The organism is Streptomyces sp. NPDC051963 (assembly GCF_044593495.1).
In the GTDB taxonomy this organism is placed as follows: domain Bacteria; phylum Actinomycetota; class Actinomycetes; order Streptomycetales; family Streptomycetaceae; genus Streptomyces.
In genome coordinates this window covers 457,439-568,592 of record NZ_JBIUCC010000003.1, presented here as the reverse complement: position 1 = coordinate 568,592, position 111,154 = coordinate 457,439, and the positions used below count along the sequence as shown (strand labels likewise).

The 111,154-nt window shown below is 70.5% G+C and carries 102 protein-coding genes and 1 tRNA gene (2 of these 103 cut by a window edge); 45 read left to right on the top strand and 58 right to left on the bottom strand.

Going from position 1 to position 111,154, the window contains the following annotated elements; translation table 11 throughout:
* The 7 genes from katG to ACIHFB_RS14815 all read right to left on the bottom strand — a co-directional run.
* Window positions 1-277, bottom strand: partial view of a catalase/peroxidase HPI gene (gene katG / locus ACIHFB_RS14845; protein ID WP_365285790.1) — the 5' portion only. The gene continues 1,913 nt to the left of window position 1, outside the view; the window shows 277 of its 2,190 coding nt (coding positions 1-277); it begins with the start codon at window positions 275-277; the stop codon falls past the left edge of the window.
* Window positions 278-310: 33 nt separating this feature from the next.
* On the bottom strand, window positions 311-754 hold the full coding sequence (locus tag ACIHFB_RS14840; protein ID WP_365285792.1) for a Fur family transcriptional regulator: 444 nt from the start codon (window positions 752-754) through the stop codon (window positions 311-313).
* A gap of 170 nt (window positions 755-924) precedes the next feature.
* The gene (locus tag ACIHFB_RS14835; RefSeq protein WP_365285794.1) at window positions 925-1,890 is read right to left on the bottom strand and encodes an FAD-binding oxidoreductase; all 966 of its coding nucleotides are present in this window, start codon (window positions 1,888-1,890) and stop codon (window positions 925-927) included.
* A gap of 6 nt (window positions 1,891-1,896) precedes the next feature.
* Window positions 1,897-2,424, bottom strand: a complete 528-nt coding sequence (locus tag ACIHFB_RS14830; protein WP_365285981.1) for an NUDIX hydrolase family protein — start codon at window positions 2,422-2,424, stop codon at window positions 1,897-1,899.
* 24 nt (window positions 2,425-2,448) lie between these two features.
* On the bottom strand, window positions 2,449-3,576 hold the full coding sequence (locus ACIHFB_RS14825) for an amidohydrolase family protein (RefSeq protein WP_365285796.1): 1,128 nt from the start codon (window positions 3,574-3,576) through the stop codon (window positions 2,449-2,451).
* Window position 3,577: 1 nt separating this feature from the next.
* Window positions 3,578-4,963: a glutamine synthetase family protein gene (locus ACIHFB_RS14820; protein WP_365285798.1), complete on the bottom strand. Its 1,386-nt coding sequence runs from the start codon at window positions 4,961-4,963 to the stop codon at window positions 3,578-3,580.
* Between the two features lie 49 nt (window positions 4,964-5,012).
* Entirely contained in the window at window positions 5,013-5,825 is an 813-nt protein-coding gene (locus tag ACIHFB_RS14815) for an SAM-dependent methyltransferase (protein WP_365285800.1), read from the bottom strand.
* A 258-nt stretch (window positions 5,826-6,083) separates the two neighbouring features.
* Here ACIHFB_RS14815 and ACIHFB_RS14810 point away from each other — a divergent pair, with 258 nt between their 5' ends.
* The 8 genes from ACIHFB_RS14810 (at window position 6,084) to ACIHFB_RS14775 (ending at window position 14,523) form a co-directional block, all read left to right on the top strand.
* The gene (locus ACIHFB_RS14810) at window positions 6,084-7,496 is read left to right on the top strand and encodes a cytochrome P450 (protein ID WP_365285983.1); all 1,413 of its coding nucleotides are present in this window, start codon (window positions 6,084-6,086) and stop codon (window positions 7,494-7,496) included.
* Window positions 7,497-7,587: 91 nt separating this feature from the next.
* A complete protein-coding gene (locus ACIHFB_RS14805) occupies window positions 7,588-8,226 on the top strand; it encodes an XRE family transcriptional regulator (RefSeq protein ID WP_365285802.1) in 639 nt (212 codons plus the stop codon).
* A gap of 45 nt (window positions 8,227-8,271) precedes the next feature.
* The gene (locus ACIHFB_RS14800) at window positions 8,272-9,609 is read left to right on the top strand and encodes a M24 family metallopeptidase (protein WP_365285804.1); all 1,338 of its coding nucleotides are present in this window, start codon (window positions 8,272-8,274) and stop codon (window positions 9,607-9,609) included.
* Window positions 9,609-10,586 (top strand): thiamine pyrophosphate-dependent dehydrogenase E1 component subunit alpha, encoded by a 978-nt coding sequence (locus tag ACIHFB_RS14795; RefSeq protein WP_365285806.1) that lies wholly within the window; start codon window positions 9,609-9,611, stop codon window positions 10,584-10,586. Before ACIHFB_RS14800 ends, ACIHFB_RS14795 begins: the two co-directional genes overlap by 1 nt.
* Window positions 10,574-11,554 carry an alpha-ketoacid dehydrogenase subunit beta gene (locus ACIHFB_RS14790; RefSeq protein ID WP_365285807.1) on the top strand — a complete coding sequence of 327 codons (981 nt, stop codon included), beginning with the start codon at window positions 10,574-10,576 and terminating at the stop codon, window positions 11,552-11,554. Before ACIHFB_RS14795 ends, ACIHFB_RS14790 begins: the two co-directional genes overlap by 13 nt.
* Before the next feature lie 22 nt (window positions 11,555-11,576).
* Window positions 11,577-12,956: an amidohydrolase family protein gene (locus ACIHFB_RS14785; protein ID WP_400126968.1), complete on the top strand. Its 1,380-nt coding sequence runs from the start codon at window positions 11,577-11,579 to the stop codon at window positions 12,954-12,956.
* A complete protein-coding gene (locus ACIHFB_RS14780) occupies window positions 12,953-13,834 on the top strand; it encodes a cupin domain-containing protein (protein WP_400126967.1) in 882 nt (293 codons plus the stop codon). Before ACIHFB_RS14785 ends, ACIHFB_RS14780 begins: the two co-directional genes overlap by 4 nt.
* Window positions 13,831-14,523: an SDR family oxidoreductase gene (locus tag ACIHFB_RS14775; RefSeq protein WP_365285813.1), complete on the top strand. Its 693-nt coding sequence runs from the start codon at window positions 13,831-13,833 to the stop codon at window positions 14,521-14,523. The genes ACIHFB_RS14780 and ACIHFB_RS14775 overlap by 4 nt, the downstream gene beginning before the upstream one ends.
* A gap of 24 nt (window positions 14,524-14,547) precedes the next feature.
* On the opposite strand, the gene ACIHFB_RS14770 is transcribed toward ACIHFB_RS14775, so the two are convergent.
* Entirely contained in the window at window positions 14,548-14,886 is a 339-nt protein-coding gene (locus ACIHFB_RS14770; protein WP_365285985.1) for a DUF3140 domain-containing protein, read from the bottom strand.
* 155 nt (window positions 14,887-15,041) lie between these two features.
* The gene (locus ACIHFB_RS14765; RefSeq protein ID WP_365285987.1) at window positions 15,042-15,299 is read right to left on the bottom strand and encodes a WhiB family transcriptional regulator; all 258 of its coding nucleotides are present in this window, start codon (window positions 15,297-15,299) and stop codon (window positions 15,042-15,044) included.
* Window positions 15,300-15,414: 115 nt separating this feature from the next.
* Between ACIHFB_RS14765 and ACIHFB_RS14760 the strand changes: the two genes are divergently transcribed.
* Window positions 15,415-16,191, top strand: a complete 777-nt coding sequence (locus ACIHFB_RS14760) for a sulfite exporter TauE/SafE family protein (RefSeq protein ID WP_365285815.1) — start codon at window positions 15,415-15,417, stop codon at window positions 16,189-16,191.
* A 5-nt stretch (window positions 16,192-16,196) separates the two neighbouring features.
* Here the strand turns inward: ACIHFB_RS14760 and ACIHFB_RS14755 are convergent, their stop codons facing one another.
* The 4 genes from ACIHFB_RS14755 to ACIHFB_RS14740 all read right to left on the bottom strand — a co-directional run bounded on the left by ACIHFB_RS14755 (window position 16,197) and on the right by ACIHFB_RS14740 (window position 21,337).
* Window positions 16,197-17,570, bottom strand: coding sequence for a hypothetical protein (locus ACIHFB_RS14755; protein WP_365285989.1), 1,374 nt, complete (start codon window positions 17,568-17,570; stop codon window positions 16,197-16,199).
* Window positions 17,571-17,785: 215 nt separating this feature from the next.
* Window positions 17,786-19,861, bottom strand: coding sequence for an MDR family MFS transporter (locus ACIHFB_RS14750; RefSeq protein ID WP_365285817.1), 2,076 nt, complete (start codon window positions 19,859-19,861; stop codon window positions 17,786-17,788).
* A gap of 135 nt (window positions 19,862-19,996) precedes the next feature.
* The gene (gene cobF / locus ACIHFB_RS14745) at window positions 19,997-20,770 is read right to left on the bottom strand and encodes a precorrin-6A synthase (deacetylating) (RefSeq protein ID WP_400126966.1); all 774 of its coding nucleotides are present in this window, start codon (window positions 20,768-20,770) and stop codon (window positions 19,997-19,999) included.
* Window positions 20,771-20,815: 45 nt separating this feature from the next.
* Window positions 20,816-21,337: a DUF309 domain-containing protein gene (locus ACIHFB_RS14740; protein WP_365285821.1), complete on the bottom strand. Its 522-nt coding sequence runs from the start codon at window positions 21,335-21,337 to the stop codon at window positions 20,816-20,818.
* 100 nt (window positions 21,338-21,437) lie between these two features.
* Here ACIHFB_RS14740 and ACIHFB_RS14735 point away from each other — a divergent pair.
* Window positions 21,438-21,514: transfer RNA gene (locus tag ACIHFB_RS14735), tRNA-Pro, on the top strand.
* Between the two features lie 122 nt (window positions 21,515-21,636).
* Here the strand turns inward: ACIHFB_RS14735 and ACIHFB_RS14730 are convergent.
* From ACIHFB_RS14730 to ppk2, 4 genes are all read right to left on the bottom strand, one after another.
* Complete coding sequence (locus tag ACIHFB_RS14730) at window positions 21,637-22,044, bottom strand: VOC family protein (protein WP_400126965.1); 408 nt, start codon at window positions 22,042-22,044, stop codon at window positions 21,637-21,639.
* Complete coding sequence (locus ACIHFB_RS14725; RefSeq protein ID WP_400126964.1) at window positions 22,041-22,838, bottom strand: metalloregulator ArsR/SmtB family transcription factor; 798 nt, start codon at window positions 22,836-22,838, stop codon at window positions 22,041-22,043. Before ACIHFB_RS14725 ends, ACIHFB_RS14730 begins: the two co-directional genes overlap by 4 nt.
* A gap of 92 nt (window positions 22,839-22,930) precedes the next feature.
* Window positions 22,931-24,643: a SulP family inorganic anion transporter gene (locus ACIHFB_RS14720; protein WP_400126963.1), complete on the bottom strand. Its 1,713-nt coding sequence runs from the start codon at window positions 24,641-24,643 to the stop codon at window positions 22,931-22,933.
* Window positions 24,644-24,785: 142 nt separating this feature from the next.
* Window positions 24,786-25,589 (bottom strand): polyphosphate kinase 2, encoded by an 804-nt coding sequence (ppk2, locus tag ACIHFB_RS14715; RefSeq protein WP_365285830.1) that lies wholly within the window; start codon window positions 25,587-25,589, stop codon window positions 24,786-24,788.
* Window positions 25,590-25,811: 222 nt separating this feature from the next.
* Here ppk2 and ACIHFB_RS14710 point away from each other — a divergent pair, with 222 nt between their 5' ends.
* Window positions 25,812-26,186, top strand: coding sequence for a hypothetical protein (locus ACIHFB_RS14710; RefSeq protein WP_400126962.1), 375 nt, complete (start codon window positions 25,812-25,814; stop codon window positions 26,184-26,186).
* 7 nt (window positions 26,187-26,193) lie between these two features.
* Here the strand turns inward: ACIHFB_RS14710 and ACIHFB_RS14705 are convergent, their stop codons facing one another.
* Window positions 26,194-26,679 carry a DUF6174 domain-containing protein gene (locus ACIHFB_RS14705; RefSeq protein WP_365285834.1) on the bottom strand — a complete coding sequence of 162 codons (486 nt, stop codon included), beginning with the start codon at window positions 26,677-26,679 and terminating at the stop codon, window positions 26,194-26,196.
* Between the two features lie 180 nt (window positions 26,680-26,859).
* On the opposite strand from ACIHFB_RS14705, the gene ACIHFB_RS14700 reads away from it, so the two are divergent.
* On the top strand, window positions 26,860-27,507 hold the full coding sequence (locus ACIHFB_RS14700; protein ID WP_365285836.1) for a DUF6518 family protein: 648 nt from the start codon (window positions 26,860-26,862) through the stop codon (window positions 27,505-27,507).
* A 52-nt stretch (window positions 27,508-27,559) separates the two neighbouring features.
* On the opposite strand, the gene ACIHFB_RS14695 is transcribed toward ACIHFB_RS14700, so the two are convergent.
* From ACIHFB_RS14695 to ACIHFB_RS14680, 4 genes are all read right to left on the bottom strand, one after another.
* A complete protein-coding gene (locus tag ACIHFB_RS14695) occupies window positions 27,560-28,213 on the bottom strand; it encodes a DUF3105 domain-containing protein (protein WP_365285838.1) in 654 nt (217 codons plus the stop codon).
* Window positions 28,214-28,333: 120 nt separating this feature from the next.
* Complete coding sequence (locus ACIHFB_RS14690) at window positions 28,334-28,765, bottom strand: hypothetical protein (RefSeq protein ID WP_400126961.1); 432 nt, start codon at window positions 28,763-28,765, stop codon at window positions 28,334-28,336.
* A gap of 101 nt (window positions 28,766-28,866) precedes the next feature.
* Window positions 28,867-29,868 (bottom strand): LacI family DNA-binding transcriptional regulator, encoded by a 1,002-nt coding sequence (locus ACIHFB_RS14685; protein WP_400126960.1) that lies wholly within the window; start codon window positions 29,866-29,868, stop codon window positions 28,867-28,869.
* An 84-nt stretch (window positions 29,869-29,952) separates the two neighbouring features.
* Window positions 29,953-31,293, bottom strand: coding sequence for a GH1 family beta-glucosidase (locus ACIHFB_RS14680; RefSeq protein WP_400126959.1), 1,341 nt, complete (start codon window positions 31,291-31,293; stop codon window positions 29,953-29,955).
* Window positions 31,294-31,597: 304 nt separating this feature from the next.
* Between ACIHFB_RS14680 and ACIHFB_RS14675 the strand changes: the two genes are divergently transcribed.
* Window positions 31,598-33,823 (top strand): glycoside hydrolase family 9 protein, encoded by a 2,226-nt coding sequence (locus ACIHFB_RS14675; RefSeq protein ID WP_400126958.1) that lies wholly within the window; start codon window positions 31,598-31,600, stop codon window positions 33,821-33,823.
* Between the two features lie 16 nt (window positions 33,824-33,839).
* Window positions 33,840-34,802 (top strand): glycoside hydrolase family 6 protein, encoded by a 963-nt coding sequence (locus ACIHFB_RS14670; protein WP_400126957.1) that lies wholly within the window; start codon window positions 33,840-33,842, stop codon window positions 34,800-34,802.
* Between the two features lie 33 nt (window positions 34,803-34,835).
* Here the strand turns inward: ACIHFB_RS14670 and ACIHFB_RS14665 are convergent, their stop codons facing one another.
* Both ACIHFB_RS14665 and ACIHFB_RS14660 read right to left on the bottom strand, forming a co-directional pair.
* The gene (locus tag ACIHFB_RS14665) at window positions 34,836-36,797 is read right to left on the bottom strand and encodes a DUF2264 domain-containing protein (RefSeq protein WP_400126956.1); all 1,962 of its coding nucleotides are present in this window, start codon (window positions 36,795-36,797) and stop codon (window positions 34,836-34,838) included.
* Complete coding sequence (locus ACIHFB_RS14660) at window positions 36,794-37,828, bottom strand: LacI family DNA-binding transcriptional regulator (protein WP_365285852.1); 1,035 nt, start codon at window positions 37,826-37,828, stop codon at window positions 36,794-36,796. The genes ACIHFB_RS14665 and ACIHFB_RS14660 overlap by 4 nt, the downstream gene beginning before the upstream one ends.
* Before the next feature lie 307 nt (window positions 37,829-38,135).
* Here ACIHFB_RS14660 and ACIHFB_RS14655 point away from each other — a divergent pair, with 307 nt between their 5' ends.
* From ACIHFB_RS14655 to ACIHFB_RS14645, 3 genes are all read left to right on the top strand, one after another.
* The gene (locus ACIHFB_RS14655) at window positions 38,136-39,623 is read left to right on the top strand and encodes an extracellular solute-binding protein (protein ID WP_365285854.1); all 1,488 of its coding nucleotides are present in this window, start codon (window positions 38,136-38,138) and stop codon (window positions 39,621-39,623) included.
* Between the two features lie 9 nt (window positions 39,624-39,632).
* The gene (locus ACIHFB_RS14650; protein WP_400126955.1) at window positions 39,633-40,628 is read left to right on the top strand and encodes a carbohydrate ABC transporter permease; all 996 of its coding nucleotides are present in this window, start codon (window positions 39,633-39,635) and stop codon (window positions 40,626-40,628) included.
* Window positions 40,629-40,733: 105 nt separating this feature from the next.
* A complete protein-coding gene (locus ACIHFB_RS14645; RefSeq protein ID WP_400126954.1) occupies window positions 40,734-41,483 on the top strand; it encodes a carbohydrate ABC transporter permease in 750 nt (249 codons plus the stop codon).
* On the opposite strand, the gene ACIHFB_RS14640 is transcribed toward ACIHFB_RS14645, so the two are convergent.
* The 12 genes from ACIHFB_RS14640 to ACIHFB_RS14585 all read right to left on the bottom strand — a co-directional run bounded on the left by ACIHFB_RS14640 (window position 41,473) and on the right by ACIHFB_RS14585 (window position 54,313).
* The gene (locus ACIHFB_RS14640) at window positions 41,473-42,234 is read right to left on the bottom strand and encodes an Asp/Glu racemase (protein WP_365285860.1); all 762 of its coding nucleotides are present in this window, start codon (window positions 42,232-42,234) and stop codon (window positions 41,473-41,475) included. The two genes, ACIHFB_RS14645 and ACIHFB_RS14640, sit on opposite strands and share 11 nt — an antisense overlap.
* A 77-nt stretch (window positions 42,235-42,311) precedes the next feature.
* Window positions 42,312-42,794, bottom strand: coding sequence for a MarR family transcriptional regulator (locus ACIHFB_RS14635; RefSeq protein WP_365285862.1), 483 nt, complete (start codon window positions 42,792-42,794; stop codon window positions 42,312-42,314).
* A 74-nt stretch (window positions 42,795-42,868) separates the two neighbouring features.
* The gene (locus ACIHFB_RS14630; protein ID WP_400126953.1) at window positions 42,869-43,717 is read right to left on the bottom strand and encodes an alpha/beta fold hydrolase; all 849 of its coding nucleotides are present in this window, start codon (window positions 43,715-43,717) and stop codon (window positions 42,869-42,871) included.
* A gap of 31 nt (window positions 43,718-43,748) precedes the next feature.
* Window positions 43,749-44,411 (bottom strand): isochorismatase family protein, encoded by a 663-nt coding sequence (locus ACIHFB_RS14625; protein WP_400126952.1) that lies wholly within the window; start codon window positions 44,409-44,411, stop codon window positions 43,749-43,751.
* Window positions 44,408-45,085, bottom strand: a complete 678-nt coding sequence (locus ACIHFB_RS14620) for an SRPBCC family protein (RefSeq protein ID WP_400126951.1) — start codon at window positions 45,083-45,085, stop codon at window positions 44,408-44,410. The genes ACIHFB_RS14625 and ACIHFB_RS14620 overlap by 4 nt, the downstream gene beginning before the upstream one ends.
* A 3-nt stretch (window positions 45,086-45,088) precedes the next feature.
* Window positions 45,089-45,634, bottom strand: a complete 546-nt coding sequence (locus ACIHFB_RS14615) for a (2Fe-2S)-binding protein (protein ID WP_365285870.1) — start codon at window positions 45,632-45,634, stop codon at window positions 45,089-45,091.
* Window positions 45,631-47,994 (bottom strand): xanthine dehydrogenase family protein molybdopterin-binding subunit, encoded by a 2,364-nt coding sequence (locus ACIHFB_RS14610; RefSeq protein ID WP_400126950.1) that lies wholly within the window; start codon window positions 47,992-47,994, stop codon window positions 45,631-45,633. The genes ACIHFB_RS14615 and ACIHFB_RS14610 overlap by 4 nt, the downstream gene beginning before the upstream one ends.
* Window positions 47,991-48,839, bottom strand: coding sequence for an FAD binding domain-containing protein (locus ACIHFB_RS14605; protein WP_400126949.1), 849 nt, complete (start codon window positions 48,837-48,839; stop codon window positions 47,991-47,993). The genes ACIHFB_RS14610 and ACIHFB_RS14605 overlap by 4 nt, the downstream gene beginning before the upstream one ends.
* A gap of 54 nt (window positions 48,840-48,893) precedes the next feature.
* Window positions 48,894-50,291: an MFS transporter gene (locus ACIHFB_RS14600; protein WP_365285876.1), complete on the bottom strand. Its 1,398-nt coding sequence runs from the start codon at window positions 50,289-50,291 to the stop codon at window positions 48,894-48,896.
* Window positions 50,292-50,417: 126 nt separating this feature from the next.
* On the bottom strand, window positions 50,418-51,686 hold the full coding sequence (locus ACIHFB_RS14595; RefSeq protein WP_400126948.1) for an FAD-dependent monooxygenase: 1,269 nt from the start codon (window positions 51,684-51,686) through the stop codon (window positions 50,418-50,420).
* 56 nt (window positions 51,687-51,742) lie between these two features.
* Window positions 51,743-52,774 carry a hypothetical protein gene (locus ACIHFB_RS14590; protein WP_365285880.1) on the bottom strand — a complete coding sequence of 344 codons (1,032 nt, stop codon included), beginning with the start codon at window positions 52,772-52,774 and terminating at the stop codon, window positions 51,743-51,745.
* Window positions 52,775-53,062: 288 nt separating this feature from the next.
* A complete protein-coding gene (locus tag ACIHFB_RS14585; protein WP_400126947.1) occupies window positions 53,063-54,313 on the bottom strand; it encodes an MFS transporter in 1,251 nt (416 codons plus the stop codon).
* A gap of 143 nt (window positions 54,314-54,456) precedes the next feature.
* Here ACIHFB_RS14585 and ACIHFB_RS14580 point away from each other — a divergent pair, with 143 nt between their 5' ends.
* Complete coding sequence (locus ACIHFB_RS14580; RefSeq protein WP_400126946.1) at window positions 54,457-55,542, top strand: AraC family transcriptional regulator; 1,086 nt, start codon at window positions 54,457-54,459, stop codon at window positions 55,540-55,542.
* 12 nt (window positions 55,543-55,554) lie between these two features.
* On the opposite strand, the gene ACIHFB_RS14575 is transcribed toward ACIHFB_RS14580, so the two are convergent.
* Genes ACIHFB_RS14575 through ACIHFB_RS14565 form a run of 3 tightly spaced genes read right to left on the bottom strand, consistent with a single transcriptional unit; the run spans window position 55,555 to window position 59,185 of the window.
* On the bottom strand, window positions 55,555-56,967 hold the full coding sequence (locus ACIHFB_RS14575; RefSeq protein ID WP_400126945.1) for an aldehyde dehydrogenase family protein: 1,413 nt from the start codon (window positions 56,965-56,967) through the stop codon (window positions 55,555-55,557).
* Window positions 56,964-57,842, bottom strand: coding sequence for an SDR family NAD(P)-dependent oxidoreductase (locus ACIHFB_RS14570; protein WP_400126944.1), 879 nt, complete (start codon window positions 57,840-57,842; stop codon window positions 56,964-56,966). The genes ACIHFB_RS14575 and ACIHFB_RS14570 overlap by 4 nt, the downstream gene beginning before the upstream one ends.
* Window positions 57,839-59,185 (bottom strand): flavin-containing monooxygenase, encoded by a 1,347-nt coding sequence (locus ACIHFB_RS14565; protein ID WP_400126943.1) that lies wholly within the window; start codon window positions 59,183-59,185, stop codon window positions 57,839-57,841. Before ACIHFB_RS14565 ends, ACIHFB_RS14570 begins: the two co-directional genes overlap by 4 nt.
* 190 nt (window positions 59,186-59,375) lie before the next feature.
* Here ACIHFB_RS14565 and ACIHFB_RS14560 point away from each other — a divergent pair, with 190 nt between their 5' ends.
* The 3 genes from ACIHFB_RS14560 to ACIHFB_RS14550 all read left to right on the top strand — a co-directional run bounded on the left by ACIHFB_RS14560 (window position 59,376) and on the right by ACIHFB_RS14550 (window position 62,602).
* The gene (locus tag ACIHFB_RS14560; protein WP_365285892.1) at window positions 59,376-59,999 is read left to right on the top strand and encodes a TetR/AcrR family transcriptional regulator; all 624 of its coding nucleotides are present in this window, start codon (window positions 59,376-59,378) and stop codon (window positions 59,997-59,999) included.
* A gap of 124 nt (window positions 60,000-60,123) precedes the next feature.
* A complete protein-coding gene (locus ACIHFB_RS14555) occupies window positions 60,124-61,956 on the top strand; it encodes a matrixin family metalloprotease (RefSeq protein ID WP_400126942.1) in 1,833 nt (610 codons plus the stop codon).
* Window positions 61,957-62,149: 193 nt separating this feature from the next.
* Window positions 62,150-62,602, top strand: a complete 453-nt coding sequence (locus ACIHFB_RS14550; protein ID WP_400126941.1) for an SRPBCC domain-containing protein — start codon at window positions 62,150-62,152, stop codon at window positions 62,600-62,602.
* A gap of 180 nt (window positions 62,603-62,782) precedes the next feature.
* On the opposite strand, the gene ACIHFB_RS14545 is transcribed toward ACIHFB_RS14550, so the two are convergent.
* Window positions 62,783-63,268 carry an SRPBCC family protein gene (locus ACIHFB_RS14545; RefSeq protein WP_365285898.1) on the bottom strand — a complete coding sequence of 162 codons (486 nt, stop codon included), beginning with the start codon at window positions 63,266-63,268 and terminating at the stop codon, window positions 62,783-62,785.
* A gap of 44 nt (window positions 63,269-63,312) precedes the next feature.
* Window positions 63,313-64,719 carry a flavin monoamine oxidase family protein gene (locus ACIHFB_RS14540; RefSeq protein WP_400126940.1) on the bottom strand — a complete coding sequence of 469 codons (1,407 nt, stop codon included), beginning with the start codon at window positions 64,717-64,719 and terminating at the stop codon, window positions 63,313-63,315.
* A gap of 211 nt (window positions 64,720-64,930) precedes the next feature.
* Here ACIHFB_RS14540 and ACIHFB_RS14535 point away from each other — a divergent pair, with 211 nt between their 5' ends.
* Window positions 64,931-67,174 carry an MMPL family transporter gene (locus ACIHFB_RS14535; protein WP_400126939.1) on the top strand — a complete coding sequence of 748 codons (2,244 nt, stop codon included), beginning with the start codon at window positions 64,931-64,933 and terminating at the stop codon, window positions 67,172-67,174.
* A 19-nt stretch (window positions 67,175-67,193) separates the two neighbouring features.
* Here the strand turns inward: ACIHFB_RS14535 and ACIHFB_RS14530 are convergent, their stop codons facing one another.
* Window positions 67,194-70,319, bottom strand: coding sequence for a discoidin domain-containing protein (locus tag ACIHFB_RS14530; protein ID WP_400126938.1), 3,126 nt, complete (start codon window positions 70,317-70,319; stop codon window positions 67,194-67,196).
* Between the two features lie 381 nt (window positions 70,320-70,700).
* Between ACIHFB_RS14530 and ACIHFB_RS14525 the strand changes: the two genes are divergently transcribed.
* Window positions 70,701-72,833 carry a hypothetical protein gene (locus ACIHFB_RS14525; protein WP_400126937.1) on the top strand — a complete coding sequence of 711 codons (2,133 nt, stop codon included), beginning with the start codon at window positions 70,701-70,703 and terminating at the stop codon, window positions 72,831-72,833.
* 62 nt (window positions 72,834-72,895) lie between these two features.
* Here ACIHFB_RS14525 and ACIHFB_RS14520 read toward each other — a convergent pair whose 3' ends face one another.
* The 6 genes from ACIHFB_RS14520 to ACIHFB_RS14495 all read right to left on the bottom strand — a co-directional run bounded on the left by ACIHFB_RS14520 (window position 72,896) and on the right by ACIHFB_RS14495 (window position 80,807).
* The gene (locus tag ACIHFB_RS14520; RefSeq protein ID WP_400126936.1) at window positions 72,896-73,897 is read right to left on the bottom strand and encodes a hypothetical protein; all 1,002 of its coding nucleotides are present in this window, start codon (window positions 73,895-73,897) and stop codon (window positions 72,896-72,898) included.
* Window positions 73,898-73,962: 65 nt separating this feature from the next.
* A complete protein-coding gene (locus ACIHFB_RS14515) occupies window positions 73,963-75,243 on the bottom strand; it encodes a transporter (protein ID WP_400126935.1) in 1,281 nt (426 codons plus the stop codon).
* Window positions 75,244-75,246: 3 nt separating this feature from the next.
* A complete protein-coding gene (locus ACIHFB_RS14510; RefSeq protein ID WP_400126934.1) occupies window positions 75,247-75,834 on the bottom strand; it encodes a hypothetical protein in 588 nt (195 codons plus the stop codon).
* Window positions 75,831-77,960 (bottom strand): hydantoinase/oxoprolinase family protein, encoded by a 2,130-nt coding sequence (locus tag ACIHFB_RS14505; protein WP_400126933.1) that lies wholly within the window; start codon window positions 77,958-77,960, stop codon window positions 75,831-75,833. Before ACIHFB_RS14505 ends, ACIHFB_RS14510 begins: the two co-directional genes overlap by 4 nt.
* A 100-nt stretch (window positions 77,961-78,060) precedes the next feature.
* On the bottom strand, window positions 78,061-79,659 hold the full coding sequence (locus ACIHFB_RS14500) for an FAD-dependent oxidoreductase (protein WP_365285916.1): 1,599 nt from the start codon (window positions 79,657-79,659) through the stop codon (window positions 78,061-78,063).
* Between the two features lie 50 nt (window positions 79,660-79,709).
* Window positions 79,710-80,807: a LacI family DNA-binding transcriptional regulator gene (locus ACIHFB_RS14495; protein WP_365285918.1), complete on the bottom strand. Its 1,098-nt coding sequence runs from the start codon at window positions 80,805-80,807 to the stop codon at window positions 79,710-79,712.
* A 151-nt stretch (window positions 80,808-80,958) separates the two neighbouring features.
* On the opposite strand from ACIHFB_RS14495, the gene ACIHFB_RS14490 reads away from it, so the two are divergent.
* The 4 genes from ACIHFB_RS14490 to ACIHFB_RS14475 all read left to right on the top strand — a co-directional run bounded on the left by ACIHFB_RS14490 (window position 80,959) and on the right by ACIHFB_RS14475 (window position 84,953).
* Entirely contained in the window at window positions 80,959-81,663 is a 705-nt protein-coding gene (locus tag ACIHFB_RS14490; protein ID WP_365285921.1) for an NUDIX domain-containing protein, read from the top strand.
* A gap of 92 nt (window positions 81,664-81,755) precedes the next feature.
* Window positions 81,756-82,742 (top strand): aldo/keto reductase, encoded by a 987-nt coding sequence (locus tag ACIHFB_RS14485; protein WP_400126932.1) that lies wholly within the window; start codon window positions 81,756-81,758, stop codon window positions 82,740-82,742.
* A gap of 58 nt (window positions 82,743-82,800) precedes the next feature.
* Window positions 82,801-83,616, top strand: a complete 816-nt coding sequence (locus ACIHFB_RS14480) for a DUF427 domain-containing protein (protein WP_400126931.1) — start codon at window positions 82,801-82,803, stop codon at window positions 83,614-83,616.
* 227 nt (window positions 83,617-83,843) lie between these two features.
* Entirely contained in the window at window positions 83,844-84,953 is a 1,110-nt protein-coding gene (locus ACIHFB_RS14475; RefSeq protein ID WP_400126930.1) for a methyltransferase, read from the top strand.
* 6 nt (window positions 84,954-84,959) lie between these two features.
* On the opposite strand, the gene ACIHFB_RS14470 is transcribed toward ACIHFB_RS14475, so the two are convergent.
* Both ACIHFB_RS14470 and ACIHFB_RS14465 read right to left on the bottom strand, forming a co-directional pair.
* Window positions 84,960-85,745, bottom strand: a complete 786-nt coding sequence (locus ACIHFB_RS14470; protein ID WP_365285929.1) for a GntR family transcriptional regulator — start codon at window positions 85,743-85,745, stop codon at window positions 84,960-84,962.
* Window positions 85,729-86,487, bottom strand: a complete 759-nt coding sequence (locus tag ACIHFB_RS14465; RefSeq protein WP_400126929.1) for a PfkB family carbohydrate kinase — start codon at window positions 86,485-86,487, stop codon at window positions 85,729-85,731. The genes ACIHFB_RS14470 and ACIHFB_RS14465 overlap by 17 nt, the downstream gene beginning before the upstream one ends.
* Before the next feature lie 302 nt (window positions 86,488-86,789).
* On the opposite strand from ACIHFB_RS14465, the gene ACIHFB_RS14460 reads away from it, so the two are divergent.
* The 5 genes from ACIHFB_RS14460 (at window position 86,790) to ACIHFB_RS14440 (ending at window position 92,253) form a co-directional block, all read left to right on the top strand.
* Window positions 86,790-87,803: a sugar ABC transporter substrate-binding protein gene (locus tag ACIHFB_RS14460; protein WP_365285933.1), complete on the top strand. Its 1,014-nt coding sequence runs from the start codon at window positions 86,790-86,792 to the stop codon at window positions 87,801-87,803.
* Window positions 87,803-88,882, top strand: coding sequence for an ABC transporter permease (locus ACIHFB_RS14455; protein ID WP_365285935.1), 1,080 nt, complete (start codon window positions 87,803-87,805; stop codon window positions 88,880-88,882). The genes ACIHFB_RS14460 and ACIHFB_RS14455 overlap by 1 nt, the downstream gene beginning before the upstream one ends.
* A 4-nt stretch (window positions 88,883-88,886) precedes the next feature.
* The gene (locus tag ACIHFB_RS14450; protein ID WP_400126928.1) at window positions 88,887-89,801 is read left to right on the top strand and encodes an ATP-binding cassette domain-containing protein; all 915 of its coding nucleotides are present in this window, start codon (window positions 88,887-88,889) and stop codon (window positions 89,799-89,801) included.
* A 1-nt stretch (window position 89,802) separates the two neighbouring features.
* Entirely contained in the window at window positions 89,803-90,705 is a 903-nt protein-coding gene (locus ACIHFB_RS14445) for a sugar phosphate isomerase/epimerase (protein WP_365285939.1), read from the top strand.
* 222 nt (window positions 90,706-90,927) lie between these two features.
* Entirely contained in the window at window positions 90,928-92,253 is a 1,326-nt protein-coding gene (locus ACIHFB_RS14440; protein ID WP_400126927.1) for a lipase family protein, read from the top strand.
* A gap of 43 nt (window positions 92,254-92,296) precedes the next feature.
* Here the strand turns inward: ACIHFB_RS14440 and ACIHFB_RS14435 are convergent, their stop codons facing one another.
* Window positions 92,297-93,301 (bottom strand): Gfo/Idh/MocA family oxidoreductase, encoded by a 1,005-nt coding sequence (locus ACIHFB_RS14435; RefSeq protein WP_400126926.1) that lies wholly within the window; start codon window positions 93,299-93,301, stop codon window positions 92,297-92,299.
* Between the two features lie 128 nt (window positions 93,302-93,429).
* Window positions 93,430-94,572 (bottom strand): phytanoyl-CoA dioxygenase family protein, encoded by a 1,143-nt coding sequence (locus ACIHFB_RS14430; RefSeq protein WP_400126925.1) that lies wholly within the window; start codon window positions 94,570-94,572, stop codon window positions 93,430-93,432.
* A 118-nt stretch (window positions 94,573-94,690) separates the two neighbouring features.
* Between ACIHFB_RS14430 and ACIHFB_RS14425 the strand changes: the two genes are divergently transcribed.
* Window positions 94,691-95,713 (top strand): LacI family DNA-binding transcriptional regulator, encoded by a 1,023-nt coding sequence (locus ACIHFB_RS14425; protein WP_365285947.1) that lies wholly within the window; start codon window positions 94,691-94,693, stop codon window positions 95,711-95,713.
* Here the strand turns inward: ACIHFB_RS14425 and ACIHFB_RS14420 are convergent.
* Window positions 95,703-96,854 carry a Gfo/Idh/MocA family protein gene (locus tag ACIHFB_RS14420; protein WP_400126924.1) on the bottom strand — a complete coding sequence of 384 codons (1,152 nt, stop codon included), beginning with the start codon at window positions 96,852-96,854 and terminating at the stop codon, window positions 95,703-95,705. The two genes, ACIHFB_RS14425 and ACIHFB_RS14420, sit on opposite strands and share 11 nt — an antisense overlap.
* Window positions 96,855-96,974: 120 nt before the next feature.
* Here ACIHFB_RS14420 and ACIHFB_RS14415 point away from each other — a divergent pair, with 120 nt between their 5' ends.
* Window positions 96,975-98,021, top strand: a complete 1,047-nt coding sequence (locus tag ACIHFB_RS14415) for a LacI family DNA-binding transcriptional regulator (protein WP_365285951.1) — start codon at window positions 96,975-96,977, stop codon at window positions 98,019-98,021.
* 50 nt (window positions 98,022-98,071) lie between these two features.
* Window positions 98,072-98,725 (top strand): hypothetical protein, encoded by a 654-nt coding sequence (locus ACIHFB_RS14410; protein WP_400126923.1) that lies wholly within the window; start codon window positions 98,072-98,074, stop codon window positions 98,723-98,725.
* On the opposite strand, the gene ACIHFB_RS14405 is transcribed toward ACIHFB_RS14410, so the two are convergent.
* Window positions 98,715-99,059, bottom strand: a complete 345-nt coding sequence (locus tag ACIHFB_RS14405) for a cupin domain-containing protein (protein ID WP_400126922.1) — start codon at window positions 99,057-99,059, stop codon at window positions 98,715-98,717. The two genes, ACIHFB_RS14410 and ACIHFB_RS14405, sit on opposite strands and share 11 nt — an antisense overlap.
* Window positions 99,060-99,215: 156 nt before the next feature.
* Here ACIHFB_RS14405 and ACIHFB_RS14400 point away from each other — a divergent pair, with 156 nt between their 5' ends.
* Window positions 99,216-99,740: a hypothetical protein gene (locus tag ACIHFB_RS14400; protein ID WP_365285991.1), complete on the top strand. Its 525-nt coding sequence runs from the start codon at window positions 99,216-99,218 to the stop codon at window positions 99,738-99,740.
* Here ACIHFB_RS14400 and ACIHFB_RS14395 read toward each other — a convergent pair.
* Both ACIHFB_RS14395 and ACIHFB_RS14390 read right to left on the bottom strand, forming a co-directional pair.
* On the bottom strand, window positions 99,733-100,554 hold the full coding sequence (locus ACIHFB_RS14395; RefSeq protein ID WP_400126921.1) for a class I SAM-dependent methyltransferase: 822 nt from the start codon (window positions 100,552-100,554) through the stop codon (window positions 99,733-99,735). The two genes, ACIHFB_RS14400 and ACIHFB_RS14395, sit on opposite strands and share 8 nt — an antisense overlap.
* Before the next feature lie 87 nt (window positions 100,555-100,641).
* Window positions 100,642-101,676, bottom strand: coding sequence for a zinc-binding dehydrogenase (locus tag ACIHFB_RS14390; protein ID WP_400126920.1), 1,035 nt, complete (start codon window positions 101,674-101,676; stop codon window positions 100,642-100,644).
* Between the two features lie 267 nt (window positions 101,677-101,943).
* Between ACIHFB_RS14390 and ACIHFB_RS14385 the strand changes: the two genes are divergently transcribed.
* Window positions 101,944-102,435, top strand: a complete 492-nt coding sequence (locus ACIHFB_RS14385) for a MarR family transcriptional regulator (RefSeq protein WP_365285961.1) — start codon at window positions 101,944-101,946, stop codon at window positions 102,433-102,435.
* 49 nt (window positions 102,436-102,484) lie between these two features.
* Entirely contained in the window at window positions 102,485-103,189 is a 705-nt protein-coding gene (locus tag ACIHFB_RS14380; RefSeq protein WP_400126919.1) for a response regulator transcription factor, read from the top strand.
* Here the strand turns inward: ACIHFB_RS14380 and ACIHFB_RS14375 are convergent.
* Window positions 103,174-104,073, bottom strand: a complete 900-nt coding sequence (locus ACIHFB_RS14375; protein ID WP_365285965.1) for an EamA family transporter — start codon at window positions 104,071-104,073, stop codon at window positions 103,174-103,176. The genes ACIHFB_RS14380 and ACIHFB_RS14375 overlap by 16 nt on opposite strands.
* A gap of 68 nt (window positions 104,074-104,141) precedes the next feature.
* Here ACIHFB_RS14375 and ACIHFB_RS14370 point away from each other — a divergent pair, with 68 nt between their 5' ends.
* From ACIHFB_RS14370 to ACIHFB_RS14340, 7 genes are all read left to right on the top strand, one after another.
* The gene (locus ACIHFB_RS14370) at window positions 104,142-104,996 is read left to right on the top strand and encodes a LysR family transcriptional regulator (protein ID WP_400126918.1); all 855 of its coding nucleotides are present in this window, start codon (window positions 104,142-104,144) and stop codon (window positions 104,994-104,996) included.
* Between the two features lie 109 nt (window positions 104,997-105,105).
* Complete coding sequence (locus ACIHFB_RS14365; protein ID WP_365285969.1) at window positions 105,106-105,756, top strand: GntR family transcriptional regulator; 651 nt, start codon at window positions 105,106-105,108, stop codon at window positions 105,754-105,756.
* A 48-nt stretch (window positions 105,757-105,804) separates the two neighbouring features.
* Window positions 105,805-106,593, top strand: coding sequence for a PIG-L deacetylase family protein (locus tag ACIHFB_RS14360; protein WP_365285971.1), 789 nt, complete (start codon window positions 105,805-105,807; stop codon window positions 106,591-106,593).
* Window positions 106,590-107,312 carry a 4-carboxy-4-hydroxy-2-oxoadipate aldolase/oxaloacetate decarboxylase gene (locus ACIHFB_RS14355; RefSeq protein WP_400126917.1) on the top strand — a complete coding sequence of 241 codons (723 nt, stop codon included), beginning with the start codon at window positions 106,590-106,592 and terminating at the stop codon, window positions 107,310-107,312. Before ACIHFB_RS14360 ends, ACIHFB_RS14355 begins: the two co-directional genes overlap by 4 nt.
* 26 nt (window positions 107,313-107,338) lie before the next feature.
* Window positions 107,339-108,424, top strand: a complete 1,086-nt coding sequence (locus ACIHFB_RS14350) for a 4-oxalomesaconate tautomerase (protein WP_400127156.1) — start codon at window positions 107,339-107,341, stop codon at window positions 108,422-108,424.
* Window positions 108,421-109,371 carry a VOC family protein gene (locus ACIHFB_RS14345; RefSeq protein WP_365285975.1) on the top strand — a complete coding sequence of 317 codons (951 nt, stop codon included), beginning with the start codon at window positions 108,421-108,423 and terminating at the stop codon, window positions 109,369-109,371. The genes ACIHFB_RS14350 and ACIHFB_RS14345 overlap by 4 nt, the downstream gene beginning before the upstream one ends.
* A gap of 161 nt (window positions 109,372-109,532) precedes the next feature.
* A complete protein-coding gene (locus ACIHFB_RS14340) occupies window positions 109,533-110,861 on the top strand; it encodes an aromatic acid/H+ symport family MFS transporter (protein ID WP_365285977.1) in 1,329 nt (442 codons plus the stop codon).
* Between the two features lie 147 nt (window positions 110,862-111,008).
* Here the strand turns inward: ACIHFB_RS14340 and ACIHFB_RS14335 are convergent, their stop codons facing one another.
* Window positions 111,009-111,154 carry the end of a cupin domain-containing protein gene (locus ACIHFB_RS14335; RefSeq protein ID WP_365280521.1) on the bottom strand. Its footprint extends 265 nt past the window's final position, so only the last 146 of its 411 coding nucleotides appear in the window; its start codon lies beyond the right edge, outside the window; the stop codon is at window positions 111,009-111,011.

Below are 111,154 nucleotides of genomic sequence, written 5' to 3'. Positions count from 1 at the left end.
GCGGGCCGTAGTTGCCGAAGTCGGCGGGCCACCAGTCCTGCGAGGTGGTCAGCACCTCCGCGATGTCCCGTTTCACGGCCGCGAGGTCGAGGCCCTCAAAGGCCTCGGCGTAGTCGAACTCCTCGCCGAGGGGGTTCGCCACGGCGGGGTTCTTGGCGAGGATCTTCAGGTTGAGGCTCTCCGGCCACCACTGGCGGTTGCCTCCACCCTGGGTCGGGTGCGCGGCGCGCTCGTGCGCCACCGGGCACTTGCCTTCTGTGGCGTTGTTCTCAGACATGGGAATCCTTCCGGACGGGGTGGATCTTGGTGCTCAGGAGCTGCTGCTTGTGGTGGTGGAACAGGCGGGGCACAGGCCCCAGTAGATGACCTCGGCCTCGTCGATCGAGAAGCCGTGGTCCTCGGACGCGGTCAGACAGGGCGCCTCGCCCATCGCACAGTCGACATCGGCGACGACCCCGCACGTCCGGCAGATGACGTGGTGGTGGTTGTCGCCGACGCGTCCCTCGAACCGGGCCGGGCTGCCGGCCGGTTCGATACGCCGTATGAGTCCCGCCCCGGTGAGCGCGTGCAGGCCCTCGTACACCGCTTGGAGGGAGACATGGCCGACGCGATCACGGACCCCGGAGGCGATCGCCTCGACCCCGAGGTGATCACCGTGCCGAACGGTCTCGAGCAGCGCGACGCGGGCGGCCGTGACCCGCATTCCGGCACCGCGCAGCTCATCGGCCGTGCTCGGAGTCTGGGATGCGGTCATGCAGCAGAACCTATCCTCAAGAACACGAACGATTCAAGAAAACGAATCGTTCTAATTTCGTGTCGTGTCGGGGCACGGTGGTGGACCGGCCCGCGAAGGAGCGGACCGTCGGCGGCTGCCGATGGTCCGCTCCCCAGGTACTCCTCGGCTGGGGGAGTACGGGGACTGATTCACCGGGGTTCCGGAGCCCCCGAAGCCAGCTCCTCCGCGACCAGGCGCCCCACCGTGGGGGCCAGGGTGACGGCGGAGTGCATGACGGCCACGTAGAGCGATCTGTCCGAGGTGACGTATCCGATCCGCGGTCCGTCCGCCGGCATCGGGCGCAGTCCGATACGGCTGTCCAGCACCCGGCAACCCTCGGCGCCGCGAACTGCCGAACGCAGCGCCCTCACGCCCAGCCCGGCCGTCCCCGGAACGGTCATCAGCAGCCGCCCCTCCCGCACCTCCCGCACCTCGAAGTCCGGCCCCGCGACGATCCCGCGCACCAGCCCCGGCGGCGCCTCCAGCCGCACCAGACAGGCCGGGGACGCGGTGACGGGCAGCTCGATCCCGAGGGGCGCGACCAGCGAGGTGACTTCGGTGCCGGCGGCCAGCACCACGGTCGAGGCGGGATGGAAGCCCGCGGTGGTCGTCACCCCGTCGACCCTCCCGGTGGCGCCCCGCAAGGACACCTCACCCGCACCGAACACGGTCCGCACGCCGAGCGCCCGTGCCCCGCGCACCAGCTCCCCGGTGACCGCGACGGGGTCGACGCCTCCGTCGGACGGGGTGTGCACGGCACGCTCCGGGGGAGTGCGCAGAGCAGGTTCGAGTGACCGGATCTCGTCGCGCCCGACCTCGTACTGGCCCTCGCCCAAGGGCGCGTTCGGCCACCTCAGCGAACCCGTCCAGCGCACGGTGATGTCCGGCAGCTCCGCTTCGAGGCGCCGGTAGTCCGCGAGGACCGAGCCGCGCAGGTCCTGGGCGCGCCCCGGCCAGTCGCCGCCGAAGCCGCCGATCCACGCGAAGGAGGCGCCGGTCACGCCCGCCGCCGGTCCGGGGCCACGGTCGATCAGGGTCACCTCGGCACCACGCCGGGCCAGGTGGTACGCCACCGACGCGCCCACCACTCCCGCGCCGACGACGACGAAGGACATGACCGCTCAGATCACGCAGCCCACATGCGCCAGCGCCTGCTTCAGCAGCACCCCGTGTCCGCCCGGCATATCGCTCTGCACCGCGGGCGACAGCGCCTCCTGCGGGCTGAACCAGACGAGGTCGAGGGCGTCCTGGCGGGGCCGGCAGTCGCCGCTGACCGGGACGACGTAGGCGAGCGAGACCGCGTGCTGACGCGGGTCGTGGTACGGCGTGACGCCGTGCGTGGGGAAGTACTCGGCGACCGTGAACGGCTGGAGGGAGGTCGGGACGCGGGGCAGCGCCACCGGGCCGAGGTCCTTCTCCAGATGACGCAGGAGGGCGTCCCGCACCCGCTCGTGGTGGAGGACACGGCCGGATACCAGAGTCCGGCTGACCGTCCCGTCGGGTCCGATGCGCAGCAGCAGGCCGATGCTGGTGACTTCGCCGCTGTCGTCGATGCGTACGGGCACGGCCTCCACGTACAGGATCGGCATGCGGGCGCGCGCCGACTCGAGGTCGTCGGGGGAGAGCCAACCGGGCGTGGTTTCGGTCATGTCAGACATTGCTTGATCATACTTTCAGGAGTCGGCGGAAAACCGGTAGACCCGGCGGGCGTTGTCCCGCCCTGCCCAGCGCGCGATGCGCAGGGCGTCCGGCGGGCTCAGCTCGTCGGCGTCCACCCGGTCCTGCAACAGCCCGGCCAGCCCTTGGCGGAAGGCCAGCGCGCCGAGCAGATAGAACTCGGCCAGACCATAGGCGTCGGAGCTGTACAGCAGCTTGCGGAACGGGGTGATTTCCAGGGCCTCCTCCAGGATCGCCCGGGCCCGGACGGGCCCGACGTGGTGCAGGGTCAGCCCCACGTCGAGGTACACCTGCTCGAACACCGCCGCCAGATAGGCGGCCTGCCGCTGATACGGCCAGCAGTGCAGCAGAAGGACGGGGATCGTGCCACTCGTCAGATGCAGCCAGTCGGTCAGACGGGCGGGGTCCGCGCGGTGCAGTCGGAGGTCGTTGTCGCCGAAACCCGTGTGGAGTTGGAGGGGCAGCCCCAACTCCACGGCCGTCCACAGCAGATGGCGTACGAGAACAGGGTGATCGAGCCGGCCCTCCGAGGCGAGCCACTGACGGGCCGCCGCGGTGACCTCCGCCTCTGTCGGACGGGCCGGGTCGAGGTCGAAGCCGGTGCGGTAGGCGGCCACCGACTTCACCGCCACCACGCCCGGACGCCCTACCGCCTCCTGCGCGGCCGCGCGGAACGTGCGCGCGTACGCGTCCGGTTCGACCCCCTCGGCCGCGACCTCCTCGGCGACGGATTCCAGCCGGACCACCTCGTACGCGTCGGCTCGCGCCGCCTCGGCCAGCTCCGCCGGAGTGGTCAGCCGGTCCGGGGTGTATCCGGTGTCGACGCAGAGCACATCCGTTTGCGCGGCCGTGAGGAAACGGCGGTTCACGTCGCGGGGGCCCAGTTCGGCCCGCCGGGCCACGTACTCGTCGGCGGGTGAGTGCCGGGGGAGGTCGAGGAGGGGAGCGCAGTGGCGGCGGACGGCCACTCCGACGGGTGTGTCGAACGGGGAGCTGCCCGGCCAGGGCTCGCCCTCCGTGAGCAGGGACTCGAAGCCGTCCCGGTCGAGATCGGCGGTGGCGACGCCGTGGCAGTGGTGGTCGAACAGTGGCAGCGCGGCGAGTTCCTCGTGGACGGCGCCCATGTCAGTACTTCCAGCGGTACGCCGCCGCGATCCGCTCGTCGTCCAGTCCGGCCACCGCCGCGATCTCCCCGAGGCGTACGGCGGTCACCGCGTCGGCGAGTACCGGGCCCAGCGCGGCGCGCAGTTGTTCGTCCTTGCGGAACTCCTCGACCGACTCCGCCAGCGAGGTGGGCAGCCGGTGGACCGCCTCGCCCAGTCGCGCCGGGTCACCGGTGATCTCCTCGGGCAGGGGCGCCGACGACGTCACCCCGTCCAGTCCGGCGGCGATGACGCAGCCGAGGGCGAGATACGGGTTGGCGGCCAGATCGACCGGCTTGACCTCCAGGTTCGCCGCCTGGTCGCGCAGGCCTGCCGTGCCGGTGACGACGCGTACGGCCGCCTCGCGGGTCTCGTGGCCCCAGGTGGTGAACACCCCGGCCCACTGGGACGGTCGGAGTCGCAGACGGCTCGCCGGGCTCGGGGCGGTGACGGCCGTGAGCGCCGGCAGACGGGCCAGGATCCCGGCCGCGAAGGACTCCGCCTCGGCCGTCATGCCGTACCGGCCCGCGCCGCCGGAGTGCAGGTTCGCGCCGTCGCGCCAGGCGGAGAGGTGGATGTGGCCGCCGTTGCCGACGCCCTGCGCGAACACGGCCGGGGCGAACGAGACGACCAGCCCGTGGCGCTGCGCCACCGCCCGGACCGTCTGCCGCACCAGCACGCTGCGGTCGGCCGCCGCCACCGGGTCGAGCGCGCCCACCGAGATCTCGAACTGCCCGGCCGCGTACTCGGGATGGACCTGCTCCACATCCACGCCCTGCGCCGCGCACGCCGCGAGCAGGTCGGCCGTGTAGTCGCTCAGCTCCACCTGACGGGCCGCCCCGTACGCCGGACCCGACACCGCGGGCACGAACTCGCCGTCGGCCGTGGGACCCCGGCCCACCGCCCACTCGATCTCGATCGCCGCTCGGAAGGTGACGCCGTGCCGCTCGGCCGCGTCCGCCACGATCCGGCGCAGGAAGGTGCGGCTGCATCCGGGGTGGCGCTCGCCGTCCTGGGTGATCCGGTCGACCGGCGCCCATGCCCAACCGGGCTGCCCGGCGAGGGCGACCAGCTGATCGAGGTCGGGGTAGAGGCGCAGATCGCCGTCGGGCGAGCCGAGGACGTCGGTGGAGACGATGGAGTCGTCGGCCAGGAAGGTGTCGAAGACCGGCGACATTCCGACGCCCCAGGCCGCCGCCGAGGCGAGCTTGGCGGTGGGGACGGCCTTCACCCGGCCGATGCCCGCCGTGTCGACGTAGGCCAGCACGATGCCGTGCACACCCCGGCCGGACAGTTCCCCGCTCAGCGCCGTGGCCCGCTCGACATCGCCCGGACGTCCTCCGGGGACGGGGTCGGCAAGGGTGGTCATACGTTCTCCTCGGCGGGCTCGGCGCCCGGGTCGGGGTGGTGCGGCCACGTCAGGGTTTCACGGCCACCGCACCGAACTGCGGTACCGCGGCGGGCAGGTCGGGGCCGGCTCGCCACTGGGAGCACGGCACCATGCCCGGGTCGAGCAGCTTCAGCCCTTCCAGGAAGGCCGATATCTCGGCGCGGCTGCGGGCGGTGATCGGTGGCGTGGCGTTCTCGTTCCAGAACTTCATCGCCGGGATCTGTCCCTCGCCGCCCAGGTCGGCGTCGAAGGTGGGGTGCGTCAGGACCAGGAAGCTGCCGGAGGGGACGGCGTCCATGACGCGGCGCACGATGTCCCGGGCCTTCTCGGTGTCCAGCACGAAGTTGAGGATGCCCAGCATCATCACCGCGACGGGCCGGGTGAAGTCGAGGCTCCGTGTCGCGCGTTCGAGGATCGCGTCCGGGTCGTGGACGTCCGCGTCGATGTAGGCGGTGCCGCCCTCGGGGGTGCCGGTCAGCAGTGTGCGGGCATGGGCGAGCACGATCGGGTCGTTGTCGACGTACACGATCCGTGCCTCGGGCGCGATGCGTTGGGCGATCTCGTGCGTGTTCTCGGCCGTGGGCAGCCCGGTGCCGATGTCGAGGAACTGCCGCACCTCACCCTCGCCGGCGAGGAACCGCACCGCCCGGCCGAGGAACTCGCGGTCCGCGCGGGCGATGTCCCGGATCACCGGGAACATCGTGGCGACCTGTGCCCCGACCTGCTGGTCGACCTCGTAGTTGTCCTTGCCGCCGATCCAGTAGTTCCACACGCGCGCGTTGTGCGCCACGGAGGTGTTCAGCCTCGGCGAACTGCCCGGCGTGGTCTGGCTCTCGCTCACGACTCTGCTCCTTCGCGCGCCCGCGGCCGTCGCCGCCATTGTGCCGTCCGATGATCAGCATGTCCCGGAAACGGCCCCAGCAGAAGGGCGCGTGACGGGGCCCGGCGGAACGTCGGTCGGGCTCGCTCCGACGTCGTTGCTACCGACGAGTACCCTCGTCGCGTGACGCGTGGGGTGCCTGAGGTGGCGTCCCCCGCGATCCGCATCCACGCACAGGGCGAAGCCGCTGCAAGCGGTGTCGAAGGGGGCGGCAGCACCATGGAATTCCATCTGGTCGAGGAGGAGCCGGCGCACGGCGGTGCGCGGTTGGAGGACCTGGCCGCGGAACCCCTGCTGACCCGGGACTACGAGACACGGCCCGCGCTCGTCTACGAGCGGCTGCGACAGCGCCACGGCCCGGTCGCCCCGGTCGACCTGCTGGGCGTGCCTGCATGGCTCGTGCTGGGCTACCGAGAGTCGCTCCAGGTGCTGCACGACGACGCCGGCTGGCCCAAGGGCCTGGAGAACTGGCGGGCCCGGTCGGAGGGCCGGGTGCCCGCCGACTGGCCGCTCGCGCCCTCCCTGGAGGTCAACCATGTGCTGATCCAGGGTGGTTCGGGCCACCGCACGCTGCGCACCGCCTGGGACGCCGCCCTGAGGCCGTTCCAGGACCCGCGCCAACCGCAGGCCAAGCGGCTGAAGGCGGCCGTGACGACCTACGCCGACGATCTGATCACCCTGCTCGCCCAGGGCGGCGGCACGGGCCTGGCCGACCTGTCGGCGCAGTTCTCCCGTCCACTCCCGCTGATGGCGGCGAGCCATCTGCTCGGGTTCCCCGGCTCGCAGGCCGACGACGCCCTGATGGACATGTGGCGGGTGCTGGACGCGGGCCCGGATGCCGAACCCGCCCTGGCGCGGCTGCTGGAGACGCTCACGGAGCTGGCCGCCGCGAAGAAGGAGCAACCGGGCGACGACTTCCCCTCCCTGCTGCTGGCCGCCCATCCGGACCTCTCGGTCGACGAGCTCGCCCGGGAGCTGTTCATGCTGCTCGGCATGACCTCCGACCACGTCGGCATCCTCATCTCCAACACCGTGGTCGAAGTGATCTCCGGTGAACGTGAGGGCGGAGTGCGCACGGTCCTGTCCGCCGGGATGGTCCGGGAGACCATGAACCGGGTGGTGATGCGCAAGCCGCCGCTGGTCAACTTCGTGCCGAGGTTCGCGTCCGCGGACATGCGGCTCGGGGACTACACCATCCGGGCCGGGGACCCCGTCTGGGTCTCCGCCGCCGCCGCGCACGCCGACCCCGTGTTCGCCGGGCAGACCGCACCGGGCTCCTCCACCATCAGCAGCCGGGCGCACCTGTCCTGGGGGGCGGGCCCTCGTCAGTGCCCGGCCCGCGAACTGGCCTCGACGATCGCCTCGGCGGGCGTGAGCCGTGTCTTCGAACGGTTCGCGCACCTGGAGCTCGCCCTCCCGGTCGACCAACTGCCGTGGCGCTCCTCGCCGTTCATGCGGGGGCTGCGCTCGCTGCCGGTGCGCTACGAACTCGCCGCGCAGACCGCGCGCTATGTGCCGGCTGCGCCCCCGGAAGCCGCGGCGCCCGTGGCGGACGCAGCAGCGGACCAGGCCATCCGTCGGCGATCGTCGCTGTGGCGCTACCTGGCCGGGCTGATCCGCCCGGGCGGCTGACCGCGGGGCAGGATCCGGGCCGCCCTGGCGTTGTGCCCACCGTTGGCTGTTCAATGAAACTGCACATGTACAGCCAGGAGAGGAGCCGTCCGTGTCACCAGCCGCCGCCCCGCCCGTCGGTGCGCGTATCCGGCAGGCGCGTCAGGACCGCGGGCTGAGCCTGCGTGCCCTGGCCCGGGAGATCGGGGTGTCGGCGAGCCTGGTGTCGCAGATCGAGACGGGCAAGAGCCAGCCGTCCGTCAGCACGCTGTACGCGATCACGACAGCTCTCGGCATCTCCGTCGAGTCCCTCTTCGAGGCACGGGAATCCGCACCCCAGGGCGCGGCCGCCGCCGGCCCCGGCACTGTCCTGCACGCCCTCGCCGCCTTCGCCGCCGACCCGGGCCGCCGTATCGGTCCGCTGGTCACGCCGGAGGAGCGGGAGACGCTGGAGCTGGACTCCGGGGTGGTGTGGGAGCGTCTCGGCCATGTGCCCGGCGCGGATGTCGACTACCTGATGGTGACCTACCGGCCCGGTGGCTCCTCCTCCAGTTCCGGCGGCCTGATGCGGCACGCGGGCAGCGAGTACGGGTATCTGACCTCGGGCGAACTCGTCCTCACCCTCGGTTTCGACGAGTACACGCTGCGCCCCGGCGACGCCGTGTGCTTCGAGTCGACGACCCCGCACCGCTACCGCAACGATGGAGGGGAACCGGCCGTCGGCGTATGGTGTGTGTTCAGTAGTACTTGACACTTCCGGCGGGCAGTCGTTCACTCCGAATCGGGGGTGGTCGCCATGGCGATCCGCACATTCGGGCCCAATGCCGTCGACTGGGAAGAGCGCGTCGACCTGGACCGGCTGCGCAGACAGCGCCTGTCCCGGCTGAACGATCAGCTGAACCGCTCCGAGCTCGGTGCGCTGCTGACGTTCGACTTCGCCAACATCCGCTATATGACGGCCACGCACATCGGCACCTGGGCGATGGACAAGCTGATCCGCTTCGCCCTGCTGACCCGCGGCGGTGAGCCCGTCGTCTGGGACTTCGGCTCCGCCGCCCGCCACCACCAGCTCTACAACCCCTGGCTGGACTACAGCGACGGCAAGGGCGGCCCGCCCACCGGCGCCCGCGCCGGCATCTCCACCCTCCGCGGCGCCTTCCACCCGGACGCGGGGATAGCCGAGGACGTCGCCCGGAAGATCGCCGCGGAGCTGCGCGAGCACGGCCTGGCCCAGGAACCCCTCGGCGTCGACGTCGCCGAGATGCCCGTCCTCGCCGCCCTGCGCGCCGAGGGCATCGACGTCGTCGACGGCCAGCAGGTCTTCCTGGAGGCCCGCCGCCTCAAGACCGGCGACGAGATCTCCCTGCTCACCCAGGCCTGCGCGATGGTCGACGCGGCGTACGAGGAGCTGTACGGCTATCTGCGCCCCGGCGTGCGGGAGAACGAATGCGTCGGCGTGGTCAGCAAGGTCCTCTACGACCTCGGCAGCGAGTACGTCGAGGGCGTCAACGCCATCTCCGGCGAGCGCTGTTCACCGCACCCGCACGTCTACAGCGACCGTCTGATCCGCCCCGGCGACCCCGCCTTCTTCGACATCCTGCACAGCCACCTCGGCTACCGCACCTGCTACTACCGCACCTTCGCCGTCGGCAGCGCCTCCCGCGCCCAGCGCGACGCCTACGTCCGTTGCCGCCAGTACATGGACGAGGCGATCTCCCTGGTCCGGCCGGGCGCCACCACCGCCGACATCGTCCAGGTCTGGCCGCGCGCCGAGGAGTTCGGCTTCGCCGACGAGACGGCCGCCTTCGCCCTCCAGTACGGCCACGGCGTCGGCCTGTCCATCTGGGAGAAGCCCATCTTCAGCCGTCTGGTCTCCCTCGACCACCCCGAAGTCCTCGAAGAGGGCATGGTGTTCGCGCTGGAGACCTACTGGCCCGCCGCCGACGGCTGGTCCGCCGCCCGGATCGAGGAGGAGCTGGTCGTCACGGCCGACGGCTGTGAGGTCATCACCAAGTTCCCGGCGGAGGAACTGCTGGTGGCGGGACGCAAGTACTGGACGGTCGGCGGTGAGCTCAACACCCGGCGTGAGGCGCAGTCCCACCTCAACACCGGCTTCGCGGACGGAACGCGCTGATGGACGCGGTCGAACTCCTCACCCGGTACGAGCAGATGGCCGTCATCCGGCGCACCGAGAAGGCCGCCCACGACCTCTTCCTGTCCGGCCTGGTCAAGGGCACCACCCATCTCGCGGCCGGGCACGAGGCGATCGCCGTCGGCGCGAGTGCCGCCCTGCGCGCGGACGACTACGTCTTCGCCACCTACCGCGGCCACCACCACGCGCTGGCCCGGGGCGCCACGCCCGAGGAGTGCCTGGCCGAACTCATGAGCCGGGCCACGGGGTTGTGCGGCGGCAAGGGCGGCTCCATGCACCTCACCAAGGCGTCCACCGGCATGCTCGGCTCCTACGCGATCGTCGGCGCCCATCTCCCGATGGCGGTCGGCGCCGCCTGGTCGGCCCGTATGCGCGGCACCGGACAACTCGCGGTCGCCTTCTTCGGTGACGGCGCCACCAACATCGGTGCCTTTCACGAGGCGCTCAACCTGGCCGCCGTATGGAAACTGCCGGTGCTGTTCGTGTGCGAGAACAACCTGTACATGGAGTACACGCCGATCGCCGACGTCACGGCGGTGGCCCGCCCGGCAGCCGACCGGGCGCCCGCGTACGGCATTCCCGGTGAGGTCGTCGACGGCAACGACGTCGTCGCCGTCCAGGAGACGGTCGCGCGTCTCGCCCGGCGGGCCCGGGCAGGAGACGGGCCCGCCCTGCTGGAGGCCGAGACCTACCGGCACTACGGGCACAGCCGCGCCGACCCGGCCGCCTACCGTCCGGCCGAGGAGGTCGAACGCTGGCTCAAGCACGACCCGTTGGACCTCGCGCGCGGCCGGCTGGTCGAGCTGGGTGTGGCCGAGGAGACGGTCGCCGAGGCCGACGCACGCGCGCATGACGTGGTGGAGCGGGCGGTCGAGGCGGCGAAGGCGGCGCCCGCGCCGGATCCGGACACCGCGCTCACCGACGTATGGGCGGACGGGGGTGCCGCATGGCGGACGTGATCACTTACCGGGAGGCCGTCGCCGAGGGCATCGCGCGGGAGATGCGGCGCGACCCGGCGGTGGTGTGCCTCGGGGAGGACATCGGCGAGGCCGGCGGGGTCTTCAAGACGACCGTGGGGCTGCTCAAGGAGTTCGGACCCGAGCGGGTGTGGGACACGCCCATCTCGGAACAGGCCATCGTGGGCGCGGCGATGGGCGCCGCGATGACCGGGATGCGGCCGGTCGCGGAGATCATGTTCTCGGACTTCCTGGCCTGCTGCTGGGACTACCTCGCCAACGAGATACCCAAGGTCCGCTATATGACGGGCGGTCAGGTCACCGTGCCCCTCGTCGTGCGCACCGCCAACGGCGGCGGGCTCGGCTTCGGTGCGCAGCACTCGCAGGCCACCGAGAACTGGGCGCTGACGGTCCCCGGGCTGAAGATCGCGGCACCTTCGACGCCCGCGGACGTGATCGGCATGATGGCGGCGGCGATCCGCAGCGACGACCCCGTGGTCTTCTTCGAGCACAAGGGGCTGCTGGCCACCAAGGGAGCGCCCGCGCCGCCCGGGCACGAGGTCGAGCTGGGCCGCGCGGCCGTCGTACGCGAAGGCGCCGACGTGACGCTCGTGGCGCTCGCCTCGATGGTGCCGGTGGCACTGAAGGCCGCCGAACGGCTCGCGGCGGAGGGCATCGACGCGGACGTCGTCGACCTGCGCTGTCTCGTCCCGCTGGACGTCGCCACCGTACTCGCCTCCCTCGCCAGGACCTCGCGGCTCGTGACCGTCGAGGAGAACCCGTATCAGGGCGGATGGGGCGCCACCCTCGTGTCGGTCGTCGCCGACGAGGGATTCGGTCTGCTGGACGCTCCCGTGCGGCGAGTGGCGGGGGAGTGCGTTCCCCTGCCGTTCGCGGACGCGCTGGAGGAGCGGGTGATCCCCACCGTCGACAAGGTCGTGACGGCGGTCCGGACGCTCGCCGCGTATTGAACACCCCAAGGGAGGAAGGGCGATGACCAACCGGATGCTCCTTCGCGCCGGCCACGTGATCTCGATGGATCCCGCCATCGGGGACCTGCCGACGGGTGACGTTCTCATCGAGGACGGACAGATCGTGGCCGTGCAACCGAAGATCGACGCGGACGCAGCGGTCCTCGACATGACCGGCCGCATCGTGTTCCCCGGCTTCGTCGACTCGCACCGGCACACCTGGGAGGCCTCGATCCGCGGCAGCGCGCCCGATGCCACCCTGGACGACTACTTCGTCGACATCCTCGACACCTTCGCACCCCTCTACACACCCGAGGACGTCTACGCGGCCAACCTCGCCGGCGCCCTGGAATGCCTGAACGCGGGCATCACCACGGTCGTCGACTGGTCCCACATCAACAACACTCCCGACCACCCCGACGCCGCCGTCCAGGCCCTCACCGAGACCGGCATCCGCGCCCAGTACGCCTACGGCAGCGCCAACACCTCCCTCGCCGACTACTGGTTCGAGAGCAAGATCGCGATCCCGGGCGAGGACGTACGACGCGTCCGCGACCGCTACTTCACCTCCGACGACGGCCTGCTCACCCTCGCCCTCGCCACCCGCGGCCCCGGTTTCTGCGTCAACGACGTCGTCACCGCCGAGTGGAGGCTCGCCCGCGAGCTGGGCATCCCGATCACCGTGCATGTGTCCATGGGCCGCCTCGCGGGCCGGTTCGGCATGGTCCAGCAGCTCAACGACCTCGACCTGCTGGGCCCCGACACCACGTACATCCACTGCTGCCATCTCAGCGAGGACGAGTGGCGGATGGTCGCCGACAGCGGCGGTACGGTGTCGATCGCGCCGCAGGTGGAAACGCAGATGGGGCACGGCTGGCCGCCCGTGATGAAGGCGATCGAGCACGGACTGCGGCCGTCCTTGAGCATCGACGTCGTCACCACCGTGCCCGGCGACATGTTCACCCAGATCCGCGCGGCCTTCGGCGCCGAACGCGCCCGGGTCAACGCCGAGTGCTGGCAGGCGGACACCCCGGTTCCCGACACGATGCTGACCGCCCGCCGGATGCTGGAGCTGGCCACGCTCAACGGCGCACACGTCGCAGGCGTCGAGCACCGCACCGGCTCCCTGACCCCCGGCAAGCGCGCAGACGTCGTCGCGATCGACGCCACCGCGCTGAACGTCGCGCCCGTCCATGACGCGGTCTCCGCGGTGACGCTGTGCGCGGATGTCTCCAACGTGGACACCGTCCTCGTCGACGGTGTGATCCACAAGCGCGACGGCAAGCTGTCGGCCGACACCGGACGGGCGCGCCGACTCGTCGAGGAGTCCCGTGACCGGCTGCTTGCCGCGAAGGCGACGAAGGCGGCGAATACGGCGAATACGGCGAAGGCGGAGGCATGAGCACACATCTGGTGCGCCGCGCCGCCGACGAGCCGCCGTCGCCGTACGACGACCTCGGCTACCGGCGGCGCACGCTGGTCGGGGAGGAGGACGGCAGCGTGCACACCGGTTTCGGCGTCTGCGAGTTGCGGCCCGACGGGGCGGTCGGCGCCCAGGTGCATTCGTACGAGGAGAGCTTCCACATCCTCGACGGAACGGTGATCCTGGACGTGCCGGACGGGTCGTATCTCCTGGAGGAGGGCGACTACGGGCTCCTCGCGACCGGCGTCCCGCACGCCTGGCGCGGCGCCGGCGACACCGTCGCACGCTGGGCCGACATGCTCGCGCCGGTGCCGCGGGCACGCTACGGCCACGACACCCAGCAGGTGCCCGCGCTGCCCGGCCGCGACCCGGTCCGTATCGACGTCCGTGATCCGCGCACCCGGTCGTTCGGACACTTCGAGCCCGAGCACATGGACCCGGGGAAACAGTCCCAGGACCTCCTCGCTGTCTCGGCGAGCATGCGCACCGCACTGCTTCTCTACAGCGGTATCACCGTGAAGATGATGGTCGACAGCGATCTGGGCGCGGTCGCCTCGACGATGTTCATGGTGCGGTACGCACCGGACGGCGCCGCGGGCAGCCACGACCATCCCTTCGAGGAGACGTATCTGATCCTCGAAGGGACCGTGGACGCCACCTTCGACGGCGAGCGGTACCGGCTGGGGCCGGGCGACACGGCCTGGGCGGGGGCCGGTTGCGTGCACGGATTCGCGGGCGCCGGTCAGGGGCCGGTGCGTTGGCTGGAGACACAGGCACCGCAGCCGCCGCCCCGGCACTCCTACCGGTTCAGCCGGGACTGGGAGTACCTGCGTACGGCACTGGAGGAGGGGTCATGAGCAGTGTGCTCGTCGTCGGCGGCACGTCGGGCATCGGCCGCGCGTTCGCCCGGCTGCGTGCGGAGCGCGGGGACGAGGTCGTCCTCACCGGCCGCGACGCCCACCGCGCCGACACGGTGGCCAAGGAGGTCGGCGCGGCCCGCGGGCTCGCCCTCGACCTGTCCCGGCCGCACGAGATCGCCGCGGCGCTGGCCGGTGCCGGGCGCGTCGACCATCTGGTGCTCGCCGGGGTCTCCCGCGACGACAACCGGGTGGACGAGTACGACATCGACGCCGCGCTGAGCCTGGTCACGCTCAAGCTGGTCGGCTACACGGAGGTCGTGCACGCGCTGCGGCCCCGGCTGCACGACGACAGCGCCATCGTGCTGTTCGGCGGACAGGCCAAGGAGCGGCCCTATCCGGGGGCCACGACGGTGGCGGCCGTCAACTCCGGGATGACCGGCCTGATGCGCACCCTCGCCGTCCAGCTCGCCCCCGTCCGCGTCAACGCCGTGCATCCCGGAGTCGTGGGCGACAGCCCGTACTGGCTGGCCAAACCGGAGAGGGTGCTGGCGGCCCTGCGCGCCGAGACCCCCACCGGACAACTGGCCACGATGGCGGACGTCGCGGACGCCGTGGACTTCCTGCTGCGCAACCGATCCGTCAACGCGGCGGAGTTGAGTGTCGACGGGGGCTGGCTGCTGGGCTGAGGACTGACTTCCCGGCTTCCCGGCTCATGCCTTGAGCGGGTCGTGGCCGACGGTCATCAGCCGGTGCCGGCGGCGGGTCTCCTCGGCCTCGGCCTCGGGCTCGTTCTCGAGCTCCGCCTCTTCCTCCACCGCGTCCACCACCTCGTACATCACCCGGACGTCGTCGTCCGTGAGGTCGGTGCGGCGCTTCTGGAGGATCGCCAGCACATGCTGCCCGGTCGGCGAACCGGCGTGCTCCGGCAGCGGTTCGCTCTCCTCGTCGGCGTCACTGACCCTGAGCCAGGCTGCCAGCTCCTGCGAGGTCATGTTCACCACGCGGTGGAACTCCTCCCACAGCGCGTCGAGTTCAAGGGCGTCGGTCATCATGCGCCTCCTCCCTGCGTGCTCTCGGGGACCCCCGGCGCAGCAGTGCGCCTGCTTCCCGATCAGCGAGAGCCCGAGCTGATCCACGAGGGTGGTCTGGAACGCCTCTCCGGCGATCGTGCGGGCCGGTTCGGGCGGCGTGCTCTGCACGACGGTCATGGGGTGCTCCTCCTTACGGCATGGCGTTTGCCGGTACGGAGCAGTCGTCGGCGTTCCTCCTCGCCGGTGCCGCCCCAGACGCCCGAGGTCTGGCCGTTGTCCAGCGCCCAGGTGAGGCACTCGTCGGCGACGGGGCAGCGGGCGCAGACGCGTTTGGCCTCCGCGACGTCCCGCAGCGCCGGTCCGGACGTACCCACCGGGAAGAACAGCTCGGGGTCCTCTCCTACGCAGGCGGCATTGATCAACCACTCCATGCGGGCGCGGGTGCCCAGGGCGAACCGGCGCAAACGCGGCACTCTTCAACGCCGGGACCATAAGGCGAGACGGTCCTTACGGCCACGGTTAGCTGCAACTAGCATCGGTCTCCGCATGGACACGATGACGCTCTGGCACATAACCGGCTGGGAGTTCGCCGCCCTCGCCGCGGCGGCTCTCCTCGTCGGCTTCTCGAAGACCGCGGTGAGCGGCGCCAACACGGTGAGCCTCGCGATCTTCGCGGCGGTACTGCCGGCCCGCGCCTCCACCGGCATACTGCTGCCGATCCTGATCGCCGGCGACGTGCTCGCCGTCCTCACCTACCGGCGGCACGCCCACTGGCCCACGCTGTGGCGGCTGTTCCCGGCGGTCGCCGCGGGCGTCGTCGGCGGCACGCTCTTCCTGGTGTGGGCGGACGACGCGATCGTACGGACGTCGATCGGGGCGATCCTGCTGCTGATGGCCGGGGTGACGCTCTGGCGACGGCGCAAGTCCGGCGCGGACGCGGAGGAGCCGGACTCGATCGCCACCCGCTCCGGGCGGATCAAGGCCCGCTCGTACGGCGTCCTCGGCGGCTTCACCACGATGGTCGCCAACGCGGGCGGTCCGGTGATGTCGATGTACCTCCTCTCCGCGGGCTTCCGGAAGCTCGGCTTCCTGGGCACCTCCGCCTTCTTCTTCCTGATCGTCAACGTGTCCAAGGTGCCCTTCAGCGTCGGCCTCGGCCTGATCGACGGCAACTCACTGCTCCTGGACGCCGCGCTCGTCGCGTTCGTCGTGCCCGGGGCGATCCTCGGCAAATGGGCCGTGGACCGGATCAACCAGCGGCTGTTCGAGCAGCTGGTCATCGCCGCGACAGTGCTGGGCGGCCTGCAACTGCTGCTGCGCTGATGTCGTCAGGGGGCGATCCCGACACCCTCGATTCTGCTCCAGGCCTTCTCCTGGGCGGCCGTCATGGCAGGCCACCGCAGCCCGCCCGGACGGGGTTCCACACGCGAGGCGTACGACGAAGGGCGGAAGTCCGGATCGTAGAAGCAGCCGGTGGCGTACGTCCGGTCGAAGGCGGCGCACGCCTTCGCGACCGACTGCGGGCTCGGCTTCTTCCCGGTGCGCACCCAGCTGTCCAGAGCGGCGATGGAGTTGGCGTACTCGGCGTCGCTCAGCTCGCTGTGCTCCCGCTCCCGCGTGAACGTCTGCACCAGGTACCGGTCCCGATGGGCGCCCTTCAGGGTGTCCCGGTACGCCGCCTCGTGCTCGACGAACGCCGTCGGGTCGTCGATCGCGTGCATGGTCAGTACGGGGATCGTGACCTTGCCGGTGAGGTCGCTGTCGTACGACAGGTCGCGCACGGCGGACGGATCGGCCGTGAACCGCTCGACGCCGGCGTTGAGCGCCGCGTCGTCGTGCGAGCCGGAGTACCGCACGCCCTGGTTGCCGAACGGATTCCGGTCGGCGAGCCGGCTGTGCACGATGTCGCGGAAGGTGAACGTCGCGAACCGCAGATGCGACTCCAGGGTGCGCTCCGGAATGTTCGTGACGGCCAGGATGTCGTCGAGATTCCGCTGCTGAAGTTCGGTCCGCTCCTCGGGGGCGGACGTGTAGCCGGTGCACTCCTGCAACCGCGCCCGCAGCCCTGCCGCCGTCATGGTCGAGTCGGCGCGCAAGCCCTGCCACAACGGGTACTGGGGTTCGCTCGGGCGGGGGTGGTTCTGGCAGTAGTACTGGTAGACCACGCGCAGGTCGACGCGGTAGTCGTAGCCGCGGGAGCCGCCCGCGAGGACACCGTTGGTGAGCAGCGCACCGTCGTACGGCCCGCGTCGGGTGCCGTACGTCTCGACGACCTTGGCGGCGACGTCCCCGCCCCACGACTGGCCGTGCACATAGGTCCGCCGCGGCTCACCGAACTCCCGGACGAACAGCCGTCGTACGTTCTCGGTGTCCTCGGCGGCCATCCGCGTGCCGTAACCGCCGCGGCGATACGACGAGCCCGCCCAGGCGTATCCCTCGTCGACCATCACCGACCAGCGGCCCAGGTCGTCGAGGCTGCGGGCGGGGTCGGAGCCGGTGCCGAGGTCCGGGCCGCCGTGCGCGTGGACGACGAGCGAGCCGTTCCAGTCGTCGGGGACGGCGATCGCGTAGTAGGCGCCCTGGGAGTCCTGGCCCGTGTAGCAGGTGGCCCGGTCGGCGAGGTCGGACGGGCAGTCGACGGGGGCCGGCTGCGGCGGGCCGGCCTGGGCGGGCGTCGCGGTGGTCAGCGTGCCGACCCCCATCAGCAACAGACAGGCGGCGAGCGCCGCCCACACGCATGACCATCGGCTGCACGATCTCGACCTGTACAAGGCACGCTCCCTGTCCTCAGCGGCGCATCGTCGCGCCGTGCGCCGTGATGCTAAGAAGACGGGCGGAGCAGGAACACGGTCCGATCGTTTGTGTTCATAGTGTTCGCACAGCGAGGGGCGACGCGGGCGGCCGGCGGCCGCACGGCTCAGCGTGAGCTGCTGGACTCCAGCTCCGGGGAGCGGTCGGGCAGGCCGGTGGTCAGGTCCTCGACCAGCAGGCGCTTGGCGATGGTGTCCACGGCGATGCGCAGGTCGCTGCCGGCGGGGTGACCGATGTCCTGGCGGACCCGTTCCTCGAGCCAGGCCCCCCAGGCCCGGCCGATGACCTGGGCCTCGCGGGCACCGGCCTCGGTGTGGGAGAGCAGGGAACCGTCGCGGGTGAGGTAGCCCTCGTCGACCATGCGGTCGAAGACCGGGAGGAGGACCTCGGGCGGAAGGTGACGGCGGGCGCCGATCAGACCGAGACTCGCGTGTCCGACCAGCCGGGTGAGCAGCTCGACCTGCATGACCGCCCAGGCGCCGGCCACGTCGAGACGGGTGTCGGAATCCTGGACGATCCGCCGCCCGGTGTCGAGGCTCGTCGTGCCGATGATCTTCCCGACGGAGGCTTCCAGCACCCGCTGCGAGTCGGCGTCGCGCGGTGACCCGAACCCCTCGCCCATGTCGGTGGAGCCGGCGCGTGCGCTGTCCCGCAGCTGGACCTGCTTGAGGAACAGCGCGACCAGGAAGCCGAGGCCCGCGACCGGGACCGTCCACAGGAAGACCGTGTGGATGGTGTCCGCGTAGGCGTCGATGATGGGCGCGGCCACGGCCGACGGCAGCTCGTGCAGGCCCTCCGGGCTGGTCGCGGCCCTGCTGACGGTGGCCGGGTCCAGGTCCCCGGTCTGCGCGGCGGCCGCGATCCCGTCCCTGAGGTTCGGTGTGAGTGCGTTGGTGTAGATCGTGCCGAAGACGGCCGTACCGAAGGAACTGCCCAGCGTACGGAAGAAGGTGACGCCCGAGGTCGCGGTGCCCAGGTCGGCGTACTCGACGGTGTTCTGCACGGCGATGGTCAGCACCTGCATGCACAGGCCGATGCCGGTGCCGAGCACGAACATGTACAGCGACTCCAGCCAGGCACCGGAGTCGGGCCCCATCAGGGACATCAGATACAGCCCGACGGCCATGACCAGCGAGCCCACGATCGGGAAGTACCGGTACTGCCCTGTCTTGCTGACCACGTTGCCGCTGAACACCGACGCGATCAGCAGACCGATCACCATCGGCAGCGTGCGCACGCCCGAGACCGTGGCCGAGTCGCCGTCGACGTACTGGAGATAGGTCGGCAGATACGTCATCGCGCCGAGCATCGCGAAGCCGACGATGAAGCTGAGGATCGAGCAGACCGTGAACACCGGGTTGGCGAACAGCCGCATCGGCAGCATCGGTTCGGCCGCCCGGGTCTCCACCCAGCAGAACAGTCCGAGCGCCACCACACCGCCCACGAACAGGCCGATGATGACGCCCGAACCCCACGCGTACTCGTTGCCGCCCCAGCTCGTCGCCAGGATCAGCGAGCTCGCGCCGACGGCGACGAACGCGATGCCCAGATAGTCGATGACGGGCCGGACGGCCGACTTCACCACCGGGATGGTCCGGGCCGCCGCGATCACGACGACGATCGCGATCGGAACGTTGACGTAGAACGCCCAGCGCCACGACAGATGGTCCGTGAACAGGCCGCCGAGCAGTGGCCCGATGACCGTGGCCACCCCGAACACGGCGCCGATCGCGCCCTGGTACTTGCCCCGCTCCCGCAGCGGGATGACATCGGCGATCAGCGCCATCGCCGTCACCATCAGACCGCCCGCGCCGATGCCCTGCATCGCCCGCCAGGCGATCAGCAGCGTCATGTTGCCCGCGAGGCCGCACAGGAACGAGCCCGTGATGAACACGATCGCCGAGACCTGGAAGACCACCTTGCGGCCGAACATGTCGCCGAACTTGCCGACGAGCACGGTCGCCACGGTCTCCGCGAGGAGATAGGCGGTGACCACCCACGACATGTGCTCGGCACCGCCGAGATCCGACACGATCGTCGGCAGCGCCGTGCCCACGATCGTCTGGTCGAGGGCCGCGAGCAGCATGCCCAGCATGATCGTCACGAAGACGATGTTCCGGCGCCGCGGGTCCAGGACGGGTGGCTGTGCGGCGGGCGGCGCGCTCTCCTCGGCGACTGTCACGAGGCCACGATCACACCGGCGGACCGGGCACGCATGCGGGGCGGTCTGGTCGGGTGTCCGGTGCGCGGCGGCCCCGTCGGCCGAGGTTTGTACGACTGCCTACGACTGCCTACGACTGCTGCCTACGACTGCTGCCTACGACTCCTTCGGCTTCCGGCGCAGCAGATACGTGTCCATGATCCAGCCCTTGCGCTCCCGGGCCTCCGCGCGCAGCCGCTCGATGCGGGGCCCGGCCTCGGCGATCGGGCCGGAGGCGAGGATCTCGTCCGGGGTGCCTATGTAGGCGCCCCAGTAGATGTCCATGTCCTGGTCTGCGTACTGCCGGAAGGCCTGGTGGGCGTCGAGCATGACGACCACGTCGTCCACGCCGTCCGGGAAGCCCTCGGCGAGCCGGCGCCCCGTGGTGATCTGCACGGGCCGGGCCACTCGGTTCAGCCCCGTGCGATGCCGGGCGACCAGCGCCGAGACACTGCTGATGCCCGGCACGACGTCGTACGCGAAGGCCACCGCACCGCGCTCCAGCACCTCCTCGAGGATCCCGAGCGTGCTGTCGTACAAGGCGGGGTCGCCCCACACCAGGAACGCGCCGCTCTCGTCCTCGCGCAGTTCCTCGGCGATCATCCGCTCGAAGATGTCGGCGCGGGCGCTGCGCCAGTCGCCGACGGCCGGGGAGTACGCCGAGCCGCTCGCGGAGCGGTCCCGGTCCGGGTCGCGCGCCTCCACCACGCGATACGTCCCCTCGGGCACGTGTGCGTCGAGTATGTCCCGGCGGAGCCGGACCAGGTCCGACTTCACCTCGCCCTTGTCCAGGACGAAGAACACGTCCGTGCTCCGCAGCGCCCTGACCGCCTGGAGGGTCAGCTGGTCGGGGTCGCCCGCGCCGATACCGATGACATGAATCTTTCGCACGTCCCCGAGTCTGCCGCACGCCACTGACAACGCGTGCAGCACCTCCTACGAGCCTCCGCGCAGCCGCGGCGCCCGCGCCCCGGCGTCGATGGCGACGCCGTCCCGCTCCACGTCGGTTGCGAGGTCCCGCGCCCATGTCACGACGCCCGCAAGATCCATCCGGTACGGCCGCGGCTCCCCGGAAGCCGACGCCCACTCCTCGACGGCCGCGGCCCCGCGGCGCAGCAGCCGGACGCCGCCCGTGAGGTTCCCGCGGGCCGCGTGGGTGAGCCCCACGGCGAGCTGAGCCAGCCCCCGCCACAGGGCGCGCTCCTGCGGGGGACCCGATTTCCAGGCGTCCTCGAAGACCTCGTGGGCGTGGAAGGGTTTCCCGGCGTCGAGCAACTCCTGTGCCTCGACCACACTTCTCTCCGGGGCGCGCACGACGCCCTCCGGCTGCCGTGCCACCCCCTCCGCGTCGTACGGCAGGGGCCGCCCGAGCCCGTCGCGCGGCCGGGCGTTGCGTGCCCGGCCCTCGTCGTCCCGGTCCCGCGCCCCGGCCGGCCGTCCTGAAGATGTGCTGCCCATACGTCGATTCTCCCGCGCCCCATGCCCCTTTCGGCGTTGCCCCCGACGTGCGGTAAAGTTCCTTCTCGCGCACTCACGCGGATCACCGCGGACGGCGCACCGGGACGTGGCGCAGCTTGGTAGCGCACTTGACTGGGGGTCAAGGGGTCGCAGGTTCAAATCCTGTCGTCCCGACCAGCTTTGATGCAGGTCGGAGGCCGTTCTCTCGATTAGGGAGGACGGCTTTTCGCGTGTCCGGACGGCTCAGCCGGTGCTCACCTTCCGCTTGTTCCCGACCAGTGCTGCGGATGAGGCAGGTGTCAGCGTCGCGCCTGGTCACGGTTGCCCGGCGCGGCGGGCTGGAACAGTTCGACGAGGTTGCCCGCCGGGTCGGCCAGCAGGATCTGGTGCCCTCCGGGACCGGAGACGACCTCGGTGAGGAAGGAGAGACCGGCGCTGCGCAGTCGTGCGATCTCGGCGTCCAGGTCGTCGTAGGTGAGGTGGATGCGGTTGCCGCCCGCGACGGCGGCCTCCTTCGGGGTGGCCCGGGCGCCCGAGCTCGCCGGGCCCGACAGCAGCAGCCGCAGCCGGCCACGGACCACGTCGGCGAAGGCGGGGGCGGCGCTGAAGCGCAGCGTGAACCCGAGGTGGGTGGTGTAGAAGTCGGTGGCGGCCTGCACGTCATCGACGAGGTAGCGGACGCTTACGTATTCGTCGTGAGTGGTCATGGCTCGGACCTCGCAAAGGTCTCGGGGGTGTTCAGGACCGGCATCAGGTGCCGGATACGGATGTCTATGTCGGCGGCCGCTTGCTGGAAGGCCGCAAAGTCGGCCCGGCCTGTGTCACCCGCTGCGCCCGGGTCGGCCATGCTCCAGTGGACCCGCCGCGGACCGAACTCCGGGCAGACCTCACGAGCCCTGTCGCACAAGGTGATCACGTGGTCGAAGCGGCGGCCGGCGAGTTCGTCCACGTGTCGGGTATGCCGACCGGAGAGATCGATGCCGAACGACTCGCGCAGCACCCGGACGGCATGCGGGTGCAGGTGCGGCTTGGGGCTCGTGCCCGCGCTGGCCGTCGTGACGCGGCCCGCGCTGTGGTGGCGCAGCAGGGCTTCAGCGATCGGTGAGCGGGCGCTGTTGCCGGTGCACACGAACAGCACCGAGGCACGGTGGGATCGCTCCGGGGTGACCGGACGACGGGGAGGTGCCGGTGCCTGGCTCAACGCCGGGTGCAGGGCGGTACCGCTGGCCGCCAGTGCCTCGGCGCAATGCTCCAGGTCGAGGTGGTAGTAGCTGTCCCGGCCGTCGAAACTGCTGCGCCTGGCGGTGAGCAGACCGCCGTCGCGCAGCAGCCGCAGGTGATACGAGACCAGGTTCTGCGGCTCCCCGACGCGTTCGACCAGCTCACGGACCCGAAAGTCGCCGTCGGCGAGTTCCGTCAGCAGCCGCCAGCGCAGCGGATGCGCGGCCAGCCGGAGGAATTCCGGCGGCGCGGTGGCCGAATCCGAGGGGCGCGGTCCCATAGGTCGAAGATACATCAAACCAGATTGATGTATCTATCTGAATCAACGCGTATCAATCCGAATCCGTGCTCACGGCCTGTCGGCCTGGTGGCCTACCGATCGGTGCTCCATTGCCGGTATGCGGCGACCGCGGTGGGCAGCGTCGGGAAGATGAGGTCCGACCCGACCGAATCCGCGAGGCCGTACGCCTTGAGGTCGTCCATGAGGTCCTGTTTGACGCGGGCGAGGGCGAACACGATGCCGCGGTCGGTGAGTTCGCGGCGCAGTTCGTCGACCGCGTCGAGGGCGGTGATGTCGACCTCGACGTTGGCCTCGGTGTTGAGGACGAACCAGCGGACGGGGCTGCTCTGTTCGTCGACGGCCGACAGCGCGCGGTGCCGGAAGTTCTCCGCGTTGGCGAAGAACAGCGGTGAGTCGTAGCGGTAGATCACCAGACCGGGGATGGTGCGGGCCTGCGGATAGTCGTCGACGTCGTGCATCCCGGCCACTCCGGGCACCAGCCCCTCGACGGCGTCGTGCGGACGGGCCACCCTGGTCAGCAGCTCGGCCACCGACAGGCCGACGGCCACGAGCACGCCGTAGAGGATGTCCAGGGCCAGCACGCCGGCGAGGCAGCCGAGCGCGAGGAGGAGTTCGCGACGGCGGAAGGTCGCAAGGCGGCGGAAGCCGGCGAGGTCGATCATGCGGACGGCGGCGTACACGACGAGCGCACCCAGAACGGCCGACGGCGTGCGACTCAGCAGCGGGCTGAGGAAGAGAAGCACCGCCAGCACCAGCGCACCTGCCACGAGCGAGTACGCCTGGCTGCGGGCGCCCGCCGAGGAGGCGAGCGCGGTGCGGCTGGCGCTGCTGCTGACCGGGAAGCCGTGCAGGACGCCGGCGCCGAGGTTGGCCGCGCCCAGGGCCAGGAACTCCTGATTGGCGTCCAGTCCGGGCCCTGCGTCGTCCCGCCCGGAGAACGCCCGCGCGGTCAGGATGAAGTCGGTGTACGCGACGATCAGCACGCCGAGCGCCGGCACCACCAGATGCGGCAGTTCGCTCAGGTCCGGCCATGCGAGGTCGGGCAGCCCCGACGGGACGTCTCCGATCACCTGGATGCCGTACCGGTCGTCGAGGTCGAAGGACACCACGGCGACCGTGCCGAGGACGACGGCGAGCAGTGGACCGGGCACGGCGGGGACGTACCTGGACACCGCGAAGAGGAAGGCCAACAGGGCGGCGGACAGGACGACGGTGGCCGTGTGAGCGTCCGGCAAGTTCCTGAAGAAGGACCACAGTTGAGGGAAGAACTCCGCGCCGGTCGTCTTCACCCCGGTGAGTTTGGGCAGCTGGTCGACCATCATGATCAGCGCCACGCCCGCCAGGTAGCCGATCAGGACCGGGCGGGAGAGCAGGTCCGCGAGGAAGCCCAGCCGAACCGCCCGTGCCACCAGGCAGAGGAGCCCGACCGTGACGGCGAGGGCGGCGGCCAGGGTCGCGTAGCGCCCGGGGTCGCCGGCGGCGAGCGGGCCGACGACGGCGGCGGTCATCAGCGCGGTCGTGGACTCGGGGCCCACCGAGAGCAGGCGTGAGGAGCCGAGCAGTGAGTACAGGGCAAGGGCGGGCAGGATCGCCCACAGTCCGGCGACCGGCGGGAGCCCGGCCACGCCCGCGTATGCCATGACCTGCGGCACCAGGTACGCGGCCACGGTGACGCCGGCCAGCAGGTCGCCTCTCAGCCAGGTGCGTCGGTAGCCGAGGAAGGAGGCGGCTCCGGGCGCCAGGCTGCGCCAGCCCTGACCATGTCTGCCCGCGCCCTGGGACATGAGCCGCCTTTCGCCGTCGGATCTCAGGATCCACCGGCCTGTCCACGACCGCGACGGATGGTTCGTGTCCGGGCGGCGAGTGGTTCGCGTCCGGGTGGCCAGAGGCCGCGTATGCGCCCCAACGGTCTCTGGAGACAGGGCCTCAGAGACTCGCCGCGTGGTCGGGGACGTAGGTCTGCAGGTCACGCGGCGGGCGCTGGTAGCCGGTCGGCGCGGGTCGCTTCGGCAGCTCCAGTACCGGTGGCGGCACGTCGTGATACGGCACGGAGCCCAGCAGGTGGGCGATCATGTTCAGCCGCGCCCGGCGCTTGTCGTCGCTCTCCACGACGTACCACGGCGCCTCCGCGATGTCGGTGTGCACCAGCATCTCGTCCTTGGCCCGGGAGTACGCCTCCCAATGGGTGATCGACTCCAGGTCCATCGGCGAGAGCTTCCAGCGCCGCAGCGGGTCGTCCAGCCGCTTGCGAAAACGCTCCTGCTGCTCGGTGTCGCTCACCGAGAACCAGTACTTGCGCAGCACCACCCCGGCCTCGACGAGCATCCGCTCGAAGATCGGGCACTGGCGCAGGAACAGCTGGTGCTCCTCCTTCGTGCAGAAGCCCATCACATGCTCGACCCCGGCCCGGTTGTACCAGGACCGGTCGAACAGCACGATCTCCCCGGCGGCCGGCAGATGCTCGACGTACCGCTGGAAGTACCACTGCGTGCGCTCGCGCTCGCTGGGCTTCGGCAGTGCCGCGATCCGGGCGACACGGGGGTTGAGGTGCTCGGCGACCCGCTTGATGGTGCCGCCCTTGCCCGCCGCGTCCCGTCCCTCGAAGACCACCACCAGCCGGGTGCCCGTCGCCCGCACCCACTCCTGGAGCTTCACCAACTCCGTCTGGAGGCGGAGCAGTTCCTTCTCGTACGTCTTGCGCGGCAGTCTCTCCGCACCCTTGCCGGCCATGCCGCCTCCACCGCCCGTTGACCCACGTCGATGACTTCCGGAGCCACTGATGCCCAAGGTCGAACACCTGAACGCCACCGTACTTTCCGACGGCGAACTGCGCACTCGGTCGGCTGAGCGGCTGACGGCCCCTAGGCGTGATCAGGGAGCCCGGTCCGCCCCCTGTATGCCGCGCCCGCGCTCGGCGCGCTGGTCGGCGCGGTCCTGCTGTGGGGGCTGTCCTTGACCGGCTTCGGCGCAACCTCGTACCTGCCGTTCGCCCTATTGTTGTTGGCGCTCGCCGGACTCGGTGACCTGATCTCCGACACCCTGCGCGTCGCTCGCCTGTGGATGATCCAGGCGACCGTCTCACCGGCCCTGGGCAACGCGGCCGTCGGCTTCCTCGCCGAACTCACCAGCGCCCGCACCGCTGTGATCACCGGCGGGCTGGTCTGCGTCCTGGCCACGCTCGTGCTCGCGGCGGCCTTCCCATCCCTGCGCCGCGCCCGGCTGGCGCCCACTCCAGGTGCGGACTCACGAGAAGCATCGGACGCCGATCCGGCCGATCCCTCCGATTCCGTCGAGTCGGCCGCGCGGACCGAGGGACCGATGCACTGAAAACGCCTCAGCCGACCGCCGGTTCATACGCGCTGATGACATACCGGGCCTCGTCGTCGATGGCGTTCTCCTCCCAGTCCAGGGAGATCAGCACCGGGTGCCCGTCGGCCGCGTACTTCGCCTCCGCCGTGTCCGCGCGGTCGTGCCGTGCCTGCTCCAGTTCCTCCAGCAGTTCGCCGATGGTGGGCACGTCACCGGGCAGCTGCTTCACCACCCGGCGTCCGCTCTCGTCGAGACCGACCGCCTCGGCCACCTTGCCGTTCCGCACCGTGATCCGGAAGGCCCCGATCAGGGACCGTTCGCCTTCGCTGGAGGTCAGCGTGTACGCGTACGAGGCGGGCTCCTCCCAGCGGGTCTCACTCGGTGCGGGGGTGCTCGTGGACACCTGCGTCTCGCTGCCGCAGCCGGCAACCGCGCAGATCAGGGCACCGGTCAGGCCGCCGATCAGGGTGGCGGTGGAGATGGAGCGGGCACGGGAACGTCCGGCAGTCATGGCAGCCCTTTCGAAGACGGCTACTGCTGTGACGGCCGTCGGACCGTGAACGTTCGGCCTGATGAGGGGGCGCAGCCCGTCGAACGGAACGAGCTGCCGGTTCCGCACATCCTTACAGCTGCATCAAGAGGTATGAGCCCCAGCTCCACTCAGAACGAAACAGATAGTGAGCACCGCCCGATGAACGCGTCCCCTGCCACCATTTCGCTGCCTGGCGCCAGCCGAACAGCCTGGGCCTACGCGACCGTCTCGACCTTCGCCGGAGGGCTGGTCGCAGGTGTCCTGACCAACCTCGCTCAGGGCTGGCTTTCCGGGGCCTGGAACCAGATCGCCAACTCCGGTGCCGTCTGGTCCGTCGTTGCGTTCGTCGCCGGCGCGCTGCTGGGTCGGCACGTCAGCCTGCCGGCGGCCGCCGTCGCCGGTCTGTGCGCCGAGTCCGGTCTCGTCGTCGGCTACTACGCCTACGCGGAGTTCGGCCGCGACGGCATGGGCTCATTGCACGCTCCGCTCGTCTGGCTGGGCATGGCCTTCATCGCCGGTCCCCTCTTCGGGCTGGCGGGCGCCTGGTGGCGAGGCCGCGACCCGCGCCGCCGAGTCATCGCTCTCGCCGCACTCGCGGGCGTCTTCGGCATGGAAGCGATCCACTACGCCTGGGTCCTGCACTACGCCCCCCAGGCGTGGGCCTGCCTCGCCCTTCTGGTCCTCGTGGCGCTACTGATGGGCCGCACCCACAGGGAACGCGCACTGACCCTTGCGACCGCCGTTCCCTTCTCGCTCCTGGCCTACCTCATCTTCGAGAAGCTGATCCTGGACACGGTCCTCGGCTGACGCCCCCTCGGAGGCCGGCTGGGCGACAAGCTCGTCGCCCAGCCGGCCGTCGTCAGGCGGTCAACCCCCCTGTACAGGCGGCGCCCGGCTCGGGGGTCTGCGATCCCTGAACGTACTTGCTGAGGAACTGCTGGACCCGGGGGTCGGATGCCTTGTCGACGCTCAGCTGGCTGCCCCAGGCCGACAGCGTGATCGTCCCGGACTGGTCCTCGGCCGGACTCATCAGGGTGTAGGGCGTCTTGGAGACCTTGTCGCCGAGCGTCTTGATGTCGGCGTCGGCAGCCTTGTCGTTGTACGTGATCCAGACCGCGCCGTGTTCGAGGGAGTGCACGGCGTTCTCGTTGGGGATGGCCTTCGTGTAGACGGTGCCGTCGCACGTCATCCAGGCCTGGTCGTGGTCGCCGCCGACGGGAGGGTTCATCGGGTAGTCGACGGTGCCCTGGACATGGTTCTGGGTGAGCTTCTTCGTGTCCCAGGTCTTCTCACCCCGGACGGGCTTCTTCGCGTCGGCGGCCTGCTGCTCGTCCTTCTCGTTGGCGCTGTTGAGGGCGTACCCGCCCCAGCCGACCAGTCCGGCGACGATGACCGCGCTGAGGCTGATGGTGATGATGCGGTTGCGGCGCTCGCGGGCCTTCTGGGCGCGACGCGCCTCCTCTATCTTGGCCCGCCGCGCCTCGGCGGACGCCTTCTTGCTCGTCTTGCTCATGGCTGTGTGTTCCTCGTCCCCGCCGCGTGGTGTCGTCGGGCGGCGGTGGGTGCTGGTGTGGGGTGGACGGTCGGAAGTCGGCTGCATGTGCGTGTGGGCGCACGGCACCGTGGCTTCGGTCTAGGTCCGTTGCACCTGGAGGACGTGTAGGTCGGGAGCGCGGCAGGTCGGCGCGGGAACGCCGGTGCGTGAGGACGTGTCCGGCTGCCGGGGGAGGTCCGGCATACGCGGCAGGATCGCCGGGAGGTACTGGACGGGAGTGGCGAGCACGGCCCGCACGCCGTCGGCGGCCCGGTGGCAACACGCGTCGCCGGGGTGACAGTCGGCCGGGTGCGCGAAGGCCGGCGCGTGGTGTTCGGCCGGGGTGTCCGTCAGCGTCGCGGCGGTGGACACGGTGGTCATGGAGCCCGTGGCCGGATCGCTCTGGGCGTGAGCCGTGGGCCCCAGGCAGATCACCAGCGCGGCGAGCAGTACGGCCAGGGCAGGGCAGAGCGCCGCGATCCGCGTGGTCCAACGCGTTCCGCGGGGCCTGTGTGGTGTCCGGCTGCCCATCGCCGTTGATATTAGGTGGTCCTGAGGACAACGCCTCGGCATCCGGCTCGGCGAACCGCATCACCCTGGCGCCGACCGCACCACCCTGGTCGGGAGGGCCGCTATGCGGATCCCCGGATCACCAGCTCCGTCGGCAGGATGAGGGGCGTCGGCTCCTCGCCGTCCAGGACGCGCACCAGCATGCGGGTCATCTCGCTGCCGAGGGCGACGATGGGCTGGTGGATCGTCGTCAGGGTGGGCTGGGTGTGCTGGGCGGTGAGGATGTCGTTGAACCCGACGACCGCGACGTCGTCGGGGACGGCTCGGCCGCGCTCGCGCAGGACGCGCAGGGCGCCGGCGGCCATGGCGTCGGAGGCGACGAACACCGCGTCCAGGTCCGGGTGTTCGTCGAGGAGGCGGGCGGTCGCCGCGGCGCCGTCCGCCTCGCTGAAGTCGGCGTGGGCCACACGGTTGTCCTTCAGCCCGGCCAGGGCGACCGCCTCGCGGAAGCCCAGATAGCGGGAGACACCCGCGTGCATGTCGAGCGGGCCGGTGACGGTACCGATGGCGCGGCGGCCCGTCGAGATCAGGTACTCCACGGCCTGGCGGGCCCCGCCCCGGTTGTCGGCGTCCACGTACCAGCGTGGCGGCCGGTCCAGGGGGCGGCCCCCGTGCACGACCGGTACGCCCCCCGCCTCGGCCACCTTCGCCAGCGGATCGTTCTCGCGCAGGGCCAGCAGCATGACGCCGTCCGCGCCCCGGGACTGGAGGATGCGGGCGAGCCGGGCCCTGCCACGCTCGGAGGCGGCCAGGACCAGGAGCAGTTCGAGGTCCGTCTCCTCGATGACCGCGTTGACACCCGTGATCACCTCGGCGAAGAAGAGGTTGGCGAAGAGCGCGGGGTCGTCGCTGGAGATCGCCAGCACCACCGCCCCGCGCCGCTGCGAGGCGAGCGAACGGGCCGCCATGTTGGGCACGTAGCCCAGCTCCGCCACCGCGCTCTCCACCGCCTGCCGCGCCTTCTTGCTGACGTGCCGGCGGTTGTTGATCACACGTGAGACGGTCCCGACCGACACCCCGGCGCGCAACGCCACCTCACCGAGCGTCGGCTGCCGTCTGGTCATATGGGCTGCTCCTGAATCGTACGGACGGAATGCGGACGGGATACGGCGGGACGGGGAGTAGCAGCACTGTAAGCGCCAGCCACGTCACACACCCCCGCGCCGGATGACCTCGGCGTACCAGCGGGCGCTGTCCTTGGGCGTGCGCCGCTGGCTCGCGTAGTCGACGTGCACGATGCCGAACCGGGGCTTGTAGCCGAACGACCACTCGAAGTTGTCCAGCAGCGACCAGACGAAGTACCCCTTGAGCGGCACGCCGTGGCCGATCGCCTGTGCGCAGGAGCGGAGATGGCCGTCCAGGTAGGCGATCCGGTCCGTGTCGTGCACCCCGTCGTGCTGTACGACGTCGTCGAAGGCGGCGCCGTTCTCCGTGATGTACAGGGGTACGGCCGGGTAGTCGTCCCTCAGCCGCAGCAGGAGCTCCAGGAGTCCCCGCTCGTCGATCTCCCAGCCCATCGCGGTCCTCGGCCGGCCCCCGTCGGCGACCCGGACCAACGGCGAGCCCACGTAGGCGGATTGGACCGGCGTCGAGCCACCGGCGACCAGCATCGGCGCGTAGTAGTTGATGCCGAGGTGGTCCAGCGGAGCCCCGATGCTCTTCAGGTCGCCGTCGTGGACGTGACCGAAGCCGGTGACCTCGCGGAGGTCGTCGAGTACGTCGTCGGGATAGGCGCCACGCAGCAGCGGGTCGAGGAAGAGGCGGTTCTGCATGCCGTCGATGCGGCGGGCCGCGTCCAGGTCGGCGGGCTCGGTGCTGAGCGGGGTGACATGGGTGAGGTTGAGCGTGATGCCGACGTGGGCGGCGCCCCGTATCGCCTCCGTGGCCAGGCCGTGCCCGAGCAGCAGGTGATGGGCGGCGCGTACGGCGGCGGCGGGCTCGCGGCGGCCGGGGGCGTGGCGGCCCGTGGCGTAGCCCAGGAAGGCCGAGCACCACGGCTCGTTGAGGGTGGTCCAGTGGGTGATGCGGTCGCCCAGCGCCTCATGGGCGAGGGCGGCGTACTCGGCGAACCGCTCGGCGGTGTCCCGGGCGGGCCAGCCTCCGCGGTCCTCCAGCGGCTGGGGCAGGTCCCAGTGGTAGAGGGTGGGCCAGGGCTGGATGCCGCGGTCGAGGAGGGTGTCGGTCAGACGGCGGTAGAAGTCGAGGCCGCGCTGGTCGGCCGGGCCGGAGCCGGTGGGCTGGATGCGGGGCCAGGCGAGGGAGAACCGGTAGGCGCGCAGACCGAGTTCGGCCATCAGCGCGACGTCCCCGGGGAAGCGGTGGTAGTGGTCGGCCGCGACGGCTCCGGTGTCGCCGCCCTGAACGGCTCCCGGGGTGGCCGCGAACGTGTCCCAGATGGAGGGACCCCGGCCGTCCTCGGTGACCGCGCCCTCGATCTGGTAGCTCGACGTGGCGGCGCCCCACAGGAAGCCGGGATCGAACGTGCTCACCGATTTGAACCTCCACTTGTGGGAAATCCGAGAGCGATAACAGTCCGAACGCTCTCGTTCCTGACGCAGATATCAATGCTGACCTGGGTTGACGCCACAGCTCGGCCGGTACCTGTGTGATGCCTCCAGAAAAAACTGGAAGCGCTTACAGTCGCAGACTAGGAGCGGCACGTTCGGTCTGTGAAGTCTCCGGACGCAGAAAAGACTGCTCTGCTTGAAGACTTGACAGCCTCAGCGCCCCCACGCACCATCTGGCACTGACGCCGCACCGAGCCGGGAACCCTGTCACCGAGAAGGGCCCGGCATGTTCCACAAGACCAGATGGGGCGCGGTCTTCCTCGCGCCCGTCCTCACCGTCGCCCTGGCCGCGACGCCCGCGCACGCCGCGGAAGCGGCACACGAACGGGTGCTCAACGGCACCTTCGACAGCGTGAAGACCCCTTGGTGGAGCAGCGGCAACACGCCGTCCGCCATCGATCTGGGCCGCCTGTGCGCCAAGGTCCCCTCGGGGACCGTCAACGTCTGGGACTCCATGATCGGCCAGAACGACATCCCGCTGGAGGCCGGCCGGCCCTACACCCTGCGCTTCACCGCCTCCGCCACCCGGGACGTGTCCGTTCGCGCCGTGCTGCAACTGCCCGCCGCCCCCCACACGACCACCCTCAACAAGGCCGCCGCCGTCACCACCACGCCCAAGTCCTTCGAGTTCACCGGCACTTCCGCGACCGCGAGCCTGCACGCCCAGCTGTCCTTCCAACAGGGCGGCGCCACCGAGCCGTTCACCCTGTGCCTGGACGACGTCTCCCTGACCGGCGGTGCGATACCCCCTGGTGGCGGGCGCGACTTCGGCTCCCCGGTACGCGCGAACCAGTACGGCTACGCGGTGCACGGCCCCAAGAAGGCGTCCATCGTCAACTCCTCGGCGGAACCCGTGGAATGGCGCCTGCTCGACGACTCGGGCGCGGTCGTCAGGACCGGACGCACGCGCGTCCAGGGCACGGACGCCGCCTCCGGCGACCATGTGCACATCGCCGACTTCAGCTCGGTGCGCAAGGCCGGGACGGGATACACGCTCGCAGTGGGCACGGCCGCGAGCCATCCGTTCGCCATCGCCGACAACCCCTACCGGGCCCTGCGCAAGGACGCACTCGACTACTTCTACGCTGTCCGCAGCGGCACGCCCATCGAGGCCCGATACGCCGGGGACGCCTACGCCCGGCCCGCCGGACACCTCGGCGTGGCACCCAACAAGGGCGACACCGACGTCCCCTGTCCGCCCGGCGTCTGTGACTACTCACTGGACGTCCGGGGCGGCTGGTACGACGCGGGAGACCAGGGCAAGTACGTCGTCAACGGCGCACTCGCCGCATGGCAGTTGATGGACTCCTACGAACGCTCCCGCGCGCAGGGCGACACCGCCGGGCTGCGCGACGGACTGCTGAGCATCCCCGAGAACGACAACGGCGTCCCGGACGTACTCGACGAGTCCCGCTGGGAGACGGAGTTCCTGCTGCGCATGCAGGTGCCCGAGGGCGAGCCGCTGGCCGGCATGGCCCACCACAAGATCCACGACCTGGCCTGGAGCGCTCTGCCCACCCAGCCCGACCAGGACTCCCAACCGCGTTACCTGCACGCGCCGTCCACGGCCGCCACCCTCAACCTCGCCGCCGCCGGGGCCCAGTGCGCCCGGGTGTGGGCCCGCTACGACGCGGCCTTCGCCCACAAGTGCCTGACCGCGGCCAGGACCGCCTGGAAGGCCGCGCTCGCCCATCCCGACGTGTACGCGCCGAGCAGCGACAGCGTCGGCGGCGGAGCGTACGCCGACACGGACGTGTCCGACGAGTACTCGTGGGCCGCCACCGAGCTCTACGCCACCACACACGACCGCGCCTACCTGTCCCGCATCGACACCGAAATGACCTCGGCCGGGTTCTCCTGGCGGGACACCGGAGCGCTGGCCGACCTCACCGTCGTCCGGCTGCCGGGCCGTTTCCCCGCCCGTATGGTCGCCGCCGCCCGCCAGCGGGTCCTCGCCGTCGCGGACGGGTTCGTACGGGACGAGCGGTCGCAGGGCTACCCGAACCCCAACCTGCCCGCCGACGGCGCCTACGTCTGGGGCTCCAACAGCGTCACCGCGAACAACGCGCTGGTCATCGCTACCGCCTACGACATCACCCACCGGAGCGTCTACCGCAGTGCCGCGCTGGAGTCGCTGGACTACCTCCTCGGCCGCAACGCCCTGAACCAGTCCTTCGTCACCGGCTACGGCACCCAGTTCAGCCGCAACCAGCACAACCGCATCTGGGCCCACCAGATCGACCCCAAGTTGCCGAGCCCCCCGCCCGGTTCGCTGGCCGGCGGCCCCGACTCCGCCCTCCAGGACCCGGTCGCCCAGCAGAACCTGGTCGGCTGCGCCCCCGCCACCTGCTACATCGACGACATCTTTTCGTACTCGACCAACGAAATCGCCATCAACTGGAACTCCGCACTCGCCTGGGTGTCGGCCTTCGCCGCCGACTCCGCGCGCTGAGGAGAAGGGACTCACCGTGCGCTGGAACGTTCTGCTCAGAACTGCCCTGATCGGTCTGCTCGTGCTGCCGCTCCCACTCGTCGCGGCCGGACCGGCAGCGGCCGCCAGTCCGATCTCCCTGACGAGCGGCTTCTACTCCAACCCCGACTCCGGCCCGGCCGTCTGGGTCCGGAACAACCCCTCCGACTCGCGAGCCGCGCGTATCCAGTCGGCCATCGCGTCCCAGCCGATAGCCCGCTGGTACACAGGCGGCGAGAGCGGAGGGATCGGACCCGCCGTGGCCGGTTACGTCGGTGCCGCCGACAGCCACGACAAGCTGCCGGTCCTGGTCGCCTACAACATCCCGCTCCGGGACGCGTGCGGCGGCCACTCGTCCGGTGGCGCGGGCAGCGTGGCCGAGTACCGCACCTGGATCTCGACCTTCGCGGCCGCGGTGGGGACCCGCCCCGCCGTGGTCGTCATCGAGCCGGACGCCCTGTCCGACTTCAGCTGCCTGTCCGGTTCGCAGGTCGGCGACCGGCTCGCGATGCTCGCCTACGCCGCCCAGATGTTCCAGCAGAAGGCACCCAACACCTGGGCCTATCTGGACGCCGGACACACCAACTGGGTCGCTCCGGCGACCATGGCGAGCCGGCTGAAGTCCGCGGGCGTGGCCAACGTCCGCGGCTTCTCCGTGAACGTCTCGAACTTCTACACCACCGGCTCCTCGGAGACCTACGGCAACTCGATCAACTCCGCGCTCGGCGGCGGCTCCCACTTCGTCGTGGACTCCAGCCGCAACGGCAACGGCTCCAACGGCGAGTGGTGCAACCCGGCCGGCCGCAAACTCGGTGCCACCCCGCGCGTGGGCGGCGGCGAGGACCTGCTGCTGTGGGTCAAGACGCCGGGGAACTCCGACGGGCAGTGCGGCATCGCCCCGACGGTCCCTGCCGGACAGTTCAGCCCCGCGATCGCGGTCAGGCTCATCGACGGCACGTGATCCAGAAGTACGGCATCCGACCCGACACACCGGTCAACTCGGCGGCCCCAGGCGGACGTTGTCCTGGGTGCCGTCGGGCCAGGTGACGACGGCGAGGGCGGTGCCGTCACCGTCGTAACAGACCTCCAGACGTACGGCTTCGGCGGCACCCGGTCCCTCGACGACTCCGGAGAGACAGACCAACGCGGCGTACACCGCGCCCGGTTCGACCTCCGCCGTCGTGGCGAGCCAGGGTGTCGCCGAGTGTGCGCCGAAGGCATTGGCGTCCCGTGCGGTGGCGATGCCCGCCTGGTCGAAACCGCGCAGCCCGACCACCGTGCTGGACAGGCCGGTCGGGCGGCGCACCCAAGCGGCAGGCCCGGTCTCCTCGTACGCGAGCGGAGGTTCGGTGGCGGCCAGACAGTAGCCGCCGAGCCGTAGCCGCAGCGGTTCCCGGACCGGGCCGTCGACGCGCGCGAGCCGGACCTCCAGCGGGCCGTTCAGCATGGACGCCGTCGTGATCCACGGGCCCGTACGGAACGAGGGCGCGGGCTCGTGGGCGTACGGGACGGGCACAGGGCCGAGCGGCCAGTGGGCCCGGTGCCGGGAGACGGCGGTCCGCACACCGAGGTGCAGCCGGGTCAACGGGCGGCGGTGCGAAGGGCGTCCGTCGGCGTCGAGCAGCGCGATGTGCGAGTCGAGCGGGTCGTTGAGGCTCGCCTCCGCGCTGTCGGGGCCGGCGTGCGAGGCGTAGGCCAGGCGGGCGTACGTCGGATCGTCCGCCTCCATGTCGACGCCGTCACCGAAGGCGTGGTCGCTGCCGTGATTGACCACGCGCACGACCCCGTCCGAGGCCGTGCCGGAGACGAGCCACCCCGGGGCGGTCAGCGTCCGCCGCACGTCCCGGGTCTCGATCGGCAGCGCCTCCTCCTTGTCCGACCACACCGGGTGCTCGGCGGGCAGCACCAGCCCGGCGAAGCCCTTGCTCGACCAGTACGGCGAGCCGGGCCCGGAGTACGGCTGCCGGATCGCCGTGAACTCCCCGTGCCAGCCGAGCGGTTGGAGTCCGCGCTCGTCGAAGCAGTCGGCTTCGGTGAAGTGTCGTAGGACTCCGCTCGCGAGACGGCGGGTGCGGCCCGCCGGCAGGGGAGTGGCGTCGAAGACGGCGCCCACCCAGAGCGGGCAGAGCATCGCGTAGCGGTACGTGAGGGAGCGGCCCTGGTACAGCGGGGCGCCGTCGGCCGCCACGAGGTGCTGGGCGTCGTCGAGGTAGCGGCGGAGCCGGGCCCGGTAGCGGGGGAGCAGGGCGGGGTCGGCGTCGGCGCCGGAGATCCGGCAGTACCACAGGGGGTAGTACTGCATGGCCCAGCCCGAGTAGTGGTCGAAGTGCCGCAACGGGCCGCCTGCACCGCTCCCGTCGGAGTACCAGCCGTCGCCCGCGTACCACTCCTCCGTCCGCGTGATCGCGTGGTCGATGTCGGGCGCACTCCACGGCGCGCCGACCGAGCGCAGGAACGCGGACGTGATCGCACGGAACCACACCCAGTTGTTGTCGGAGACGTCGCTGCCGAGCAGGTCCGTCATCCAGGCGACGATCCGTTGCCGTACGCCGTCGTCCAGCCGGTCCCAGATCCAGAGCCGCGTCTCGTGCAGCGCGATCGCCACAGACGCGCACTCCACCTTGGCCTGTCCGCACTCGCGCATGCTCGGCCAGTGTTCCGGGGAGCCCCGGTCGGTGCCGGCGGCCAGGCCCTCGGCGTACCACTCGGCGTGGCCGCCCGGGTCGGTGTCGCCGGAGCGGGCCAGGCGGAAGCCGGCCAGCAGGAAGGTGCGGGCGAAGCCTTCGAGGCCGTCGCTGTGCCGGCCGTTGCGGCTGGCGGGACCGGGCAGGTGGAGCAGGGCGTGCCGGTCGGTGGCGTACGGGCGGACGGCGGCCAGCTGCGCGTCGGCCAGCGCCTCCCAGTGTGTACGCGTCCAGCCGGTGTACGGGGAGAGGAGCCGGTCTTCCGATGTCAACTGTCCGCCTTTCCGACGGTGTTGAGGCGGGCGGGGGGTGCCACCGACTGGCGTACGACGATGTGCGAGCCGAGCACCACTCGGCGGCTCTGCGGATCGGTGGGACGGCGGTGCAGGGCGAGGCGGGTCGCGGAGCGGCCGAGTTCCTGCTGGGGGACGTGCACCGTGGTGAGCCGTGGGAACACGTCCTCGGCGAGCGGGATGTCGTCGAAGCCGACCACGGAGAGGTCGTCGGGGACCGAGCGGCCCAGGTCGCGGGCGGCGGCGATGGTGCCGGCGGCGCTCATGTCGTTGGCGCAGAAGATCGCCGTGGCGTCGGTGTCGGTGAGCAGCCGGCAGGCCGCCTCGTATCCGGACTCGCGCGTCATGTCGCTCTCGGCGACGAGCGCCGGATCGGGCTTGATGCCGTGCGCGCGCAGCGCCCGTTCGTACCCTTCGAGGCGCTGGCCCGCGACGCTGAACTCGTGCGGGCCCGCCAGGTGTGCCACCCGGGTGTGGCCGGCGGAGATCAGATGGCTGGTGGCGGCGAAGGCACCGCTCTCCATGTCGCACTCCACCACGTCCACCGGCGCCTTCGCGCCCCGCCATGTCCGGCCGCAGAGCACCAGACGGGCGCCGGCCCGGTCCATCCCCTCGGCGGCGGCGGTGAGTTGGGCGAGGTGTTCCTCGGTCTCGGCCATGCCGCCGACCAGGATGATCGCCTCCGCGCCCCGCTGGCGCATCAGGTTGATCACCGACAGCTCGCGCTCCGGGATGCCCTGGGTGGAACAGACGAGGCAGACCCGGCCGTCGGCGACTGCCTGCTCCTCCACCCCCGAGGCGACGTTCATGAAGAACGGCGAGGTGATGTCGTTGACCACCATGGCCACCATTCCCGAACCCGTGGTGAGGGAGCGGGCGTTGGCGTTGACCACATAGTCGAGGTCGTGCACGGCCTGCATGACCCGCTCGTGCGTCGCGGGGGGCGCCGTGTACGCCCCGCTGAGGATCCGCGAGACGGTGGCGACGGACACGCCTGCGCGCGACGCCACGTCACGAATCGTCGCCCGACCTGCGGAACCCCGACCTTGAGCCATGCTCTGCTTCTCCTCGCCCCGGTGAACAGCCGATGTGAGTAACACCGATGAAAAAGTTACACAACTTGCCAAGGTTTCTCCATGGCCCTGGCAGAGGGCTGTCCGGACGGGCTTCCTACGGTCGTGGGAATCGCCCCGCAAAGCCACGTCGAACCTCTTGACGGCTGCGACACGCACCCTTAACGTCCCGGTTACTGTAAACGGTTCAGTGAACGTTACATGCCGTTCGGCATCCCTCTTCTCCGCTTCGGAGGACCACCAGATGACTTCGTCGAACGTCTCCAGACGACGCCTCCTGCACGCCGCCGCACTCGGCGCCGGCACCGTGGCACTGGGCGGCGGCCTGAGCGCATGCAGCTCGGGCTCCCCTTCCTCGTCGGCGGACGCGCTCACCTACTGGGACTGGTACGTCACCCAAGCTCCTTGGGTCGACAAGGAGATGGAACTCTTCGAGAAGGGCCACAGCGGGGTCAGCGTCAACAAGACGACCCAACAGAACGCCAAGTACGCGGACTTGGTGGCGCTCGCCAACCGCAGCGGCAACCCACCGGACGTCTTCATGATCCCGCAGGTGCCCAGCGTCGCCGAGCAGGTCGCCAAGGGCTGGCTGCAGCCCCTCGACGAGTGGGCGACACCGCAGTGGCAGTCGCGCTTCCCCGAGGGCACCTTCCTGGAGGGCGCCAACGTCTTCGACGGCAAGGTGTATTCGGCCCCGTTGAAAGGCTCGGGCCCGCTCTACCAGCTCTACATCCACCACGGCGTCTTCGAGGCCGCCGGGCTGACCAACCCCGACGGGAGCGTGAAGATACCCCGGACCTGGGACGAGGTGACCAGCGCCGCCCAGACGATCACCAAAAAGAGCGGCGGCAAGTCGTACGGCCTCGGCTTCGGCAACGCCGACGGCATCGGCGTCCTCGCCTGGTGGCTGGACCTCTTCGTACGCGGCGCCGGCGCACCCGGCGGCGCCCCCACCGGCGCCGCGACCGGCATGGACCACCGCGTCGGCAAGTGGACGTACGGAACCGACCGCGCGTACGCCGACTTCCTGGAACTGTTCGTCGAATGGAAGAAGCGCGGCTTCTTCCACCCCAACTCCGTCAGCCTCTCCGACGAAGCGGCCCGTGCGTTCTTCGAGCGCGGCAAGTTCGGCATGACCGTCGGCGGCGTGTGGAACCAACCCGAGTGGACCCAGCACAAGTTCACCGACTACAGCCTGGTCACGCTGCCCTCGCCCACCGCGACCCCGAAGGGGTACTACTACGCCGACCCGGTCGGCAACGGCGCCTTCGCCGCGGTCTCCGCCAAGAGCAAGAAGGCCCACCAGGCCTTCCAATGGCTGGACGCGCTGACATCACCCGCCGCCGGGCGCCGCTGGGTGCAGGACCTCAACGGCGTCTCCGTGCACCCCGCGAACAACGACCCGGCCGGCATCGACTCCAAGCCCTTCGCCGCCTTCGTCGGCATGACCGAGCAGGTGCTGCGCGGCCCGGTGCCCCTCGTGCGCAACCCCGAGCTGGCCGGTGTCGCGCCCGGCGCCCCCAAGCCGGACATCAGCGATGTGGTGACCGGTGTCTACACCGGCCAGATCAAGGACGTGCAGAGCGAGTTGAGCAGCCTGGCCGACAAGAAGTTCCAGATCCTCTCCGACGCGGTCGCCGCGGTGGCCAAGCAGGGCAAGAAGGTCAGCACGTCCGACTACGTCTTCGCGGACTGGGACCCGACCAAGCCTTACACCACGAAGAAGGCGTGAGCAGCCACGATGTCACTCCTCGAAACCCGCGAGCGTCGACGAACGCGCCCGAGCGCACCACCGGTCGCCGCCCGGAACGGCCTCTGGCACCGCATCCGCGCCGCCAAGTGGTCGTACCTCTATCTCGCCCCGATGGCCGTGCTGTTGCTGGCCTTCGTGATCTACCCGATCTTCGCCTCCTTCGGCTACACCTTCTACCGCTGGAACGGCATCGGCGAACCCGGCGACTACGTGGGCCTCGCCAACTTCCGGCAGATCCTGCACGACCGCATCTTCTGGGGTGCCGTCCGGCACACCTTCGTCTACGCCTTCGTGCTCGTCCCGGTGCAACTGCTGCTGGCCCTGGCGCTCGCCCTCGTACTGAACAACCCGAAGCTCAAGTTCGCACTGTTCTTCCGGACCGTCTACTTCATCCCCGTCGTCACCTCGGCGGCGGTCGTCGGCGTGGTCATCCAGCTCATGCTCGCCAACTTCGGTGACTCGGCGGGCAGTCTGCTGGCCAGGACCGGGGTGAGCAACGGGCACGTCGACTGGCTCGGCGACCCGAACACCGCCCTGGCCGTGATCATCGCGATCGGCATCTGGCACACCCTCGGCTACAACCTCGTCTACTTCCTCGCCGGGCTCCAGACCATCCCGGCGGAGCTGTACGAGGCGGCGAAGCTCGACGGCTGCGGACCCGTCCAGTCCTTCTTCCGCATCACCATCCCGATGCTGCGCCAAGTCGGCGTCGTCATCGTGGTGTTGGCCTTCATCGGCAGCTTCCAGGTCTTCGACCTGGTGCAGGTACTCACCGGCGGCGGCCCGTTCTTCGCCACCGAGGTCGTCAACACGTACATCTACCACCTGGCCTTCGGCGGTGCCGCCGGCGCCGCCGCCCAGCCCGACGTCGGTCTGGCCTCCGCGGCCTCATTCCTCTACGGACTGCTGCTCATCGTCTTTTCCGGGCTACAGGTCCTCGCCCTGCGCCGGATCAGCCGCCGGCGCACGGCCGCCCACCAGTGAAGGAGCGACGATGTCCACCCTGACCCCACGGCTTCGCCAAGGCCGCCGAGGTCTCCTCTATCTCGGGCTGCTCGCCGGCGGCCTCATCTGGCTCTACCCGTTCCTGTGGCGCTCGGCAGCTCGCTGAAGAGCACCGACGGCTTCTTCTCCGGCGGGCTGAACCCGATCCCGTCCGAGTTCCACTGGTCCAACTACAGCGAGGCCTGGACACAGGCGGACTTCAGCCGGTTCTTCGTCAACACGGTCCTGTTCGCCATGGGAACGGTCGTCGTCACACTGCTCGCCACCTCCATGGCCGGCTATGTCCTGGCCCGCACCGACTTCCCCGGCAAGAAGATCTGGCTGGGTCTGGTCGGAGTGACGCTCTTCCTTCCGCACGGCTACACGATCATCCCGGTCTTCGACCTGATCCAGCGGCTCCATCTCCTCAACACCCTCTGGTCGGTGATCATCGTCCAGTCGGCGGGCGGGATGGTCTTCGGCACCTTCCTGTTCATGGGCTACTTCACGACCATCGACCGGGGTCTCGAGGACGCGGCCCGTGTGGACGGGGCGAGCTTCCACCAGATCTTCTGGCGGATCATGCTGCCGCTGTCCGGGCCGATGCTGGCGACCGTGGGCCTGTTCGCCTGCATCACCGCCTGGAACAGCTTCTTCATCCCGCTGGTCTTCACCCTCTCCCGCCCCGAACTGCACACGCTGTCGGTGGGCATGTTCAACTTCATCGGCCAGAACTCCACCGCCTGGACCCTGGTGTGCGCGGGATCGGTCATCACCCTGCTGCCCATCGTCCTGATCTTCGTCGTGCTCCAGCGGTTCTTCATCAACGGGCTGGCCGGGGCGGTCAAGCAGTAGCGACCTGCCCGCCGAGCAGGCTGCCCGCGCCGGGAACGACCGTGGGCAGGCCCAGCTCGACGAGGATGCGGTACGCCGTGGCGGTGGCCGCCGAGAGCACCGGCAGCCCCGCCGCCTCCTCCACCGGCTGGATCGACGGCAGCGAGGGCATCTGGACACAGGCGGACAGGACGAGCGCGTCGGCCCGGGACAGGTCCAGTCGCGTCCAGTGCTCGCGCAGATCGGCGGGGTCGAGGCGGGCGACGGCCAGGTTGTCCGGCACCTCCAGGCTCAGCGCGTCCACGACCTCGATGCCCGCGGCCTCGATGTAGTCCGCCACCAGTTGGGTGAGCGGCTTCAGATACGGCGTGACGATCGCGACCCGCCGGGCGCCCAGGGCGCTGATGCCGTCGAGCAGGGCGCCGGCGCTGGACACCACGGGGGCCTGGGAGCCCTCGGCGCGCAGCACGCCGGTGATCTCGTCCTCGGCGGTGCAGTGGTAGCCCGGCCCCTGCGCCATGATCGCCACGAGGCAGGCCGTGGCGACCACGTCCGGCCGGGCGTCGGCGAGCTCCAGTGCCGCGCGCCCGGTCTGCGCGTTCATGGCGCGCAGCTGCTCGGGCGTGACGTGCTGCATGCGCATACGGCTGCTGTGGAAGACGAACCGGTCCTCCGGAACCACGGTCTCGCGCTGCCGCATCATGCGCGGCAGTTCCGTCTCCATGGTCAGGTTCGAGCTGGGCACGATCATGCCGATGTGGTGGTCGGTCACGGAGTCCTCCGGGTGTCCTGCGTACGCGGGTGCGTACGGTGGTCGGCGACCGGGGATCCGCTGTCCGCGGCGGCGGGCTACGAGTCCTCGGCCAGTCCCTCCCAGTGGTCGGCGAGGGACGTGAGCAGATGCATGACTTCTTCGCGCCGCTCGGGGCCGAACGGTCCGAGCAGCCGTTCGTCCAGTTGGCGCGCGCGGCGGTTCGCGCCCTGAAGGGCCTGTTCGCCCTCCTCCGTCAGATGGAGCAGCTTGCGCCGGCCGTCGTCGGCGGCCGTCCTGCGTACGATCAGGCCCCGGTTCTCCAGCCGCCGGGCGACGTCCGCCATCGTCGAGGTGTCCAGGGAGACCGCGGACGCCATGGACCGCTGGTCGCTCCCCGGCGCCGCCTCCACAGCCTGGAGCACAGCGAACTGCGGCCCGGTGAGCGTCGGGTCGACAGCACGGATCCAGACCGCGAGATAGGCCTGGTAGAGGCGGCGCACCTGGTAGCCGGGCGCGGCGGTGAGCGCTGGGGGAGGCCCAGGAGGCGCGGATGTCGGGGTTGCGGTTTCGTCTCCCATGGAGCCCACTTAAGCACGGCGCTTGATCGAGTCGTCAGCCGGACCTGCGGTCTCGGGGAACCTGTGTGCAGGCGTCACGTCAGCATCGGGAGCAGCGCTTGGCGCAGCGCCGTGAGTGCGGCGGGCGGGTTGTCCCAGAACAGCATGTGGCCGGCGTCCGGGATCTCGGCCAGTACGGCCGACGGCAGCCTCCGGGCCGCCTCCGCCGCGCCCTCCGCGGTGACGACCGGACTGTCCGCGCCGTACAGCAGTGCCGTGGGTCCGGGAACGGAGGGCCACCAGTCGAAGAAGTCCTCGCTCTCGAAGCCGTGGTGCGTGGCCGTGACGGCCTCCGTGTCACAGCTCGCCAGCCAGCGGGCCCGCAGCTCCTGCTCACGGCGCGGCCAGCGCGGCCAGGACCGGGCCACCTCGTCCGCGTCGGTGCCGCGCCGCGCCTGCGCCAGTTGGTCGAGGAAGGCATCCAGGGGTGTCGGATAGGGCCCGCGCCCGGGGCCGCTCATCGGCGGGTCGCCCAGCACGGTGCCCCGCAGCCCGACCTTCGCCCGGACGGCGGTCACGGCCGCGATCCGGGCGCCCATGGAGTGTCCGAAGAGGACCGGCCGGTCGAGGCCGAGGCCCGCGACGACGGCCTCGGTGTCCTCGGCGTACTCCACCAGCCCGTACGTGCCGCCGCCGTCGGACAGTCCGCGCCCGCGGACGTCGACCACCAACGGCCGGACCAGAGACCGCAGTTCGCGGGCCACGAAGTCCATCGAGACGGCCGGGCTGGTGATGCCGGGCAGCACGACCAGCGGGACGCCGTCACCTCCGTAGTCCAGGACATGCAGGCGGGTGCCGCCCGAGCGGACCCAGCGGCTGGTGGCGGGGACGTCCGCGAGATCGGCCAGCGCGGGCTGCGACAGGAGGCGGGTGGGTGGGGGCATGGGGTTCTCCAATGGTGCGGAGCAGATGGGGTTACGGGGCTGTCCTCGGCAGTCCGTCGAGATACCCGACGGCGTCCTTGACGCCGATCACGTCGCCGTACTTGGCCTGGATGTCGAAGAGGTTCGCCTCGTGCGGGCCGGGTGCGCGGTCGCCGACGCACTCCTGCGGCACCAGCACCGAGAACCCGGACTGCACGGCGTCCACGGCGGTGGCCCGTACACAGCCGCTCGTAGTCGCCCCGCAGACCAGTACCGTGTCGCAGCCGAGGCCGGTCAGCAGGGCGGCCAGGGACGTACCGAAGAACGCGGAGGCGCCCTTCTTCACGATCAGATGGTCCTGCGGCGCCCGCGGCAGCCGCGGGTCGAGAGCGACCTCCTCGCTCCCTTCGACCAGGCTCCGCATGCCCTGCGCCTTGTGCAGCCAGGTCACGGCGTCGCCCGCCGCCTCGGCCGGTGTGTAGGAGATCGCGGTGAACACCACCGGCACGCCGGCCGGACGCGCCGCCGCGATCAAGTCGCTTGTGGCGCCCACGACTTCGGTGAGGTCGGCCCCTGAGGGGAAGCCCTGTTCGGTGAAGCCGCGCGTGAGGTCGACGACGATGATCGCGGGGCGGCTGCCGCGGCGCACGGGCGCGCCGAACCCGGCCCGCTCGTAGGTCCGTTCCGTCTCCTGACCGTACTGCGCCTCGCTCATGACGTCCTCCGCAGGGCCCGCAACTCCCGGGCCTGGGCGCCGAGTCGACCGAGCAGCCAGCCCTCCAGGACACCGAAGGCGAACGCCCCCGCCACCAGGCCGTACTTGGCGGCTCGCGGCCCGAGCAGCATCGCCAGGCCGTCGAGATCGGAGTCCTGCGCCAGGGCGGGCTGTGCCACGGCGGGTGCGGTCGGAGCACTCGCGGCCGGCGAGGAGGTCCCGGTCGCCCGGTCCTGGTCCAGCAGGCTCCCCAGGTTCCGCGCGAACTGCTGGAGGATCCGGTCCGACACCGTGACGATCGCACCCTTGCCGAACTGGACGATCTTGCCCCGGATCACCAGGTCCGTGGAGAGCTGGAGCAGCGCTCCCTCGGGTGCCGCGAGGATGTCCAGAGAGACCTCCGCCTCCGCGTCCCCGCTGCCGTGGGTGTCCGTACCGCGTGCGTGTACCCGCAGTCGCCGCTTCTCGGCGTCGATCTCCAGGAAGCGGACGGTGCCCGCGTAGGAGGCGCTGATGGGACCCACCCGGATCTTCACCCGGCCCCGCCAGGCGTCGCCGTCCTGCCCGTCGAGCGTGGCGCCCGGCATGCAGGACGCGACCCGTTCCACGTCGTTCATCAGGGCGAAGACGTCATCGGGAGAGGCCTTGATCGGCACTGTGTTGGTGAGCTGCATGCGTCAGTGCTCCTTGGTGGCAGAGCTGTCACAGAGGTGGGCGCAGGCCCCGCGGCGGGCCGTCGCGCAGGCGTCGATCGCCTCGACGATGGTCTGGTAGCCGGTGCACCGGCACAGATTCGAGGCGACCACTTCGCGGATCTCCTCCTTGCTCGCCTCGGGCTGCTCGGCGAGGAACCCTTCGGCGAGCATCAGGAACCCGGGCGTACAGAATCCGCACTGCAAGGCGTGGTGCTCGGTGAACGCCCGTTGCAGATCGTTCAGCCCGCTGTCGGCGTCCGACAGCGACTCGACCGTGCGGATCCGGGCCCCTTCCGCCTGCGCCGCGAACATCAGGCAGGCGCGTACGGGCCTGTCGTCGACCAGGACCGTGCAGGCGCCGCAGATGCCGTGCTCGCATCCGACGTGCGTCCCCGTCAGCCGCAGGTCGTGCCGCAGTACGTCGACGAGGGTGCGGCGGGGTTCGGTGACCACGTCGTGCCGCTCACCGTTGACGTCGAGGGTGATGAGCTGGAGGTCCGGATGGGTTACCACGGGGTCGGTGTTCATGAGGACGACTCCAGGCTCGGGGCGCTGCTGAGGGCGCGGTGCACGGTCTCGGGGGTGATCGGGGTGTGGTCGAGTTCGACGCCGGTCGGGCGCAGGGCGTCGTTGACTGCGTTGAGTACGGCGGCGGGCGCCCCGATCGTGCCGCCCTCGCCGGCACCCTTCGCACCGGTCTCGGTGAACGCGCAGGGCGTCTCCAGATGGTGGATCAGCACGTCGGGGATCTCGTGCGCGGTGGGCACCTTGTAGTCCATGAAGCCGGTCGCCGACGGCTCGCCCTGCGCGTCGTACGTCACCTGCTCGAACAGCGCGCCCGCGATGCCCTGCGCGATGCCGCCCCGGCACTGCCCCTCCACGACCTGCGGGTTGATGGCGACCCCGCAGTCCTCGACGCACACGTACCGCAGGATCTCCACCTGCCCGGTGCCCGCGTGGAGTTCGACGACGCAGGCATGGGTGGCGTTGGAGAAGGTCCCGTCGTTGAAGACGTCGAAGGTGGCGGTGGCCGACAGGCCGGGCTCGATGTCCTTCGGGAGCAGGTGGGCCTGGAGGTAGGCGATGTCGGCGATCTCCTCGTAGGTGAGGACGTCGGGCGCGTTACGGCGGCGGGCGGCGCCGTCCGCCAACTCCACCTCTTCCGGGGCGACTTCCCAACGGGAGGCGGCGATCGCGCACAGCTTGTCGCCGAGCTTCGCGGCGGCCAGGCGTACGGCGCTGCCGCCGATCGTGATGGAGCGGCTGGCGAAGGTGCCGAAGCCGTAGGTGATGCGGTCGGTGTCGCCCTGATGGATCCGCACCTTGGCGATGTCCAGGCCGAGTGCGTCGGCGACGATCTGCGCCATCGTCGTCTCGTGGCTCTGTCCGTGGTTCATGGTGCCGGTGGTGAAGGTGACCGTGCCGCTGGTGTCCATCCGCACCTCGGAGATGTCGAAGCCGGGCACCACCTTCATCTTGCGCTGGGCGAAGGCCGAGGAGCCGTAGCCGGTGCGCTCGCTGAAGCACGAGTAGCCGATGCCGATGTGCCGGCCCTCGGCCGCCGCCGCTGCCTGCTTCTCGTACCAGCCCTCCTCCCGGACGAGCAGCTCGCACAGGTTGAGCGACTCCAGGTAGGAACCCGGGTCGTAGGTGATGCTGTTGACGCCCGTGTACGGGAAGTCGGTGATGACGTTGCGGCGGCGGATCTCGACCGGATCCAGGGCCAGTTCGCGGGCTGCGCGCTCGAAGAGCCGCTCCATGACCATGACGTACTGCGGCCGGCTCACGCCGCGATACGGCCCGGTGGGCGCCTTGTTGGTGGTGACCGCCCGGCCGCGCACCCGGTACGCGGGCACCTTGTAGACGCCGGGCATCTCGGCGGACGCCATCAGCGGCTCGATGCCCGCCGTGAAGGGGTAGCAGGAGTAGGCGCCCATGTCGCAGACCACGTCCGTGTCGAGCGCGAGGATCCTGCCCTCGGCGTCGAAGGCCGCGCGCGCCCGGTAGTGCTGTTCGCGGGCGAGGAAGGACGCGGTCAGGGCGTCCTTGCGGTCCTCGATCCACTTGACCGGTCGGCGGAGTCGCAGCGCGGCAGCGGCGGCGGCGATCTCCTCGCGGCCGACGACGCACTTCTGGCCGAACCCGCCGCCCATGTCGGGCACCACGACCCGCACGGCGCGCTCGTCGATGCGCAGACAGCGGGACGCCACCGTCCGTACCTGGTGCGGGATCTGGGTGCATGTGTGCAGGACGAGCTGCTCCTCGCGGTCGTCCCAGTCCGCCACGGCGCCCCGCGTCTCCAGCGGCAGCGCGTTCTGCCGTCCGGTCCTCGCGTCGACCTCGACGACACAGGCGGCCGAGTCGAAGATGCGGTCGATGCCGTCCGTGGCGAAGAGCGAGACGTCCACCAGCGTGTTGTGCGCCGCCTCGGCGTGGACGAGCGGGGCGCCGTCCGCGAACGCCGCCTCCTCGGACATGACCGGGGGCAGGGTGTCGTACGAGACCTTCGCCGCCTCCAGGCCGTCCTCCGCCGCGTACGCGTCACGGGCCACGACGATCGCGATCGGCTCCCCGACGTAGCGGACCTTGTCGCGGGCCAGGACCGGCATCGCGGTCGGTACGAACTCCGAGAGCGGGCGCCCCAGTTGAGCGACGATGTCGCCCAGCTCCAGGTCCTCGGCCGTGAACGCCGCGACGACGCCCGGGACTTCGCGCACCGCGGACAGGTCCACCGAGGCGAGCTCGGCGTGCGCGACCGTGCTGCGTACGAACTGGGCGTACAGCATGCCGGGCAGCGCGATGTCGTCGACGAACCGGCCGCGCCCGGAGAGCAGCCGTGGATCCTCGCGGCGGTGCACCGCCCTGCCCACCAACTTCTGTTCGTTCATGACGACATGGCCTCCTCGCAGGCGCGCCGGACCAGGGTCCGTACGAGTTGCTTGCGGTAGTGCGTGCTGCCGGACGCGTCGGCGGGCGGCTCGACGGCCTCCGCGGCGGCGGACGCGCACGCCTCGAAGGAGCCGCCGTCGGCCAGTACGGCCTCCGCCTCCGGCACCCGGACGGCGGCGGACGCCACCCCGCCGAGCCCGACCCGTCCGGAGCGCACCTCACCGTCCTCCACATCGAGGTCGACGGCGGCGGCCACGAGGGCGAAGTCACCGCGCCGCTCGGCGAATTCGGTGAGCGCGGCGTGCGGCGCGGGACGGGGGAAGACGACCTCGACGAGGAGTTCGTCCGGGTCGAGGGCGGTCGTGTAGTAGCCGAGGAAGAATTCCCCGGCCGTGATCGTGCGCTGTCCCCGCGGCCCGCGTGCCACGAACTCCGCGCCGAGTGTCATCGCGAGCAGGCACCACTCGGCGGTGGCGTCGCCGTGCGCCATGCTGCCGCCGACCGTGCCGCGGGTGCGGATCGGGAGGTGCCCGATCCACGTCATGGTCCTCTTCAGGACCTCGAAGCCCGCCCCCAGCACCCCGGCCGGGTCTCTCTCCACCGTGTGGTGGGTGGTGAGTGCCCCGATGCGCAGTCTGCCGTCGGCGTCCCGGTGCATCCGGTCCAGTTCCCGCAGTCCGCCGATGTCGACGAGGTGCCGCGGCCGGGCCAGCCGGTAGTTCATCATCGCGACGAGACTCTGTCCGCCGGCGATGACCTTGGCGTCGTCGCCTAGCTCGGCCAGCAGGCGCCCGGCGCCGTCGACGTCGCGGGCCCGGTGGTACTGGAAGGGGGCGGGCTTCATGGTCCTCCTGTCGTACGTTCGTCGCACCCGAGCGCGGGCGCTGTCCCGGACGGTTCAGATCGCCGCCTGCTCGGGGACGGCCCGGGCCGTGGCGGTCGGCGTCTCCTCCTCATCGGCGTCCAGGACCCTGCCCTTCGTCTCCGGCGCCGCGACCGCCATCCACACGACCGCCAGCAGCACCGCGATCCCCAGCACCGCGAAGGTCATCGGCAGCCCCAGCACGGGCCACATGAGCGAGCCGAACAGCATCGGGGCGAATCCGGTGAGCGCCCGGCTGACCGACGAGGCCCAGCCGAAGCCGCTGGCCCGCAGTTCGGTGGGGTACAACTCGGAGGCGTACGCGTACAGGACGGGAATCGTGAGCTGGATCAGGAAGCCGAAGACGGCGATCGCCACGACCGACCCGGTCGGCATCTCCATCACCAGCGCGAACACGACCAGCGCGAGGGACGCGACCGGCGCCGAGATCCCGATGAGCCACTTGCGGCCGACGATGTCGACGAGGGCCGTGGACACCAGCACACCGACGATGCCGACACCGCTCATGAGCGTGGTCTTCATGAAGGCCGCCGTGTCACCGAGACCCTCTTCCCGCAGGATCGTCGGCATCCAGCTCAGGGCCGCGTAGTAGACCAGCATGATGGTGGCGAACAGCAGCCAGGCCGCGGAGGTGATGCGCGGGCTGAAGCTCCAGATGCGGCGCAGCTGCTCGGCCGCGGCGGCCACGCCTCGCGGGCCGGTCTCGGCGACGGGCTCCGGAATCGTGTACGGCACCACGGGGGCGCCGGTACGGGCGACCAGGTCGTCGATGACCTTCCGGGCCTCCGTCTCGCGGCCCTTCTTCGTCAGGTAGATGGGCGACTCGGGGATGCCACGGCGTGCCCAGAACAGCAGCAGCGCGGGCAGGACCATCGTCGCCAGCATCCACCGCCAGTTCCCGTCGACCGCGAGCAGCGCCGTCGACACGAACCCGCACAGCGTGACGCCAACCGGCCACCACACATCGAGCCCGGTCAGGATCCGGCCCCGGTACTTGCGCGGCGAGAACTCGCTGACCAGTGCGTAGTCCACGGGGATACAGCCACCGAGGCCGATGCCCGCGAGGAAGCGCAGCGCGAGGAAGACGGGGTACGTGGGCGAGAGGGCACCGAGGACGGAGAACAGGGCGAAGATCAGCAACGTGACGCTGAAGGCCTTCTTCCGGCCGATCCGGTCCGCGACCGAGCCCCAGGCGATGGCACCGACGGCCATGCCGACGAGGTTGGCGGTCGCGACGAGCCCGCGATCGCTCAGCGAGAGGTCGAACTGCTCACCCACGAGCGGCATGAGGAAGCCGTTCAGGGCGATGTCGTACGCGTCGAACAGGTAGCCGAGGCCACCGATGATGAAGATCTTTCCCTGGACGGGCCATCTCCAGGGCAGTTCCTGAACGATCTGATCGCCTGTTTTCACGTTCGCTCCACGGTGTTGCGTGTCTGATACGTGCCGCACGATTGCGGACGCGCCTTTTCGCGGGGCTCCGGCGTGCGGACCGGAAGGTGCGGGGGGTGGCGGTCTTGAGGGGGGGAGGGGGCAGGCTCAGCGGGCGAACGGGTACGAGAACGCGCCGAGATCCGGGTCGTTGAGCGGGGTGCCCGACCACAGCCAGTCGTAGGACAGGTCCGACTCCCCGTCGAAGTTCTTCAGCTTCTCGTCCCTGGCCCGCTGCTCGGGGCCGTCGGGCAGGTGGTAGAAGGTCTTGTTCCGCAGCGACGCCTCCTGGACCATGCCGGCGTGCTTGGCGCGCCGGTCGACGTAGCGGCGCAGCGCTCCCTCGACTCCGTCGGCCGTCACCGCGCCGAGTTCCTCGGCCAGTACGGCGGCGTCCTCCATGGCCTGCGAGGCGCCCTGTGCCTGGTAGGGGAGCATCGCGTGGCAGGCGTCGCCGAGGAGGGCGATACGGCCGTCCATCCACACCGGGTCGCGGCGCCGGTGGTGGAGCGCGAAGACGGAGACGTCCTCCTTCGCCTTGGACAGCATGGCCGGCACCCGGTCGTCCCAGCCGGGGAACGCGTCCACGAGGTCCTGTGCGGTCGCGGGCACGCTCCACTTCTCGGCGACCTCGTCCGTGCACGGCACGCACGCCACGACGTTGAGGTACTCGCCGCCGCGGATCACGTAGTGCACGAGGTGCCGGTCGGGGCCGTACCAGATGGTGCTCTGGTAGCGGTCCATGAGCCAGCGCGTCGCCGGGTCGGCGGCGATCAACTCGCCGGGGATCAGGGCCCGGTAGGCCATCTCGCCGGAGAACTCCAAGGTGTCGCGCAGGCCCATCAGGTCACGTGTCCGCGAGCGGATGCCGTCGGCGCCGATGATCGCGTCCCCGGTGTACCGGTGCCCGTCGTCGGTGACCGCCACGGGACGTTCGGGGTCCGTGCGGTCCAGTTCGACGACCTTGCTCGCGGTGTGCACCTCCACGACCGGGCCGGGTCCGTGCGGATCGAGGCACGCGTCCAGCAGGATGCGGTGGAGATCGGCCCGGTGATAGTGCCAGTAGGGCGCGTTGAACTCGTCCTTGCAGCGCTGCCCCAGCGAGGTCAGCGCGACGATGCTGCCGTCCTTCCACCGGCGTCGCACCTGGTCGAGCGGCTCGGTGTGGATGGCCTCCATCTGGCGGCGCAGCCCCAGCCCCATCAGCACCCGGCTCGCGTTGGGCGCCGTCTGGATGCCCGCGCCGACCTCGCCGAGCTCGGCCGCCGCCTCCAGGACGGTGACCCGCAGACCACGCTGCCGAAGGGCCAGCGCGGCGGTGAGCCCGCCGAGACCTCCTCCGACGACGGTGACTTCGTACGACTGGCTGGACGCCACTCTTCCTCCAACTGGCGGGCGTAAAGGGGTAGTTCGTGCGCACGACCGGCGTGCGGTCAGCCGTCGGTGAGCTTCCCGGCGGTGACGACCTCGACGTCGTCGACGGTGACGGTGCAGCCGCGCATGGCGATGTCGAGGTGGGCGTACGACTCACGTCCGAGGACCGGATGCGGGCCCGTCGACCACAGGAAGTTCCCGGCGAAGGCGCGGGCGTCCATGCCCATCAGGTCGTCCTTGCCGTACATGGCGGTGGCGAACCAGTCGGCGGTGCGCATCAGGCCCCAGCCCATGTGGGAGAGGCTGCGCGCCCACTCGTCCTGGGCGTCCTCGAAGAAGGTCGACAGCAGTTCGGCCTCGGCGCCGCCGGACACCTTCTCGATGTGCCCGCCCGCGATCTGGAGGGTGACGGGGGAGCGGACGTACTCCTTGAAGGGCAGCAGGATGTCGCCCTCGGCGAGCACGATCTGCCCGTCGGAGATCTCCGGCCAGCACAGCACCATCGTGCTGGGCCAGTGGTCCCAGCGGCCCGGGTCGTCGGCGAAGCCGCACTGGAACTCCGGCTTGGATCCGGCGAGTTGGACGGTCAGGTCGGTCCCCGCCTCCGAGGTGACCCGCATGACGGACGACCGCTTCAGCAGGTCGACGCCCTCCAGCACCTCGGCCTTGTCGCCCTCCTTGGGGAGGTTGCGGATCAGCACGTCGGGGGCGTCGCAGACGAAGATGATGCGGGTGCCGGCGCGCAGGATCTCCTGCTGGACCGGCGCGTGGATGAAGCCCTCGCGGGTCAGGTCGACGACCAGGTCGGCCGATTTCAGCAGGTCCTGCGCGGTGCTGTCGTTGAGCACGGAGACCAGGCCCGGACCCGCACCGGTGTGGGTGCTGGGCATCGGCGCGGGGCTGCCGCCCGGCACGGTCGCGGAGATGACATGTGCCCCGCACGCCTTGGCGGCCCCGAAGGCGGCCGCGACGTAGTCGCCACGGCTGCCGGGCTCGGACAGCACCACGACGTGCTCGCCGCTGCGCAGCTTGCACAGCTGAAGCTCGCGCGTGAAGGCGTCGAGCAGGTCGACGGACGAAAGATCGAACATGGGCTTCCTCCAGGGTTCGCAGAGGGGTACCGATCGCGCCCCCGCGGGCTGCGGACATGGCGCAGACACACTCCGGGCGCACGGCGGAAGGGGCGGGGACAGACGGGGAGTGGGGGAGCGGAGGCAGGGCGGATGGACCCTGCGATACATGTGTTGACCAGCAGTTTCGGGGCGGTGGGGTGTCGCCCGACATAGATAATCCGAACACGTACTATCTCTGCTTGGCAAGGGGTTGTGCGTCGAGTTAACACGGTTATTTCATGACGGACCGTCAGGGAAATCGCGAATTCACGACCCGACCTCGGCTTCGTGCGCGCGTCGTTCCCGGCCCGCGGGCCGGGAGAAATGGCGGCCGGCGGCCAGGAGGAGAACCGCCAGGGCGGCCGGTGCCGCGTAGGCGAGACGGAACTCGCCGGTGGAGCCGAGAAGCCCGCTCACGGCGCCACCGGTGACCACACCCGCGTAGTTGAAGAGGTTCAGCCGTGCCAGGACCGTCTCCGAGGCGTCGGGGCGCAGCCGCGCGGCGGCGGCCAGACACAGCGGGGCCAGGACGGACGCCCCCAGACCCACCGTGCCCGCCGCGAGAACGGCGAACAGCCAGCCCGGCGCGGCGGCCATGCCGGCCAGTGCGCCCGCGACCAGCAAAGAGGCGGTGCGTACGACGGCCACCGCGCCGAACCTCTGCACCAGCCGGTCGGTGGCGGCTCGGCCGACGACCGTGCCGGCCTGGTAGGCCGCGTACGCCATCGGTGCCACCGTGAGGGACGCGGCGAGTGTCTGGCGCAGGTAGACCGCCGACCAGGCCGAGACGGTGGAGTCCACGACGTAGACGACGAGGAGGACCAGGCCGAAGGGGAGGAGCCGGGCCCACATACGGCGCCCCAGCGGCGACTGCACCGAGGTGTCGGACGGCTCCGAGGGCTCCGGCGGCTCCGACGGCTCCCCGGCGGTGGGAAGGGTGTGCGTGCGGACACAGGCGGCCACGATCAGGAGGATGCCCGCCTGTACGGTCAGGCCGTCGGCGACGGGCCACTCCAGCCGGGCCGCCGCGGCGGTGAGCAGGGCCGCGACGACGCCGCCCACACTCCATGCCGTGTAGAAGGATCCGAAGATGCTGCGGCCGTGGACGCGTTCGATCGCGGCTGCCCGGGTGTTGATCCCGACGTCGAGGGCGCCGACGGCGATCCCGAAGAGGACGTACGCGCAGACGGCGGTCGCCCGGCCGGGGGCCCACCCGATCAGCATCAGGGCGACGGCGGCCGTCAGCAGGGCCCCGCGCATCGTGGAGACGGGACCGGCGACGCGGATCGCGGCAAGACCCAGGAAGCTGCCGGCCCCTGCCATCAGAGCCACCGTCACCATCAGGGCGGTCGTCAGCAGCGGAGCCAGTCTCAAGTGTTCGGTGACGGCGGGGACGGTCGTGTACACGGCGGCGACGGACATGCCCTGTGCGGCGAACGTGACGGTCGCGACCCTGCGGGCGCCGGCCTTGCCGGCAGGGCGCCCGGCCTGCGCCCGGCCTGGAGCGGTAAGGGGCATGCGCACGACCGTAGCCAGGCGCGACGGGGCGAACGCAGGACGTCAGAGGCCGTACAGGGGACTTCGGGGGCCATCCGACTCGGCCCCATGGGACCGGTGACGCCGGGGCGCTTACGGTGGTCGCCCAGGAGAAGGGGAGTGCGATGTCCGTTGCCTCCGGCCCCGGCCCTGCGGACCCTCAGGGGACCAGCCGCAGCACGTCGGCGACGATCCAGCCGAACATCCTGCGCTATCTCGTCATGGTCGCCGACGAGCGCGGCGTCGATCTACGACCCCTGCTGAGCCGGGTCGGGCTGGACGAGACGCTGATGCGCTCCGCCGCGCTGCGGGTGTCGTACCGGCAGGGCAGCGCGGTGATCCGGCGCGCCCTGGAGCTCACCCGGGACGAGCATCTGGGACTCAAGGTCGGCGCGGCGCAGCACCTCACCGCGTGGGGCCTGCTCGGCTTCGCCCTGATGGCCGACGACACGCTGCGCCACGCCATCGAGACCGGGGTGAAGTACCAGAACCTCTCCGGGGCGATGACCGTGTGGTCGACCGGCCAGGGTGAGGACGGCACCTTCGTGCTGCACGCCGACCTGCCCGACCCCGCCATCGACCCGGGCGTCGCCTCCTTCCTGATCGAGGAGGGGTTCGCGTCCGTGGTCACCCTGTCCCGGCTGGCCGTCGGTCCGGCCTTCACGCCGAGGGCGGTGGAGTTCTCCGGTCCGGCACCCCGTCAAATCGACCTGTACGGCGCCCTGTTCGGCTGTCCGGTCCGCTTCGGCGCCCCGGCCGACCGCATCGTCATCGACCCCGCGTGGGCCCGTGCCCGGATGCCCGGCCGGGATCCGGTGACGTACGCGTCGACCCTGGAGACGCTCGACACGCAGATGGCCTCCCGCCACGACCAGCAGGACCTCCTGGAGGTACTGGAGGTCTCCGTCGCACAGAGCCTCCCGGTGATCCCGTCCTTCGGTGAGCAGGCTCGGCGGCATGCGACGAGCGAGCGGACACTGCGCCGCCGGCTCGCCGACTGCGGCACGACGTACGAGGCACTGGCCGAGGGAGTACGTCGGGAACGCGTCGAACAGCTGCTGCTGCGCCCGGAGTTGACCCTGCGCGACATCGCCCGCCGGGCGGGATTCTCCGACGAACGGGCACTGCGCCGCGCGGTACGCCGCTGGCACGGAACCTCCCCGGTCCAGCTGCGGGAGCGGATGCTCCGGGGGATGGGGTGGACGGACTGAGGCCGGCTCGGGTCAGCGGGTGCGGATCCAGACCGTCTTCTCCCGGGTCCACTGGTCGAAGGCGCTCGTGGACTTCTCCACGCCACCGAATCCGGACTGCTTCCAACCGCCGAAAGGCGTCGTGATGTCGCCCTCGCTGTAGGAGTTGACGGAGACCACGCCCGCCTCGATGCCACGAGCCAGCCGCAGCGCGGTGTCCAGGTCGCGTGTCCAGACCGACGCGGCGAGCCCGTACTCGGTGGCGTTCGCCCGGCGTACCGCCTCGTCCTCGGAGGTGAAGGTCTCGACGGTGACGACGGGACCGAACAGCTCCTTGGTGAGTACGTCGCTGTCGGCGGGAGCGCGGGTGATCACGGTCGGCGGGTAGTAGGCGCCGCGCGGAGGCAGCCCGTGGAGCAGACCCCCGGTGTGGATCTGGGCTCCGCCCGCCCGGGCGGCCTCGACGGCGCCCGCGACCCGGTCGAAGGCGGCGCGGTTGATGAGCGGGCCCTGCTGGGTGCGCGGGTCGGCCGGATCGCCGATGACGAGCTCCCTCGCCGCGGCCGTGAACCGCTCCACGACCTCCTCGGCGATGCTGTGGTGCACCAACACCCGGGAGCCCGCCGTGCAGTTCTGGCCCATCGTCAGGAACGCGGCCTCGATCATGTCGGCGATGAGCTCGTCGCCGTAGGAGAGCGCGTCGGCCATCAGCACCTGAGGACTCTTGCCACCCATTTCCAGAGAGACGCGCTTGAAGTTGCCGTCGGCGGCGGTCTTGAGGATGCGGCGGCCGGTGGCGGTGGAGCCGGTGAAGGACAGCGCCCGTACGCGGGGGTCGCGGGCGAGGGCTGCACCGGCTTCCTCGCCGAACCCGGGCAGCACCGTGAGCACCCCGTCGGGCAGGCCGGCCTCGGCGGCGAGCGCGGCCAGGTGCAGGGCCGAGCGCGGGGTGGCCTCCGCGGGCTTGACCAGGAGACAGTTGCCCGCGGCCAGGGCGGGGCCGACCTTCCAGGCGGTCATCGCCAGGGGGTAGTTCCAGGGGAGGATAGCGGCGCCGACACCGACCGGTTCGCGGGTCATGAGGCCGAGACCGTCGGGGCCGCCCGGCGCGACCCGGCCGAAGACCTTGTCGGCCGCCTCGGCGAACCAGCGGATCGACTCGATCGCGCCGGGTACGTCACCCGTACGGCACTCCGTGATGGGCTTGCCCGCGTCCTCGCTGTCCAGCCGGGCGAGGATCTCGGCGTCGCGTGCCATCAGGTCGGCCAGGCGCAGCAGTACGGCGCTGCGTTCGCGGACGGGCAACCGCGACCATGTCCCGGCGTCGTGGGTGAGCCGGGCCTGCTCGGCGGCCTTGGTGACGTCGTCGGCGCTCGCGGCGGGCAGGGTGGCGATCGGCTCCCCGGTTGCGGGGTTGACGATCTCCAGCGTCCGATCCGTGGTCATGCTTCCTCCACCAACTCCCAGCGTCCGTCGGTCTGTCGGGCCAGTCCGCGGCGGCGGAGTTCCTCCAGATAGCGGGCCATGCCGCGGTCACCGCGCTTGCGGAACAGCGGGAAGAGCCTGGGCAGCAGGTTCGGTACGAGCATCGCGAACCGCACCAGACGGGATTCACCGGTCCTCGGGTAGGCCTCCAGGCGGGGCTTGTCCAGCAGGCTCACCACGGCCGCGACGACGTCGGCGGGCTGCTGCGGCGGGTCCTGGAACTGCATGGAGTTCCCGCCGTCCACGGCCTCCTGGCGCAGCATCCGGGTGTCGGTCGCCGACGGGAGTACCGCCCCGGCCAGGATCCCCTTGCTCCGCAGGTCGAGGCCGATGGCGAGCATCGCGCCCCGCAGCCCGAACTTGGAAGCCGTATAGATCGGGGTCTCGCCCAGCGGGAAGATCCCGCCGAGGGAGACAGTGGTGACCACCCGGGCGTCCCGGGAGGCCTTCAGCAGGGGGAGCGCGATCCGGGTCGCGACCAGCGGGGAGGTCAGGTTGAGGGTGATCTCCCGCTCGATGCTCTCGACGCTGCGGACGTCGAAGCGTTCCGCGCTCGTCATGCCCACGTTGTTCACCAGCACGTCGAGACGGCCGTGGACGTCGGCGACCAGCTCGAACAGCCGCTCCACCTGGGCACGGTCCAGCAGATCGCAGCCGATGCCCGTGTGCCCGGCGCCGGGCAGTTCCGCGGCCACCTTCTCGGCGCGGATCCCGTCGATGTCGACCACGACGCAGCGGGCGCCGCCTGAAGCGAAGCGGTGGCACAGGGCACTGCCGATGCCGCCCGCGCCACCGGTCACCAGCATGACCTTGTCGGCGAAGTCGAACCGGCTCATGCCGTCGCCTCCACGCGTCGCGGGGACCGCACCGGCGGCGGCTGGCCCTCGGTACGCCAGCCCATCCGCCCCGCGACCTTGCCCAGGTACTTCACGAAGGCCCCGCTGTCGACGTAGCCGGTGTGCCGCGGCGAGGCGACGAACTTCAGCCCGCCGGACAGATCCGGGCGGTCGGCACGGATCATCTGGGTGAACCGCTCCGCGTTCGGCAGCCGGTGCCGCGCGTCGTGCACAAACCCGGCGATCAACTGCGCCTGGGCATCGAAGAGTTGGTACGCACCGGAGTTGGTCTCGATGAACCCGATCCCGAACAGGCCCTGGTGCTCGCGGGAGAACGACGACAGATACAGGTCGGGATGCTGCTCGTCGCCGAAGTACCGCTGCGCGACCGGCACTTTGTGGACGTAGCCCGTGGCCATCAGAACGAGGTCGAAGTCGTCGCTCGTGCCGTCGGTGAAGTGCACGGTACTGCCCTCGGCGCGGGCGATCCCGGGCCGGGCGGTGATGTCGCCGTGCTGGAGGTGGTGGATCAGCATCGAGTTGATGGCCGGGTGGGTCTCGAACAGCTTGTGGTCCGGCTTCTGGAGCCCCAGCCGCGTCGGATCGCCGTTGACGATCCGCAGGAGGCCACCGAAGACCCGCTGCGCCAGCCACATCGGCAGATGCGGTCCGCTGTTGGCGATGGTGTCCACCGGCCGCCCGAACAGGTGCTTCGGAATGAACCAGTACCCGCGCCGCATGCTGATCACCGCATGGTCCGCGGTCCGGGCCGCGTCGCAGGCGATGTCGCAGCCGGAGTTCCCGGCCCCCACGACCAGCACCCGCTTGCCCCGCAGCTCCTCCGCGCTGCGATAGTCCACCGTGTGCCGGACCTCCCCGCCGAACTCCCCGGGCAGTTCAGGGACGTTGGGATGCCACTGCGCGCCCGTGCACACCACGACCTGCCCGTGCACGCTCTCCCGCCCGTCGGCCCGGGTGACCGTCCAGGTGCCGTCCGCGTTCTTCTCGACGCCCGCGACCTCGACGCCGAACTCGATCCGGTCCGTCAGCCCGTAGGCGTCGGCGAAGGAGTGCAGGTACGACAGGATCTGCCGGTGCGGCGGATAGTCCGCGAAGTGGTCGGGCATCGGGAAGCCGCCGAAGCCCGACAGGGTCCTGCTGGAGATGAAATGGGCCGACTCGTACATCGGGCTGCCGGGGTTCTCGATGTCCCAGATACCGCCGGGCCCGGTGTGCCGCTCCAGATGCGTGTACGGCAGACTCCGCTCCGCCAGGGCCCTGGCGACGGCCAGCCCGGCGGGTCCCGCCCCGATCACACACGTATCGAACTGGCTCTCTTTCATGAGCCTGCCTCCTCGTTCATCCCACATCACGGGTGTCGGAGGAAACGTATTCACCCGTTGTTATGCGGCAACTGACCCGCGCGGCCACAGACCGGACCTCAGCGGCCGCGCCACGGCCACGGCGTCCAGCTGCGCGAAGATGACCTGTTCGAACGACTTGTTCATGAGACTCAGTCGGTATGATGGGGTCATGGCTCACGTTTCCGCGGCCGAGCGCCGTCCTCAGCTGATCAAAGCGGCCATCGACTTCATGACCAGGGAAGGGGTCGCGGCCGGGAGTACGCGTGCCATCGCCGCCGAGCTGGGGGTGGCCCAGGCCACGGTGCACTACACCTTCGGTACGAAGGAAGGGCTGTACCGCGCCGTCATGGAGCAGCTCACACAGGATCTGGTGGCACAGGTCGAGCAGGCCGCGCCGGCCGACGGGGGCTTCGAGGAGACGGTGAGCGCGCTGGCGGCGGCGCTGTGGCGGACGGTGCGTGAGCAGCCCGCGAGCCATCAACTCCTCACGGAACTCACCATGTTCGCGCTCCGTTCCCCGGCCCTGAGCGAGGCTCTCGAAACCCACTACCGGGGGGTGACCGAGGTGACGGCGAGGCTGATCACCGAGGCGGCAGAGCGAACGGGTCGGCCCCTCGCCCAGCCCGTGGAGACGATCGCGCGCTTCTTCCTCGCCGGCTTCGACGGACTCACGCTGCAACACCTCTCGCTCCCCGACGAGGAGGCCGAACACACCTGCCTCCAGGCCTTCGTGTCCGCCGTGGTGGCCATGGCCGGCGGGCGGTTGGACCCGGTGCCGGTACCTGTGAGCTGACGACGGACGAGGAGCCGGGCCCCACCGCATGTGTGTGCGGTGGGGCCCGGCTTTTCTACGCTTTCCCGGCCCTATGCCGCCGCCATGGATGAGAGGAGTCTTCACACGACGAAAGGGATGAGTCATGACGGCTCAGCGATTCACACTGGACGTAAAGGAACTGCACCGCGGCGATGAGCACCAAGAAGTCGGAAAGTTACAGAGGTACCTGACGAAGTACGGGTATCTGACGACCACCGTGACGCCCGGAGTGCTGGACGACGCCACGAGTGACGCGCTTCGGATGTTCCAGAACATCGGCGGAATCAGCGAGACGGGCGAACTGGATCCGATCACCGTCGACGCACTTGAGCAGCCGCGATGCGGAGTTCCTGATCTGCCCACCGTGAATGCCGCTCGCCGGGGGACGGGCGCGGAATTCGTTCTGCGTGGATGCAACTACGCCAAACTGGCCTTCACCTTCAGGTTCACCAACGGCACCGCCGACATCACCGGCAACGATGAACGCGCGGCTGTCGAGCGCGCCTTCGCGACCTGGGCCGCGGTACTGCGTGGCGTGCGCTTCCAGCAGGTCACCACGGCGACCTCCGACTTCGCGATCGGCTGGCACACCGGAAATCACGGAGACGGCTCCGCGTTCGACGGCGTCGGCAACACTCTGGCGCACGCCTTCTATCCGCCGCCGTGCGGCGGAGGGAATGCCGGCTCGCTGCACTACGACGACGCGGAGACATGGAGTCTCACCGGCAGCGCCCAGACCTTCGACGCGGAGACGGTCGCGCTCCACGAAATCGGCCACCTGCTCGGCCTCGATCACTCAGCCGTCACCGGTGCTGTCATGTTCCCCAGCTACGGAGGGGCCCGTCGCAGCCTGACTCAGGACGACATCGACGGGATCAGGCGCCTCTACCCCGCCCTGGAGCGCCGCGGTGACAGCGCCGAACAGGCAGGATTCGTCAGTGAGATCGCTGCCGCACGCCACAACGACACCCACGCCCTGACCGCCGTCCGCACCCAGGCCGGCACCTTGAAACTCATCGGCTGGCGCCTCAACGCCAACGGCTCCGTGAGCCGTACGGCCGACAGTGCCGAGCAGGCCGGTGCGGCCACGTCGATCGACCTCGCCCGCTCCACCACCGGTGACCGGTACGTGACGGCCTGCCGGACCGGTGCGGGGAATCTCAAGCTGATCAGCTGGTCCGTCAGCGACGACGGCACCTCGATCCAGCGGCGCGGGGAGAGCGGAAACCAGGCGGGCGCGGCCACTCTGATCCGGGTCGTCCCAGCCAGTTCACTGCTCTGGACGACAGCCTGTCGCAACGGCAGCGGCAATCTCTCGGTCATCGTCTGGACCCTGAAGCCCGACGGTTCCTTCACCCGGCTCGCGGACAGCGGAACCCTGGCAGGCGAGGTCCGCGACGTGGACATGGCCGTCGTCGACACACGCCTGGTCCTCACCGCCGTCCGGGACGGATCCGACAACCTCAAACTCATCCTCTGGCGCGTCACCGACCAGTCCGTGCAACGGCTCGGAGACAGCGGAAACCAGGCAGGAAACAGCAGGCTGGTCAAGGTCTTCATGGACCCGTCCGGAGTCGCGGTGACCGCAGTCAAGACCGCGTCCGACACCCTGAAGCTGATCACCTGGCGAGTCCGGCCCAGCGGCTCGATCCAGCGGCTGGGCGACAGCGGCGAACTCGCCGGCATCACCAACGGCCACGATCTCGGCGCCGCGCCCGGCGGACGGCTGGCAACCCCCGTCATCACCGAGACGGGAAACCTCAAGGTCATCCTCTGGCGGGTAACCGCTTCCGGAGCCGTGACCAGGTGGGGCGACAGCGACGACCTAGCAGGCCCCGCCGTCCTGCCGACCCTGGTCGACCCACAGGGCCAGAACCTCCTCACCGCGGTCCGAACAGCGAGCTCCAGCCTCAAGCTCATCACCTGGGGAACGTGACCTAGGACGCCGGGACTACCGACCGCGGACAGCAACTGCCGACGCCCCCTGCGGAGGGGGGCGTCGAGCGGGTTTTGGGCGACTCACAGGGTGCGGTCTCAAGAAGCCCCAGCAAAACCGATGAGTCTTTGCGCCCACGCGTGTCTACAGGGGCGACAGTCCCAACCACGCAGGAAAACGAGGAGACGAAGCAATGAGTACCGAGCAGAACACGTCGGCCAACGGTTTCTCCTACAAGCTGACCCGAACGCTTGACGCCCCCGCGGTGAAGGTATGGCGGGCGTGGACCACTCCCGAGCAGTATGCGCAGTGGGCTTACGCCGTCCCCGGCTCCGTCGAGATGGACGTACGGCCGGGCGGAGCGTGGAAGGCCACCGTGGTCACGCCCGACGGCGGACAGTTCCCGCTGACCGGCTCGTATCTTGAAGTCGCCGAGAACCGCCTCCTGGTGGTCGGCATGGACGTGCCCGGCAAGCCCGTGCCCGCAGCCATGACCATGGAACTCGATGAGCAGGACGACCACCACACGCAGATCGTGCTCCACCAGACCTGCGACACCGCCGAGGAACGCGACATGGCCGAGCAGGGCAGCACCATGCTCCTCGACAGCCTGAGCGCCTTTCTTGCCGATGAGTCGAGGAACTGAACTCCGCTCAGCACCACAACCGGTCGTGGATCACGGGGCAGGCCGGAACACACCCGGCCCTGCCCCGGCCGACCGCGCGTGGACTTCAATCCTGTGTGGTGGGACCCAGGAGTGGTGTTTCGCGCGGCCTGCCGGGCGGCTCGGGCAACTGCCTGACTGCGTGCGCCGCTCCCCCGGGATCTAGGTGCGTGAACCGAGGGTCTCGGAGCGGATCAACGTGTTCAGGTTGGTCATGGACGTGCGCATGTTCGCGCGCATGCCCGGCTGCTGTATCCGGTCGAGCAGGAGGCCGAGAGGGCCGAGGCCGATGGCGTACTCCACCTTGTAGGTCATCCGTGTGGCCTCCTTTCCCTCCGCGCTTCGGACCGGCTCGAACTCGAAGATGCTGGTCACCTCCTTCAGCGGGGAGAAGCCGACACCGGTGTCGACGCGGCGCCTGAGGGGATCGATCTCGATCACGGTCCACACCGAGTCGGTACGGAGCGGGCCGAGGGTGCGGTTGCGTTCGGCGTAGGTCTTGCCCGGCGTGGCGATGCCGTGGTGGTCGGTGACCTCGATGGCGCCGGCGACCCACTCGGCGTAGCGGTCGGTGCGGGCGATTACCTCCCAGACGCGCTCGACGGGGGCGTCGATGACGGTGCGTTCGGTGACGTGGAACTCGGTCATGCGGGGTTCTCCTTCTGGGTTGTTTTTTGTTCTTCTGATCTCGTTCAGCTCTGGTGCAGGAGTTCGGTGGCGGCGTGCTCGCCGGAGCGGACCGCGCCGTCCATGAAGCCGTTCCAGTAGGGGGAGAACTCGGAACCGGCCCAGTGCACGCGCCCGAAGGTCCGGCCCAGCCACTCCCCGTACTCCGTCAGCACGCCGGGGGCTGCCACGGACGTGGGGCCGCCCTGGGTCCACTGTTCGGCGGTCCAGTCCTGCTCGACGTAGTCGACGGGGTCGTAGGCCTGTTCCCCGACGACCTGGGCGAAGGAGCGCAGCACCGCGCCGCGGCGCTCGCCGTCCGGGCGGTGGGCCCACTTGCGCCACTCCTTGCCGCCGAGGAACCCCATGAGCACGCCCGGTCCGCCGTCGGGCGGGGAGTTGTCGAACATCTCGCGGATCGGTGAGCCGCCCCGCAGCAGGCCCATGCCGGACAGGCCCTCGGCCCGCCAGAACGGGGTGTCGTAGACGGCCACGCACTTCATGAGCGTGCCGAAGGGCAGGCGCTGGAACAGCTGGTCCTGCTGCGGCGGCAGCAGCGGGTCCCAGACGATGCGCGAAGCGAGGAGCGGCGGTACGGCGACGATCACGCGGTCGGCCCGCCAGTCGCCGACGTCGGAGATCACCGTGACCCCGTCGGAGTCCTGGCTGATACGGCGCACCGGGGCCGACAGGTGGACGCGGCCGTCGAGTTCCTCGGCCAGTCGGGTCGCGACCAGCTGCGAGCCGCCGACGAACCGGCTGTCCTGCGCACCGCCGGAGGCACCGGTGCCGCGCTCCATGGTGCCCGGGTGGGTCTCGTCGCCGAACGTCGAGACGTACCAGAGGCTGAACAGCGCCGACGCGTCGCGCGCCTCGCCGCCGTACGCGGAGTTGAGGAAGATGTTGACCAAGTCGACGGCGTCGCCGGTGATTTCGGCCTTGCGCAACCAGGTCTCGTACGTCATTCCGTCCAGGTCACGGGCGTTCGGGGCCCGCCACGGCGCCACCGGGGGCACCTTCCCCGCCGCCTGGCCGATGCGGGCCAGGGCGATGCCCATGTCGGGGAGGGCGAGGAGGTCCGGGGGAGTGTGCCCGGCGAACCGCCTGGCCTTGCCGTCGCGGACGTAGACCCGCTCGCCGGGAACGGTGGCCTGGTAGGTGGCTACGCCGACTTCCTCGGCCAGGGCCAGGATGCGGTTCTGCGTGGGGCCGACGAACTGTCCCCCGATCTCCGTCACTTGGCCGTCGCCCAGGTCGTGGTTGAGCAGTCGCCCGCCGACCCGGTCACGGGCCTCCAGAACGGCCACGGACTTTCCGGCCGCGACGAGTTCACGCGCCGCCGTGAGTCCGGCCAGCCCGGCGCCGATCACGACGACGTCGGCCTCGCGACTCCAGCGCCTTTCGGCGGTCTGCGTGCTGTGCGTACTGGTCATGGTCACTCCCTGGCTGCCGGCGGTGAAGCGGTCGACGACCAACCTACAGGCGACCTTGTCATGTGACAAGGTCGAGTGATTTTGTCGTTTGCCTCAGCCGTATGAGCTGCGCTGATGGTGCGAAATGGAGGTGCTGTGGTCGAGTGACTCGTTCATATGACTTGAGCAGGTGATAAAGTCGGCCCATCGATACCGTTCAAGGGAGTTCGTCATGGCCGTCCTGCTTCACCGGCTGGGCCACAGCGCCTACCGGCACCGAAAGCTCGTCCTGGGTATCTGGCTCTTCGTCCTGGCCGCGCTCATCACGTGCGTCAGCGTCTTCGGCGGTAAACTCGACGACCGCTTCTCGGTGCCGGGCACCGAGTCGCAGCGGGCGTTGGACAGCCTGGGCAAGACCCTTCCGGAGGCCTCCGGCGCGAGCGCCCAGATCGTCTTCACGGCGCCCAAGGGGCATCGGGTCACCGAGGGCCCCTACCCGGCGGCCATCACCCGGGCCGTGGCGCAGGCCGAGCGGGCGCCCCAGGTCAGCGAGGTCCTCGACCCTCAGTCCTCCGGCGCCGTCTCGGCCGACCGGACGACGGCGATCGTCCAGGTCCACTACCCCGTGCAGAGCGCGGAGGTCCGTACGTCATCCGTGGACGCGATCGAGGACGCGGCCCGCGCGGCCGAGAAGGACGGGCTGGAGACGGCGGTGGGCGGTTCCGTCTTCAACAGCAAGGGCGTCCACATCGGGCCGTCGGAGATCATCGGTGTGGCCGTGGCGCTGCTCGTCCTGGTCGTCACGTTCGGTTCGCTGCCGGCCGCCGGCATGGCCCTGCTGCCCGCGCTGATCGGCGTGGTGGCCGGTCTGACCGGACTGCTCGCACTCGCGCCCGTGGTCAGCATCTCGTCCACGGCCGTCACGCTCGCCCTGATGCTGGGCCTGGCCGTCGGCATCGACTACGTCCTGTTCATCCTCTCCCGCCACCGACAGCAACTGGCCCGCGGAACCGACCCGAAGGAGTCCGTCGCGCTGGCCGTCGGCACGGCAGGAAGCGCCGTGGTCTTCGCCGGCGTCACCGTGATCATCGCGCTCGCCGCACTGAGTGTCATCGGCATCCCCTTCCTGACGACGATGGGTCTCGGGGCCGCCGGCGCCGTCCTCATCGCCGTACTCGCCGCGATCACCCTCGTCCCCGCCGTCGCGGGATTCGCCGGCTCACGGCTCGTCCCCAAGCCCGGCAGCCGCGCCGCCCGGCGGGCCGCCGGCGACGAGGGGTCCGACAGCGCCGAGGGGGCCACCGACGCCCAGGGGGCCACCGGCCGTTCCACCATGGGCACCCGCTGGACCAAGTGGGTCATCGCCAAGCCGCTGCTGACCGTGCTCGCCGTCGCCGGCATCCTGGTGACCCTCACCCTGCCGGCCACGGACCTGCGGCTCGCCCTTCCCGACAACGGCTCCGCCCCGCACGCCTCCACCCAGCGCAAGGCCTACGACACCATCACCGACAAGTTCGGTCCCGGCTTCAACGGCCCACTGCTCGTACTGGCGGAGACCAACAACGGTACGGCGGGCGCGAGTTCACAGGCCGGCGCTCAAGTGGCCCAGAAGCTGCGAACCCTCAAGGACGTCAAGGCCGTTCTGCCGCCCCAGCCCACCAGCGACCCGGCCCAGAGCGTCATCACCGTCCTCCCCGCCTCCGGCCCCGACACCGTCCGCACCGACCGACTGGTCCGCGAGATCCGCGAGGCCGCACCCGACCTCCGTGACACCACCGGCGCCTCGGTCGCCGTCACCGGCACCACCGCCGTCAACATCGACGTCTCCAACCGCCTCAGCGACTCCCTGCTGCCCTTCGTCGCCATCGTCGTCGGCCTCAGCCTGCTCCTGCTGATGTTCGTGTTCCGTTCCCTGGTGATCCCCGTGAAGGCGGCCGTCGGTTTCCTGCTCTCGGTGGGTGCCTCGCTCGGTCTGGTCGTCGCCGTCTTCCAGTGGGGCTGGCTGGCCGACCTTCTCGATGTGCCCCACAGTGGTCCGGTCGTCAGCTTCCTGCCGATCATCCTGATCGGCGTGCTGTTCGGACTGGCCATGGACTACGAGGTGTTCCTCGTGTCCGGGATGCGCGAGGAATGGGCCCACACCGGCAGGGCCCGCCAGTCGGTCGTCGACGGCGCACGGCACAGCGTGCGGGTCGTCACCGCGGCCGCCCTGATCATGTTCACCGTCTTCGCCGGGTTCTTCCCCCTGGACGACTCCCTCATCAAACCCATCGCGTTCGCCCTGGCCGTCGGCGTGGCCATCGACGCCTTCGCCGTGCGAATGACACTCGTACCGGCGGTACTTGCTCTCGCCGGCCGGGGCGCCTGGTGGTTGCCGACCTGGCTGGACCGGATCCTCCCCGACCTCGACGTCGAGGGAAGCAGCCTCCAGAAGACGGCGCCGGCGGAGCGCAAGGAGCCCGAACCCGTTTCCTGAGCCACTGATCGGGCCGCTCCTACTCGATGGTGAGAGCGACGAGGGCTGCTGGGTGCCGCCCGGCCGATGTGATCACCCGCAGTGCCACATAGCGAGCGTGGCTGTCGGCGCGCAGGGTTCCACGCGCCGACAGCCGCGCCGCGCCGCTGTATGTACGGCCGTCCACGCTGAACTCCACCTGGGACGCCGGGACATGACCCCCTCGCCACTGGGTCCGGATCTCGGCGATGTCCCGCTCGGTACCGAGGTCGACGACCATACGACCGTCGGGACCGGGCGACCACGCGGTGCCCGCGTCGCCGTCGACCGCGGCCCCGGGGTCCGTCATCCCGGGCGGCAACGGCGCGGTCGGGAAAACGGTACGGCCGAGTGCCAGGTCGGCGAGCGGGTACGCCGTGGCCCGCGGCACCGTGACGGTGGTCGTACGGCCCGCACGGACCGTGACGTCGAGGCTCCTGCCCTGTGCTGCGACGGTCACGCGGCAGGAGGGGCCGGTCAGGCGGACGGTGCGAGCGTCGCGCACCTCGGCGCGGAGCCCGACAGGGATGCGGTGCCCGGAGAGGGTGATGCGCGGAGGGGCCAACGACGCTGAGGCGGCCGGTAGTTCGGCATGGAGCACTGTGCCCGACTCGGTGACCGTCTGGACGCCCTGATAGAGGCGGATGCCCTCGGCGGGTGAGCCCGGGATCGTCACGGTGGTGGTCACGGAGTCGGCGGAGAGGTTGAACAGGCTCAGGTGGTGGTCGGTGAGGGCCGCCTTCACCTGGGCGGACGCCGTCGAGGGAGCCTCGCGACCGGCAGCGGCCCGCAGTTCCGCGGGCGTCGCGCCCGCGAGGCCCTCGACCACCACACTCTCGGCCGGTCCGTCGGAGAGGACGACCGTGTCGCCGTACACCGAGAGCGGGTTGGAGCCGCCTCGTACGACGAGCCCCGCGCGGCCGTCGACGTCCAGCCAGCCGCCCCGGCTGGTGAGGTCCGGGCGCGGCCAGGCGACCAACTCCGTCCACTGCTGCCCGTCGACCGACCCCTCGATCCGGTAGGCACGACCCGCCGCGGCCTCCCAGCGAAGCGTCACCCGGTCCGCGTCCCGGGACGCGCCCAGGTCGACCGCGATCCAGCTGTCCGCCCGTGGACGGTCCGCGCGCGACACCGCCCAGCGGCTCGTGGCATCACCGTCGACGGCGAGCGCTGGGTCCTTGCCCGGGTCGAAGGAGGAGGCGGAGGCCGTGGCCCCGGCCTCGCGCGCCAGGTCGGCGCCCGAGGCTCCGTCACGTATCTCGAAGGCGTACAGCGAATAGCCGTACGACGGGTCGGGACGCACCCCGAGCATGCGCAGATGCCGGAACCGGCCGCGGGGAAAGGTGAGTTCGTCGACGCGCGGGCCGGCGGACGGGGCGGCACCGCTGCCGGCCGCGACCGTCCTGCTCCCCTCGGCCACCCGATAGGTGCGCTTCCCGTCCAGCCCCGGCATGCCGGGCATGGCCAGGTTGCGCACCTCCAAGTGGCCCTCGCCGTACGCCGTTCCGGAGGTCGCGTACACGACGGCGCCGGACGGCAACGTGGTGAACCCGGCGTATCCGCCGTCCAGCGTGAGCAGACTCGCGCTGCCGTCGAACCCGTCCCGCAGCCGCGAGTACGTGACGACCGAACGACCGGTGACCTTGGCGCCGGTGCTCGGCAGGAACATCGGTGTCGAGCCGCTGAGCGCGAACAGCCAGTCGTCATGGGCCGGTTGCCAGGCGAACTTCACGAAGCCCGACTTGCTGACCGCACCGGACCACCCGCCCGGCGACTGATGCGAGACGAGGCCGGGACCCGGGCCGTAGTCGGTGGCGCCGCTCGCCTGCTCGAAGAGCTCGCGCTGCGACAGGGGGCGCACCGGTGCCTGCCCCGAGCGGGCCCGCCATTCGTGCAGCAGGTAGCTGATGGCCAGTTCGGCCCGGGCCTCCGGCTCGTACTTGGGCTCGCCCGAGAACTTTGCGAGGCGGTACTGCGGCGGGTACGCCTGATACGCCTCCAGGCGCTCGGCCAGGGCGAGTTCACAGCGGGCCGCCGCGCGGTCGCCGACGACCTGGGCCAAAAACGCGAGCGGGATCACGTCCCGGCCGTAGAGGTGCTCGCGGTCGGCGACCATCGGCATCAGGGGCTCGCCCGCGTCGCTCATCACGCCGAGCAGGGTGCGCCACAGCGGTCCGGCATTCGGTTGCGCGGTGAGCACCTCGGGCAGGGCGCGGCCCGCGAGGAGGAAGTGGGCGCTGTTGCGTCCCGAAGTACGCCAGAGCTCTTCCTGGTAGTGCGGGCCGAACGAGCCGTGGTTCTCGACGATGAAGGTGTCATACAGGTTCTGCGCGGTGTTCGCGCTGACGGCGACCCCGTCCACCCGGGCCGGGTTGGCGAGGTCGGCGGCCGGGAGCCCCGCCTCGTTCCGGCCCCACCGGCCGAACGCCTCACGCCACGCCCCGTATCGCGGATCGTCGCTCGCCCAGGCCAGACCGGGGGCCAGTGACTGGGTGTAGACCCCCATCTCCTCCAGCTTGGTGTCGCCCTCGAAGCCTCCGCTCAGGCCGTGCGGGGTCCAGCCGTCGGAGTCGGGATCGTCGCCCGTGCCCAACTGCGTGGTGTACTGCGCCTGTTCGCGGACGATGGCGTCCACGTCCCGGCGTGTCGCCTCATCGAGGTCGTCCCACAACAGACGGGCCGCGAGCACGAAGTACGACTGGAACGTGGTGTCCCAGAACAGCTTCCGCCCCCACTGGGTTCCGCCGGCCAGCCGGTTGGATGCCGCAAAGTGCTTCACGGTCGCGAGGGTCCTGGCGCGCAGGGTGTCCTTGTCGACTCCGGCGCGCTCGGCGTCGTAGGGGCCCCGGGTCAGCAGGACGGTGTTGCCGAGTACGACGGCGAACCCGAAGTCCTTGTCGGTGTAGTGGCCTTGGGTCGGGTCCCATTGGCCTTCCGACCATCGGGTGTGTGAGAGCAGCACGCGGTAGTACGTGTCGGAGACGGGGTCCGCTGCCGGGGCCTCCGTGGGTGTGGCGGCGGAGGCCCGGCCCGAACCCAAGGCGAGCGGGAAGGCGGTCATGGTGCCGGAAACGCCGAGCAGTTGCATGGCTTGACGGCGGGTGAACCCCACGGCGTGCTGCGACATCGACGCGACCTCTCGACAACGTTGTCAGGATGTCCGGTCAGTCTGTGGCCGTCCCTTGCGCACGTCAAGACTCCTGAAGCCTCCTCCGGTGAGCGGGTCTCTTGTGGTGCTCGGCGGCTCGCGCGCAACGGTGGCGTGTTCCCGCCTGGCCCCATCAAGCATTTCCTGCAACACCGTTGACCGACCCGTCGAACGCCGCTTACGTTCCCTGGAGGTGAAAGCGCTTGCCGCGGCGCACCGTTCACTCCGCGCGGCCCACTCGGGCGCGCACTCCCGATCCATGTCCCCTCCGTGGCTCTGGTGCGTGATGGAAACGTTGTCATCGCATCGCACCCGTCGAACTCCACACCGCGCCTCCTCCGACGAAAGGTGATCCCCGCGATGCCACCAGTGAGCCGTCGTTCCTTCCTCGGCGCGGCCTCGGTCGCCTTCCTCGCGGCCGGCACCGGATCTGCCGCCGCGGTGTCGGACAGCATCCGGCACAGATCCAGAGAGTGGACCTTCGAGAACGACTCCCTGCGCGCCGCCGTGACCTACCGGAACGGCGGGATCCACCTCACGCGGCTCCTCAACAAGCGCGCCGGAAGCGACTACTTGAGCACCCCCGCGTTGCTCTTCGCCCACGAACTCGACGGCACCGACACCGTGCGCGCGGACGACGGAGGCTGGAGCCTGGGAGCGACGACCAGGGAACCCATCGCCGTACGCACGAAGGACAGCTCCTGGCGGGTCGGGGAGCGCGTCCGCATCCCCCTGCGCCGAAGCGCGCCCCGCCCGTTCCGCGTCACCCTGGTCTTCGAGATCTACGACGGCGACGCGGGCCTGCGCTACTTCACCCTCGTGTGCAACGAGGACGCGGCCCGCGACCTCACCCTCACCCGTTCAAGAGTGATCGATCTCCCGCTGCCGAACCAGCCGCACACCCTCCACTACGTCCCGAACATGAAGTGGTTCAGCACCCGCGGCTCGCTGAGCACCGAACCCGTCGGCAGGTCCTGGCCGAAGAAGGCCCTCACCGTGTACGACACCGGCGACGGCTGGAGCCTGAGCCCCGAGCTCAACTGGAAGACGCAGCGCGGCAACGGCAACTACCCGACCGACTACATGCTCCCGCCCTTCGCGGGCATCAACGCCTGGCACGAGCAGGACACCGTGTCCGTGGACACGCACCCCGAATCGCTGCAACTGACGCTGCTGCCGGGGGAGGAGTTCGAGTACCTCGCGGTGAACCTGACCGTGTTCAAGGGTGATGTCGTCGACGGAAAGATGGCCGACGAACTGCACTTCCGCAAGCGCTTCAAGTACCACCACACCACCACGCTCTTCCACCAGAACGACTGGGACTACCGCGGCGGCCCGGGCCATGAACTGCCCCCCGGCTACTACTACGACACCGTCATCCCGCAGACCAGGCGGGCGGGCCTCGACATGGTGATGCTCGACGACTACTGGAACACCACGCGCGACACCATCGAGCCCAGTGACTCCATGAAGAAGTCGATCACCAGCCTGGCCACGCTCTCGAAGACCCTGAAGGACAACGGACTCGGATTCGGGCTCTGGTTCTCCCTGACGGGAGACGGTCACCTCAAGGGCCGTGACCTCGCCGACCCGGCCCAACTCGCCCACAAGCGGGGCCAGATCGAGACGCTGCTCAACGACTACGGCGTCACCCAGCACATGATCGACCTCACCGAGTACTGGCAGAACGAGCAGCCGACCGCCTACTCCCGCGCGGGCGACAACGTCTACCGCAAGGCCGTCCTGACCCGGACCATGCTGAACGACCTGGTGACGAAGAACCCCCAGTACCTGCCCAAGCTCACCAGCGAACTCGACATCGCGCCCACGCAGGGCGACCGCAACAACGGCCTGCTGCACATCGCGTACAACGGCTGGAACACCTCCAACGGAGGCGTCACCGGGGAGGACCTGTCGCTGCGCACGGCGCTCACCGCGTTCGGGCACCTGCCGATGGGGGCGACGTACATGAACGGCGGCAAGATGACCGGCCGTATGGAGGACTACTACTCCTACATGGCCGTCCGGGCGGTCAAGTTCGGCCAGGACCCCGGCGACGCGAGCAAATGGCCCGAGGCGGCGGTGAAGCTGATGGGCGTCTTCAACGCATGGCGCAGACGGCCCGAGATCACCGCCCTGACGGACGGCCAGTTCCTGCCGGTGCACCTGGGCCAGGGCTGGGACACCACGGAGTGGGACAGCAGCAAGGGCCCGTACGTGTGGATGTGGGCCGACGCCGGGCGCCGTACCGCGCTCCTCATCGCGACCGCGGCCGGAACACCGCAGACGACGGTCGAGGCGAAGGTGCGCTGGCTGAACGGTCCGGCGACCTACGCCGTCACCGACATCACGATCGATGACGACGGCAGCCAGGCCCACTCCCCGAAGGGGCAGTTCACCGGCGAGCAATTGCGCACCGAGGGACTGCCGATCGACCTGACCGAGAACACGTCGAAGGGCAAGGCCTTTTGGCTGGAGGCGGTGGTGCGGTGAGGTAGCGGATCGCTCCCCGGTGACGCGTTCCGGACGTCACCGGGGAGTCGACCTGCCTGGGGTCAGCCCCGGGCCACCGCGATGACGCCCCCGAGCCGCTCTCCCGCCTCGTAGATCATGTACGGGACGCCGCCGTCGGTGCCGAAACTGGGTGCCGCGGCACGCCCGTTCTCCGGAGCTGCGCTGCGCGAGTTGTAGAAGACGCCGAGGTGGCTGCGCTTGCTGAAGTCGTTGCCGACCTCGGTGATCATGATGTCGCCGCCGCTCTCCTTGTCCTTGTTGTAGACGACGTACGTGCTGTTGTTGCGGTAGAGAAGGTGCGGGCCGCCGACGTTGACGGCGCCGACGTCGCCGTGCCGGATCAGCGGCTGCTGGTCGTAGCTCCAGGTGCGGCCTTCGGCGGACCAACCCCAGTGGATGTCACGGTGGTTGGTGGTGTTGTTGAGCATGAAGACCATCACGTAGCGGGCGCCCCGTGAGGGCAGGTCGTGGCGGAAGACCCGGGCGTACGAGGTCTCGTTGGTGCCTGCCGGGAGCATGGATGACGACAGGACGACCTTGTCGTACGTGAAGTGGATGCCGTCGGCCGAGCGGGCGAGGCGGGTCGTGGTGTTCTCTCCGTGGAAGTACAGCCAGAACTCCTTGGCGTCCTCGTTCCACAGCACGTGGGGGGACGAGACATGGCTGACGGAGTAGTGCGGGGACCACCTGTTGGAGACGATCGGGTTCGACGGGTACTCCGTGAACGGCCCTTCCAGGGAGTTGCCGTAGGCCAGGCAGATGCCACCGGGCGCGTCGTGCGGCGCGTAGTACAGGTAGTAGCGGCCGAGGGGCGCGCTCAGCTTGTCGTAGACGCCCCTGATGCAGGGGAAGATGATCTCGCCGGTCGGGTTGTACTTCAGCTGGGACGGCGTCAGAAGGGTGCGGACGTAGGTGTAGTCGGGGAATCCGCCGGGCGCCGCGGCCGCGGGCTGGGCGCCCAGGGCCGTCCCGACGGTGAGGGCGGCTCCGGTGGCGGCGCCGGCGCGCAGGAAGAGACGCCGGTCGAGGTGGGGCTCGTGCATGGTCGACTCCAATGACAGAGGGTCAGAAGGCTGTGGCTCAGCGGGCCCGAGCGGGGCCCGCGGGCTCAGAGGTAGGTGGCCGCCGTCACGCACAGGCCGCCGAGGGCGACCGCCCAGACGTACGGCAGGGTGCGCACCATGACCTGCTGGGGAGTGACGCCCGCGTACTGGGCGCTCCACACGGTCTGGGTGCTGGTGGGGTCGGCGACGCCGAACACCTGGTTGTACGAGGTGGTCATGCCGAGGACGGCGGCCGCGGGGTAGATGCCGGTGGCGATCAGGACGCCGGCGATGCCCGCGCCGAGCCCGAACACGTTGAGCGGGCCGCGGTAGAGGCACAGCGGGACGAGAAGCGTGAAGACGAGGACGAACACCACGGGGTTCTGCGGACTGACGGCCTTGACGAGCGGTTCGAGTGCGTCGACGGCCCCGGGCAGTTTCACGGCCGCGAGCAGGATGCCGATGGCGACGAACAGGACGATCGGCGGGGCCGCCACCTCGAAGCCGCCGTACAGGGTGCGCAGCAGCCGCTTGTTCATCCCGCCGGGCCGGGTCGTGGTGACCAGCGCGTACAGGACGCCCGCCAACAGCGAGGGGATGATGGCGAGTTCGAAGCCCAGGGCGAGGACGAGCGGGACGGCGGGGGCGAGCAGTGCGTACCAGGGCGCGTCCCCCAGCTCCTCGCGTCGCGAACGGGGCTTCACATCCACGGACTTGAGCGACCAGGCGTGCTCGGTACCTCGCCGACGCGTCTCCACGAGGACGAACGCGAGAGCGGCGACCAGGGCGAACGGGAAGAGCTTCACCATGAAGCCGCGCACCGTCGGGATCGGCAGTTCCAGCGCGGTGGAGAAGAACTGCCACACCGGAAGCTCGAAGGGGATGCCCACGGCGATGCCCATCAGCACCGTGCCCGCGGCGGTCACCTTGGGCACGCCGACGGCGATCATGGCGGGGATGCCGATGATGCCGGCGAGCATGGCGGCGGGGGCCGAACCGGTCACCGTACCGACGAGTGCGGACACGGCGAGAACGCCGAGGGCCACCACGGTCGGGCGGTCACCGCCGAACTCGACGATCTTGCGGACGAGCGTGCCAGCGATGCCGGTCTCGTCCAGGAGCTTGCCCAGCCAGGAGCCCAGGATGATCGCGATCATGGTGGCGGCCAGGGCCGGCGCGCCTTCCTGGAGAACGGTGTCCAGCACGCTGTTCTCGCCGGTGAGCGGTGCCCCGGCGAGGAAGGCGATGACGACGGCGAGCAGCACCAGCGCGAAGGCGGTGGGCAGTCTGCGGGTGAGCATCAGGCCGACCCCTGCGGCCATGACGAGGAGGATGACGACACCCATGGGTCAGTTCTCTCTTCCGGGCCGGGGGAGTTCCGCGCGCAGCGCGGCGGTGAGGAGCAGGGGGCTGCGGCCGAGTCCGCAGACGGTTCGGGCGTAGGCGTGGGCGGCGACCTCCTCGGCACCGGCGACATGGCCGGCCAAGCGGTGGCGGCCGAGGCGCAGCACGGTGTGGTCGAGTGCCTGTCTGAGCGCGGCCTTGGCGGGCCCGTGGTGGAGGTGGGCGTGCGCGGCCTCGTGGGCGAGCGCGGCCGCGCGCACCGAGCCGGGCGGGTACCACGCTCGCCAGCCGCGTGCGTGGACCAACTCCTCGGCGAGCGCGATGGTGTCGGTGTAGAGCTCGACCGTCGGAGGCCGTGACGTGTAGCGGGCGAGCAGCATCCGCTCCAGGCCGTCGCGCCGCTCGACCACGCGCGCGGTGGACGGGACAGGGGCGAGCCGGGACCCGAACTCGTCTGCCCTACCGGCCCATTGGCGCAACAGTTCGCGGTCGCGGCCCTCGTGGGTGGGCGTGGCGGCCAGCAGTCGTACGGCCCATTCGAGGTCGTCGACGGACGCCGGATCACCCAACTGCTGCTCCGATGCGGCCGTCATGACCGCACCTCCAGGACCGCGACCACCGGCTCGTCGGCCGCGCGGGCCCGCAACTCGCTGCGGGCCAGCGCCAGTAGAGGCTGCGGATCGAGGACGCCGGACAGGTCGGCGATGCGGGAGCCGAGCAGCAGCCGCAGGGCGGGAGCGCGGACCCCGCCGTCGCCGTACGAGGTGGACTCGCCCACCAGTCGGGCGAGCACCTCCGGGGCGCCGGCCACGGTGGTGGTCTCCACGTGGGCGTCGGCGGCGTGGTGGCGTACGACGCCGTCCACGTCGACGATCCGTATGGGGCGGCGGACCGGCCGCAGGCGGCGGCGCGTCTCGGTGCCGTAGACGGTGTGGGCGGAGGTTCCCGCGAGGACCCGGACCGCCGCGGGGTCGGTCTTGAGACTGGCCGCCGCGGCACGGAGCCGCTCGGTGTCGTCGGCGCGGTGCGAGCGGTCCTGGGTGCGCAGTTCGGTGGCGCCGGTCGCGACCGCGCGCACGGTGCTGGTCTGCGGGTCGACGGTGACCTCGACCTCGACGCCTTCGGCGGCGGCGCCCTGGGCGACGACCGCCCGCTCGGCCTCGGCCCGGACGGCGAGGATCTGCTCCTGCGTGGCGCCGGGCACGATCCGCTCGACCTGTTCCCGTACCAGCGCGAGGGCGACTCCGATGGGGCTGATGACCTCGTTGTGGCGGGCGATCCGGCCCTCCATGTCGCCGGCGCGGGCGAGGTGCGGGGTCACGGACGCGGCACCGCCGCCTCCGCCGACGAGAACAGCTGTGTCCTTGTCGAGGCGGTAGTCGCGGATCATGGCGTCCACCACCGTCTTCACCTGGGCGATGCCCGCGTCGAGGATCCGCGTGGCCGCGCTCGCGACATCGGTACCGAGATGCGCGGCCAGCGGCGCGATCGAGGCACGTGCGCTCTCGGGGTCGCAGCGGGCGAAGTCGCCCTCGGGGACGAGGCCGAGGGCATTGGCGGCGCAGGTCATCGTGACGGCGAACCGTCCGCCCGCCGCGTCGATCACGGCGTAGTCGTCGGGGTCGCCGTCCAGGGGCCGGACGGTGTCCACGCTCGCGTCGCGCAGCTGGTCGGGGGAGGCGAAGCAGGCGTACGGCAGGCCCGCGATATGGGCGCTGCGCGGTCCCACGCCCGTCACCCGGCCTTCGCCGATCCGCACCATGGAGCCGCCGCCGACGCCGATGGTGCGCACGTCGAGGGCGCTGAGATACGAGGTCTTGCCGAGGATGGTGGCGTGCCGGACGGCGACCTTGCCGCGGCGTACGACGCTGATGTCGGTCGAGGTGCCTCCGGTCTCCAGGAACACGCCCTCGCTCACCCGCTCCTGCATCAGCGCGCCCGCGACTCCGGCGGCCGGTCCCGACAGGACCGTCAGAAGCGGGCGGCGGCGCATCTCGCCGAGGGCCATCACACCGCCGTCGCAGCGCATCACCATCAGCGGCGCGGTCACGCCGGCCTTGGTGATGGAGGCGTCGACGAGGTCGGCGGTGGCCAGCATGCGGGGCAGGATCGCCGCGTTGACCACGGCGGTGCGGGTGCGCTTGTGCAGCCCGTACAGCGAGGTGATCTCGTGCGCGGCGGTCATCGGCAGCCCGTACGGTCGTGCGGTGTCCAGGACGGCCTGCTCGCCCTCGGGGCGGTCGACGCTGAACGGCTCGCTGGCGACGAGGACTTGAGCGCCTTCGCCCTTCAGCTGTTCGACGGCGTGGCGGACGGCAGCCGTGTCCCGTGGGTCGGCGACATGCGCGTAGGCCAGCGGAAGCCCTTTGCCGGGGGCGAGTTCGAGCTTGCCGAACGCCGCGAGGCGGCGGGTGAGCACCGCCGCGGGGCCGGTTCCGATGCCGATCAGCCCGACGGTCGCCACATCGCCCTCCAGAAGGGCGTTGGTAGCCTGGGTCGTGCCGTGCGCCAGAAAGGCGACGTCGGCCGGGGCGCAGCCGGTCTGCTCCAGAAGCCGGTCGAGCGCCTCGACGATGCCGTGTGCGACGCCGTCCTCGTGATGGTGGCTGGTGGGGACCTTGACCTGCCCCAGGAGTTCGAGGGTCGTGGCGTCCACGGCCACGGCGTCGGTGAAGGTTCCGCCCACGTCGATGCCGACGCGGATGCGGGGTGTGTTCATGTCCGGGCACCTCCTTGTGCTGGATCGGTTCACGCGGGCGGTCACCGGGTGGGGCGGGTGGAGCCGCCCCACCCGGAACTCCCGTCCGCGAGGGGGTCGTTCAGTAGCCGCGTACGTCCGGCCAGTGGCGTTGCACTCCGTCGCGGTCGAGCAGTCGCGCGAACTCCTCGAACCGCTTGTCCTCGGCCTGCACCTGGTGCGGCTCGACGTCCTCGGCGACGCAGTGCGCGGCCAGGGCGCCGGCGACCTCGCCGACGTTCCACTCCACCGGGTGGAGCCGGTAGCAGCCGTTGGTGATGTGCGTGGTGCCGAGGTTCTTGCCGGCAGGCAGCAGATTGCGGATCCGGCGCGGCACGAGCGCGCCGAGCGGGATCTCGAACGGCACGGACCCGATGTCGATGTAGCCGTCCCCGCCGGTCGAGGGATGCAGGTCGATGCGGTAACTGCCGACACCCACCGAGTCGCGGTGCCGCGTGCCGCCGTACGGGCCGACCAGGTCGATCGCCACATCGTGCTCGGTGACGGTGGTGACGGCCTTGATACGGCGGGACTCGCGGACATAAGCCGCCTTGGCCAGGCCGTCCGCCGTGCCGGTCACGTCCGGGCGGATCCGCAGGCCCGGGAAGCCGGTCCCGCCGTCCGCGCGCGGCGCCTCGGTCTGCAGCCAGTACAGCAGCGACAGCGACAACTGCCGTGCCTCGCGCAGCGCTTCGGCCTCCTGGCCGATGTACGGCTTGAGCCAGTAGTCGTTGAGCGGCCAGTTGACGAGCGTGATGTCGGAGCCGAAGGCGCCGGGGGAGTGCAGCTTGCGGGCGAGGATACGGCGGAAGCCCCACAGCTCCTTGTCGCCGGCGTCGGCGCTCTGGTCGGCGGAGACGCTGAGCGGGTCGAGCTCGGGATTCGGTACGAAGGTCCGCGGCACCGGCTCCAGCGTGCGCGGGTCGGGTGCCTCGAAGCCGAGCAGCGGCCCCGGCCAGAACGAGGGCCGGTAGGTGCGCCAGAAGCCGTAGTCCTCGGGGCGGTCGATCGTGTGGTCCTCGCCCTCGTGGTGGGAGAGCGCGAAACAGACCGTGATGCCCTGCTGGTTGAGAGGCTGAGCCTCGTCCGGGGCGTGCGGCTCGTCGAACTCGGCGCGTGCCTCGGCCCCGTTCGCGTGCTCGACGCCCGCCAGGTGGAGGAGTTCGCCGGTCTCGGTGGCGTCCAGGACGTAACGGGCGGTGAGGGTGCGCCGCGTCCCGTCGCGCAGGTCCTTGAGGGTCACCGACCGTACGACATCGTTGTCGGACTCGGCGGAGACAGGCCGGTGCTCGGTGAGTACGGTCAGTCGTCCCGCGGCACGGTGGGGCGCGAGCATGCCCTCCAGGACGGCGAGGGCGACCTTCGGCTCGTGGCAGAGCTTGCTGACGCGGCCCGCTCCCGGGTTGAGGTCGGTGAGCGCCAGGGCCTCGGCGCGCAGCGGGTACCAGTGGCGGTAGTACCGCCGGATCTCCTCGCGCAGCCTCCGGTACGAGGCGGTCGTGCCGAACTGCTCGACCCACGGGTGCTCGTCGGGCGGTACGGCCTGGCTGGTGAGCTGGCCGCCGATCCAGTCCGTCTCCTCGGTGAGCACGACGCTGCGTCCTGCCCGGCAGGCGGCGAGTGCGGCGGCCACGCCGCCCAGACCGCCGCCCACGACGAGGATGTCGGCTTCGGGTATCACGCTTCTCCTAGCTGCTGGTTCGGGTTCTTGGGGCTCTGCATGGAGCGTGCTCAGGAACGGGCACGTGGCGGGCCGGCCGTCAGACCCGGACGGAAGACGCAGCCGACGAGTGGTTCTCGCGCCTCCTCGCCCGCGACGAGCGCGGCCAGCAGACGTACGGCCGCGGCCCCCAACTGCGGCCGGGGGATGGCGAATCCGGTCGGTTCGGGTTCATCCGCGAGGTCGGCGGGCGGGCTGCCGAGCAGTGCGAGCGACACCTCTCCGGGGCAGTCGAGGCCCGCCTCGCGCACGGCTGAGAGCAGGCCGCGCCAGGCCGCCCCGGTGTCGGTCTCCTCCGCGACGAAGGCAGTCACCCCTTCGTCGGCCCAGGCACGCAGCCGCTCGGGCGTCAGCTCCCGCTGCGGATCGGCGGACCGGAAGACGGTCGCCGGCCCGGAGGGGAGACCTGCCGCTTCCAGCCCTTCCAGGAAGCCGCGCTGACGGTCCGCCGAGGCGGGCGCGTCGTCGTCCTCGCGGACGAGGACCATCCGCCGGTGCCCCAACCCGGCGAGGTGGCCCACGACGTCACGGGTGGCCTCGACATAGTCCGCACCCACCCATGCCACGCCCTCCAACTCCTCGCGGCGGCCCAGGTGCACGACCGGGAAGCCGTCCTCGACCAGCCGCTTGAGCTCCTCCTGCGGGGTGTGCCGGCCCAGGAAGAGACAGCCGTCGGCGAGCCGGACCCGGCTCAGGGCGTCGGGACCCGCGGCTCCGGCGCCGCCGGTGCTCGACCCGGTGAACAGCACCAGGTCGTAGCCGAGCGCGGCCGCCTCGCGCTCCACGCCGACCAGGAAGGGGTAGTACGAGTGCTGCACATCGGTCGGGAACGTGGCGGTGAAGCTGAAGACGCCGAGGAGGTTGTTGCGGGCGGCGGCCAGTCGCCGGGCCGCCGGGTCGGGTACATAGCCCAGGCTGTGGGCTGCCTCCAGGACCCGGCGCCGCGTCTCCTCTGAGATCGTGCGCCCCTTGGCGTCGGGCTTCGCGGAGAGCACCAGGGACACGGTCGCCTGGGACACCCCCGCGAGCCGGGCCACCTCGGCCTGCCGGGGCCGTGACGTGCGTCCGGAAGGAGCGGGCGTACGTCCGGGCCGCTTCCTCTGTTCCACTGTGGCTTCTCTCCTCCGGGGCGGTTTCCGGCACCCGGTACTGTCCGCAGGGCCGTTAATGCGTATTACCTAATGCGCATTAACGAGAGACTGTGCACCCACCCGGCCGACGGGTCAAGGGTCGGGACAGAAGTGCGGTAGAAGTCGGGGCATGGCCATTTACCCTCGCCCTCGTGGCGGTGCTCGGTATTCGACGAACGCCGGCATCGACACACCCGACCGCCGCGGCCGCACCGGACTCGACCGGACCGGCCTGGACCTGACCGGCAACCCGCGCGTGAAGGTGCGGGAGGTGACCCTGCTCTCCAGCCACTGGTACGTCGAGCGCGCCACCACCTTCGACCTCCAGCAGGCCGACGGCACCTGGAGCACCCAGCAGCGCGAGACGCACGACCGCGGCAACGGGGCCACGATGCTGCTGTACGACACCGAACGCGAAACCGTGCTGCTCACCCGCCAGTTCCGCTACCCCGTCTACGTCAACGGCCATCCGGACGGAATGCTGATCGAGACGCCGGGCGGACTGCTCGACGACGATGACGAGCACCCCGAGATCGCCGTACGGCGTGAGGTGGTGGAGGAGACGGGGCACACGATCGGCGCCGTCCAGCATGTCTTCGACGTCTATATGAGCCCGGGCTCGGTCACCGAACGCGTCAGCTTCTACGCCGCCGAGTACGGACCGTCGACCCGCACCCACGAGGGCGGGGGACTGGACGAGGAGGGCGAGGACATCGAGATCCTCGAAGTGCCCTTCCGCAGGGCCCTGGAGATGATCCGCACCGGTGAGATCGCCGACGCCAAGACCATCATGCTGCTCCAGTGGGCTGCGCTGGAGGGGCCGTTCGCGGGCTGAAGCGGCGAAGTCCCTTGACTTGAAGCGCACTTCAAGCTGAAGACTCCCGTTCACGCGCCCCGAATGCGGGCGCGGAACGGGAGGCACCCACCATGAAGTACCGCACGATCGGCACCGACCCGAAGACCCGCCGTGAGGTGAGCGTGCTCGCGCTCGGCGCCATGCTGTTCGGCTCGCGCACCGACGAGGCGATCTCCTTCGCGGTGCTCGACCGCTATGTCGAGGCCGGCGGCAACTTCATCGACACCTCCGACAACTACGCCTTCTGGGAGGACGGAAGCCAGGGCGGGCAGAGCGAGGAACTCCTCGGCCGCTGGCGGCGCAGCCGCGGCGTCGGCGACGAGATCGTCATCGCGACCAAGCTCGGCGCCCGCCCCCTGGCCCCCGGCACCGGCTACGTCGACAACCCGGAGGGACTGTCGGCGAAGGTGATCCGTGAGGCGGCGGAGCGCAGCCGGGAACGGCTCGGCGTGGCGAAGCTGGATCTGCTGTACGCGCACATCGAGGACCGGAAAGTCCCCCTCCAGGAGACCGTCGAGGGGTTCGCCGAGCTGGTGGCCGAGGGCACGGTCGGTGTCCTCGGAGTGAGCAACCACGCCGTGTGGCGGGTGGAACGGGCCCGCGCACTCGCTTCCGCGGCCGGCCTCCCCGGCTACGAGGTGCTCCAGTACGCGCACAGCCACCTGCGGCCCCGCACCGACGTACCCGAGGACCTCTTCCCCGACGGCAGCCTCGGCCACGCCGGCGCCGAGCTGCTGAGCTATCTCAGGGCCGAGCCCGGACTGACCCTGATCGCCTACTCGCCGCTGCTGAAGGGCGCCTACACACGCCAGGACGTGCCCCTGCCCCCGGACTTCGACCACCCGGGCAGCCCGGCCCGTCTGAAGGTACTGCGCGAGGTCGCGAAGGAGACCGGCGCGACCGTCAACCAGGTGGTGCTGGCCTGGCAGATCGGCGGTGAACTGCCGATCCTCCCGCTGGCCGGGGCGTCGTCGGTGGCGCAGCTGGACGAGAACCTGGCCGCCGTGGACCTGGAGCTGGCCGTGGAGCAGCGGGCCCGGCTGGACGCGGCGCACTGACCGTGCCGGTGGGACGGCCCAGCAGTAGCCTGCTGTGAAAGCCGAAGGAGAGCAGGTCATGTCCATGCTTCCCACCGAGCGAGCCATCCGGACCACCCCCGAAGGCCTTCTCTGGGAGCCCGGCGAACGCTGGGTGCGGGGCGTCAAGGGCGAGGTCACCGTCGTCGACAGCCGGCACCCCGTCCTCGTCTGGGAGCCCGACCTGCCCGTTCCGCAGTACGCGTTCCCGCGCGAGGAGGTCCGTACCGACCTCCTCCGCCCCGCCAAGAACCCGCCGACCGGCACGCACACCGGTTCGCAAGTCTTCTACGACCTCGATGTCGACGGACAGGTCGTGGAGAACGCGGCATGGACCTTCCCCGCCGCCGACCTGGCCGGCCACATCGCCTTCGCGTGGTTCCTGCGCTGGGACAGGGGCCTCGACCACTGGTACGAGGAGGAAGAGGAGATCTTCGTCCACCCGCGCGACCCGCACAAACGGGTGGACGCGCTGCCCAGCAGCCGCCATGTCCAGGTCGAGATCGACGGCACGCTCGTCGCCGACACCCATCGCCCGGTGCTGCTGTTCGAGACCTCCCTGCCGACGCGGTACTACATCCCGCCCGAGGACGTCCGCCGCGACCTGTTCCTCGCCACCGACCACCAGACGGCATGCCCGTACAAGGGCACCGCCGAGTACTGGTCCTGGCGTGGCGAGGCCGACGTACCGCCGAACCTCCTCTGGAGCTATCCGGCCCCCCTCACCGCGGTGGCCGCGGTCAGGGGACGCCTGGCCTTCTTCAACGAAGCCGTCGACATCACCGTGGACGGCGAACGCCTGGAGCGCCCGGTCACCCCGTTCAGCGAGATGCTGGGCACCCGACCGCGGACGTAGCGGATCGCCGGGCGCCCACTGATAGCCTGTCGCCCCATCTTGGGAAAGGGCTGTACGTGACGCTCGGCATGGTTCTTTCATGACCCCTCCTCTCGCGCTTCGCCGCGGGAGTGACAGCCCTGCCCGTTCCGGGAAACCCCGGCCCGTGCCCTAGCGCGGGCGGTTCGGCCTGCCCCTCGTCGAAGTGCTCTTCGTGCCCCGCACGTTCCTTCACGAGGAGTCCCGTCGTGTCCACCATCAGCTGGACCGAAGCACACACCGTCCGAACCGCCCGCTGGCACTCCGAGAGCACGACCCCGCCCCCGAAGCGGGTGCTCGTGGCGGACGACCGCATGCCGGCCCACACCGCGTACCGACTAGCCTGCGAAGGCACCGCTCTGCTGTGGACGGGCGACTTCCACAACGCCCGTCAGCTGTTGCAGGCGCTCGGCCGACGCATCGACCGTACGGACCGCCCCCGCGGCGACAGCCCGCGCGAAGCGTTCCATCTGCACCGCCGGGCCCAGGGCCACCGCGCCCGGGTCCTCGGCAGGCTGCTCGTCCTCCTCGACGGCCACGCGCTGCATCTGCGCCGCGCCCCCGACGTACGCGAAGCCTGCACCGCCGCCTACGGCCCGCCGCCCGGCCGGCTCGTGGTCCCGCTCAGGGAGCTGCTGGGAGTGATCGGGGCGCACCAGTGGCGGGTCAAGGGCGTCGACGTACCCGCCCTCGGCGCCCGCATCCAACCCCACTACGGCGTGTTCTCCCCGGTCAGAGGCGAGTACGTCGACCTGGTCGCCGAAGCTCCGCTGCCCGGCCCCGGCACCGCCTTCGACCTGGGGACGGGCACCGGTGTGCTCGCCGCCCTCCTCGCCCACCGGGGCGTGGAGCGGGTCGTGGCCACGGACAGCGGCGTCCGCGCTCTGAACTGCGCCCGGGAGAACGTCCGGCGGCTCGGCCTCGCCGCCCGCGTCGACGTCGTGGGTCCCGCCCTGTATCCGGAGGGCCGGGCCCGGCTCGTCGTCTGCAATCCGCCCTGGCTCCCCGCCCGGCCGACCTCCGAGCTGGAGCACGGCGTGTACGACCCGGACGGCGGCATGCTGGACGGTTTCCTGCACGGGCTCGCCGCGCACCTGGAACCCGGAGGTGAGGGCTGGCTCGTCCTGTCCGACCTCGCGGAGCGCCTCGGACTGCGGACGAGGGAGCAGCTGCTGAGCACCATCGAGGAGGCGGGCCTGCGGGTGCTGGACCGGACCGACACCCGTCCGCGGCACCCACGCGCACGTGACGCCGAGGATCCCCTGCACGCGGCCCGCGCGGCCGAGGTCACCTCGCTGTGGCGGCTGGCCGTCGGGTGACCCGGATCAGGGCCTGACCAGCAGACGGAAGTCGAACGCGTACCGGGACGCACGGTAGATGTGCGTCCCGTACTCGACGGGCCGGCCCGTGTCGTCGTATGCCGTGCGCTGCATGGTGAGCAGGGCCGCGCCCTCCTTCTCGTCGAGGCGGGCGGCCTCGTCGGTGGTGGCGTTGCGGGCACCGACGGTCTGCCGGGCGCTGTGCAGGGTGAGGCCGGCGGAACGCAGCAGGCGGTACAGGCCGGTCGACTCGAGCCTCTCGGTGTCCAGCGGGAGCAGATCCGCCGGCAGGTAGTTGCAGAGGAACGCCACCGGCTGGCCGTGGGTGCGGCGCAGGCGCTCCAGGACGACGACCTCGGCGCCCTCCGCGAGACCGAGGGCGGCCGCGACGTCCGCGGGCGCCGGGATCCGCTCGTTGCGCACCACCTCCGTGGTGGGTCCCTGCCCGGCGGCCTCCAAGTCGTCGTAGAGACTGCTGAGTTCGAGCGGTCGCTTGACCTGGCTGTGCACCACCTGCGTGCCCACCCCTCGGCGGCGGACCAGCAGTCCCTTGTCGACGAGGGACTGGATGGCCTGGCGGACGGTGGGCCGGGACAGGCCGAGGCGGGTGGAGAGGTCGATCTCGTTGCCGAGGAGGTTGCCCGGCGCCAGCACGCCGTGCTCGATCGCCGCCTCCAGCTGCTGGGCGAGCTGGTAGTACAGCGGTACCGGGCTGCCCCGGTCCAGGGTGAAGTCCACCGAGCCGAGCCCGGGGGCGGTCACGGCACGCGCGGAGTCACCGGTCTTCGGCATGGACCCCGGCTTCCTGTGCTGAACGGCCGGCAGCGGCAGGGGAGTCGGCCGCGTACCGCACGGTCGTGACCAGATCCCAGCCGGACAGCAGCCCGTGGCAGAGCGCCCCGCCGAACACCCCGCCACCGCCGTGGCCGTCGACCGACTCGGCGGTGACAGGAGGGATCTCGGCCGTCGTGCCGTCCCGGTGCACGGCGAGGACGCCCCCGGTGCTCTGTTTGACCACCGCCAGCTCGACCCCCGCGTCGAGCAGCGCCCGTGCGCACGCCTGCGGTTCGCGTACGCCGGTCGCTATCTCGCACTCGTCGAGGGTGCCGACCGCGACGTTGGCGTGCCGCAGTGCCTCGGCGTAGTAAGGGCGGGCCTCCTCGGGGTCCGTCCAGGACTGCGGTCGCCAGTCCAGGTCGAAGACGGTGGTGCCCGCCCTGCCACGGGCCTTGAACGCGGCGAGGACCGCGGACCGTCTGGGTTCGTGGCTCAGACCGGTGCCGGTGATCCAGAAGACGCGGGCCGCGCGGATGGCGAAGCAGTCCATCTCGTAGGGATCGTCGCCGGTGCAGGTGAGCACGGCCGCGGAACGGCCCAGCAGGGCGGCGGCGACGGCGACGTCCGCGGCCGTGTCCCCGAGGAATCCCCCGAAGGTCTCCGCGCGGGTCAGAGGTACCCGGGACTGAAGGGGGTAGAGATCGACTCCGATGCGGCCCATCGTGATGAGATCGAAGGGCTGGGCTGACTCGGCCATACGCGCTCCTCGTCGAGCTCTGCTGGGGGAAGCTGGTCCCAGGGGGCCTGCCGACTCTCAGGTTGTAAGGTGCTTAGGGTGCTGCTGTCAATAGTTTGTTCTTACATTCGGACCTGAGCGTGAAATGATGTCTTGACAAAGTATTGACAGCGGGCATGCCAGGGGATTTGATCCCGTCCCAAACACATCAGCCGCGTTCGGCGGTGCAAGACTCGGACCCTGGGGGGGTCCGGGCTCTCGGATCCCCGAGATCCGCCGCCTTTTCCCGTCGCTCCCCCGTCGCACAGTGAGGTGCAGGAAAGATGGACCGCTCTTCTCGCTCCCGCAGATTCGCCCCCGTTGTGGCCCTGGCCGCGGCAGCCGCCCTGACCCTCGCAGGCTGCTCCAGCAGCTCCGGCGGCAAGAAGGCCGAGGAGAGCGCGGACGGCGCCTCCGCGGGCAAGGCCACCACACCCCGGATGACGGTCGCTCTGGTCACCCACCAGGCGCCCGGTGACACCTTCTGGGACATCGTCCGCAAGGGTGCCGAGGCCGCCGCGGCCAAGGACAACATCAAGCTCATCTACTCCGCCGACCCCAATGCGGGCAACCAGGCCAGCCTGGTGCAGAACGCGATCGACCAGAAGGTCGACGGCATCGCGATCACCCTCGCCAAGCCCGACGCCCTGAAGGACGTCGTGAGCAAGGCGACGGCGGCGAACATACCCGTCGTCGGCCTCAACTCCGGTGTCAGCGAATGGCAGAAGCTCGGCCTGATGGAGTTCTTCGGCCAGGACGAGACGGTGGCCGGTGAGGCGCTCGGCAAGCGGCTGAACGAGGCCGGCGCCAAGAAGGCCGTCTGTGTCATCCAGGAGCAGGGCAACATCGGCCTCACCCAGCGCTGTGACGGCGTCGAGAAGACGTTCTCGGGCACGGTCGAGACCCTGAACGTCAACGGCACCGACATGCCGTCCGTGAAGTCGACGATCACCGCCAAGCTCAGCCAGGACAAGGCGATCGACTACGTCGTCGCGCTCGGCGCCCCGTTCGCGCTGACGGCCGCGCAGTCGGTGTCCGAGTCGGGCAGCAAGGCCAAGGTCGCCACCTTCGACCTGAACAAGGACCTGACCGGCGCCATCAGCAAGGGCAGCATCGAGTTCGCCGTCGACCAGCAGCCCTACCTCCAGGGCTACCTGGCGATCGACTCGCTGTGGCTCTACAAGAACAACGGCAACTACATGGGCGGCGGCGAGGCACCCGTGCTGACCGGCCCGGCCTTCGTCGACAAGAGCAACGTCGATGCCGTCGCCGAGTTTGCCGCGAAGGGCACTCGGTGATGAGCATGGCCCAACAGGCTGAGCCGGCGGTGACCACACCGCCGGCCCCCGGCCCCGGCAAGGAAACCGACGGGCGGACCACCGAACGTCCCCTGGTGATCCGGCTGTTGGCCCGACCCGAGGTCGGGGTGTTCCTCGGTGCCGTGGCCGTGTATGTGTTCTTCCTGGTCGCGGCGCCGCCGGTGCGTGACGGCAGCTCGATGGCCAACATCCTGTACCAGTCGTCGACCATCGGGATCATGGCGCTGCCCGTGGCTCTGCTGATGATCGGCGGCGAGTTCGACCTGTCGGCCGGTGTCGCCGTCATCACCTCGGCGCTCACCGCCGCGATGCTCGCCTACCAGCTGAGCATGAACGTCTGGGTCGGCGTGATCGTCGCGCTGCTGGTCTCGCTGGCGGTCGGCTTCCTGAACGGGTGGCTGGTGGTCAAGACCGGGTTGCCGAGCTTCCTGATCACCCTGGGCACCTTCCTGATCCTCCAGGGTGTCAACCTCGCCGTCACCAAGCTGGTCACCGGCAATGTCGCCACCGACGACATCAGCGACATGGACGGCTTCAGTCAGGCGCAGAAGGTCTTCGCCTCGTCGTTCGAGGTCGGCGGCGTCAATGTGAAGATCACCATCGTGTACTGGCTGGTCTTCGCGGCGCTGGCGACCTGGGTGCTGCTGCGTACGAAGTACGGCAACTGGATCTTCGCGGTCGGCGGCAACAAGGAGTCGGCACGGGCGGTCGGTGTGCCGGTGACGTTCACGAAGATCTCGCTGTTCATGCTGGTCGGCCTGGGTGCCTGGTTCGTCGGTATGCACCAGCTGTTCACCTTCAACACGGTGCAGTCCGGTGAGGGTGTCGGTCAGGAGCTGATCTACATCTCCGCGGCGGTGATCGGTGGTTGTCTGCTGACCGGTGGTGCCGGTTCGGCGATCGGTCCGGTCTTCGGTGCGTTCATGTTCGGCATGGTGCAGCAGGGCATCGTCTACGCCGGCTGGAACCCCGACTGGTTCAAGGCCTTCCTCGGCGTGATGCTCCTCGGCGCCGTTCTGATCAATCTGTGGGTCAGCCGCACGGCGACCAGGAGGTGACCCCATGACATCCACGAACGGAACCGGCACCCACGGCGCCATCCTCGCGGACAAGGCCCCCACGAAGGACGGGCCGCTCGTCGAACTGCGCAACGCGGGCAAGGCGTACGGCAACATCCGCGCTCTGCACGGTGTCGACCTGAAGGTCTTCCCTCAGCAGGTCACCTGTGTCCTCGGTGACAACGGCGCCGGCAAGTCCACCCTCATCAAGATCATCTCGGGGCTGCACCAGCACACCGAGGGCGAGTTCCTCGTCGACGGCGAACCGGTGCACTTCTCCACCCCCCGCCAGGCCCTCGACTGCGGCATCGCCACCGTCTACCAGGACCTCGCCGTGGTCCCGCTGATGCCGGTGTGGCGGAACTTCTTCCTCGGCTCGGAGATGACCAAGGGGCCCTGGCCGGTCCGCCGCCTCGACATCGAGCAGATGAAGAAGACCGCCGACGAAGAGCTGCGCAACATGGGCATCATCCTCGATGACCTGGAGCAGCCCATCGGCACGCTGTCCGGCGGTCAGCGCCAGTGCGTGGCGATCGCCCGCGCCGTCTACTTCGGCGCCCGCGTCCTCATCCTGGACGAGCCCACCGCCGCCCTGGGCGTCAAGCAGTCCGGTGTGGTCCTGAAGTACGTGGCCGCCGCCCGCGAGCGGGGTCTCGGCGTCATCTTCATCACCCACAACCCGCACCACGCCTACATGGTCGGCGACCACTTCAGCGTGCTGCGCCTGGGCACCATGGAACTGTCGGCCGAGCGCAGCGAGATCTCGCTGGAGGAGCTCACCAACCACATGGCCGGCGGCACCGAACTCGCCGCCCTCAAGCACGAGTTGTCCCAGGTACGCGGCGTCGACGTGGAGGAACTCCCCGAGGCCGAGGACCTCCAGGCCCCCGTGGCGACCTCCCCCGAGAAGAAGGCGTGACATGACCCCTGCGCTGGACCGCATCCGGGTCGGCTCGGCCCCCGACTCCTGGGGCGTCTGGTTCCCCGACGACCCCGTTCAGGTGCCCTGGGAACGCTTCCTGGACGAGGTCACGGAAGCCGGATACTCCTGGATCGAACTGGGCCCGTACGGCTATCTCCCGACCGATCCGGCCCGGCTCACCGACGAGGTGGCCAGGCGTGATCTGAAGGTGTCGGCCGGCACGGTCTTCACCGGGCTGCACCGTGGCCCCTCCGTCTGGGAGTCCACCTGGGAGCACGTCAGCCAGGTCGCCGCACTCACCCAGGCGATGGGCGCGCGGCACCTGGTCGTCATCCCGTCCTTCTGGCGCGACGACAAGACCGCCGAGATCCTCGAACCGCCGGAGCTGACGGGCGAGCAGTGGGCCCACCTGACCAAGGGCATGGAGCGGCTCGGACACGAGGTCAAGGAGACGTACGGTCTCGACATCGTCGTCCATCCGCACGCCGACACCCACATCGACACCGAGGGCCACGTCGAGCGCTTCCTGGACTCGACCGACTCCGAACTGGTCAACCTCTGCCTGGACACCGGCCATTACGCCTACTGCGGCGGCGACAGCGTCAAGCTGATCGAGACGTACGGCGAACGCATCGGCTATCTGCACCTCAAGCAGGTCGACCCGGAGATCCTGGCCGACGTGGTGGCGAACGGGGTGCCGTTCGGGCCGGCGGTGCAGCGTGGCGTGATGTGCGAGCCCCCGTCCGGGGTACCGGAGTTGGAGCCGGTTCTGGTCGCGGCGCAGAAGCTGGGCGTCGAACTGTTCGCGATCGTCGAGCAGGACATGTACCCGTGCGAGCCCGACAAGCCGCTGCCCATCGCTGTCCGTACTCGCAAGTTCCTGCGGTCCTGCGGCGCCTGACCACGGGAAAAGATCCTTGTGAGAAACAGAGCGTCATATTACTGAAGCGTAATAATCCGAGGGATACCGCGAGTAACTTACCTGTGAGTAGGGTCGCGGCAATCCACTGTGGAGCGGTCCGAGGACGCCGTGGGACGACGTGCGTCCTCGACCCCACCCTGCCCGGCCTCGCCCCACGAGACCGGGCGGGCCGCTCCGCATTCCTCTCCCAGGAGGACTGCCATGTCTCTCGGAAGACGCCTGCTCATAGCGGTGTCCACCGCCGCCTGTCTCGGCGCCCAGGCCCTGCCTGCCGCCGCGGCGACGGAATCGGATGCCGAAGTGGTGTCCCGTGGTGTCACGATCCCCGCGTTCTACAACCCGCCGGCCTCGCTGCCGACGGCGAACGGCGCGCTGATCCGCAGTGAGCCGCTGCACCTGGCCCTGAGCCTGCCCGGCCTGAACGGACCGCTGCCGGGCGAGGCGACCCGTCTGATGTACAAGTCCACCGACTCGGGCGGCAAACCGGTGGCCGTCACCGGCGCCTACATCGAACCCGCCGCCACCTGGAAGGGCTCCGGTCCACGTCCGCTCGTCGCGGTGGCACCCGGCACCATGGGGCAGGGCGACCAGTGCGCGGCCTCCATGGGCCTGGAACACCCGCTGAGCCTCAACGGCCGGACGCTGTCCGTCGGTTACGAGAATCTGGCGATCTACCGGCTCCTCGCCAAGGGCGTCGCGGTCGTCGTCACCGACTACGCCGGCCTCGGCGCGACGGACCGGCTGCACACCTACGTCAACCGCGTCGACGAGGCGCACGCGGTACTGGACGCCGTCCGCGCCGCCCGCACCCTGGCCGGAGCGTCGGTCACCTCCGGGTCGAGCGTGGGACTGTTCGGCTACAGCCAGGGCGGCGGTGCCTCGGCCGCGGCAGCCGAGCTCCAGCCCACGTACGCCCCGGAGTTGACCCTTGCCGGCACCTACGCGGGCGCACCGCCGGCCGACCTGAACGTGGTCACGGAGGCCATCGACGGCAGCGACCTGGCCGGGGCCCTGGGCTGGTCGCTCAACGGCTTCCTCCAGTCGGACCCGTCTCTGCAACCGATCGCCGACGCGCACCTCAACGACAAGGGCAAGGCCGCACTGAAGGACCTGTCGACGATGTGCGTCGGCGACGCGCTCTTCGGCTACGCCTTCGCCAACAGCACGAAGTGGACCAAGGACGGCCGGTCCATCAGCGACATCATCCGGTCCGAACCCGAGGTCCAGGCCTTCCTCGACGAGCAGCGCATCGGCACGCTGCGGCCGACGAGCCCGGTCCGCCTGGCCACGGGCACCGCGGACAATCTCGTCCCGCACGGACAGGCACGCGATCTCGCCGCCGCCTGGTGCAAGAAGGGAGTCGACATCACCTACAAGGCGGTGATCCTGCCCGGCCTCGGCGACGCACTGCTCAACCACTTCGCACCCCTGCTCGCCGACCAGGGCTCCGCGATCTCGTGGCTGACCGACCGCCTGGCGGGCGAACCGGCGAAGTCCAACTGCTGGAGCATGCCCGTACAGCCATGAGAACAGGGCTCGGCGGTCCGGCCGCCGAGCCCCATGGCATACGTCAGACCGAGCGCACTTCCTCGATCGTCACCGGCCGGTGCTCGTGCAGCGACAGCGTGCACGCGTCCGCGATCCAGCCCGCCTCCAGCGCGTCCGCCACCGTGCACGGCGAGGGCCGGGTACCGGCCACGACCTCGGTGAACGCGGTGAGTTCGGCGCGGTAGGCCGCGGTGAAGCGGTCCATGAAGAAGTCGTGCGGGGTGCCGGCCGGGAAGGTCACCCCGGGCTCGACCGAGCGCAGCGGCAACTTGTCCTCCAGACCGACGGCGATGGAGTCCGCGAAACCGTGGATCTCCATCCGGACGTCGTAACCCCGGGCGTTGTGACGGGAGTTGGAGACCACGGCGATCGTGCCGTCGTCGAGGGTGAGGATGGCGCCGGTGGTGTCGGCGTCGCCCGCCTCCTTGATGTAGTCGGCACCCCGGTTGGCGCCGACCGCGTACACCTCGGTCACCTCGCGGCCGGTCACCCAGCGGATGATGTCGAAGTCGTGCACCGAGCAGTCGCGGAAGATGCCACCGGAGGCGGCGATGTACGCGGCCGGCGGCGGCGCCGGGTCGAGCGTGGTCGACCGTACGGTGTGCAGCTTGCCCAGCTCACCGCTCTGCACGGCGGCACGCGCGGCGACGAACCCGGCGTCGAAGCGCCGGTTGTAGCCGATCTGGATCGGTACGCCGCTGCCCTCTACGGCCCTGAGCACCTCGACGCCCTCGGCCATGGTCCTGGCGACGGGCTTCTCGCAGAAGACGGGGATGCCGGCCTCGACGCCGGCCAGGATCAGGGCGGGGTGGGCGTCCGTCGCGGCCGCGACGACGATGCCGTCCACGCCGGCGGCCAGCAGGGCCTCGGGCGAGTCCGCGACCTCGGCGCCGAACCGCTCGGCGGCGGCCTTGGCGGCGTCCGCGAACGGGTCGGTGACGACGAGCGACTCGACCACGTCGAGTCCGGAGAGGGTCTCGGCGTGGAAGGCGCCGATGCGGCCGAGGCCGAGGATTCCGATGCGCATGAGCTCCGCTGCTTCCTGTGTGTGGTTGCTGTCCGTTGCCGGGGCTCCGCCCCGGACCCCGATCGCCCTTCGGGCTCGTCCTCGATCGCCGGACGGGCTCGATTTCCGATGCCGTCCGTCAGGTCCTTTCAGCTGTCGCGCCGCTGCGCGCCGGCCCGCAGTTCGTCCCGCAGCGCCTCGGGTGTCCATGCCTCGTGCACCGCCCGCCGTACGACGTCCGCCTGGGCGGGCGGGGCCAGGCCGTCCACCGGCGGGTCGTTGTCGAGGTTGGTGGGGAAGGCGTAGCCCTCGGCGCCTGCGGCGATGACGTTGTCCAGCCACCGCTCGCCTTCGGACCTGCGCTTCAGCAGCACAGGGAAGAGTGCGTTCACGATCGCCTCCCGGTCCACCGTCTCCATCGCGCGGCCGAACGCGGAGGACACCTGGAGGAGGTTGGCCATCCGGCGCACGTCCTGCGAGCGGTTGGTGCCGGCGGCGTGGAAGACGGCCGGGTTGAAGAAGACGGCGTCGCCCTTGGCGAGCGGGAGTTGGACGTGCCGGTCCTCGAAGTACGCCTGGAACTCCGGCAGTCGCCACGCCAGATAGCCCGGCTCGTACCGCTGTGAGTACGGCAGGTACATCGTCGGGCCGGTGTCGACGGGCATGTCGCCATGGGCGACCGCGCCCTGGAGGGTGAGCACGGGGGAGAGGCGGTGCACGCGCGCGGGGTAGGCGGCCGCCGTCTCGTCGGAGAGGAAGCCCAGGTGGTAGTCCCGGTGTGCGGTCTGCGCCGCACCGCCCGGGTTGACCACGTTGATCTGTGAGGTGACCTGGTAGCCGGGGCCGAGCCAGGCGTCCGATACGAGCGCCACGACGTCGTTGGCGTAGTAGTCGGCGAACGCCTCGGGGTCGTACAGCGCCGCCTTCTCCAGCGCGTTCCACACCCGGTCGTTCGCGCCGGGCTTCGCGAAGTGGTCACCGGCGGTCGCGCCCGAGGCGCGCTGCTCGGCGATCAGGGCGTCGAAGACGGCGGTCAGCCGGTCGACGGCAGCCGGATCAGGAAAGGCCGCCTGGAAGACGACGATGCCGGGTCCGTCGGTGAGCGCGCGGACCAACTCGGCCTGGAGGTCCCGGCGGCTCACATCGCCCAGCCGGTCGCTGTCGTAGACCAGGACGTTCCGCGCCACGGATGCCGCGTGGGGGTAGTCGGCGGCATCGGTCTTCTGCTCGACCAGCGCGCGGAACGCGCCGAGATCGCAGTCTCGGCCGGAGAGCCAGGAGGTGGAGGACATCGTCGTCCCTTCGGTGACAGCGGCGACTCAATGCTGTCATTCTTGTCAGCACAAACCCCTCGAACAACCAGCAGACAGCCGTCAAAAACCCCTCAAGGAAATCCGAGGAGACGTCCGTATGGGTCACCCCTTCCCGATCCGGGAGATCGCACGTCAGGCGGGGCTGAGCGAGGCCACCGTCGATCGGGTGCTCAACGAGCGGGGCGGCGTGCGGGAGAGCACCGTGCGCGAGGTCCGGCAGGCCATCGCCGACCTGGACCGGCAGCGCACCCAGGTCCGGCTGGTCGGCCGCACCTTCATGATCGACATCGTGATGCAGACGCCGGAGCGGTTCTCCACCGCCGTACGCGCCGCCCTGGAGGCCGAACTGCCGTCCCTGCACCCGGCCGTGGTGCGCTCCCGTTTCCACTTCCGCGAGACCGGCCCGGTGCAGGAGCTGACCGCGACCCTGGACCGGATCGCCCGGCGCGGCTCGCAGGGCGTGATCCTCAAGGCGCCCGACGTCCCCGAGATCACGGCCGCGGTCACCAGGATCGTGGAGGCGGGCATACCCGTGGTGACCCTGGTGACGGACCTGCCCGCCACCCCGCGCCTCGCTTACGTCGGCATCGACAACCGGGCTGCCGGTGCGACCGCCGCGTACCTCATGGGCCAGTGGCTCGGGGACCGCCCCGGCAATGTGCTCACCAGCCTCAGCAGCGAGTTCTTCCGCAACGAGGAGGAGCGCGAGATGGGCTTCCGCGGCGCGATGCGCACCCGGCATCCCGACCGTGCGCTGGTCGAGATAGCCGAGGGGCAGGGACTCGACGCCACGCAGTACGACCTCGTCAGCGCCGCCCTCGAACGCGACCCCGACATCCGCGCGGTCTACTCGATCGGCGGCGGCAACATCGCGACTTTGCGCGCCTTCGAGGACCTGGGCCGGGAGTGCGCGGTGTTCGTCGCGCACGACCTCGACCACGACAACACCCGGCTGCTGCGCGAGCACCGGCTGTCCGCCGTCCTCCACCACGACCTGCGCCAGGACATGCGCGAGGCCTGCCATCTCGTCATGCGGGCCCAGGGAGCGCTGCCGCCCGCGGGACCGACCCTGCCGTCCGCGATCCAGGTCGTGACCCCGTACAACATGCCTACGGCGTGACCCAGGTGCCGCTCTCGGCGGACCGGGCCATCGCGTCGAGTACGGCCGCACTGTGCACGGCGTCCGCAAGGGTCGCGCCGTACGACGTGCCCTCCGCGATCGAGCGGAGGAAGCGGTGGGCCTCGATGACCTTGAGGTCGTCGTAGCCCATGCTGTTGGCCGCGCCGGGCTGGAAGGCCGCGTACTCGCCGTGGCCCGGGCCGACGTAGACCGTGCTGACGGGCTGGTCCTGGTAGGCCGTGCCGCGGCTGACGCCGAGTTCGTTCATACGGCGGAAGTCCCAGAGGACGGCGCCCTTGGTGCCGTGGACCTCGAAGCCGTAGTTGTTCTGCTCGCCGACGGCGACACGGCTGGCTTCCAGGACGCCGTGGGCGCCGCAGGCGAAGCGCAGCAGGCAGCTGACGTAGTCCTCGTTCTCGACCGGGCCGAGTTCGCCGCCCGTGGCGCGGGCGTGGCCGGCGGTGGCGCCGGTGGGGCGGGCCCGCTCGGGGACGAAGATCGCCGTGTCGGCGGTGAGGGAGGCGATGTCACCCAGCAGGAAGCGGGCCAGGTCCGCTCCGTGCGAGGCGAGGTCGCCCAGCACTCCGCTGCCGCCGCGCTCCCGCTCGTACCGCCAGGTCAGCGCGCCCTCGGGATGCGCCGCGTAGTCGCTGAACAGCCGGATGCGGACATGGGTGACCGTGCCGATGTCGCCGGCGGCGATCAGCTCGCGGGCGGCCGCGACGGCAGGGGCGTTGCGGTAGTTGAAGCCGACGGCGCTCTGCACGCCCGCCTTGGTCACGGCGTCGGCGACCGCCCGGGCGTCCTCGGCGGTGAGGCCGACCGGCTTCTCGATCCAGATGTGCTTGCCCGCCTCGGCCATCGCGACGCCGATCTCGCGGTGCAGGAAGTTCGGGGCGGTGATGCTGACCGCCTGGACGCGCGGGTCGGTGGCCACCTCGCGCCAGTCACGGGTGGTGGAGGCGAAGCCGAACTGCGCGGCGGCCTCCTCGGCCCGGCCGGGCACCTCCTCGGCGACGCTCACGAGCCGGGGCCGCAGGGGCAGTTGGGGGTAGTGGTGCAGGACGCGGGCATACGCCTGGGTGTGCACCCGGCCCATCCAGCCGAATCCGATGACGGCGACACCGAGCGCATCCACCATGACAGCCCCTCTTCTGGCTCTTTGGACCGGTCCATTGCCTGCCCAGGCCACCCTGAGCGCGGTCACTGCCTGTGTCAAGGCCCTTTGACAAGCGCCGGGCCTCATGGAACGGTCCAAACCATGAGAGCGCCGACGATCCGAGACGTGGCCGAACTGGCCGGTGTCTCCAAGTCGCTGGTCTCGCTGGTGCTGCGTGGCTCCGCCCAGGTGCGGCCGGAGAAGCGGGAGGCCGTGCTACGAGCGGTGAGCGAGCTCGGCTACCGGCCGAACGCCGCCGCGCGCAGCCTCAGCGAGCAGCGCTCCCTCCCCCACTCTCGGCTGCGCTCGAGCGGGGGGACCCCCATGGTCGGCGTCCTCCTCAACGACCTGCGCAACCCCTGGTTCGTCGATCTGCTCGACGGCCTCAACTCGCTGCTGCACGACAACGGCCTGCACATGCTCCTGGCCGACGCCCGCCTCAACCGCCGCATAGGCCAGGACCTCGCCCGTCCCTTCCTGGACCTACAGGTCGACGGCCTGGTCGTGGTCGGCACCCTGCCCGACCCGGCGGCGCTCGGAGACGTTGCCGTACGGATCCCGGTCGTCGCCGCGGGCGCGCGCGAGGCCGTGCCGGCCGGTGTCGACGTGGTCGCGGGCGACGACGAGAAGGGCGCGCGGCTGGTCACCGAGCACCTCATCGGGCTCGGCCACCGGCGTATCGCGCACATCGCGGGCTTCGGCGCGGTCGGCGAGCTGCGGCGGCGCAGCTTCGAGGCGACGATGCGGGCGCACGGCCTCGCGGACGGCGCGGTGGTCGAACCGAGCGACATGACGGAGGAGGGCGGCTACCGGACGACCGTACGGCTGCTCAGCCGCCCCGACCGGCCGACCGCCGTCTTCGCCGTGAACGACATCGCGTCCGTCGGCGCCCTGTCGGCGGCCGACGAGCTGGGCCTGCGCGTCCCACACGATGTCTCCGTCGTCGGCTACGACAACACCAGCATCTCCCGCCTGCGCCACGTCTGGCTCACCACCGTCGACAACGCCGGCCACGAGGTCGGCCGCCGCGCCGCCCGCCGCCTCCTCGACCGCTTCGAAGGACGCGGGGGAGAGGGGGGCGTCCACCTGGCCACGCCGACGCTGGAGATCCGCGGGACCACCGCATCCCCGAGTGATCAGGTCCGGTAGCCTGACCGCTCGACATCCGGGGGGATCTCTTGCGAACGACATCGACCGTTGTGACGGCTGCCGTGGCATGTCTGGTGGCGGGGACCACCGTGGTCGGCTGTTCGGACGGCACCACGCCGGAGCGGTCCGCCCAGCAGATGCTCGACGACGCGAACGACACGATGAGTGCGCTCAAGTCGGTGACCATCGACTCGGTCACCACCAAGACCACCGGTGATCGCTTCTCCAGCCGGGTGACGACCGATCTGAGGACCAGGTGTGCGTCCAAGGTGACCTGGCCCAATGGGGCCGTCCTCGAACAGATCCGGATCGGCGGGACGGACTATGTCCGACCGAATCGCACCTACCTCGACAAGTGGTCGGGCCGGTCCACGGCCGGTGCGGAGAAGCAGGACATCTGGATCAAGAAACCGACCAGCGAGGCGGTGCCGGGCGACGGGCTGGTCGCATGTCCCCGGGAGTTCGCCTCCTTCGGCACGGCGAAGAAGGGCGGGACGACGAAGGTCGACGGCAGCAAGGCGACCGCGCTGGTGGTGACCGACAAGGCGGACAAGGGCAGCACCTACACCTTCTACGTCACCACCGAGGGCAAGCGGTACATCCTCAAGGTCGTCTACAAGAGCGCCGACCTCGACACCACCACCACGTACAGCGGCTTCGACGAGCCCGTGGCCGTGCGGCCCCCGGCGAAGGTCACAGGTTGATCGCGTACGCCTTGCGCAGCGTCTCGTGCACCGTCCACGTCGTACGGTCCCCCTCGCGCAGCACGGCCATGTCGCCCGGCCGGACCGTCAGCGTCGCCCCGCCCTCCACCTCGATGGTCGCCGACCCGCTGACCACGACGAACAGCTCGTCCGCCTCGGTGTCGGTGACGACCCCGGGTGTGATCTGCCAGATCCCGCGGACCTGCCGCCCGTCCTCCGACTCCCACACCACCTTGCCGGTCACCTCGGGCGTCCCGGAGACGATCTGCTCCGGGGCGAGCGGCTCGGGTTCGAGTTCGGCGTCGGGGATGTGGAGTACGAAGCTGTGGGTCATGGGGCGACCCTAGCGAGGGTGATCGTCGGGCGGCGCCGACACAGTGTGGGGGATCGGGCCATGGGGGCGGACACTTCGTCGCGTGCCGGGTGGCGGGGACGAAGGCGCCGGGTGATCGTTTACGGGACATTTCATACGGCCGTGAAGAGAGCACCCATGGTGGCCAAACCGGCGTCCCTCCCCGAATCGCACCCGCACGACACGCGGTCGGCCGTGCTGTTCGGCGGCGTCTACGGCTCCGTACTGGCCTGCGCCATGGTCGCCGCGCTCACCCAGTACGGCCACGCATCCCGCGCGAGCCGCCGCTACGACGCCCTCTGGCTGCTGGTGACCGCGCTCGCCTCCGCCCTCGCGCACGGCTACGCGCACATCATCGCCGAGCGCGGACCGCACCGCGGCTGGGCCGCCCTGCGCTCGGTGCTGCGCACCCTCCTCGACGAATGGCCACTGGTCACGGCCGTAGTCCCCACCGTCTTCATCCTTGCCGGAGCGGGCTGGGGCTGGTGGCCCCCGAACGGCGTCGAGTACCCGGCGTTCGTCCTGAACATCAGCCTCCTCTTCACCCTGGGCCTGGTCACCGCCCGCTGGGCCGGACGCGGCTGGGGCTCCGCCCTGCTGATCGGCGCGGCGGACGCGATGCTCGGGCTGGTCGTCGTCGTGGCGAACGCGGTCATCAAGTAGGGCTCTCCCGCCCTTCGCCCTTGCGCCCGCTCACCGCCCAGGCCCGGGCGGTGAGCGGGATCGAGCCGTCCGGCCGACTGGACACCGCCGTCTCGTACGCGTCCCGCAGCCGGTCCCGGTCGGGCTCCGTGAGGGAGGCCACGTATCCGGGCGCGGGGCCCTGTCCGGCGAGGAACGGCTGCCACAGGTCGGTGAAGTCGGCGAAGACCGTGGGCACTTCGAGCGCGGTGACGGACACGTCCACCAGCGCCGCGCCCGTCCACAACGCGCGGAGCGCGTCCGGCCGGCAGTCCGGAAACCGGCGGCCCTCGTCGAGCGCCGCCGCGGCGGGGTCCAGCGCGACGGCCGTGTCCCAGAAGCGGCGCAGGAACTGCATCCCCTCGGAGTAGTCCCACACATAGGCCGCGGCCAGACCGCCGGGGCGCAGCGCCCGTACCATCCCGGCGACCGCCTCGGCGGGCCGCGGAAGGAAGTTCAGCGTCAGACCGCTGACCACCACGTCGTACGCCGCATCCCGCACCGGAAGTGACGACGCGTCCGCCACGAGACAGCGCACCGGGCCGGGAACCGTGGCGCGGGCCGAGCCCACGAACGCCTCGGACCGGTCGCACGCCACGATCCGAAGAGGTGAGCGCCTCGCGGCCACGACCGCCGACAGCGCACCCGTCCCGCAGCCCACGTCGAGCCAGCGCAGACCGTCCGCGCAGTCGAGCCGCGCGACGAACTCCTCCGCCACCGCTCGGCTCCACCGGCCCATGTACCGCTCGTAGGCGGCCCCCGCCGCCCACACGTCGAACCGCCGCTGCTCCTGCATGGCTCCACGATCCCGGGATTCCCGGTCGTGTGCGCCCCGAGGAGCCGGGATGAACGCGATGTCCGCATGGCGCAACCGGCGAAGTGCCTACTCGAACGTCACGACGACCTTCTCCGCGGCCCCCGGCGTCAATGTCAGCTCGAAGGCCGACTCGACCTCGGAGAACGGCACCCGGTGACTGATCAGCTTCGCGAACCGCTCCTGGTGCTCGACGAGTTCGGGCGTCACCTCGAAGATCTCCGTCGGGTACCCCTGCGAGGCGATCAGCGTCAGCTCGCTGCGCAGCATGCCGCCGAGATCGATGGCGTCGGACTTCTTCTGGACGGCGACCATGACCAGCTTCGCGCCCCACTTCGCGGACGCCACGGTGGCGTTGAAGACGGCGGGCGCGCCGGCTGCGTCGATGTAGATGTCGGTCCCGGCACGGGGCTGCCCGAGCGCGTTGGCGGCCGGCCCGTGCAACTCGGTCAGCCGGGCCGTGACGTCCTCGGTGGCGGAGTTGATGACGGCGTCCGCGCCGACGGCGAGGGCCGTCTCAAGGCGCTCGGGGATGACGTCGGCGACGACCACGTGCTCGACCCCGCGCAGCTTCAGCCAGATCGCGGCACCGAGGCCGATGGGCCCGGCGCCGAGCACGACGACCTTGTCGGTGGGCCCGGCCCCGGACCGGTTGACGCAGTGCCGGGCCACTGCCATCGGCTCGTTCAGCGCGGCCACGTCGAAGGGCATCGTGTCGGGGAACACCGCCACGCTCCTGCCCACCTCGACATCCTCGATGAGCAGGTACTCCATCATGCCGCCGAGCCTGCCGCCGCAGCCGATGATGCCGGAGGGCGCGCCCTGGGGATTGACGACGACCCGGTCACCGACCTTCAGGTCCGTGACCTCGGCGCCGACCTCGACGATCTCGCCCGCGGGCTCGTGCCCGAGCGGGATGGGGATCATCGCTCCGCCCGGCCCGAACGGGGCGCCGCCCATGTGCAGGAAGGTCACATCGGTGCCGCAGATGCCGCAGGCACGGATCTTCATCAGCGCATCCCTGGGGCCGGGCGAGGGACGCTCGACGTCCACCACGTCGACGGCGTTCACGGCGCAGGTCTGCACGGACTTCATCGTGGCCATGGGGTGCTCTCTTTCTGGAGTGAGGTGACCGGAGCCGTGTCGGCATCACCGGCCCCGGCGGCGGAACGGGGGGAGTTGTTCCGCCTGCCGGGGCCCGGTGACCGCGCCGTACCCCGTCCCCAGGGGCTCGGCGCCGGGGGCCGTCTCCGCTCGGGACGGCCCGGTCTGTGGACCGGCTTCCTTGACTTAGGCAAGCATGAATGCGTTACTTAAGTCAAGCAATCAATGGCATTGCTTAAGTTAGGCAACGACATCTAAGGTGATCGCATGCCCGCGCAAACCTCCGCAGCACGCGTCACGGCGAACGTGGTCGACATCGAACATCAGCTCACCCGGCTCGCCCATCTGGCCGGCCGGGCCCGGCAGCACGAACGCCTCATGCACATGGCCGGGCTGACGCTCGACCGTGCCGCCGTGGCGATCCTGCGGAGCATCGCCGAGAGCGAGCCGCTGCGACCCGGTGTGCTGGCGGTCCGGCTGTCGGTGGAGGCCTCCCATGTCACCCGGCAGCTAAGGCAGTTGGAGGCGGCGGGCCTCGTGGTCAAGATCGCGGACCCGGACGACCGCCGGGCCCAGCGCGTCCAGCTCACCGACGCCGGGCTGGCAGCGGTGGAGGCCATCCGGGAGGCCAGCCGCCGGGGTCTGCACATGGCGCTGGCGGACTGGTCGGCCGAGGACCTCGATCGGCTCTCCGCCCTGTTCCGGCGGCTGGTCGAGGACTTCGTCGCCCATGCCGAGGACGCCGCGCCCTCCGGGTGACGGAGCCGAGCTCTTCCGCGAAGCGCAATCCCATCCGAAGGGTCCTGTGATGTACGCGAACCTCATGGAGAAACCGTCGCCGCCGCGCGGGAACGGACAGCACGTCCTGGTCGTCGTCGACGACCCCGGCGTCTGTGAACATCTCGCCACCGCACTGGAGTTGGCGGGCTACCGGGTCGGCACCGCGGACACCGGAGTCCAGGGGATGACCCGGCTCGCCGAGCAGCGGTTCGACCTGGTCGTCTGGGACGCCACGCTGCCGGACGGACAGCGTTTCGGCCGGGGCCGCCGGATCGCGCCGGTGGACCGGCCCCGGTTGCTCTTCCTGACCACCTGCGACTCCCTCCCCGGGCTGGTGCCCGAACTCGCCCCGGGGGAGGGGGACTACGTCACCAAGCCCGTGCGGATCGCCGAGGTCCTCGCCAGGGCCCAGGTACTGCTCCGCGATGTGCCGCCCGGACCGAGCGACAGCTCACCCCGCTACGGCGACCTGGTCCTGGACGACGCCACCTGCCGGGCGCGGAGGGGAACCCGGCCGCTGGACCTCACGCCCGCCGAGTACCGGCTGCTGCGTCATCTGCTGGCCAACTCGGGGCGGGTGCTGTCGAAGGAGCAGATCAGCCGGCATGTGTGGGGCGATTTCCGCGCCCACCAGGCCATCGAGAAGCTCGTCTCCCGTCTGCGGGGCAAGGTGGACCGCGAGGAGCCCGCGCTGATCCACACGCGGCGGGGCTTCGGCTACTGGCTCGGCTGAGTCACGATGCTGAGCGCGTTCGCGGCGACGACGGCCGTGACGCCGGCCCACTCCGTCCACCCCAGCCCCTGACCGAGGACGACCCACCCGACCACGGCGGCGAGCACGGGATTGACGCTCATGAACAGACCGAACACCGGCGCAGGCACCCGGCGCAGCGTGAACAGGTCGGCGAGATACGGCACCGCCGAGGACAGCACACCCGCGGCCACGGCACACCCGGCGGCCGCCAGGGTCGGCGGATGCCGGACCGCCACCACGATCCCGACCGGCACGAACATCAGCGCGGACAGCCCGGCGGCGGCCGCCGAACCCTGCGCTCCCGGGATGCGGCGCCCCACGGTCCGGTTGAGCAGGATGTACGACGCCCAGCACAGGGCCGCCAACAGGGCCAGCCCCATGCCGAGATAGTCGGCGGACGGCTTGGGGCGCATCAGTACGACGACGCCCGCCACCGCGAGCAGCGCCCAACAGGCGTCCAGGCGCCGCCGGGTGGCCGCGAGCGCGATGCTCAGCGGACCCAGGAACTCCAGGGTCACCGCAAGCCCGAGGCCGATGCGGTCGACGGCGGTGTACAGGGAGAGGTTCATGGTCCCGAACACCAGGGCCAGCAGCAGTACCGGCCACCACTGCCGCCAGGTGAAGGACCTCGGGCGGGGCCTGCCGACCGCCAGGAGCACGGCCGCGGCGACGTACTGGCGTACGGCGACCACCCCGACGGGGCCGATGACGGGGAAGGCGAGGGAGCCGACTGCCGCTCCGAGTTGGTTCGACAGTCCGCTGCCCGCCATGGTGGCCACCCCGGCAAGAGGCGACCGCTCGGGGGCCTGGAGCGGTACGACAGGAGACGTGGATGCGGCGGGGCGTGCGGGTGCTCCTTGCATGCTCCGATCGTGCGCCGCTTCCGTACTTGCGCAAAATGCATTCAACAGCCGATCTATACGATGGACGTATGGATGTGGAGCTGAGGCAGCTGCGTTGTCTTGTCGCGATCGTGGACGAGGGCACCTTCACCGACGCCGCCTTCGCCCTCGACGTCTCCCAGGCCGCCGTCTCCCGCGCGCTCGCGTCGCTGGAGAAGGCCCTGGGCGTACGGCTGTTGAGACGGACCTCGCGCGAAGTGACCCCGACCGGCACCGGACTGCGGGTGGTGGCGCACGCCCGGCGGGTCCTTGCCGAGGTGGACGACCTGGTGCGAGAGGCCGCCTCGGGCCACGCCCGGGTGCGGATCGGTTACGCCTGGTCCGCGCTCGGCCGGCACACCGTCGCCTTCCAGCGCCGCTGGGCCGACCTGCACCCGGAGACCGGTCTGCACCTGGTCCGCGTCAACTCGGGCACGGCCGGTCTCGCGGAGGGCGCCTGCGATCTGGCCGTCGTACGGCGGCCCGTGGACGACCGGCGCTTCGAGTCGGCCATCCTCGGTCTGGAGCGACGGCTGTGCGCGGTGGCCGCCGACGATCCGCTGGCCCGGCGCCGCTCGGTCCGGCTGGCCGATCTCGCCGGACATACACTCCTCGTCGACCGCCGCACCGGCACCACGACCGCGGACCTGTGGCCGCCGGACTCCCGCCCGGCCATCGAGGAGACGCACGACATCGACGACTGGCTCAACGTCATCTCGGCCGGCCGTGGCATCGGCATCACGGCCGAATCCACCGCCAACCAGTATCCGCGGCCCGGCGTCGTCTACCGCCCGGTGCGCGACGCGGAGCCGATAGCGGTACGTCTCGCCTGGTGGCGGGGTGATCCGCATCCCGCCGCGCAGGCCGTGATGGAACTGGCCACCGAGCTGTACCGCACGGGCTGAGGCGCCGCCAGGCACCGAGGTACGGGCAGGCAATACGCCGGACAAAATTGTTGACAATTCTGTTTGGCTAGATTTACGTTCGACAGGCACTCACTCAGGGAGGGCAGCGATGCCGAAACAAGCCCGTCCGAGCACCGGGGAGCAGGCCAAGCAGCATGCGCTCGCGCAGCTGCGGCAGGCGATCCTGCACGGCGAGATGGCACCGGCACAGCGACTGGTGGAGAACGAACTCGCCGAGCAGTTCGGTGTGACACGGGCGAGCATCCGTGCGGCGCTCATCGATCTGGAGGCCCAGGGCCTCGTGGAGCGGATCCGCAACCGCGGCTCGCGGGTGCGGGTGGTGACCGTGGAGGAAGCCGTTGCGATCACCGAGTGCCGGATGGTCCTCGAAGGGCTGTGCGCGGCGAAGGCCGCCCTCGCGGTGAGCGACGAGCAGTTGACGGAGCTGACGGACCTGGGCTCGGCGATGAGCAAGGCCGTGGCCGACGGCGAGCCGCTGACGTACTCCGAACTCAACCACGAACTGCACGCCCGGATCCGGGAGTTCTCCGGCCAGCAGACGGCCGTGGCACTGCTGGAGCGGCTCAACGCCCAACTGGTGCGTCACCGCTTCCAGTTGGCGCTGAGGCCGGGACGTCCGCAGCAGTCCCTGAATGAGCATCTGGCGATGATCGAAGCGATCAAGGCCAGGGACCCGCAGGCGGCCGAAGCGGCCGTCCGCGCCCACCTCACCAGCGTGATCGGCGCGTTGCGCGACTGATGCGCACGGGGCGGGCGCCCCCACCTGTCCACCAAGGAGAAACCAGCAATGACGCACGCCAACGCGCCCTCCCCCAGTCTCGGCTCCGCTCGACCGGGGGGACCCCCATCCCCACCACGGTCGACCCTCGTCGTCACCGCGCACGCCGGGGACTTCGTGTGGCGGGCCGGCGGAGCCATCGCCCTGGCCGCATCCCGGGGGGAGAAAGTCACCGTCGCCTGTCTCACCTTCGGCGAGCGTGGTGAGTCGGCCAAGGCGTGGCGCGAGGGCAAGCAGCTCGACGAGATCAAGGCGATACGCCGGGACGAGGCCGAGCGTGCCGCCGACACCCTCGGCGCCGAGGTCCGCTTCTTCGACGCCGGCGACTACCCGCTGATCGCCACCCCCGAGCTGACCGACCGACTCGTCGAGGTCTGCCGCGAGACCCAGCCGGACGTCGTCCTCACCCACCCCACCGAGGACCCGTACAACGGCGACCACCCGGCCGCCAACCGCATGGCGCTTCAGGCCCGCGTGCTCGCCCAGGCCATCGGCTATCCGGGCCCCGGCGAGATCATCGGCGCTCCGCCCGTCTTCTACTTCGAGCCGCACCAGCCCGAGATGAGCGGCTTCAAGCCCGAGGTCCTGCTCGACATCACCGAGGTGTGGGACGTCAAGCGCAAGGCGATGGAGTGCCTCGGCGCCCAGCAGCACCTGTGGGACTACTACACCGACCTCGCCGTGCGCCGAGGCGTCCAGCTCAAGCGCAACGCGGGGCCCAACCTGGGCCTCGCCCACCAGACCATGGCCGAGGCGTACATGCGTCCCTACCCGCAGATCGCGAAGGAGCTGGCATGAGCGGCGTCATCGTCACCAACCCGCCGAAGGCCCACGCCAAGGACGTCGAGGCGCTCGCCGGGTACGGCGTCGCCACGGTGAGCGAGGCCATGGGCCGAACGGGGCTGCTGGGGCCCGGGATCCGGCCCGTCCAGCAGGGCGTACGGGCCGTCGGCACCGCGGTGACCGTACTCGGCTGGCCCGGCGACAACCTCATGATCCATGCCGCCGTCGAGCAGTGCGGCGAGGGCGACATCCTGGTGGTCACCACCACCTCACCCTGCACGGACGGTCTGTTCGGCGAGCTGTTCGCGACCGCCCTCCAGCGGCGCGGAGTGCGCGGCGTCGTCATCAACACCGGCATCCGCGACACCCAGGAGCTGCGGAACATGGGCTTCGCCGCCTGGTCCCGGGCGGTCTCCGCGCAGGGCACCGTGAAGGCCACCGGCGGTTCGGTCAACGTGCCGGTCGCCATCGACGGGCAGGTCATCCGTCCCGGCGATGTGATCCTCGCCGACGACGACGGCGTCGTCGTCGTCCCCCGCGAGCGGGCCCGGGCCACTGCCGAGGCGGCCGAGGCGCGCGAGGCCAAGGAGGCCAGGACGCGTACCGCCTTCCTCGACGGTGAACTCGGCCTGGACCGCTACGGGTTGCGGGAGACGCTCGAGCGGCTCGGCGTCGAGTACAAGAGCTACGAAGAGTACACAGCGTACGCGGCGGACCAGGGGGAGCGGTCGTGAGCGGGCGGTCCGTGGAGGTGCCCTGCATGCTGATGCGCGGCGGCACCTCCAAAGGCGCCTACTTCCTGGCCGGGGAACTGCCCGTCGAACCCGGTGAGCGTGACGACCTGCTGTTGCGCGTCATGGGTAGCCCCGACCCGCGCCAGATCGACGGCCTGGGCGGCGCGCACCCGCTGACCAGCAAGGTGGCCGTGGTCTCCCGCTCGGCCGACCCCGAGACGGACGTCGACTACCTGTTCCTGCAAGTCGGAGTCGACCGCCCCGAGGTCACCGACCGGCAGAACTGCGGCAACCTCCTCGCCGGGGTCGGCCCCTTCGCCGTGGAACGCGGTCTGGTGGAGGCGGACGGCGCCGAGACGACCGTACGGATCCGGATGCTCAACACCGGAGACCTCGCCGTCGCGACCTTCCCCACCCCCGGCGGCCGGGTCGACTACACCGGCTCCGCCGAGATCTCCGGCGTGCCGGGCACCGCCGCGGCCGTCGTCATCGAGTTCCCGCAGGGCGCCGGCCCGCTGCTGCCCACCGGCCATGCCCGCGACACCGTCGCCGGCACCGATGTCACCTGTGTGGACAACGGGATGCCGACCGTGCTGATCCCCGCCACCGCCCTGGGTGTCACCGGCTACGAGGCGCCCGAGGACCTGGAGGAGGACGACACCCTCGCCGGCCGGCTGCGGGAAATCCGGCTGGCGGCAGGGAAGTTGATGGGCCTCGGGGACGTGGAGGGCACCACCGTGCCCAAGCTCAGCCTGCTCGCGCCGCCCCGGGACGGCGGTGCGGTGACGACCCGCACCTTCATCCCCGTCCGCTGCCACACCTCCATCGGCGTCCTGGGCGCCGCGAGCGTGGCGGCCGGGCTGCTCGTCCCCGGCGCCGTGGGGGAGGGGATCGCCGAGCCCTCCGTGCAGAGTGACCGCATACGCATCGAGCACCCCACCGGATTCCTGGACATCGAGACCAGCGTGGAGCCCGGATCCGCAGGGACCTCGCCCGTGGTCCGTCGCACCGCGGTCGTGCGTACGGCACGGAAGATCTTCGACGGCACCGTTTTCCCCCGGTCCGCCGCGACCGCACCGATACCCGCACAACCTCTTGGAGGTCCACGATGACTCCGCCGCTCGGTGACATCGCCCATGTCGGCCACGCCCAGCTGTTCACCCCGGACCTGGACGCCAGTGTCGCCTTCTTCACCGACTACCTGGGCCTGACCGTCAACGGGCAGCAGGCAGACACCGTTTACCTGCGGACCTTCGACGACTACGAGCACCACAGCCTGGTGCTCACCGCCCGTGAACAGCCCGGCCTCGGCCGGCTCGCGCTGCGCACCTCCAGCGAGGAGGCGCTCCAGCGCCGGGTGAAGGCGGTGGAGGAGGCGGGCGGCTCCGGCCACTGGGTCGAGGACGAGCCCGGCCTCGGCAAGCTCTACGTCACGACCGACCCGGACGGCCATGAGCACGCGTTGTACTGGGAGAGCCAACACTACGAAGCCCCCGAGGAGTTGCGGCCCGCGCTGAAGAACCAGCCGCAGGCCAAGCCCAACCGGGGCGTGGGTGTGCGCCGGCTGGACCACATCAACTTCCTCGCCGCCGACGTGCTCGCCAACGCGGAGTTCCAGGAACAGCTCCTGGGCGCCCGTCCCACGGAGCAGATCCGGCTCGACACCGGGAAGGTCGCGGCCCGCTGGCTGACCTTCACCGACAAGTCGTACGACGTCGTCTACACCTCGGACTGGACCGGTTCCACCGGCCGACTGCACCACATCGCGTTCGCCACGGACACCCGCGAGGACATCCTGCGCGCCGCCGATCTCGCCATCGACACGGGCGTGTTCATCGAGACCGGCCCGCACAAGCACGCCATCCAGCAGACGTTCTTCCTCTACGTCTACGAGCCGGGCGGCAACCGCATCGAGCTGTGCAATCCGCTCACGCGTCTGGTGCTGGCCCCCGACTGGCCGCTGATCACCTGGACCGAGGCCGAGCGGGCCAAGGGGCAGGCCTGGGGGCTGCGGACCATCGAGTCGTTCCACACGCACGGCACGCCGCCGGTCGGCTGAACCGGCCCGCAGGGAGCCACCCCAGCCCCTCATCAATCGTCGATGAGATTGTTGACAAAAGCGTTGACACTCTTGGGGTGGCTCCTTAGCGTCAGTCCGCACACCGGGTCGACCGCACGAGCCGCATCGACCCTCCCCCCGAGCCTCAGAGGAAAACGAAGATGTCCTCCTCCCTCTCCCTGTCCGCCCGCGGCGGCAGACTGGCCTTCCTGGTCGTCGGACTGTGCTGGCTGGCCGTGCTCTTCGACGGCCTCGACATGTTCATCTACGGCTCGGTGCTGCCGCACCTGCTGGAGACGAAGACCTTCGGCCTCACCCCGGACCAGGCCGGCGACCTCGGCAGCTACGCCACCTTCGGCATGCTGATCGGAGCCCTGACCGCGGGCACGATCGCGGACCGGATCGGGCGCAAGAAGCTCATGGTCGCCTGCGTGATCGTCTTCTCGCTGGCCTCCGCCCTGTGCGCGATCGCGGACAGCGTCGCCGTCTTCGGCCTCGGCCGGACCCTGGCGGGCATCGGCCTCGGCGGTCTACTGCCGACCGCGATCAGCATGGTCTCCGACTACGCCCCGCGCGGGCGCGGCGCCATCATCATCGGCCTGCTGATGACCGCCCACCACGCGGGCGGCATCCTCTCCGCCTACGTCGCCAAGTGGCTGGTGGAGCCGGTCGGCTGGCGGGCCGCGTTCTGGGTCTGTGTGCTCCCGCTGCTCTTCGCACCGGTGCTCGCCAAGTTCCTGCCCGAGTCGCTGAGCTTCCTCGTCGCCAAGGGCCGTACCGAGGAGGCCGGTGAGCTGGCCGCCCGCTACGACGTCGAACTGCCCGCCGCCAAGTCCGACAAGCAGGGCGCGGCCGACCGCTGGACGAACCTGGTCAACCTCTTCCGCGGCGGCGAGTGGAGCCAGACCCTGCTGTACTGGCTGGCCTCCTTCGGCGGTCTGCTGCTCGTCTACGGCGTCGCCACCTGGCTGCCCACCCTGATGCGCGCCGAGGGCTACGAGCTGGGCTCCGCCCTGTCCTTCGTGGTCGTCTTCAACCTCGGTGGCATCGTGGGCATGCTGGTCGCGGGCCGGGCCGCCGACCGGTTCGGCGCTCCGCGCATCTCGGCGATCTGGTTCGCGCTCACTGCAGCCGGGGTCTTCCTGCTCAGCGTCCACATGCCGATGAGCGTGACGATGATCGTCGTCTTCTTCACGGGCGTCTTCCTCAACAGCGCCCAGACGATGATCTACGCGACCGTCTCGATCCGCTCCACCCCGGACAGCCGTGCCACCGCCGTCGGCTGGACCTCCGGCATGGGCCGCTTCGGCGCCGTCTTCGGCCCGTGGCTCGGCGGCCAGCTGCTCGCCGCGGGCAACGGGGACTGGGGCTTCACCGCGTTCGCCATCGCCGGTCTGTCGTCCATGGTCTTCATCGGTGTCGCGGCCCTGCGCAGTGCCAAGCGCGGGGCGCGCAGCGGGAGCGGGCGGGAGCTGGCCGGAGTGCACTGACTGCCGTCGCAGGGCCGTTGTTCGTCGGGTGCGGCCCGGTGGGGGCTGGTCGCGCAGTTCCCCGCGCCCCTGAAGGGGCGCTCACCTGCACGTACCTAAGGGGCGCGGGGAACTGCGCGCCAAGCCCCCACCGGGCCGCGGCAGAGATCAGTCCTTGCCCATCTGGTCCTCCGCCGACAGGTGTTCCACCGTTCTGCCGGTCGCGGTGAACGTGCGCGTGACATGGCCGGACGAGTACACCCACAGGATGCGCAGTGGGCGGTCGCCGATGTTGCGGAACAGATGAGGGACGG

What these genes read in the sequence shown, in the direction of transcription:
- ACIHFB_RS14840 (WP_365285792.1), bottom strand. Translation starts at nt 754, where the DNA reads ATGACCGCATCCCAGACTCCGAGCACGGCCGATGAGCTGCGCGGTGCC.
- ACIHFB_RS14835 (WP_365285794.1), bottom strand. Translation starts at nt 1,890, where the DNA reads ATGTCCTTCGTCGTCGTCGGCGCGGGAGTGGTGGGCGCGTCGGTGGCG.
- ACIHFB_RS14830 (WP_365285981.1), bottom strand. Translation starts at nt 2,424, where the DNA reads ATGACCGAAACCACGCCCGGTTGGCTCTCCCCCGACGACCTCGAGTCG.
- ACIHFB_RS14825 (WP_365285796.1), bottom strand. Translation starts at nt 3,576, where the DNA reads ATGGGCGCCGTCCACGAGGAACTCGCCGCGCTGCCACTGTTCGACCAC.
- ACIHFB_RS14820 (WP_365285798.1), bottom strand. Translation starts at nt 4,963, where the DNA reads ATGACCACCCTTGCCGACCCCGTCCCCGGAGGACGTCCGGGCGATGTC.
- ACIHFB_RS14810 (WP_365285983.1), top strand. Translation starts at nt 6,084, where the DNA reads ATGGAATTCCATCTGGTCGAGGAGGAGCCGGCGCACGGCGGTGCGCGG.
- ACIHFB_RS14800 (WP_365285804.1), top strand. Translation starts at nt 8,272, where the DNA reads ATGGCGATCCGCACATTCGGGCCCAATGCCGTCGACTGGGAAGAGCGC.
- ACIHFB_RS14795 (WP_365285806.1), top strand. Translation starts at nt 9,609, where the DNA reads ATGGACGCGGTCGAACTCCTCACCCGGTACGAGCAGATGGCCGTCATC.
- ACIHFB_RS14790 (WP_365285807.1), top strand. Translation starts at nt 10,574, where the DNA reads ATGGCGGACGTGATCACTTACCGGGAGGCCGTCGCCGAGGGCATCGCG.
- ACIHFB_RS14785 (WP_400126968.1), top strand. Translation starts at nt 11,577, where the DNA reads ATGACCAACCGGATGCTCCTTCGCGCCGGCCACGTGATCTCGATGGAT.
- ACIHFB_RS14780 (WP_400126967.1), top strand. Translation starts at nt 12,953, where the DNA reads ATGAGCACACATCTGGTGCGCCGCGCCGCCGACGAGCCGCCGTCGCCG.
- ACIHFB_RS14775 (WP_365285813.1), top strand. Translation starts at nt 13,831, where the DNA reads ATGAGCAGTGTGCTCGTCGTCGGCGGCACGTCGGGCATCGGCCGCGCG.
- ACIHFB_RS14770 (WP_365285985.1), bottom strand. Translation starts at nt 14,886, where the DNA reads ATGACCGACGCCCTTGAACTCGACGCGCTGTGGGAGGAGTTCCACCGC.
- ACIHFB_RS14765 (WP_365285987.1), bottom strand. Translation starts at nt 15,299, where the DNA reads ATGGAGTGGTTGATCAATGCCGCCTGCGTAGGAGAGGACCCCGAGCTG.
- ACIHFB_RS14760 (WP_365285815.1), top strand. Translation starts at nt 15,415, where the DNA reads ATGGACACGATGACGCTCTGGCACATAACCGGCTGGGAGTTCGCCGCC.
- ACIHFB_RS14755 (WP_365285989.1), bottom strand. Translation starts at nt 17,570, where the DNA reads ATGGGGGTCGGCACGCTGACCACCGCGACGCCCGCCCAGGCCGGCCCG.
- ACIHFB_RS14740 (WP_365285821.1), bottom strand. Translation starts at nt 21,337, where the DNA reads ATGGGCAGCACATCTTCAGGACGGCCGGCCGGGGCGCGGGACCGGGAC.
- ACIHFB_RS14730 (WP_400126965.1), bottom strand. Translation starts at nt 22,044, where the DNA reads ATGACCACTCACGACGAATACGTAAGCGTCCGCTACCTCGTCGATGAC.
- ACIHFB_RS14725 (WP_400126964.1), bottom strand. Translation starts at nt 22,838, where the DNA reads ATGGGACCGCGCCCCTCGGATTCGGCCACCGCGCCGCCGGAATTCCTC.
- ACIHFB_RS14720 (WP_400126963.1), bottom strand. Translation starts at nt 24,643, where the DNA reads ATGTCCCAGGGCGCGGGCAGACATGGTCAGGGCTGGCGCAGCCTGGCG.
- ppk2 (WP_365285830.1), bottom strand. Translation starts at nt 25,589, where the DNA reads ATGGCCGGCAAGGGTGCGGAGAGACTGCCGCGCAAGACGTACGAGAAG.
- ACIHFB_RS14705 (WP_365285834.1), bottom strand. Translation starts at nt 26,679, where the DNA reads ATGACTGCCGGACGTTCCCGTGCCCGCTCCATCTCCACCGCCACCCTG.
- ACIHFB_RS14700 (WP_365285836.1), top strand. Translation starts at nt 26,860, where the DNA reads ATGAACGCGTCCCCTGCCACCATTTCGCTGCCTGGCGCCAGCCGAACA.
- ACIHFB_RS14695 (WP_365285838.1), bottom strand. Translation starts at nt 28,213, where the DNA reads ATGAGCAAGACGAGCAAGAAGGCGTCCGCCGAGGCGCGGCGGGCCAAG.
- ACIHFB_RS14690 (WP_400126961.1), bottom strand. Translation starts at nt 28,765, where the DNA reads ATGGGCAGCCGGACACCACACAGGCCCCGCGGAACGCGTTGGACCACG.
- ACIHFB_RS14685 (WP_400126960.1), bottom strand. Translation starts at nt 29,868, where the DNA reads ATGACCAGACGGCAGCCGACGCTCGGTGAGGTGGCGTTGCGCGCCGGG.
- ACIHFB_RS14675 (WP_400126958.1), top strand. Translation starts at nt 31,598, where the DNA reads ATGTTCCACAAGACCAGATGGGGCGCGGTCTTCCTCGCGCCCGTCCTC.
- ACIHFB_RS14655 (WP_365285854.1), top strand. Translation starts at nt 38,136, where the DNA reads ATGACTTCGTCGAACGTCTCCAGACGACGCCTCCTGCACGCCGCCGCA.
- ACIHFB_RS14650 (WP_400126955.1), top strand. Translation starts at nt 39,633, where the DNA reads ATGTCACTCCTCGAAACCCGCGAGCGTCGACGAACGCGCCCGAGCGCA.
- ACIHFB_RS14635 (WP_365285862.1), bottom strand. Translation starts at nt 42,794, where the DNA reads ATGGGAGACGAAACCGCAACCCCGACATCCGCGCCTCCTGGGCCTCCC.
- ACIHFB_RS14630 (WP_400126953.1), bottom strand. Translation starts at nt 43,717, where the DNA reads ATGCCCCCACCCACCCGCCTCCTGTCGCAGCCCGCGCTGGCCGATCTC.
- ACIHFB_RS14625 (WP_400126952.1), bottom strand. Translation starts at nt 44,411, where the DNA reads ATGAGCGAGGCGCAGTACGGTCAGGAGACGGAACGGACCTACGAGCGG.
- ACIHFB_RS14620 (WP_400126951.1), bottom strand. Translation starts at nt 45,085, where the DNA reads ATGCAGCTCACCAACACAGTGCCGATCAAGGCCTCTCCCGATGACGTC.
- ACIHFB_RS14615 (WP_365285870.1), bottom strand. Translation starts at nt 45,634, where the DNA reads ATGAACACCGACCCCGTGGTAACCCATCCGGACCTCCAGCTCATCACC.
- ACIHFB_RS14610 (WP_400126950.1), bottom strand. Translation starts at nt 47,994, where the DNA reads ATGAACGAACAGAAGTTGGTGGGCAGGGCGGTGCACCGCCGCGAGGAT.
- ACIHFB_RS14605 (WP_400126949.1), bottom strand. Translation starts at nt 48,839, where the DNA reads ATGAAGCCCGCCCCCTTCCAGTACCACCGGGCCCGCGACGTCGACGGC.
- ACIHFB_RS14590 (WP_365285880.1), bottom strand. Translation starts at nt 52,774, where the DNA reads ATGTTCGATCTTTCGTCCGTCGACCTGCTCGACGCCTTCACGCGCGAG.
- ACIHFB_RS14585 (WP_400126947.1), bottom strand. Translation starts at nt 54,313, where the DNA reads ATGCCCCTTACCGCTCCAGGCCGGGCGCAGGCCGGGCGCCCTGCCGGC.
- ACIHFB_RS14580 (WP_400126946.1), top strand. Translation starts at nt 54,457, where the DNA reads ATGTCCGTTGCCTCCGGCCCCGGCCCTGCGGACCCTCAGGGGACCAGC.
- ACIHFB_RS14575 (WP_400126945.1), bottom strand. Translation starts at nt 56,967, where the DNA reads ATGACCACGGATCGGACGCTGGAGATCGTCAACCCCGCAACCGGGGAG.
- ACIHFB_RS14570 (WP_400126944.1), bottom strand. Translation starts at nt 57,842, where the DNA reads ATGAGCCGGTTCGACTTCGCCGACAAGGTCATGCTGGTGACCGGTGGC.
- ACIHFB_RS14565 (WP_400126943.1), bottom strand. Translation starts at nt 59,185, where the DNA reads ATGAAAGAGAGCCAGTTCGATACGTGTGTGATCGGGGCGGGACCCGCC.
- ACIHFB_RS14560 (WP_365285892.1), top strand. Translation starts at nt 59,376, where the DNA reads ATGGCTCACGTTTCCGCGGCCGAGCGCCGTCCTCAGCTGATCAAAGCG.
- ACIHFB_RS14555 (WP_400126942.1), top strand. Translation starts at nt 60,124, where the DNA reads ATGACGGCTCAGCGATTCACACTGGACGTAAAGGAACTGCACCGCGGC.
- ACIHFB_RS14550 (WP_400126941.1), top strand. Translation starts at nt 62,150, where the DNA reads ATGAGTACCGAGCAGAACACGTCGGCCAACGGTTTCTCCTACAAGCTG.
- ACIHFB_RS14545 (WP_365285898.1), bottom strand. Translation starts at nt 63,268, where the DNA reads ATGACCGAGTTCCACGTCACCGAACGCACCGTCATCGACGCCCCCGTC.
- ACIHFB_RS14540 (WP_400126940.1), bottom strand. Translation starts at nt 64,719, where the DNA reads ATGACCAGTACGCACAGCACGCAGACCGCCGAAAGGCGCTGGAGTCGC.
- ACIHFB_RS14535 (WP_400126939.1), top strand. Translation starts at nt 64,931, where the DNA reads ATGGCCGTCCTGCTTCACCGGCTGGGCCACAGCGCCTACCGGCACCGA.
- ACIHFB_RS14530 (WP_400126938.1), bottom strand. Translation starts at nt 70,319, where the DNA reads ATGTCGCAGCACGCCGTGGGGTTCACCCGCCGTCAAGCCATGCAACTG.
- ACIHFB_RS14525 (WP_400126937.1), top strand. Translation starts at nt 70,701, where the DNA reads ATGCCACCAGTGAGCCGTCGTTCCTTCCTCGGCGCGGCCTCGGTCGCC.
- ACIHFB_RS14520 (WP_400126936.1), bottom strand. Translation starts at nt 73,897, where the DNA reads ATGCACGAGCCCCACCTCGACCGGCGTCTCTTCCTGCGCGCCGGCGCC.
- ACIHFB_RS14515 (WP_400126935.1), bottom strand. Translation starts at nt 75,243, where the DNA reads ATGGGTGTCGTCATCCTCCTCGTCATGGCCGCAGGGGTCGGCCTGATG.
- ACIHFB_RS14510 (WP_400126934.1), bottom strand. Translation starts at nt 75,834, where the DNA reads ATGACGGCCGCATCGGAGCAGCAGTTGGGTGATCCGGCGTCCGTCGAC.
- ACIHFB_RS14505 (WP_400126933.1), bottom strand. Translation starts at nt 77,960, where the DNA reads ATGAACACACCCCGCATCCGCGTCGGCATCGACGTGGGCGGAACCTTC.
- ACIHFB_RS14490 (WP_365285921.1), top strand. Translation starts at nt 80,959, where the DNA reads ATGGCCATTTACCCTCGCCCTCGTGGCGGTGCTCGGTATTCGACGAAC.
- ACIHFB_RS14485 (WP_400126932.1), top strand. Translation starts at nt 81,756, where the DNA reads ATGAAGTACCGCACGATCGGCACCGACCCGAAGACCCGCCGTGAGGTG.
- ACIHFB_RS14480 (WP_400126931.1), top strand. Translation starts at nt 82,801, where the DNA reads ATGTCCATGCTTCCCACCGAGCGAGCCATCCGGACCACCCCCGAAGGC.
- ACIHFB_RS14470 (WP_365285929.1), bottom strand. Translation starts at nt 85,745, where the DNA reads ATGCCGAAGACCGGTGACTCCGCGCGTGCCGTGACCGCCCCCGGGCTC.
- ACIHFB_RS14465 (WP_400126929.1), bottom strand. Translation starts at nt 86,487, where the DNA reads ATGGCCGAGTCAGCCCAGCCCTTCGATCTCATCACGATGGGCCGCATC.
- ACIHFB_RS14460 (WP_365285933.1), top strand. Translation starts at nt 86,790, where the DNA reads ATGGACCGCTCTTCTCGCTCCCGCAGATTCGCCCCCGTTGTGGCCCTG.
- ACIHFB_RS14455 (WP_365285935.1), top strand. Translation starts at nt 87,803, where the DNA reads ATGAGCATGGCCCAACAGGCTGAGCCGGCGGTGACCACACCGCCGGCC.
- ACIHFB_RS14450 (WP_400126928.1), top strand. Translation starts at nt 88,887, where the DNA reads ATGACATCCACGAACGGAACCGGCACCCACGGCGCCATCCTCGCGGAC.
- ACIHFB_RS14445 (WP_365285939.1), top strand. Translation starts at nt 89,803, where the DNA reads ATGACCCCTGCGCTGGACCGCATCCGGGTCGGCTCGGCCCCCGACTCC.
- ACIHFB_RS14440 (WP_400126927.1), top strand. Translation starts at nt 90,928, where the DNA reads ATGTCTCTCGGAAGACGCCTGCTCATAGCGGTGTCCACCGCCGCCTGT.
- ACIHFB_RS14435 (WP_400126926.1), bottom strand. Translation starts at nt 93,301, where the DNA reads ATGCGCATCGGAATCCTCGGCCTCGGCCGCATCGGCGCCTTCCACGCC.
- ACIHFB_RS14430 (WP_400126925.1), bottom strand. Translation starts at nt 94,572, where the DNA reads ATGTCCTCCACCTCCTGGCTCTCCGGCCGAGACTGCGATCTCGGCGCG.
- ACIHFB_RS14425 (WP_365285947.1), top strand. Translation starts at nt 94,691, where the DNA reads ATGGGTCACCCCTTCCCGATCCGGGAGATCGCACGTCAGGCGGGGCTG.
- ACIHFB_RS14420 (WP_400126924.1), bottom strand. Translation starts at nt 96,854, where the DNA reads ATGGTGGATGCGCTCGGTGTCGCCGTCATCGGATTCGGCTGGATGGGC.
- ACIHFB_RS14415 (WP_365285951.1), top strand. Translation starts at nt 96,975, where the DNA reads ATGAGAGCGCCGACGATCCGAGACGTGGCCGAACTGGCCGGTGTCTCC.
- ACIHFB_RS14405 (WP_400126922.1), bottom strand. Translation starts at nt 99,059, where the DNA reads ATGACCCACAGCTTCGTACTCCACATCCCCGACGCCGAACTCGAACCC.
- ACIHFB_RS14400 (WP_365285991.1), top strand. Translation starts at nt 99,216, where the DNA reads ATGGTGGCCAAACCGGCGTCCCTCCCCGAATCGCACCCGCACGACACG.
- ACIHFB_RS14395 (WP_400126921.1), bottom strand. Translation starts at nt 100,554, where the DNA reads ATGCAGGAGCAGCGGCGGTTCGACGTGTGGGCGGCGGGGGCCGCCTAC.
- ACIHFB_RS14390 (WP_400126920.1), bottom strand. Translation starts at nt 101,676, where the DNA reads ATGGCCACGATGAAGTCCGTGCAGACCTGCGCCGTGAACGCCGTCGAC.
- ACIHFB_RS14385 (WP_365285961.1), top strand. Translation starts at nt 101,944, where the DNA reads ATGCCCGCGCAAACCTCCGCAGCACGCGTCACGGCGAACGTGGTCGAC.
- ACIHFB_RS14380 (WP_400126919.1), top strand. Translation starts at nt 102,485, where the DNA reads ATGTACGCGAACCTCATGGAGAAACCGTCGCCGCCGCGCGGGAACGGA.
- ACIHFB_RS14375 (WP_365285965.1), bottom strand. Translation starts at nt 104,073, where the DNA reads ATGCAAGGAGCACCCGCACGCCCCGCCGCATCCACGTCTCCTGTCGTA.
- ACIHFB_RS14370 (WP_400126918.1), top strand. Translation starts at nt 104,142, where the DNA reads ATGGATGTGGAGCTGAGGCAGCTGCGTTGTCTTGTCGCGATCGTGGAC.
- ACIHFB_RS14365 (WP_365285969.1), top strand. Translation starts at nt 105,106, where the DNA reads ATGCCGAAACAAGCCCGTCCGAGCACCGGGGAGCAGGCCAAGCAGCAT.
- ACIHFB_RS14360 (WP_365285971.1), top strand. Translation starts at nt 105,805, where the DNA reads ATGACGCACGCCAACGCGCCCTCCCCCAGTCTCGGCTCCGCTCGACCG.
- ACIHFB_RS14355 (WP_400126917.1), top strand. Translation starts at nt 106,590, where the DNA reads ATGAGCGGCGTCATCGTCACCAACCCGCCGAAGGCCCACGCCAAGGAC.
- ACIHFB_RS14350 (WP_400127156.1), top strand. Translation starts at nt 107,339, where the DNA reads ATGCTGATGCGCGGCGGCACCTCCAAAGGCGCCTACTTCCTGGCCGGG.
- ACIHFB_RS14345 (WP_365285975.1), top strand. Translation starts at nt 108,421, where the DNA reads ATGACTCCGCCGCTCGGTGACATCGCCCATGTCGGCCACGCCCAGCTG.
- ACIHFB_RS14340 (WP_365285977.1), top strand. Translation starts at nt 109,533, where the DNA reads ATGTCCTCCTCCCTCTCCCTGTCCGCCCGCGGCGGCAGACTGGCCTTC.